We start from the raw sequence: 115,343 nt of genomic DNA on the forward strand, positions 1-115,343 counted from the left end.
ATCAGACCTGCTGAGCCGCCTGACCGGCCGACCATCAGACCTGCTGAGCCACGTGTTCGACTGGCGACCAGACCTGCTGAGCCGATCGGCCATCGGGCCTCTGCAGTTGCCGAGTGCCCTTTCGCCATTGCATTCTGGGTCTCCGGTTCATCTGTTCGGTGATCAGACTCGCAGAACAATTCTGCTGACAATGTGTTACTCATGTGTACTATTGGAACGTAATTGAGCTATTCATCAACCGCATTTCAGTGAACACACGCCGAAAGGGTTTCTCTAATGCTTAAGGGATTCAGGGACTTCATTCTCCAGGGGAATGTCGTCGAACTCGCAACTGCGGTCATCATCGGCGGCGCATTCACCGCCATCGTCACCGCATTCTCTGACAAGATCATCAACCCGCTCATCGCCGCCGTCGGTGGCGCAGATGGTCCGGCTCTGTCCATCCCGCTCAAGGAAGGTGTGCCGGAGGCAACGCTGGATATCGGTGCGGTCATCACCGCGGCCATCAACTTCCTCATCGTTGCCGCCATCGTCTACTTCATCATCATCGTCCCGATGAACAAGCTCAACGAGATGCGTAAGCGCGGAGCTCCTGAGGAAGAAGTTCCTCCGACCACCGAGGATCTTCTCGGCGACATCCGCGAGATCCTGCGCAACCAGGCTGCCTCGACTGCCGGACCTGCCGAGGGTCCTCCGACCGACGGACCGGTCGATCCGAACCAGCCTCCGCGGCACTGATCACCCGCCGAATACGAAGAAGGCCCGCTCTCCGATGAGAGCGGGCCTTCTTCATGTCCGCGGTGGTGTGGGGTCTGTTCGAGCTCGTTCAAGGCTGCGCACTCATCTCGAGCCGTGCACCTTTCGACAAGTGCGCTCCGGCTTGATCGACCATATGTCTGTGTCCGACGGCGCCTGCTCGGGGCTATGACCAGTGTGGCGGCTTCTGCGAACGATAGTAGTCTTCGCTGAAGCCCCCACCGCCGGAGTCGGCCTCGTTGCGCAACGTGGCGCGATACCGTCGCTTCGCCGCCTCCAAGCGGGCTCTGCGCTGTGCGGCCACGTCAGCGTCAGCGTCGACCCTCGCTTCGGAGGCGTCGGCGTCGACTCTCTCTTCGCCGCAGTCGACTTTCGCTGCGTCGGTTTCGTCAGCGCCGGAGTGAGTTGATTCGGATTCTCGCTCGGACGGCTGATCCCCGTCGCGAGGAACAGCCTGGTCAGGCTGTTCAGGCATCGTCGTTCTTCGACTTCGCCGAGGCAGCTCCACCTGGTTCTGTCCCGGCCTGGTCCGTCCCTGCCGATTCTGTCCCGGCTGAGTCTGTCCCGGCCTGGTCCGTCCCTACCGACTCCGTCCGTGGAGCGTCCGTCCGTGGAGCGTCCGTCCCTGCCGACGCTGTCCCGGCCGAGTCCACGTCGGCTGACCCCGGGGCCTCGGACTCCGGCTGACCTGTCCCGGCGTGTTCCGCGTCGTCCGCCGCAGCTGCACCGGCAGCCGACCCGACACCAGCGTCACCAGCGACATCGGCCCCTGCGCCGACAGACTCGGCACCCGGTCCCGACGCGTCGCCCGCCTCGGGGACCTGTTCGTTGCTTGCAGTCTGAACGAGTCCGGCGGACCGGAGCTCATCGGCACGGATCTTGCCGGTGTCGAAGGTCGGCAGGATGTCGTCTTCCACAGGCCCAGTCGAGTTCGACCGTGGGATGAACACCTCAGCGCCTGTGACCTTCTTCGCCCGCGCATGGCGTTCGCGGTACCGGTCGACCGCAGCCTGCAGCTGGGAATCGCCCCGGCTCGAACTGCCCTTCTGCGCCAGAGCCGTGCGCAGCAGATCCTTGATCTCGCCGTCCCCGCGCACGACCGCATCTGACTGGATCCAGTCGATCATCTCGTCGAGTCCCTCGGCGGAGTATTTGTGCATCGGCAGTCCGGGCACGAGCTTCGGGCGGCTGCCGGTCCGGCCGACGACCACTGAGGCGGCACGCGCAGCATTGAGCACGGCCTGCGGGCTCATCGTCTCCACGGTGGAACGCCAGGCTTCGAAGATCTTCTCGGTCTCGGTCTGCGGGTCGACGAACGCATCGGTCGACCACACGCGCATGAACTTCCAGCCACGGCGGCTCAGCTGTTCAGGAAGCACCCGGTCCCGCTGCCGCAGGCTGCGCATCGAAGCGTATTCGGGACCGTCACCGGCAACGGCGATGATCATCCCGTGCTCGTCCTCGGTCGAATTCGCCACGGCCAGGTCGATGCCGTTGTAATGTTCGTGAGCGACGACACCGAGCTGCAGCAGCCGGTCGGCGATGTCGCCCATCAGCGGATCGTAGATCTCACCGTGGGGTCCGGGCTGATGAACACCGCCGGTCGCGATCTCCTCGAGCAGGCGCGGCAGCATGACCGCTCCCCCGCTGAGTTTGCTGCGGTCGAAGTCCTCGGCCTCGATGCTCGAGACCAGGGTCAGCCGCTTCCGGGCTCGGGTCATCGTGGCCGCGAGAATGCGGCGGCCGTCCGGCCCGGACAGCGGACCGAAGTCGTGGATGACGCGACCGTGGACAGTCCGGCCGTATCCGAGGGTGAAGATCACGGCGTCACGCGACATGCCCTGGACGCGTTCGGCATCGGTGACGACGAAGGGCTCCTTCGTCGAATCGCTGAAGAACGCCGCCACGTACGGCAGATCCTTCATCGCCCGCGAGATGGCAGTGGCCACCCGTTGCGCGTGGTGCGGGGTGAGCGCGACGACGGCCAGAGACTCCCGCGACCGGTTCCGTGCATGCTTGAGCACCAGATCGACGACCCGTTTGACCTCTGCGTCGGGGCTCTCGACCCGACCCGTGCCGATGTCCGTGGGGCCCCGCCCATCGGCGACATAGGAGAAATCGAGTCCGCTGCCCTCACCCGTGTGCGCGGTCGGCAGCGTCGAAATCGTCGAATCGTAGAAGTGCCGGTTGGCCAGATCGATCAGCCCGACCGGGGACAGCCGATAGGAATTCGACAGCCGCATCCGCGGCAGGAACTCGCCGAGGCGGTCCTGCACCGAGCGTGGATGGTTCCCGTCGTCCATGCCGAAGCGATCGACCGCGATCGAGAACGGGCGCGGTCCGAGCAGCCGGGAGTCACCGAGGGAGATGACCTGACGGGCCCGGGTGATGCCCGGGACGACGTCGGCGACCGAGAGGCGACCGGCATCGGCGATGACGACCGCGTCGAAGAGCGGGAGTGCGGAGAAGAGTTCAGGCACCGTATACGGGCTGCCCATCCACACCGGGGCCAGAGTCGTCAGCAGTTCGGGTGCCTGGGTGGAGATCCGCTGCACCGAGGTGTGCTTCGAGAGCAGCTCCTGTTTGATGACGCCGGCGGCGATGGGGTCGGATTCGATTCCGCGCTTCCATGCCTGGGCATGGTTGTAGCGCAGACGGGAGGCACCAGCGGAGACGAAGGCACGGTCGTTCTCGCGGAAGTCCTCGGCCACCTGGTGCAGTGCGGCACCGTCATGACGGCCGATCGCAGGATCTTCGCTGGCCATGGTCTGCAGCACGGAGGCCCAATAGGCGAGGTCGAATTCGGGGCCGACGAGTGATTCGTCGACCTTGCGACGGCGCAGATCGGCCATGAGGTCGCCGAGACCCTCACCGTCGAGTTCACGTTGCAGGCGGGAGCGTTCGGGCAGTTCGGCGAGGTTCTCCGAATCGCTGCCCATCGCTTCGGTTCGTGCCTGGAGTTCTTCGATGAGCATCGATCCGAGGTCCCCGCCGTCGGGGGTGGTCTCCAGGACCGGGGAGAGCTTGGCCATATCGGCTTCGACGCTCTGCAGGATCTCATCGGCTTCGAGGACGCCGCGCGGAATCTGCGGGCGGCCGTCATAGCCGGCGAGGTCGGTGAGGATGACCCGCTGAGCGCGGACATCGATGAGGGCCTCGTGGAGATCATCCACCTCGGCGCCGGGGCGGAGGAACTCAGCGGCCGACTTCTTCAGTCGGCGGCGCTGCATCATGCCCATCTCGATGCCGACCTCGGCTCGGTATTCGGGTGTGCCGGTGGCGGCGATGAGGTCGTCGAGGCGATGGTCGTAGACGTCGGGAGCGAAGCTGTCCAGCGTCTTGCGCACGCGCAGAAGCACGCGGATGGCGCGAGCCCAGTCATCGACGTTGCGACGCGGGTTGAGCTTCGCCTTCTGCAGCACAGGTTCGGTCGCCGCGACGAGGTCGGGGATCATCCGACCGATGCGTTCGGCCACCGTCCGTGCGGCTTCGGCCTCTTCGACGGACTTGAGGTCGGCTCCGAACCAGACGGTGTCTTCGACGTCGAGGGTGAATGCGCCGAGTGAGGCGAGTTCGCCGAGTCTGCCGCGCAGCACACTCCTGCGGTCCTCGCTGGCGCCGAGGATGTCGTCGTCGAAGCGCACCGGGGTCTGCGGGGAATTGTCACCGGAAGTCAGTTCGGCGAGGTGCTGCATGGTCTCGTACACGGAGACGTCCCAGGGCTCGCGTCGGCGGTGCAGCGAGGAGACGTGGTCGGCCAGGGTCGCGCGCTGCTCATTGAGGTCGGTGAGCAGCCGCGAGAGGTCCGGGCGCTCGGACTTCTCTGCTGAGGCGATGAGGCCGACGAGCTGATTGCGGATGTGTTCCGAACCCGCGCGGGTGTCGACAGCGAAGTCGGAGAGTCCGACCTCGCCGAGGCGGGTGGAGAAATCGTCGAGCGCATCGGAGGTCTGCGCGAGGAAGAGCACGCTCTTGCCGGTGTGAGCCAGAGTGGTGGCCACGGCGACGGCGACCTGGGTCGCGCCGGTTCCGGGTGGGGTGTCGACGACGACCGAGTGCCCGGAGACGGCTGCGTCGACGACTGCCTGCTGGTCGCCGTCGACGTCGATGACGAGGAACTCTTCCTGTGGCTTCCGGTCCGGGAGCGGGGTGATCGGCTCCTGGAGTGCGGCAGGAACAACGTCGTCGCCATCGGTCTGAGCCTCGGTCTGGATGTCAGCTTCGGCGTCGATCGGGGTAGTCGACTTCTCGCCGTCGCCCGCCGATTCGCCGCGATCGACCGGCTTCGCCGGATCGAGTGGTGCGTCAGTGATCGGCACGGTCGGCTGACCATAGTCGTCGTCATCATCCGCGTCCGCGACGGCGGCCTCGGCACCGGCTTCTGCTTCTGCTTCTGCTTCTGCTTCTGCTTCTGCTTCTGCTTCAGGATCAGCCTCGGCCGAAGCGGCCTCTTCCGCCTTCTCGGCGTCAGCGGTCGTCGACTCGTCGGCGGTCGTCGACTCGTCGGTGGGCTCGGAAGTCGCCTCGGCGCTGTCATCCTTCGCCGAGTCCGCGGCCTCCGCGTCCTCCGTGCCCGCGTCCTTCGTGTCCGCAGCCTCTGTCTCGGCGACGGCACCGGCGACTCTCTTGGCTTCGGCACGTTTCTGTTCGGCTTCCTCGGCCGCGGCGACCTTCTCGTCGAGCAGAGTTCCCGGCTGCGGCACATAGGAGGGTCCGCCGAGTTGGGCGCGCACGTGCTCGTCGCCGGCCAGCGCCCGCAGCACGGGGTGCTGGGTGGGCAGATAGTCGGTGGAGAACGGGCTCGCGATATTCGCGAACGTCGAGATGATCAGCCGGTGGTTGATCCGCAGGCCGGGCACGCTCTGCCCCAGATCGCGCAGACGGTCGAGGGCCGGGCCCGGGTCGAAGCCGTGCGGTCCCCCGGTCGCGTCGACCCATTCCTCGACGGGGACCTCGAGGTCGTATTCCTCACGCAGATGCTGGACGAGTGCCGGGTTGATCGTGATCTCGTTGTCGAGCACGATCTCGTAGTCTTCGACGCGGGAGCCGCGGGGCACCAGCGTGATGTGGCGCATGACGACGGGGGCGTTGAACTTGAACTTCGCATCCTTCTCCGTCCACGAGGCGAATCCGATCGCCAGGTGAGCGGTGCGGATGCCGCGTTCGTTGCCGAGCTGCTCGGCCTTCGACCGGATGGATTTCGCACGTCGGCGCGCATCGGCGAGGATGTCGTGATCGCGGATGAGGCTGGAGAGTCGGGTGGCGCGACCGGCCAGCAGCTGCGCCAGACCGGAGGGGTGGGCGCCGGAGAGGTCGATGCTGCCGTCACGGGAGTCCCGGAAATGGAGCATGGTGTCGCGACCGCCCAGATGGGCGGCCTGCTTCTTCCACTCGGCGAAGACATCTCCGAGTTCTGGAAACTGTTCGTCTCTAACGGAATCCGACACAATTCGACCCTAACGAGAAACTGTCCGTAATAGGTGCTGGCACACCGTGGAACAGTGAGGTTTCTTCTACGCTACACTGGGTGATCGTGGTTGCAGACGACCACCTGGCCCCCGTAGCTCAGGGGATAGAGCACCGCTCTCCTAAAGCGGGTGTCGGCAGTTCGAATCTGCCCGGGGGCGCCAGAACCACCTGATCCCAGCAACACCATCGCCGAGGCGGCCGATCGCTATCGATCGGCCGCCTCGGTGCAGTTGTGGGTCAGCTCAGGTTATGACTCGGCTCCTGACCGATCAGAGGCCCGGCTCCGGCGGGGCCTCCTGCTGTTTGCGGCGACCGTGGTCGCGGGCGACGCGCACGACCATCGTCGGACACTGCGAGTACGGCAGCACCGACTGCGAGGTCGAACCGAGCAGGAGGCCGGCGAATCCGCCGCGGCCACGGGAGCCGATGACGAGCACCTCGGCCGTGTCAGAGGCACGGACGAGCACCTCGGCGGGCTGACCGTCGAAGAGCGTCCACGTGACGTCGAGATCCGGGAACTCTTCGGCCAGACGCTGTTTGGCGACGACGAGTTTGTCCGCCCCTTCATTGACGAGCCGCTCGAGATCGGCGGTGCTGGGCAGCCATTCGGGACCGATGACCGTCGTGGTGATCACCGCGACGATGTGCAGCGGTGAGCCTCGACGCACGGCCAGTCGGGCGGCCTTCCACAGTGCCGGAGATTCGGCGCCGAGCGAATCGACGCCGACGACGACCTTGCCGTCGAAGCGCAGGCCTTCGATCGCCTCGGCGTTGGGATCATGGGTCTCGACCTCGAAGCCGTCCTGCCGGATCGGGCGCGACGAGGTCGGATGTGCGGGGCGCTCGGCCTGGTTGTCCCAGCAGGCGGGGACGACGACCGTCGGACATGCCGAGTGCGCGGGCAGGGCACTCGAGACCGTGCCGAGAAGGCGACCGGCGAAACCGCCGCGGCCGCGGGAGCCGACGACGGTGAGGCTGCCGGACTTCGATTCGTCGATGAGCACACCGGCGGCGTCACCGATCTCGATGACGGCTTCGACGGGAACGCCGGCCGCCTTGACCTCTGCAGCGGCTTCCTTGAGTGTGTTCGTCACGGCCGCACGGATCGAGCTGTCGTCGATGGGCACATAGGACACGTCGATGGCGGCCGCGGCCACGCTCGGGATCGTGTAGGCACCGACGAGGCGGATCGGACGGTCCAGGGAACGCGCTTCTTGGATCGCCCAGGCCAGGGCGTTGCGGCTCGGGGGCGAACCGTCGATTCCGACGATGACGGCTTCGGGTTCACCGGCCGGGGCCGGGTCAGGGTTCTGTGGGCGATCCTGCTCACTCATCGCAAGCTCCTCGGGTCGAAGCGAACTTCTGTTTCGTCCACCCTAAATCACATTGACGATGAGAACTTCCCCTATGTCACATCGTTATCCGAATTCCGCCAACATTCGGACAACATGGTCCCCTATCTGGGACGATGCCTTGTTCTCAGGCGGCGCTGGAGTATTCGAGGAATGGTCGCCACTTCTCGACGGGTTTGTCGATTCCGCGCATCCACAGCTGCCCCAGGCGGGGCTCCTGCGGGAGGGAGCTGAGCTTCCAGCCGATCTCGCTGAGCGTGCGGTTGCCTTTGCGGTTGTTGCATTCGCGGCAGCAGGCGACGAGGTTCTCCCATGTGTTCCCTCCCCCACGGGACCGCGGGACGACGTGGTCGACGGTGTAGGCCGGCTTGGAGCAGTAGGCGCAGCGGTGGCCGTCACGGCGGAGGACTCCGCGGCGGGAGAGCGAGACGCGACGGTTGCTCGGCGGGCGCACGTAGCGAGTGAGCAGGATGACGGAGGGCTGATCGAGACTCATGTGCTCGGATCTCACCGGAATGTCCTCTGCGGCCAGCACTGTCGCCTTGCCCGTCAGCACGAGCACCACGGCGCGTGTGAACGGAACGATCGACAGCGGTTCGTAACCGGCATTCAGCACGAGAGTCTTCATATCTCGCCCCTCATCTTCTTCTCTTCTGGGCCGAAACCGGCTGCCCCGGCCCCAGGGAACACAAAAGGCGCCGTGCTCATGGGCACGACGCCTGGAAAAGAGGGCACGGAGACAGATATGTACTCCGCACCAGAGACTGGAGCGGCTATTCGAACTATTCGACTATGCCCCATCTGCTTTCCTTCGAATCTGCGAGTGACACCATCTGGTGCCCACCGTTCATGGAACTCAATCTTCTCCAGAGTAACGCCGCGTGCGCCCGTGACCCAATTCATACGGCTCGCGTCACGGAAACTTCGGTTTCCGTTCACGAATCCTCGCGAATCCGGTAGGAAATGCCGCGCATACGGGAGCGGTGGGCCGCCTCGGCGAGGTTGTGATGCCCCCTCGGCGAGGTTGTCATGCCCCTCGACGGGACTGCGACGTCAATTCGGCAAAGCTGTCCCACTGCACCCGTCGGGAAGTCTTCAGGCATACGAAAGCTCCCCGCGCGACTCGAGGACCGTCGAGTCGTGCGGGGAGCAATCGGGAAGAAGATCAGAGCACGCGGATGAAGGTGACGTCGCCCATCCAGCTGTAGCTGCGCTTCGAAGTGCCGGAGCCTGGCGAACCGGCATCGTACATCTGTCCGCCACCGGCGTAGATGCCGACGTGGCCGGGATGCCAGATGAGGTCGCCCGGCTTGGCTTCGGACTGCGAGACGACCTGGCCTGCGCCCTTCTGGGCACCGGAGGTGCGAGGCAGGTTCACGCCGACGTGGCTGTAGACCCACGAGGTGTAGCCGGAGCAGTCCCAGCCGCTCTGGCTGGTTCCGCCCATGACGTAGGGGGTTCCGACACCCTTGGCTGCCCAGCCGAGGACCTGCTCGGCTTTGGATCCGTCGATGGATCCGGAGTCTTTGGAGTCCGACTCGCCTGAGTCGGACGATCCGCCGTTGGCGGTGTCATCGGAGGTTCCGGCAGCTTCGTCGGAAGAGGCTGAGGAAGGAGTCGAGGTTTCGCTCGGTTCAGGCTTGGGCTCGGGCTTCGGGGCAGCCTCGGCGGTGATGGCCTTGCTCTCGACGCCGAAGGAATCGGACTTCTTGTCGCCCTCTTTTTCCTTCTTGCTGTTCGAGTCGTCACCGATGGTGACGGTCTGGTTCTCGAAGTCGACCTTCTGGGTGGTCTCGGCTTCCGCGGAGACCTTGCTCTGGTCGTCGGCACCCTGGCCGGCGGCCGGCATCACTGCGGCGGTCAGCAGACCACCGCTGGCAGCGACAACTGCTGCACGACGGCCGAAGACGCCTGAGTTGGCGTTCAGAAGTTCAGTGAGTTCGGTCAATGGAGTCTTGACCTTGGCATCTGCGGCGCGGCGGCCATGCTGCTTAATTGCCACGTTCTCCCTCTCGTCCCTATTGGCTTTCCGGGCCAACCGCCACTACCGGTCCTTGGTATCTCACAGCGAGCGTGGCGCTCGGATCTCGTTGTGAAGTCGTCATTGCGTGAACGACCTCAACAACTGTAACCAATCGGTGATCGATTGTCACGTTTTTGTCACAACCACGGGAGGGAACCCCTGATGTTTTCCATAAAACACCAGGTCAGAGGCTTAGAATGGCTTGAAATTTCCGTAACATTCTTCCGTTATACGACGTGACCCAGGGGTGGAGAACCACTCCCTGGGTCACGGATCACAGTGATTTGTAACGAATCGGGGCTCGGCCACCCGCGCCTTCGTTACCGCTGCTCGCCCTCGTCGTTATCGAGCCACAGCTTCGTCGTTATCGAGCAGAGACTTCTGCGCGCCTCAGCTCCGGTAGGCGAAGACATGCGAGGCGGTGTCGATCGGCAGATCGAGCACGTCCTGCGCGCCGGGCACCTGGACGGTGATGTATTCGCCGTTGCGGGAGATCTCCACCTCACTGTCCGGCAGGACACCGGCCACTTGGAACTGCTGGAGCAGGTGGATATCGACCTGCAGCGGTTCGGCCAACCAGGCGATCGTCAGCTTCTTCGCACCGTCCCGACCGACTGCCGTGGCGAGATCGATGACCTCGGTGGACTTCGCGGCTTCGCCGCCGATGACATCGAGCCCGGGGATCGGATTGCCATAAGGGCCGGAGGAGGTCTCGGGCAGCAGGCTCACCAGCTTGCGCTCGACCTGCTCGCTCATCACATGCTCCCACCGGCACGCCTCGTCATGGACGAGTTCCCACTCGAGTCCGACGACATCGGAGAGGAGCCGCTCGGCCAGACGGTGCTTGCGCATGACGTCGGTGGCGATCCGGCGACCTTCAGGGGTGAGCTCGAGATGACGGTCGCTGCCGACATGGAGCAGTCCGTCACGCTCCATCCGCGCCACAGTCTGTGACACGGTGGGACCGGAATGGTCCAGGCGCTCAGCGATGCGGGCACGCAATGGCACGATCGACTGTTCTTCGAGCTCGATGATCGATTTGAGGTACATCTCGGTTGTATCAATGAGGTCGTTCACTTCTGACCAGCCACTCCACTCTTCGTCTTCTGGCCACTCGGACCATTCAGGCGTCCATCTGTCTCAGGTCCCGCGACCCAGCGACGGCCACTCGACCGTACTGCGGTCTCGCAGCCATTGCGAACTCACTCAATCTTATCTTGAATCGGTCTTATCTTCATGCTCGCGCGGGCGCGCTCATCCCGCGTTGACGTAAGTCGTCTTGTGCACCGTGAAGAACTCGCGTGCCGCACGACCCTGTTCGCGGGGACCGAAGCTCGATCCCTTCCGCCCGCCGAAGGACACGTGATAGTCCACACCTGCCGTCGGGGCGTTGACCATGACCATCCCAGCGTCGGCGTAACGCTTGAAGTGGGTCGAATATTTCAGCGAGGTCGTGAAGATGCCCGCAGACAGCCCGAACTCCGTGTCGTTGGCGACCGCGAGCGCCTCAATGTAGTCGGCGACCTCGATCACCGAGGCGACCGGACCGAAGACCTCGTCGACGTTGATCGTGTCGCCCGGTTTCGTGCCCGTGACTAGTGCGGGGGCGAGGAAGTATCCACCAGTGTCCGAGTCGATGAGCTCACCGCCGGTGACCTGACCGCCTTCGGCACGGGCCTTAGCGATGTAGTCGAGGTCCTGGTCGAGCTGAGCCTGAGAGACCACGGGCCCGATGGCGACTCCGTCACCGCGAGCGTCCCCGACCGTCAGGGCTGTCATCTTGTCTTTGAGCAGGGCGACGAATTCGTCGTGCACGTCGGAGGTGACGATGAGCCGGGAGGACGCGGTGCAGCGCTGCCCGGTGGAGAAGAAGGCTCCATTGATCGCGGCGTCGGCGGCGGCTTCGAGGTCGGCGTCGCCGAGCACCACGAGCGGGTTCTTCCCGCCCATTTCGCACTGCACCCGGATCTGGTGGGCCGCGGCCGATGCGATGACGGATCGTCCGACGGCGACGGAGCCGGTGAAGGTCACGGCGTCCACCTTCGCCGAGGTGGTCAGTGCGTCCCCGACCACCGAACCAGGCCCCATGACGAGGTTGAGGACTCCGTCGGGAAGTCCCGCCTCGGCGAGGATGTCGGTGAGCGCATAGGCGCTGGCGGGGACGAGTTCGGCGGGTTTGAACACGATCGTGTTGCCGAAGGCCAGGGCCGGGGCGATCTTCCAGGCCGGGATGGCGATCGGGAAGTTCCACGGGGTGATGATGCCGATGACGCCGATGGGTTCGTGCGTCATCTCGGCGACGAGTCCGGGGCGGACGGAGTCGACGACTTCGCCGGTGTTGCGGATGGTCTCTCCGGCGAAGAACTTGAAGATCTGCGCGGCGCGCAGCACCTCCCCCTTGGCTTCATTCAGCTGTTTGCCCTCTTCTCGAGCGAGCAGATCGCCGAGTTCGTCGGCACGCTCGGCGATGAGGCTGCCGGCCCTGTCGAGGATCGCGAATCGCTGCTGGGAGCCGAAGTCCGCCCAGGCGGGAGCGGCAGCACGTGCGGCTTCGATCGCCTCGGCGACGGTGGAGGCGTCGGCGCGGGCATAGCGGCCGATCACATCGGAAGGGTCTGACGGGTTCGTGTTCGTCGACCGATCGTCGCTGGGTACGCGTTCGCCTCCGATGAGATTGTCGAAGACGGCTTCGGGTCCGTACTGGGTGGCGGCAGAGGTCGCCTGAGTCATCGCTGCTCCTTTGCATCGTCTGTGCCGCTGTTGACGGCGCATTGGTACTGTCCATTGTGCTGTGTGACCAGGCACCTGTGCTGAGTCATTCTGCAACACAGGGCGGCGAGGCTGTGCAGACCTGTGGCGCACCACAGATCTGTGGCGCTCACGGGTAGAGGCGGACGACCTCCCAGGCAGAGGCGTCATCGAGATCGGCCGTGTCGTGGCTGCCGTCGGCCCGGCGGAAGACCCACCTGTCGTGGAACCGGTTCTGCTGGCCCTGCCAGAATTCGATCTCGAAGACGCGCACGCGGAAACCGCCCCAATGATCGGGCCGCGGCACATCCCGGCTCTCGAACTCCGCGGTCGCGGCGTCGTATTCGGCCTGCATCTGCTCGCGACTGGTCACCGGCCGGGACTGCTTGGAGACCGTCGCTCCGATCTGCGAACCACGGGGGCGCACGGCGAAGTACGCGTCCGAGTCTGCGGGGTCGGCCGCCTCGGCGAGGCCGCGGATGCGGACCTGTCGTTCCATGTCCTGCCACGGGAAGTTCACGGCGATGCGGGGGTCGTCGGCCAGCTGGCGGCCTTTCGCAGAGTCGTAGTCGGTGAAGAACAGCAGTCCGCGTTCGTCGAGGCCTTTGAGCAGGACGATGCGTGAGCTCGGGCCCCATTCGTCCAGGGTCGAGACGGTCATCGCATTCGGTTCGCGGACATGATCGGCTGCCTCGTCGTACCACTGGCGAAACATGGCCAACGGTGAGGCATCCGGGTGTTCGAAGACGGCAGAGTCATAGGACTTCCGGGTCTGCGGGAGGCGATCGACGGGCTCACTCATGTCTTCACTCTACGACGCGGCACGGACACGAGTCAGGCGCGCCCGCTTCATATGACGGACCGCCGACGGTTCGCGGGCTGCCCCGCCGTAGAATATCGAGCGTGACTGCGACGAATATTGAGATCCCGAACGACCTCCTGCCCGCCGACGGACGTTTCGGGTCCGGCCCGGCCCGCATCCGCCCCGCCCAGATCGAGGCGCTGAACGCGGCCGCGACCGAGGTGCTCGGCACCAGCCACCGCCAGGCGCCGGTGAAGAACCTCGTCGGCCGCATCCGCTCCGGACTGGCTGAGCTGTTCAGCCTGCCCGAGGGTTACGAAGTGGTGCTCGGCAACGGCGGATCCACCGTGTTCTGGGACGTCGCGGCCTTCGGCCTCGTCCGCCAGCGGGCCGCACACGCGACCTTCGGAGAGTTCGGCCAGAAGTTCGCGAAGGCCACCGACACGGCCCCGCACCTGGACTCCTCACTCATCCTCGATGCCGAACCCGGCACCTCCGCGATCCCGACGCCGGAGGCCCTGGCCGCAGCCGGCCTCACCACCTCCCCCGCCGAGGCGGACAACGCCGCCGACGTCTTCGCGTGGCCCCATAACGAGACCTCGACCGGTGTGGCCACCCGGATCGCCCGTCCGGCCGGGATCGCCGAGGACGCTCTCGTCGTCATCGACGCGACCTCGGGTGCCGGCGGGCTCGACGTCGACATCGCCGAAACCGACGTCTACTACTTCGCACCGCAGAAGAACATGGGCTCCGACGGCGGCCTGTGGGTGGCGATCATGTCCCCACGCGCCATCGCCCGCGCACAGGAGATCAAGGACTCCGGACGCTGGATCCCCACCTCGCTGGACCTCGCCACCGCGATCGAGAATTCGCGCAAGGACCAGACCTACAACACCCCGGCGGTGTCCACCCTGCTCCTGCTCGCTGAGCAGATCGAGTGGATCAACGGCAACGGCGGCCTGGCCTGGGCGGCCGAGCGGACCCGTGAGTCCTCAGGGCTCGTCTACGACTGGGCCGATGCCGCCGAGGCGGCCCACCCCTATGTCGCCGAGCCGGCAGATCGCTCCTCGGTCGTGGCGACCGTGGACTTCGACGATTCGGTCGATGCGGCGACCGTGGCCACGGTGCTGCGGGCCAACGGCGTCGTCGACGTCGAGCCCTACCGCAAGCTCGGACGCAATCAGCTGCGCATTGCGACCTTCATCTCCGTCGACCCGGATGACGTGCGCGCGCTGCTTGCCTGCATCGACTACGTCATCGATGCCCTGAAGTAGCCCGCGGCCTGCGGGGCGGGAAGCCCGGGACGGCCAGCCGGGGAACGCTCCGGCGCTCCGAAGCAGCCCGACGTGCTCCCCGCAATTCCTACATGTAGCGCCAGAACACCCCGTTGCAACGGGGTGTTTTGGCGCTAACCGTGCGGGATGCTTCCAGGATGCCGCCTGCAGAGCCGGAAGACCTCCGCCCGGAACTTGACCCAGCTGCGGGGCGTAGGCTCGTCTCAGATCGACGGCAATCGTCGTTGTCAGCACCTGCCAGGGAGGCGCACCGTGACCAGCACACCAGCACGCACCGTCGACAGCTCGGCCCGCGTCGGCGTCATCGGCAGCGGAATCGCCGGGGCCAGCGCTGCCTTCGGCCTCGCCTCCCGCGGCGTCGACGTCACCATTGTCGACGATGCCATGGCCGGTCAGGCCACTGCTGCCAGCGCGGGAATCATCGCACCGTGGGTGTCGACGAGTACGGGCGCCTTCTACGAGACGTACGCGGCCGGAGGGAACTTCTATCCCGCGTTCCTCGAAGCGCTGAGGACGCTCGGCATCCCCGACCTCGGCTATCGCAGGTCCGGTGCCCTCGTCGTCAACAATGATCCGGACACCCTCGCCGAGGCGGCTGCGACCATCCGTTCACGTGTCGCGACCGCCGGGACAGTTGCGGGCGAGGTCCGCTACCTCGATGCAGCAGAGCTTGCCGAGCTCTTCCCACCGATCTCTCCTGACATGACCGGACTCCTCATCACCGGAGGCGGCCGTGTCGACGGCCGGGTTCTGCGTGATGCGATCCTCACCGGGGCGAGACAGCATGGCGCCAGGTTCATCGCCGACACTGCCCAAGCCATCACCCCATCGGGTCAGGGAACATGGTCGGTGCGCACCACCTCGGCGATGGAGGACTTCGACGCCCTCGTCATCGCAGGTGGGGCGCGGAGTGCCGACCTCCTGGGACGACTCGGCCACACTGTGGGAATCGTTCCTCAACGTGGTCAGCTGCTCCATATGGAACTGCGCGGCGTCAACACATCGCCCTGGCCGACGATTCACCCGCTCGACCATCACTACATCACCCCATTCGACGGAGGCCGCATCGTCGCAGGCGCCACCAGGGAGGACGGCGTCGGCTTCGACGTCCGCGCCACCGCTGCCGGAACACAGCAGGTCATCGACGACGCGCTGCGGATCGCCCCAGGACTCGCCGAGGCGACCGTCCTCGAGACCCGGGTCGGAGTGCGCCCCATGTCGACCCGCGAGGGGGCGCTGCCGTACGCGGGAGCGGTTCCGGGCGTGGACGGACTGTGGCTGGCGTCGGGGTTCGGCGCCGGTGGTCTCACGATGGGCCCGCTCATCGGTGATGGAGTGGCCAGGCTGATACTCGGCGAAGGAGCACCGGAGATCGCCCACCTGGCACTGTGAGCAGAGGACTGGCGCCATGGGCTGAGGAATAGTGCCAAGAGTCGAGGACCGGCGCCGTGAGCAGAGCGTCGGCGCCGTGAGTCAAGGACCGGCGCCGTGGCCGTGGCCGAAGATGCTCGTCGGATGGCTTTCGCGGTTTGCTAGCCTGAGGCCATGACTGCGGCGCTGCCCCGAGCCTTCCGCTGGTTCTGGGCGGGCGAAACCGTCTCCGGCTTCGGCAGCTGGATCACCATGATCGCCCTGCAGGTCATCGTCGTCGATCATCTGCATGCAGGGACCGTCGGTGTGGGGTGGCTGAACGCCGCGCGGTGGCTGCCCTACCTGCTGTTCGGTCTCGTGCTCGGGGCGCTGATCGACCGGGTGCGACGCAGACCGGTCATGATCGGAACCGACCTGGTGCGAGCTCTTCTGCTGTGTGCGATCCCCGCTCTGTGGTTCACCGATCTGCTCGATCTCAGCGCGCTCGTCCTGCTCGTCGCGCTTCTGGGAACGGCGACATTGGTCAACGACAGCGCTTCGCAGGCGTTTCTGCCCCGCCTCGTCGCCCGGAGCAGCCTGCAGCCGGCCCACGCCCGCATCGACGGCACGAATGCGGCAGCAGAGACGGCCGGTCCCGCACTCGGCGGTGCGCTTCTCGCGCTCATCTCCGCTCCACTGGCCGTTCTCATCAACGTCTCGACGTTTCTGTTCTCCGCGATCGTCGTCGCACTCATCCGCGTCGACGAACCCAGGCTGCCGCATGCTGGGGCCGCGAGCGCAACGCCTTCGGGTTCAGCACCGCCGCAGCAGCAGGAACCGAGGCCGCCGCAGTCGTCGCCGCAGCCGGAACCGCAGTCGCCACCGTCGAAGCGGCGGCTCGGTCACGAGATCGCGGCCGGACTGAGATGGGTGTATTCGACTCGAACGCTGAGTGACCTCGCCGTGTGGACACACGTCTGGTTCGCCGGGCAGGCCATCCTGGCAGCGGTCACTGCCGTGTACTTCCTCAGCGACATCGGCCTCGACACCTTCTCCTTCGGCATCGTCATGGGAGGAAGCGGACTCGGCGGCATTGCCGGAGCGCTGAGCTCAGGGGCAGTGGGACGACGTGTGGGGACCGGACGAACCGTGATCCTCGCCCACATCTGCTCAGCCGTCGGTGTCCTCGTCCTGATCTCGGCCGGACTCGCCGCGGACGGCGGGACGGGGAATGGCCGGTCCACAGCCGCCTCGGCGATCATCCTGTTCACCGGGATGTTCCTGCACGGTTTCGGGATCGGGCTGAGCAACTCGCATGAGATGGCCTACCGGCAGTCGATCACTCCTGACCGTTTCCAGGCGCGGACGAACACGACGATGCGTTCGATCAACCGGGCCGTCATCGTCATAGTCTCGCCTTTGGCCGGATTCCTCGCCGCTGCCACCGGCACCGAATTCGCTTTGGTCCTCGCGGCCGCGATCTTCGCTCTCACAGCCATCGGATTGTGGTTCTCGCCCTTTCGGACCGTGCGACTCGACCGCGGCTGAGAATCGCACGCTTTCGGACCGTGCGACTCGACCGTAGCTGAGAATCGCACGCCTCGCGGACTGCCTACGCTGCCGGTTCGCGGTGCTTCGCCGAGCCGCCTCAGGCATCCCACACCCTTAACCGCAGTACACCCTATTGCAACGCGGTGTTCTGCCGTTATCGGCGAGGGATCGAGTCGTTACCCAAGGTGAAGCCACTCCGAGTGCGGTGTGGCAGTAACGGTGCGGGGTGCCATCTGCCGGCCCGGGGCTGACCGTGGCCTGCCCTTATCCGATGAAGTGGATGAGCACGCCGATGCCGAAGGTGAGCGCGGCGAGCAGCGCCAGCACGAACTCGATGCCCGCGCCCAGACCGATCGCCTTGATCGACTCCCAGCTGGAGTTCCACGCCGCCTTCCCGTCCTTGAGGCGCGCGTATTCGGCCAGGTAGAGGCCCGCGACGAAACCGATCGGCAGTCCGAGCACCGGGATGACGAAGAAGCCGATGACGGCCAGCACCCCGCCCAGCAGCACCGATGCATTCGGCACCTGCATGGACTTGAGCTTGCGGCCGGTGAGCACGAGCGAGGCGCTCATTCCGGCCGCGACGAATACGGCGACGATGGCGAAGATGATCCAGGCGGTCGGCCCGCCGATGATGATCGCCCAGATGAGCACCGCAACGGCGATGAGGATCGATCCGGGCAGCACCGGCACAATGATGCCGAGGCAGCCGATCAGGATCGCCAGGCCGACCAGCACCGAGGTGATGATGTCAGTTGTCACAGTCCGTCCGTTTCGATCGTATGGCCTCGAGCTCCCGCCGAGGCGGTCGACCGAGATTCTATGGCATGAACCTCCGGATCCGCCGAATACAGGTCTTCTGGCCCGACGAGTGCCGCCACCCGCCGACAGGCAGTCCGCCCGCCAGACTCCGTCAGTCTGTGTTTCCGCCGGACACCGTCAGTCTGTGCTGCCGCCCGGAGGACGGCCGTGATAGCTCAGGTGCAGGCGGATCCGCGACTTCGGATCCCGATGGAGGCGGAGGTCTTTAGCCATGATCATCCACGTCAGTCCGACAGCGAAGGCGATGATCCCCGAGGCGCTTCCCACGACCAGCGCCATCCGCGGTCCGAAGATATCGGCGACCCATCCGGCCAGGGGTGCCCCGATCGGGGTGCCGCCCATGACGACGGCCGCGTAGATCGCCATCACTCGGCCGCGGTAGTTCGCAGCTGTGGTCGTCTGCACGTAGGCATTCGCCGAGGTCATCATCGTCAGCGATGCGAAGCCGACGAACATGAGGGAGGCGGCGAAGAGGTAGTAGTTGGGCATCAGCGACGCCACTCCGGCGGCCACGCCGAATCCCCCGGCGGCACCGAAGATGAACCGCAGTCGGGGCTTCTCCCGCCGCGCCGAGGCGAGCGCCCCGGTGACAGAGCCGATGGCCATGACGGAGTTGAGCAGACCGAAGCCGCTGGCATCCTTGCCGAACTCGATCTTCGCCATCGTCGCGGTGTAGATGTTGAAGTTGAATCCGAAGGTCGCGATGATGAACAGCACGACGAGCACGATCGTGATGTCCGGTCGCCTGCGCAGGTACTTCAGTCCCCCGAGGACGCCGCCCTTGCCGCGCCGACCGGAGGGATGCAGCTTCGACTTGTCGAGGCGGATGAGCACCGTGAGCGTCGCGGCGAAGCCGAGACCGCTGATGAGGAAGACAGGACCGGGTCCGATGAGGGCGGTGAGCACACCGGCGACGGCAGGGCCGATCATGCGGGCGCCGTTGAACGAGGCCGAGTTGAGGCTGACCGCGTTCGGCAGCAGCTTCTCACCGACGAGTTCGGAGACGAACGCCTGCCGCGACGGGTTGTCCAGGGTCGTGAGCATTCCGAGCGTGAACGCGAGCACGTAGACGTGCCAGAGAACGATGACGTCGGTGATGGTGAGGACGAAGAGGATGAGTCCGATGGTGCCCAGCAGCGCCTGGGTGACCATGAGCAGACGTCGCTTGTCGAACTTGTCGACGAGGTTGCCCGCGAACGGGAACATGATCAGCTGCGGGCCCAACTGCAGAGCCATGGTGATGCCCAGCGCCGAAGCGTTGTTGTCCGTGAGCATGGTCAGGACGATCCAGTCCTGCGCCGTGCGCTGCATCCATGTCCCGGTGTTGGAGATCAGGGCACCGGCGAACCAGTGCCGGTAGTTCGGCTCCGACAACGACCGGAACATCTGGGACATCGAGTGAGTCAGCCCTCCTGGAACTCGAGCTCGCCGGAGAAGTCATCGACGACGGCTTCCGCCGGCTCGCTGTTCGACCGTCTCACGTCGGTCTCCGAATGCGCGCCGCACCCGGATTCGAGTCCGACCACGCGACCGTCGAACGGTGACCACGCATTGGCGCAGACTCCGAACTTCTGGCGCAGCGATCCGGCGATCGGCATGAGGTAGCCGCAGCTGCCGCAGTGGGCCGATGCCCGGCTGGCGAACTCGCCTTCGGGTCCGGCGTCCGAGTCCGCCCACCGGCTGGCGGCGGCGGAGAGTCCGTCGGCCGAGAGCACGCGTTCGCGGCCGAGACCGAATTCGAAGTTCGCGATCTGATCGACGTTGTCCGCCGAATTGTCCTCGGTCTGTTGGAAGCCCGGCTGCAGGTTCGGATCCTGATCGAGCTTCGGCAGCGTGTCACGCGGACCCATATCGCCGGGTTCGAGTCGCTCCTCCCACGGCACCCATTCCGGCGCGGTCAGCGCGTCGGGGCCGGGCAGCAGCGCGGTTTCGCAGACCGTGACCTTCTTCGCACGCGGGGCGCGGGCGAGCACGGCCACCCACCGCCATCCGCGGTAGGTCGGGTCGGTGCACACGAAGTAGTGGGTGACCAGGCGGGTTGCCTCCGCCACCGTTCCCAGGTGTTCGCCGACAACGGCACTGCCGGCCACCTCGGCGATGGCGGTGCGGGCGATGTCGATCGCCGCGGCCAGCTGAGTGTCGAGGACGACCTTCTCCGAGCCCGACCGTCCGCGGCCGGTCTTCGATCCCTTCGCCGAGGCGGTCGTGCCGGTGCCGGTCGACGCTGCGCTTCCAGCGGCGGTCGGCTCGACCTCACCGGCGGTCGAGACCGTCGCGGCCTCGTCTCCGCCGATGGTCTGCTCGACGTCGCTTGCGGCAGCGGGCGCGGCGGTCTGCCGGGCCAGCCAATCACTGAACAGTGATGACATCAGGACTCCAAATCGTCGGCAATCGCCCGCAGCAGGCTGGCGACCTTGTTCCCATGTGTGGGATCCGGGTAACGGCCGTGCTGCAGTCCGTTGTTGAGGTCATCCAATACTTTGATGACATCTTCAACCATAACTGCCATGTCCACGGCCGGACGTCGGCGGGCCTTGGCGACCTTGCCCGGAGCACTCAGGGGGCGGGCCTTGAGCACCTGTGCTCCGCGGCGGGAGTCGACGACATCGTATTCGAGTCGGGTGCCCTTGGTGACTTCGAGTCCTTCGGGCAGCACGGAGGAATGGAGGAAGGCCTGCGAGCCGTCCTCGGCGATGACGAAGCCGAAGCCTTTGTCGGCATCGAACCATTTCACGCGTCCGGTGGGCATGGTGTCCTTTCTGTCTGGTCGTACCCGCGGTGGCGGGTTTGTCGTTCGGTGCCCGCTGGTGCGGGCTGTGTGTCAGTCGGCCGTGGAACGGCCGGGAAGCTGGTCGGGTGGTGCGTCGGTGACTGTGTGCAGGTCGCTGTGATCCCCAGCGGGTGTTCAAGCGGCGAGGCCGGACAGTCGGTGTGATTGGTCATTTGGTGTGCCTGGTCAGTCGATGCTGTCCGTGGGGCCGCAGGCTGCCGAGATCAGACCGGCGGACTCGCATCGTCCGTTCCTTCTGTGCAGGCGGTGGGCGTCTTGTCGGCGAGCGCCTGATCGGTGGCGGACGATCACGGGCACGGGCGGGTGGCCGGCCGCCTCGGCGAGGTGGGGTTCGGCACCGCCTGGATCACCCTGTGCGAGAGTGGCTCATACCCGTCCCCGCACCGGCGGGGTCAGCGGCACGAGTGTTGGTTTCAGCGGTGGCCCACCCCGGTCTGTCTGCGTCGGATGGCTGCTCGGATCATGGCCACGCAGGCGAGGATGACGGCGATGGGCACGAGGATCATGGGCAGGTAGGTCAGCAGCGAACTGGGGGTCAGCCCCATCCAGGCCTGACCGAGGACACCGAGGAGGCCGAGCGCCCCGATGGCTGCGGCGACAACCGCGGCGACAACTATGGTCGTGTCGACTCGAGTGGCTGACAATGCGCGTCCTTCCGTCCATTCTCTGATCCTGTTCTGCCCCTCTATTGTACCCCTCGCGATAGACTGATCTGCGATGTCAATGACCTTCAGCCAGTGGCTGTCCCACAGTGCAGATGCCGACTTCGAGTCTTTCGTCCGGACTCGACGCGACCTCCTCCAACCCGAGTCCCCGACGATGGCGGCCCTGGCCGCGGCCGCGTCCTCACGCATCGGGGTCTCCCGCGGCATCGAGGCCCTCGATGCGCAGACGCTCGAGGTCTTCATCTCCTTGGCGAAGGCGGCCCGGACGACGCCCGAGATCCAGATCGCCGGCAATCCGCATATCGATCCCACCCTCGCCGAGGCGGCCCTGCCCCGCCTGCGCGACCTCGGCCTGGCGTGGCCGTTGAGCGAGGACACGGACGGGTCCGGGAATTCGGGGACGGGTGACCGATCCGCCGGCGGCCTGCTCTCTGCCTGCCCGGTGTGGCGGATCCAGTCCGAGGCCATCACTCTTCTGCCGACCTCGGCGGCGGAATCCGCTCGGGCCTATCCGTGGCAGATCGATGAGTCGACGATCGATTCGAGCACGGCCACGATCTCTCAGCCGCTCATCCACAACAGCGAACAGGCTGCCGTGGCCGAGGTCATCTCGTCGCTGCGCGGGCTCGTCGATGAGCTCGCCGTCGCTCCGATCTCTCGGCTGACCAGCGGCGGCATTTCGAAGCGGGATGTCTCCCGGCTTGCTCGCACTCTCGATCTCAGCCTCGAGCAGACGATCACTCTGCTGTTGGCGGCGAAGTCGCTGCACCTCATCGGAGTCCTCGACGATGCCCTCGATCCGCAGTGGACGGCCGCCGATGATGCTGATTCCGCCCTCGCCGGCGATCGTGCCGAACTGTGGGCGGGGCTGGTCGGGGCATGGCTGCGTGAACTGCTCGACGTCACTCAGCTGGCCGCGGGGGCGAGTGAGAATGAGCGCCTCACCGTGCTCACGAACCCGAAGAAGTCCCTGTTCAAAGGCCACGGCCTCTCGGTGCCGGCGATGCCGCTGCTGCGCTTCTCCGTGCTGTCGGTCCTCCACGACATCGGTCTGGGTACGGCTCGGTCGGCGGGGTGGATCCATGCCGAGGTGCTGCGACGGCATCCGCTGCTGCCGGCCCATGAGTTCGCGATGACCGAGGCGGTTCTCCATGCCTGTGTCAGCCTGGGGCTGGCGACGACGCCTCTGCAGCAGCCCGCTCATTTCGGGCCGAGCCGGTTCGGCCTTCGCCTGGCCGCCGGTCTGGATCGGGCGATGGCCGAGCATGCCGCCCAGGATCCCTCCATTCTGCCGCTGGGTGTGGCCGCCGAGGCGCTGACCGTGCCCGGGGATGTCATCGCCGCGGTCACCGAGGGGCTCGGGGCAGAGGTCGATTCGGTGCTCATCCAGTCCGATCTCACGGCCGTGGCGACGGGCCCGATCGAACCGCGGGTCCACCATATTCTGCGCAGGTACGCCGTCGTCGAGGCCCGTGGTCAGGGCACCGTCTATCGCATCGACGCAGAGACCATCGAAGACACCATGCAGGCCGGTCTGACCCCGGAGGAGGCTCTGGCCGAACTTGCGGAGATCAGTGCCGAAGAGCTGCCGTCGACGCTGGAGTTCCTCGTGCAGAACACGGCTTCGAAGCTGCGGCGGGTGCGCGTGGCAGGCGCCCGTGCGGTGCTCATCGTTGACGATCCGGTCGACCTCGATGTCATCTTCTCCGATCAGGCGATGATGCCGGCGGGTCTCGAGCGCCTAGCCCCGACGGTGGCGATCTCTCAGCTCGGGCCCGAGCGGACGATGCATCTGCTCGAGGCCGGGGACCATCATGCGCTGCTGCATTCGGCGACAGGGCCGGCGCGCAAGCGTCGGGTGATCACCGAATCGGAACCCGAGGTCAGCGTGCGGCGGCGTCCGCGGGTCGGTGACGGCCACCTCGGCGAATACATGCGGATTCTGCGTTCGGCACCGGCAGCGGCGGCCGCGCAGGTGAGCACGGATGAGCCCCTGGGGCATATGGACCGGCTGCGGGAGGCGGCGGAGGCGAAACGTCGCGTGCTCATCCGGATCGCTGATTCGCAGGGCAAGGAACGGACGATCGAGATGCTGCCGGCGACCCTCAACGCCGGCCGCGTCCGCGGAACCGTCACCACCACCGGGGCCGAGGCGTCCCTGGCCGTCGCCCGCATCGTCTCCGTCGACCCCGCCCCCTGATCACCACCCGACAACTCTTCCCCCAAATTACTACCCGACGGCGGCTCAACAACCTGGCGCCACGTAGCTGAGCCCCCGTCAGGTAGCAGGGAGCGGGAACAATCGGGGTCGAGGACGTGTTGTGTCCTCTGGCGACATCACACTTCGGGAAGGGAAGCTCTGAATGAATGGTCCGTTGATCGTGCAGTCCGATCGGACTGTGCTGCTGGAATCGGGACACCCCCTGGCCGTCGAGGCGGCCGTGGCGATCGCCCCGTTTGCGCAGCTGTCACGGACCCCGGAGTACATCCACACCTACGAGATCACTCCGCTGGGGCTGTGGAACGCGCGCGCCAGCGGCCATGATGCCGAATCCGTCGTCGATGTGCTCCTCGAGTTCGCCAAATACCCGGTCCCGCATGAACTCCTCGTCGACATCGTCGACATCATGGACCGCTTCGGTGTGCTCACCCTCATCGACCATCCGATTCACGGACTGACCCTGACCTCGACGGAGACGGAGCTGCTCGATGGGCTGACCGGTCAGCCCGACCTCGTCGGCAAGTTCGGCACACGTATCGACGACGAATCGGTCCTCGTCCACCCGTCCGAGCGCGGCGAACTCAAACACGCCCTGCTGCAGCTGGGCCATCCGGTCTCTGACCATGCCGGGTATGTCGACGGCGAAGCCCATGAGATCGCTCTGTCTGATGACGCCCACGGCGGTCAGTGGCATCTGCGCGACTATCAGCGTGAGGCCATCGACCAGTCGCTGTCCGGCGAATCCGGGGTCGTCGTCCTGCCGTGCGGTGCTGGGAAGACGATCGTCGGTGTGGCCACCATGTCGCGAGTGCAGACGACGACGCTCATCCTCGTGACGAACTCGGTGTCGGCCAAGCAGTGGAAGGACGAGATCCTGCGTCGCACCACCCTGACCGAAGACGAAGTCGGCGAATATTCGGGGTCGACGAAGGAGATCCGCCCGATTACCATCGCCACCTACCAGGTCCTGACCACCCGAAGGAAGGGTTCGTACCTCCACCTCGAACTCCTCGACGCCAAGGACTGGGGCCTGGTCATCTATGACGAGGTGCACCTACTGCCGGCGCCGATCTTCCGGCTGACCGCAAGCCTCCAGGCTCGTCGTCGCCTCGGACTGACCGCGACCCTCGTGCGTGAGGACGGACGCGAAGACGAGGTGTTCTCCCTCATCGGACCCAAACAATACGAGGTGCCGTGGAAGGAACTCGAACGCCTCGGCTATATCGCCTCGGCCGCCTGTCATGAAGTGCGCGTCCGCCTCGACGGCGGAACCCGAACCGCATATGCCCGCGCCGACGGTGAGGACCGGTACCGGCTGGCAGCGACGTCTGATGCGAAGCTGCCGATCGTGTCCGAGCTCGTCGCCGATCATCCGGATGCACAGATCCTCGTCATCGGGCAGTATCTCGACCAGCTCGAGGAGATCGGGGCCGAGCTCGGTGCGCCGGTGCTCACCGGGCAGACCCCCGAATCGGTTCGCCAAGAGCTCTTCCGCGAGTTCCGGTCCGGGGAGATCCCGGTCCTCGTCGTCTCGAAGGTCGCGAATTTCTCCGTGGACCTGCCGGCCGCCTCGGTGGCGATTCAGATCTCCGGGGCATTCGGGTCCCGGCAGGAAGAGGCGCAGCGTCTCGGACGGATTCTGCGTCCGAAGGAAGATCAGGGCTCGGCCACGTTCTACACCGTCGTCGCCGCCGACACCATCGACGAGCACTTCGCCGCTCAGCGCCGCCGCTTCCTCACCGAGCAGGGCTACAGCTACAGCATCGAAGTCCGCTGATTCCCACCCCTCCCAGAACTACCTGACGGCGGCTCTGCTACCCAGCGCGAGGTTGCAGAGCCGCCGTCAGGTAGCAGAGAGAGCGGGGAATCCGGGTTCACCGGGAACGAGACACGCGCCCCTCGTCCCAGACCGGCCTCGTCGATTCATAGACCTCGCCGTCGGCTCCGAAGACGAGGAACCGGTCGAAGTCCCGGGCGAACCAGCGATCGTGGGTGACGGCGAGGACCAAGCCGTCGAAAGCGGTCAGCGCATCCTGCAGAGCCTCGGCGGAGACGAGGTCGAGGTTGTCCGTCGGTTCGTCGAGGAGCAGCAGGGTCGCCCCTGCCAGTTCGAGCAGAAGGATCTGCACGCGCGCCTGCTGCCCGCCCGAGAGTGACTCGAAGGTCTGCTCGGCGGCGCCGGCGAGTTCGTAGCGGGCGAGCGCCCGCGAGGCCGGTTCCCGGGGAAGTCCGTTCCGATGCTCGTCCCCGCGATGGAGGATGTCGAGCAGTGTGCGACCATGCAGATCCGGCCGGCCGTGCGTCTGCGCGAACCAGCCCGGACGAACTCTGGCTCCCAGCTTCACCTGCCCCGAATGTTCGACCGGGGCGATCTCGACATCGGAGACCGGACGGTGCTCCGGCTCCGGGTCGGTGCCGCCGGCGGCGAGCAGACGCAGGAAGTGGGACTTGCCCGAGCCGTTCGATCCGAGCACTGCGACCCGGTCTCCGTAGTGGACCTCGAGGTCGAAGGGCAGCATGAGATTCGTCAGTTCGAGGCCGTGTGCGCGGATGGCGATCTTCCCGGTCCGGCCGCCTGCCAAACGCATCCCCAGATTCTGTTCGCGCGGCATCGCCTCGGGCGGCCCTGCGGTCTCGAAGCGCTCGAGCCTGGTCTGGGCGGCACGGTACCGGGATGTCATGTCCGAGTTGTAGGCGGCCTTCTGCTTATACATCTGCACCAGTGCGCGCAGCTTCGCATGCTCTTCGTCCCACCGTTTGCGCAGTTCCTCGAGGCGGTCGAACCGGGACTGTCGGGCCTCGTGGTAGCTTTCGAAGCCGCCCGGGTGAGTCCACACGGTATTCCCGGCGGCCGAGAGTTCGAGAGTGATGACCTCCGAGGCGGCCCGGGCCAGCAGTTCACGATCATGGGAGACGAAGAGGACGGACTTGTCCGTGTCCCGCAGCTGGTCCTCCAGCCACCGTTTGCCGGGAACGTCGAGGAAGTTGTCCGGTTCGTCGAGGACGAGGACATCGTCACCGCCGCGCAGCAGGGCCTCGAGGATGAGCCTCTTCTGCTCCCCTCCGGACAGGGTCGTCGTCGGCCGATCCCGGCAGCGGTCGAAGGGCATTCCCAGCGCCGAGGTGGTGCAGGTGTCCCACAGCACCTCCGCTTCGTAGCCCCCGACTTCACCCCATTCGCCCAGCGCAGCGGCATAGGCCATCTGCACGTTCGTCGAATCGCCGTCGGGCCCGAGCAGACTTTCCTCGGCCCGTCTGACCTGGGCGCCCGCCTTCCGGATGCGCTCAGGTGCCACCTCTTCGAGCGCCTCGGCGATGGTGCCGGCAGTGACGAACTGACGCATCAGACCGACGCTGCCGGTGTGGGAGACGGAGCCCTCGTCCGGGGCGATCTCCCCGGTCAGCAGCCTCAGCAGGGTCGTCTTCCCGGCCCCGTTGGCACCGATGAGTGCGGCCTTGGCCCTATCGCCGACACGCAATGACACCCCACCGAGGAGGGGTCGGCCGTCTGCAAGTGTGTACGAGACGTCATTGATCTCTATATGGCCCATGGAGACAACCTATCAATGCTTCTTGCCAGCGGACACGACCTGAATTACTACCTGACGGCGGCTCTGCAACCCAGCGCGAGGTTGCAGAGCCGCCGTCAGGTAGTAATTCAGGTCGTGATGAGGGAGGCTTCGGACTTGGCGACGACCTCGCGGCGAGCGACGCGACGGGCCAGACGGGACTCGCCCCACTTGATGAAGCCGACTCCCCCGAGGATGAAGACTCCGCCGAAGAGCTGGATGGCCGCTGGCATCTCGAAGAGCACGAGCCAGGCGACGATGACGGAGAACGGCACCTCGATGAGGTTGACGAACGAACCGACAGTCGCCCCGACATAGCGCAGACCGAGGATCCCGGTGATATAGGCGCCGACGGTGAAGAGCACGATCATCGCCATCGGCACGACCCATGACATCGGCACTCCGCCGAAGTCCACATCGGCCGTCACCGCGCCCCACGGCATGACTCCGATGGCCACGATGAGCGACATCGCCAGCGCCCCGATGCCCATGCCCAGTCCGGTCAGAGCGACCGGCGGGATCGTGATCGTGTCCTTCGCCGAGACGAGGAAATAGCTGGCCAGGCATACCGCGGCGGCCATGGCCATGACCACGCCGAAGATGCTGATCGACGATCCCCGCAGGTTGAGCACGAGCAGCAGTCCGATCATCGAGACCACGACCCCGATGAACGTCACGGTCGCCGGCCGGGTCCGCGTCCTGGCCCAGATCCAGAAGACGATGAGCATCGGCGCGGTCATCTCCAGCAGCAGCGCCACGGCCACGGTCAGGTGTTCGACGGCGACGAAGTAGAACCCCTGGACGCCGGCCATCGAGACCAGCCCGTAGGTGACGACCGTGCGCCAGTGCGTGATCACTTCGCCCCAGCGTCCGCGCAGTGCGATGAGGGTGGGGATGAGCAGCAGGACCGCGGAGCCGGCCAGGCGGATGAGCACCACCGCGCCCGGCGTCCACCCGATCGCATACATCGTCTTCGCGATCGGTCCCGACACCGCGAAGAAGAATGCGGAGGCAAGAGTGAGCAGGAACCCTGCGATGACGGTGCGATTCATTCCTGACCTCCTGATGTGGTGAAACGTTGGGTGGTGTGTGGGCGGCAGAATCCCGCCGAGGTGGTGGTGCGGTGGCAGATCGTCCCCTCGCCGAGGCGGGGCAGTCCCCCTCGCCGAGGCGGCCCGACGTCGGCATCGGCGTGACCGATTCGTCGTTCTTCCGTGTCTGGACTGGCTGTACATGGCCCCGACGGGGTCAGCCTTCAGTATCATCCCTGGATTTGAAATGAGTCAAATGCATTTTGGTACTTACATGAGTGTGGCAGAATGGTTCTGACATGGCCTTCATCTATGACATTCGCGCGAACCTCACGATGCTCGTCGACCTCCTCAACACCTCCGGGGACGTCGCGGCGGACGGCGATGAGTTGACGACAACCGCGAAACTCCGCGAATTCGCGGCCCGGCACGACTTCTCAGGTCCGCTGAGAGCCACGAAGACCGACGTCGAGGAGACGCTGAGACTGCGTGCGCGATTCGCCGCAGCCTTGGACTCGAGCATCGACGCCGAGACCGAGGATGAGGTCGAAGCGGCCACCTCGTCGGTCGTCGACGAGATCAATCTCACACTCAGCGACTCCGGCTCCGTGCCGCAATTGGTCAAACACGACCACTGGGACTGGCACCTGCACGCCACGGGAGCCCAGGCCAGCCTCGCGGATCGGGTGGCCGCCGATGTCGCCCTCGTCCTCATCGACCTCATCCGCTCCGGCGACCTCGACCGTCTGGGCCGGTGCGCCGCCGAGGAATGCCGGGCCTACCTCGCCGACTTCAGCCGCAATCGCTCGAAGCGCTTCTGCGATACCGGAGGCTGCGCCAACCGGACCCATGTCGCAGCTTTCCGCGCCCGTCAGTCCGACACCGACTGAGGGGACCGCAATGTCCCTACAGCCCCTGCGCATCTCTCCCGGTCGCAAGCTAGCCGCCGGATTGGCCGGTATCTTCACGATGTCGGTCACACTGACAGCCGGCTGCCTCATCACCGGACTCACCTTCGTCCCCGGCGGGCCCGGAGAACCGCAGAGCCAAAAGCTCTTCTTCATCGCCCTCGCCGTCCTCCTCGCGATCGCCTCTGTCACCGTCTGCCACCTGCTCATGCGCGCAGCCCTCGGCCGCCACCGGACCGGCGGCAGTCTCACCCGCTTCTTCCGCTATCAGCTGGCGGCCCTCGGCGTCGGCGGCGGTCTCGGTCTCGGCTTCGTTCCAGCCATGACCGAAGCGGCCCCTGTCTGGTGGGTGATCTCAATCGCCGTCGGAGTCGGGCTCATTGCTGTTTCCCTGCTCGCCTTCCGCAAGGCCCGCTATCCGATCCTCGACCGCCCGCCTTATCCCAGCCGCGGCCTGGCCGAAGGCCGTGTCGTCGACTACTGGTCCGGCTCCCAGGCCAGAGCACCGAGTCTGGTCGTGGTTCATTTCATCAACGCCCAGGGCCGAGATCGCTGGGTCCGCCATCTCGTCCAGCAGAGCCCGTCGATGCAGGGTACGGTCGGCCAGGTGGTCTACGACCGCAGCCGTCCCGAACGGGTCCGACGCTTCGCCGTCACGCACCAGCTCTTCGACCTCCGCCCGCTGCGCGAGATCCGTGAGAATCCCACATCTCGATCGCCCCAGGTCATCCCGATGCCTCCCGACCGCCACCCGCCCTGGCGCCCCTGAGCGGAACTCGCCCCCGCACGGCCGCCTCGGCGAACATTCCTGGACACAATCTGACCGTGGGCATACTTTTCACTGAAATCGGTACCTGGTTCCTGAGAACGAATAACCCAGGCGGCGTCCATATCGACTTTTCTGAGAGTTTTTCAGTGGCGTACATCACAATTGCATTCAGGTAACCTCCAGCGCACTCCCAGAAATGGCCCCCAGACTGGAGTCATGACTACAGCACAGAACGACACCGACATCGAAGCCACCCTGCTCGTTGTCGATGATGAGCCCAATATCCGCGAACTCCTGTCCACCAGTCTCCGTTTCGCCGGCTTCGATGTCGTCTCCGCCGCGAACGGCGCCGAGGCGCTGCGCCTGGCCGAGCAGACCGACATCGACCTCCTCGTCCTCGACGTCATGCTCCCGGACATGGACGGCTTCACCGTCACCCGCCGTCTGCGCCAGATCGGCATGAACGCACCCGTCGTGTTCCTCACCGCCCGTGATGACACCTCGGACAAGATCACCGGTCTGACCGTCGGCGGTGACGACTATGTGACGAAGCCGTTCAGCCTCGAGGAGGTCGTCGCCCGCATCCGTGCCGTCCTCCGCCGCACCCGCAATCTCGAAGATGAGGAGAACGCCGTCATCGTGGCGGGCGACCTCGAGCTCGATGACGACACCCACGAGGTCCGCCGCTCCGGCATCCTCATCGACCTCTCCCCCACCGAGTTCAAGCTGCTGCGCTACCTCATGCTGAATACGAACCGTGTGCTCTCGAAGTCGCAGATCCTCGACCATGTGTGGGAATACGACTTCGGCGGCGACACCGGGATCGTCGAATCCTACATCTCCTACCTCCGCCGCAAGATCGACGTCACCCCGGAGACGGACGCCGCCGGCCACCCCGTCGAGATGGAGTGGACCCCGATGATCCAGACCAAGCGCGGGGTCGGCTACATGCTGCGCACACCGGAATCCAAGTAGTCGTCCAAACAAGGACGATAGATTACCTACGTGGCAAAAGAATCCCGTCCCTCCCGTCCCGGCTTCTGGGAAGAATGGTCTCTGACCACCAAGCTGCTGGCCATCATGATGCTGCTCATGCTGCTCGTCCTCACGGGGACGAGCGCTTGGGTGTTGGAGAACCTGCGCGACAGCCTCGTCCAGCGCACCGATGAACGACTCATCAGCGCATCCGAGACCCTGGCGAAGCAGGCCTACCAAGATGTGTTCCAGAAGGCCGAACTCCAATCGGGGGAGGATGCCGATGGCGCCGAGGATGCGCCGTCGTCGACGACGATCGATTCGAATTCCTGGGATCAGCTCAAGAGCCTCCTGCCGGGAGGCTTCTACGTGCAGTTCTACAACACGAACGGAGATCCGATCCGTGATCCCGTCGCCCCGGAGCCGCAGAACCATCCGATCCTGCCGAAGGTCGATGAGAAGGAAGTCTATGCCCGCGGCGGTGAGCCCTTCACCGTCGCCGGGACGAGTTCGCAGTGGCGAGCCAGGGCGATGAAGGTGAAGAACACCGACGTTCTCGTGTCCATCGCGGTGCCCTTCGACCGCGAGGTCGACAACATCAACGAGCGCGCCCGGAACACGATGATCGGCATCGGCCTGCTGGCCCTGGCGATGGTCGCCGGAGTCGGCTATTGGGCGATCAACAACACGTTCCGACCACTGCGCGATATCGAGAAGACCGCCTCCCGCATCGCCGCCGGCGACCTGTCCCAACGTGTGCCGAGCTATCCGCGCAACACCGAACTCGGTCGTCTGTCGGCGGCGCTGAATGCGATGCTCGGACGCATCGAGGACTCCTTCGATGGGCAGACCCGCTCGGAGAAGCGCATCCGCCAGTTCGTCTCCGACGCCTCCCACGAGCTGCGCACCCCTCTGGTCACGATCCGCGGCTATGCGGAACTGTACCGACAGGGTGCGATCACGAAGTCCGAGGACATCGGGAATGCGATGGAGCGGATGGAGTCCGAGGCCAAACGCATGGGCGTCCTCGTCGACGACCTCGTCGTCCTCGCCCGCCTCGATGAGCAGCGTGCCGCCGAGATCGGTCCGATCGACCTGCACAAGGTCGTCCGTGATGCCGCCGCCGATGCCGCAGCGCAGGCCCCGGATCGCGATATCAGCTTCATCGGCCTCGACGGCGAGGATGCGCAGCCGGTGCCGATGATCCGCGGTTCCGAGTCGAAGATCCGACAGGTCATCGTCAACTTGGCCGGCAACGCCGTGCGGCACACGCCCGAGCACACGGCGATCGAATTCGCCGTCGGCGTCGTCGGACTGCCCGAGTCGGTCGACCCCGATTCTTACAGCACCGGCGAGATCCGTGAGGGCGGCGCCCGAGGTCAGAGCGGCCGCAACGGCGCGAAGAACGGAGCGAAGGACAAACCGCGTGAGCGCGGATTCGTCACCGGTGGGGTCCGCATCTTCCGCCGAGGCGACTCCGCCGGAAGCGACCAGGCCGACACTCAGCCGAACCCCCAGTCCGACGCTCAGGCTCCAACCCAGCCCAACCGGCAGGTCGGGTCTCAGGACACCACCCAGCCCAACGGGCAGCTCAACACACCGTCCCGAGCACAGACGGATTCGCCGACCGGACAGTCCGAGGAACCGGCAGACTCACACAGTGCTGCACCGACCGGACCGCAGACCGACCCACGACCCGACGTTCGGTCCACAGACCAGTCGCCAACCCCGGAGCCGGCGAACATCGTCCCCGATGTCACAGCGGCCGGATCGATCACGGTCGATGAGTCTCTGCGCGGATTCCCCAACGGTCGAGTCCGCTTCGAGGTCAGGGACCACGGCGACGGAATCGACCCCGAGGTGGTCCCGCGCATCTTCGAGCGCTTCTACCGTCTCGACGTGTCCCGGACCCGGGACACCGGCGGATCGGGGCTCGGGCTGTCGATCGTCAAGGCGATCGTGGAGAACCACCATGGTGCGATCTCCGTCCACGAAACTCCGGGCGGCGGTGCAACGTTCCGCATCGACCTGCCCATCTCCGAGAACGGCGAAACCACTGCGGACACACGAAAGGACGAGCGATGAACGAGAACAACGATCCTCAGACTCCGGGTGAGGTGTCCCGCAGCTCCGGACCGGACGATCAGGCTCCGCGCACGTCGGCGGATCAGGACAGCAGTTCCACCGCTGAGGGGCGTCGCAGCCCCTCTGCCGGAGGCTACCGCGGATCCGGTGCGGAGGTTCCGCGCACATTCCCGTCCCAATCCAACGGCCCGGCCCGGGTCAGTCCACCCGTGGCACCGCCCGAGAGACGCCCCGACTTTTCATCGACTCCACCGCAGAACCCTGTGGACGCCTCCCCTCACCGAGGCGGCTCCTCCTCCCAGCAGCCCGCCCCATCCCAGCCCGGCGGGCAGCAGGGTGGGCAGACCAGCGGACGGCCAGTCGGCCAGCAGAGCCAGTCGGGCGATCAGCACGGCCAGCCGGGCGGCCAGCAGGCTCGACCCCAGCAGACGTCGCCGTATCAGGCAGGTGGTCAGCCGCCCTCTCCGTATCAGCCGGGCAGTCAACAGGAGCCGGGCCGTCAGGGACACCAGAGCGTCCATGGCAGCTACGGCAACCAGTCGCAGCCTGGACAGCAGAGCGTCCAGCAGAGCCAGCCTGAGCACGCTTCCCCCTACGGTCAGTCCGGGTTGCAGTCGCATCCGGGGCAGAACAGCACTGGCCCTTCTGCCTCCGGAGTCGGAGCAGCTGCGGCGGGAGCCGGCGCTGCAGCAGCCGGCGGTGGTGCCTACCAGGCCGGTGTCAACTCCCAGCAGACAGGTTCTTCCGGCTATCCAGGCGCTCCCGGACACCCGAACAGCACCGGCCACCCGAATGGTCCCGGCTACCCGAGCGCACCGGACCAGCAGTATGGTCCAGGCCAGCCGGGGGGTCCAGACCAGCCGAATGGTCCTGGCCAACCGACCGGTTCCGGCTCCTATTCGGCAGCCGCCGGATCGGATCCCTATTCCTCGGGATTCTCGTCCGTCGGGTCCCAGCCCGGCCCCGGCGGACCTGGTGGTCCCGGCGGTCCTGTCGGGCCGGACGGGTTCGGCCCATACGGGCCTCAGCAGCCGCCTCGGCGAGAGAAGAAGGGGCCCGGTTGGGGTGCGACGGTCGCGATCGCGCTCGTGGCCGCCCTCCTCGGTGGGGCTCTGGCGTTCGGCGGGAACTATGCGCTCTCGGCACTGCAGAATGACGAACCGCGCAAGGTCGCCGAGGAGACGATCGAGACTCCGGACTGGACACAGGTCGCGGAGAAGACCTCGGACAGCGTGATGTCGATCCAGGTCGGAACGCGCGGTCAGGTGCAGGGTCTCGGCTCGGGTGCGCTGTACGACGAACAGGGCCACGTCATCACGAACAACCACGTCGTCGCACCTGCGGACACCCCCGACGGAGAGATCGCCGTGACGATGAAGAACGGTGAGACGACGGAGGCGAAGATCGTCGGGCGCGATCCCTCCACGGACATCGCCGTCATCAAACTCGAACAGGTTCCCGATGGTGTGAAACCGCTGGTCATCGGTGATTCGAAGAAACTGACCGTCGGCGATCCGGTGATGGCTCTGGGCAATCCGCTCGGTCTGGCCAACACCGTGACCACCGGTATCGTCTCCGCGCTCGACCGTCCGGTGTCGACGGAGAACATCGGTGAGGATGCCTCCTCGCAGGAGAAGGAGATGACGATCACGAACGCGATCCAGACGGATGCCGCGATCAACCCGGGCAACTCCGGCGGACCGCTGGTCAACGGTGATGGCCAGTTCATCGGTGTGAACTCGGCGGCGGCATCGCTGAGTCAGGGTGAGGGCGGACAGTCCGGATCGATCGGCATCGGATTCGCGATCCCCGCGAACCAGGCCGTGATGATCGCCGATCAGCTCATCTCCTCCGGCAAAGCCCAGCACCCGTTCCTCGGCATCACGCTCACCGACGGGCACATCAACAGCGGCGGAATCAGCCGGGGCACCGCCAAGGTGCAGTCTGTGGCAGGCGGATCCCCGGCGGCCAAGGCAGGCATCAAAGATGGCGACGACATCGTCGAGGTGGCCGGAACCAAGGTGAACAACGCCATCGCCCTGCGCGCCCTCGTCCGCGCCCAGCCGGTGAACACTCCGGTCGAGGTCACCGTGGTCCGCGGTGGAAAGGAGCAGAAGCTCGACGTCACGCTCGTGCTGCAGTAGGGCTGCCGCACGCGGCGGCAGCGCCGCAGACTCGACCGCAGCGCCGCAGACGCGGCAGTCCGAGGTCTTCGCACAGCGTCACTGAGGACTCCTCGACTCAAGCGTCCGGGCTTGGGGATGCTGCCGCGACTTGGCCACCTGGAGGGTGTGGACAGCCGAACGCTGTCCACACCCTCTCTGCGCGCCCTTCTCCTCCGCAGGCAGCACCGTCGACACTGATGGCATCTCGTCCGACCGCGACGAGTCGTCTCTGCCAAGAGGAGTGATCATGAGTTTCGAAGTCGACGCCGAACGCGTCCAATCCGCCGCCACAGCCGCCGCAAACACCTCCCGCAATCTCATCTCCGAGTCCGACACGATGATGCGCAATCTGCTTGCCCTCCAGGAATGCTGGCGCGGCAGCGCAGCACAGAACTTCCAGGCCGTGGTCAACCAATGGGAGCGTGCGCAGAAGCAGCTCATGGAATCGCTCAACTCCGTCCACGGTGCGCTCCACACTGCCGCCCGCCAGTACTCCGAGGTCGAGGCCGCGAACTCACGTCTCTTCGCCCCCTGAGCCCCACCGGATTCCACAGTCGCGAGCGAGGCCCCATCTTGTCGGAGCCAGGTCTTCCCACCCTGTCGAAGCCTGCTCCCAGAGCCTCGCAGTTTCCTGCCGCGGACCCCCGAGTTTCAGCGGCAGGGGTCTGTATGTTCGTGTAGTCGGCGTCTGGTCGTTCTTGTAGTCGGCGTCTGGCAAACTATCAGCCTTTCTCAGTAGACTTGAAAGCGATAGTTCGCGGCGGTGTTGGCCGAGAATCTCCGGAGCGGAGTGGATCGGGTCGGCAGCGTCGGGTCAAACCAATGCAGGAGTCGACTACGGATGAGTATCTTCCAACGGATCGCGACGATCTTCGGTGCCAAGGCCAACAAAGCTCTGGACAAAGCCGAGAACCCCAACGAAACCCTTGACTATTCGTACCAGAAGCAGCTGGAGCTGCTGCAGAAGGTCCGTCGCGGTGTTGCCGATGTCGCCACCAGCCGCAAGCGCCTCGAGCTGCAGATCAACCAGCTCGAACAGCAGCAGAACAAACTCTCCGGTCAGGCCGAGAAGGCTATGCAGATCGGCCGTGAGGACCTCGCCCGTGAGGCTCTGACCCGCAAGTCCGGGCTGACCCAGCAGATCACCGACCTGCAGAGCCAGCACGAAGGGCTGCAGGGCGAAGAGCAGAAGCTCACCCTTGCCTCGCAGCGCCTCCAGGCCAAAGTCGATGCTTTCCGCACGAAGAAGGAGACCCTCAAGGCCACCTACAACGCCGCCGACGCACAGACCAAGATCGGCGAGGCCTTCTCGGGCATCTCCGAAGAGCTCGGCGACGTCGGACTCGCCGTCCAGCGCGCCGAGGACAAGACCGCGTCACTGCAGGCACGTGCCGGTGCCGTCGACGAACTTCTCGCTTCCGGGGCCCTCGACGATGTCACGGGAACTCAGAAGGACGATATCACCGCCCAGCTCGACTCCCTCTCCAGCGACAATGACGTGGAGATGGAACTCCAGCGGATGCGCGAGTCCCTGCCTGCCGGGTCTGAGAAGCAGGAGCCGAAGTCGCTCGAAGGTGAGGATCAGCAATGATCATCCGCATCATGGGCGAAGGGCAGTTCGACGTCGCCCACGTCGACCAGGACCTGTTGCAGAAGTACGACAACCAGGTCGAGGACGCCGTCAACGCCGGAAACGAGGAGGCCGTTCGCACCGCGCTGAACTCCCTGCACGACTACGTCACGGCCAACGGACAACCGGTCGCCGATGATTACCTCGGCTCCTCTGATGTCGTCATCCCATTCGTCGACGCAACCCTGGCCGAGATCGCCGAGCTGCTCACCGGCGAGGGCTTCATCCCGGACCCGGCCTGAAACCCCTGAGCACCGATATGCACCCGGCCCATTGTCTGCGACAGTGGGCCGGTTCTGCCACACCCAGAGAGGAACGACGATGAAGAACCGCTTCGTCAAAGACAACGGACTGACCATGCGGATGGGATGGACGATCTTCCTCAACGGGCTCATCTACGTCATCCTCATCCTCGCGATCTGGTGGATGTTCGGTCAGAGCATCCCCGGCGTGATCTTCGCTGTCGTCGTCAGCGCCGGTGCGTTCTTCTTCCAGTGGTACTTCTCCGACAAGATCGCCATGCGAGCCATGGGCGGCCGGGAGGTCTCCCCCGAGGAGGCTCCGGAGCTGCACACGATCATCGACCGACTCTGCCAGCTGTCGGATTCGACCAAGCCGCGGGTGGCTGTGTCGAACTCGTCGATCCCCAACGCCTTCGCCACCGGCCGCTCCCCCGAGCGCTCGGTGGTGTGCGTGACCCGCGGTCTGCTCGAGAAGCTCGACCGTGATGAGGTCGAGGTCGTCCTCGCACACGAGCTCTCCCACGTCGCTCACCGCGACGTGACCGTGATGACCGTCGCCGGCGTCACCGGGGTCGTCGCAGCGCTCATGATGCGCGCCGGGTACTACATGAGCTTCGGACGGTCGAACAACAATAACAACGGCATCCCGATCCAGCTGCTCTTCATCCTCGTCGGAGCCGTCGTCTACGGCCTCTCGTTCGTCCTCATCCGAGCGCTGTCCCGGTATCGCGAGCTTGCGGCCGACCGTGCCGCAGCCATCCTCACGGGTGCTCCGTCGACCCTGGCGTCGGCACTGACGAAGTTGAGCGGGGACATGGCCAAGATCCCGGAGAAGGACCTGCGGTCGTCTGCCTCGGCGAACCACCTGGCGCTCATCCCCGCCATCAGCGGGAAGGCCGCTTTCGGCCAGCTCTTCTCCACCCATCCCTCGCTCGAAAAGCGCCTGGATCAGCTGGCGAAGATCTCCGCTCAGCTCTCGCGCCCCGAGTGACCTTTCACGCCACCCTGAGTGACGACACCACCCACAATTAGGAGCTCCATGGGATTCTTCGACGCACTGCTCGGTCGGTCCAAACCGAAACGGGCCAACCTCGACGACCTCTTCGCCTTGCCTCCTGCCGCGCTGACTCTGCAGGCTGCGACCGGATTCACCCCCACAGGCGTCGGAGCGGTCGCCTTCCGGCAGGTCGAAGGGGCCGCGTTCCAGTCGGCCGAGTCCGAAAGCGTCGCCCTCATCAGCTCCGACCCGTCCGCCTCGGTGCGGCAGGAGAACGACGGCTATGGCTTCACCTGGCAGGTCGTGGCAGATGAGAACGCCGAGGTGGTCAACCTCGTCACGAACATCCACGCCGTGAACTCGGCGCTGGTCAGCCAGGGCTTCGACACGATGCTGCTGTGCACGACCGTGTATTTCGTCCATCCCGATGGGCGCCGGATGGCACTGGTCTACCAGTACAAGCGTGGAACCTTCTACCCGTTTGTGCAGTCAGGTCCGAAGCAGCGGGACAACCCGCTCGAGATCCAAGTCAAGGGCGTCCTCTCCGGAGAGCTGCCGTTCGAAGAGGACACATCGAACTGGTCGGCACTGTGGGACGCCCCGGGCATGAACGACACCCCTGGTGCCCCCGAGCTGCAGTAGGCGATCCTGCTGCGCGGAGGCAACCGGCACCGGGGCAGCGGGCCGACCCCGGCGGCGAGCTGATCACATCAGACAAGCACGCATCAGACAAGCACGCATCGGACAAGCAGAGCGCGTCCCCGCGGGGACGCCCTGCTTTGTGTTCGCAATGTCTGCGTGTGCGAACGGTGCTTCTCAGCCCTGTTCGACGGCCACCTCGATGGTCTCACCGAGCGCTTCGATGCGGTCGCCGGGACGGATCGTCGCACCGCGGCGGGTCTCGACCTCACCGTTGACGCTGACCTCGCCGTCGGCGATCATGTCTTTGGCCATAGCACCGTGTTCGGCGATTCCGTGGAGTTTGAGCAGCTGACCGAGTCTGATCGACTCGCCGCGGATCTCGATCGTCTCCATCAGAACAGGTCACCGAATCCGTCGAACAGGCCTCCGCCGTCACCGCCGTCGCCTCCGAAGAAGCCACCGCCGTCACCGCCGCCCATGTCTCCGCCCATGTCTCCTCCGGCGTCGCCCATGTCTCCTCCGTAGGCGCCGTCCCAGCCGCCGCCCATTCCGCCGAAGAGCATGGCTCCCATGAGGACGCCGGGCAGCAGACCGGAGCCTGCATAGGAGTTGAAGTAGCCGCGGTTGTATTCGGCGTAAGCCGGTCCGGCCTCCCAATAGGCGCGACGAGTGTGTCCGTCACCGGTGACGACCTTGCGCACCAGCGGATCGGCGCCGACAGCAACACGCTCGGCATCGGCGGCGCAGACCGGCACCGGACGCAGCTGACCGCCGGCCGGAGCCCAGTCGATGTCTTCGACGGAGGGGCCGTGCTGAGGATTGAAGAAGCAGGGCGGGCGACGCACGGGCAGGGGTTTGCCTTCGACGCGGGCGCGCACACATTTGGCGGCGTAGCGGCCGTCTTCGAGAGCCTCGGTCACGTGGCGGATGTCAGTGGGTTCGGAGACCTTCTCGAGGGTCTCCTTGGCGACGTCGTACGAGTCGAGTGCCTGCTTGTAGTCCTGCGCTCCGCCCGTGTCGAGGTCGACGCCGGTGGTGATGATGTCGAGTTCGGCGACTTCCTCACCGAATGAGGTGACATCCTCTTCAGCGGTCTTCTTCACCTGCTGAAGCTCGGCGGCGTGCAATTCCCGCTGCCGCTGCTTCTCCTTGCGGTGACCGACGAAGAAGACGGCCCCGAGAACAACGAGCAGCAACAGAAATACTTCAGTCACGATCCATGCCTCCCAGGCTAGCTTTGTCCTCGAACAGTATGCCCGATGAAACTGACAGGCGTCTGAGCCTGTGCCCCACATCTGCTCAGTCCCTCGGCCCGATCAGACCAACCCCACGGCACCTTTGACCAAGGCCGCGACTCCGCCGCCGAACGCGAGGATGAGCATCCCGATCCGGGCCAGCGCCACATCGATATGCCGCGAGAGCCAGTCACCGCCGACGAGGCCCGCCACGAGGACGACGCCGAGCCCGATCCAGACCCCGGCCTCCAGATGCGGCCAGGTCCCTCCGTTGATGATCACCTTCATCACCACCGCCGAGGCGGTCCCGACGACGAGGAACGGCTGCAGGGTGGCCGCGAACGACCGCTGCTCCCAGTTCGTCAGCACAGCGTAGGCGCTGACTGCCGGTCCACCGGCTCCTGCCGCCGCCGACATCGCCCCGGAGAAGAGTCCGGCCGTCAGCCGGGTCCCGACGTTCGCTGGTATCGCCCGACCCAGCTTCCCCAAGGTCAGCGAGCTGATGAGGGAGACGATGATGAGCGCGCCGATGAGGATCTGCAGCGGTGGGGTGGGCATCGATGACGAGAGGATCGCGCCGGGTATCGTGCCGATCACCGCGCCCAGGGCGAGGTGTCGGAACGGCGGCCATTCCACCTCGGCGAAGGTGCGGACGAAGACTGAGAATGAGGCCACGATTCCGCAGATGTTGACGAGGATGACTCCGCTGAACGGATCGAGGAGGAGGACGAGGAATGGGCCGCTGACCAGGCCGAATCCCATTCCGGTGACGCGCTGGGACAATGCGCCGAGGAACACGGCGAAGAGGATGAGCACGACGACGGGTTCCACCTGGTCGAGTGTAGTCCAGCCCGATTCCCGGCTGACGCTCAGTCTCATCGCTGACGGCGGGGTTAGAGTATTCATCATGAACGCCAGTCCCCTCTGGTCGCGATTCAGCGCAGATCCGCGATCGCATGGGCAGGTCCGAGCCTCTGATGCCGATCGCGCGGTCGTCAGTGATGTCCTCTCGGAGGGCTACGCCCTCGGTCAGCTCGATGTTGAGGAGTTCGATGAACGCACCGAGGCGGCCGCGAAGATCAAAACGCTCGGTGAAGTCCCGGTCCTGATCGAGGATCTCGTCCTCGCCGATCCTGCCGAAGTCGAACCGGACAAACTCGATGATGCGGGGCGCGCGCAGGCTCTGGCTCGCCTCGAGGCCGATCGGGTGCCGATCACGCCCGAGCAGATCGATGCTGCGGCACAGAAGTACTATCGGGATCGGGTACGTCAGGCCCTGATCGGCATAGTGGCCGGACCGGCCGGTTTCATGCTCCTGATCTGGGCTTTCACGTCAATTGCGCGTGGAGAGTTCATCTTCTTCTGGCCGATGTTCATCATCGTGCCGATGCTCTTCGGAGGGTTGGGCCGAATTGCGAACAAGGACGAGATCATCCGCAAGCGGAAGAAGGAGCTCACTCGGCGAGCCCGAGCCCAGCTCGGCGATGATGAGGCCAAACGGCAGCTCGAGCAGAACGAGCCGAAAGAACGCGATTTCGAATCCGACTTCGGTACGGGGCTGCAGCCGCCGCATCCGTCCCATCCGCCCTACTCCCCCGGGCAGATCTCACGCCGGGATGATCGGCACCGACGCAGGCGCGGTCGCCGCCATCACCGCGACAACCCCTGGGACTGAGGCTTCGGCTCAGGCCTGGAAGATTCGGATCTGCCCGAAGTCCTGTGCTTTGTGCGTGGTGAACCACATGGTGTGCGAGAAGTGCCACAGGTCGTCGCCGTCTGCTTCGGCCTGCCAGTAACCCCACGCGGCCGCGGCCTTGCCGTGAGTGATCGCCGCTTCGAGGTGTCCGACTTCGGGCGAATGCCCCGACAGCTTCAGCAGGGCTTCGACGGCGGCTTCCCTGCCGGTGTGGGTCTCGACGTCGGCGGGATTGACGATCTGGAGGATGCAGTCGTCGGCGACCGCCTCCGCGAGGGCGTCTCTGTCCCGGTTGAAGAGATTCTCTTCGAATGTGGCGACGAAGACGTTCTTCGGGCTGTTTCCGCAGGCATCGGTGCCGGTGAAGGTCATGTCCCCAGCCTATGCGGGGCGAGGCGACGGAGCAACGGTTCGGTGGGCCGCCTCGGCGAGGGGAATCGGCTGCGCCGGGCACCCTGCCCGAGAATCCGGAACGCTCAGCGCGGGAAGGCGGGGCACTCTACCCCGGCAGGCGGAACGCTCTGCTCCGGCAGGCAGAGCACTCTAATCCGGCAGGCGGAACGCTCTGCCCAGCGGCCGCGGGCACGAAAAAGCCGTGCCGGCACCCTTTCGAGCACCGGCACGGCCGATCGAACAGCGGGGCTGCTCTGACGGTGACGTCAGATCAGAAGCCCATGCCGCCCATTCCACCCATGCCGTCCATGCCGGCAGCTGCGTCTGCACCTGCTGCGGCCTTTTCGGGCTTGTCGGCGACGACCGACTCGGTGGTGAGGAACAGACCGGCGATCGAGGCGGCGTTCTGCAGAGCAGAGCGGGTCACCTTGACCGGGTCGTTGATGCCGGCGGCCAGCAGGTCCTCGTATCCACCGGTTGCGGCGTTGAGACCGTATCCGGCTTCGAGGTTGGCGACCTTGTCGGCAACCACACCGGCTTCGAGGCCGGCGTTCGTGGCGATCTGCTTCAGCGGGGCTTCGATGGCAACCTTGACGATGTTGGCACCGGTGGCCTCGTCTCCCTCGAGTGCGAGGTCGGCGAATGCGGCCTTGCCCGCCTGGATGAGCGAGACGCCGCCACCGGCGACGATTCCCTCTTCCACAGCAGCCTTGGCGTTGCGCACGGCATCTTCGATGCGGTGCTTGGTCTCCTTGAGCTCAACCTCGGTGGCGGCTCCGGCCTTGATGACTGCAACACCGCCGGCCAGCTTGGCCAGACGTTCCTGCAGCTTCTCACGGTCGTAGTCGGAGTCCGAGTTCTCGATCTCGGCGCGGATCTGAGCGACCCGTCCGGCGATCTCCTCGGCGTCTCCTGCGCCCTCGACGATGGTGGTCTCGTCCTTGGTGATGACGACCTTGCGGGCGGTGCCCAGCAGATCGGTCGTCACGCTGTCGAGCTTGAGCCCGACTTCCTCGGACACGACCTGGCCACCGGTGAGGATGGCGATGTCGGCGAGCTGAGCCTTGCGGCGGTCGCCGAAGCCCGGAGCCTTGACGGCCACGGACTTGAAGGTGCCCTTGAGCTTGTTCAGCACCAGGACGGCCAGGGCTTCGCCCTCGACGTCTTCGGCGATGATGAACAGCGGCTTGTTGGACTGCTGAACCTTCTCGAGGACGGGCAGCAGATCTTTCACGTTCGAGATCTTGGAGTTGACGATGAGGATGTAGGGATCCTCAAGGACAGCTTCCTGGCGATCGGTGTCGGTGACGAAGTAACCGGAGATGTAGCCCTTGTCGAAGCGCATACCCTCGGTCAGTTCGAGCTCGAGTCCGAAGGTGTTGGACTCCTCGACGGTGACGACGCCTTCCTTGCCAACCTTGTCGATGGCCTCAGCGATCAGTTCACCGATGGCGGGATCTCCAGCGGAGATGCCTGCGGTAGCGGCGATCTGTTCCTTGGTCTCGATGTCGATGGCGTTGTTCAGCAGGACCTGCGTCACAGCCTCGACGGCCTTCTCGATACCGCGCTTGAGGCTGAGCGGATCAGCACCGGCTGCCACGTTGCGCAGGCCCTCGCGGACGAGAGCCTGAGCGAGCACGGTAGCGGTGGTGGTTCCGTCGCCTGCGACGTCGTCAGTCTTCTTGGCGACTTCCTTGACGAGCTCGGCGCCGATCTTCTCGTAGGGGTCCTCGAGTTCGATCTCCTTGGCAATGGAGACGCCATCGTTGGTGATGGTCGGTGCGCCCCACTGCTTTTCGAGCACGACGTTGCGACCGCGGGGTCCAAGGGTCACCTTGACCGCGTCCGCAAGCTGGTTGAGGCCAGCTTCGAGTCCTCGACGAGCTTCTTCGTCGAATGCAATCATCTTTGCCATAGCGGCTTAGATCCTCCCTGATGGAGTGGAGTGGGAATCCAGAGCAGTCATCAACGCCCGCGACGGCAGAGAGTGTGTCCGCATGTTCCATTCCACATATGGACCACGCTCTCGAGACGACTGGTGGGAACCCATCGGTTTTCACCACTACTAGATTTAGCACTCTCCCCATGCGAGTGCAAATATTCGCCGCCTGCCGGGACGCGTGGGGACGGCTGCGATCCGCGAGTTCCCGGTGCGGCCGTGTCGCGAGAGCCAGTTCGGCTCAGCGCGAAACGACTGGCGCCGCCCACGCACCCGCCCGCCGCCTGCGGGCACTGAAAAGCGCCGAGCAGTTGCCTGCTCGGCGCTTTCCCCGTGCGGCCGATGCCGGTCGGCCCGAAGACCTTTCCGACGCTCCACCGCAGCGGATCAGAAAACTGTGCTGACAGCAGCCAGTCTCAGAGGAGGGTGACGGACTCCGCCTGAGGACCCTTTTGTCCTTCTCCGACTTCGAACTGAACCTGCTGGCCCTCTTCGAGAGAGCGGTAGCCGTCCATCTGGATTGCGCTCCAGTGAACGAACACGTCCTGGTTGTCGCCTTCGAGGGTGATGAATCCATAGCCCTTTTCAGCGTTGAACCACTTGACGGTACCTTGTGCCATTACTTCTCCATACAGTGCAGTGCCATTGAAATCCCGCATCACAGCCGTGATCAGATGACCCCGCCTGAAATACGGAAGCTAGTAAAACTCAACTGACCCCGCGACTTCTCTCATTGACCTCTAGAGAATAATCTCGGTGAAGCACGAATAGAACACAAGGTGCTGTGCTTGCCTAGCTGTTGCAACTCTACCGCAGGCAGGCATCCCGCCTAGAGCGGTTCGACACTGTTATAGATTCGTTATCTAAGGGTTTCTTCCCTGTTCACAGCGGAGATTGCCGAGAACGAAATCAGACCGTTCGGTCAGAAATTCGCCGAGGCGGCCCGCAGACGCATGCCCCATCCGCAACCGCGGCGACCGGGACCGAACCGATCCCGCCGAGCCGGTCGCACCGCCGCAGAACCGAATCGGCCCGATTACTCCGAGTCCCCGCCCTCGCTGGGTTCGGGCCCGCGATCGGCGATGTCCGAGCAGATGACGACGGTGACGTCGGCGTCGAAGTCGGTGGAGGCCTCTGTGGCCGAGATGCCCAGCGACTCGGCGACGAGCTTCGCCTGCGAAGCGTTCTCTTCGCCGCTGTAGTACACGGTCGAATCTGTGAGGTTCGTCGAGTAGTTGCCGACCTGGCCGAGCTCCCAGCCCTTCTCCTCGACCGCCTCGGAGAACTTCTTCGCAGCGCCGGAGACTCCGGAGCCGTTGAGGACGTCCACGGTGATCGAGTCGTCGGCGACGCTGACTTCGCTCTCACTCGGCGACGGCTCCGCAGACGCCGACTCGGAAGCCGGCGGATCGGCGATCTTCGATTCGGGGTTGCCCATCGAGGAGAAGATGATGTTGATGGCGGCCACGACGAGCAGAACTGCGACCAGCGCGAGCACGATGACCAGCGAGATGGCACCGATGTTCGACGACGCCGCAGATTCCTGTCGATGGGCACCGCTGCGCCGGCCGGGCTCGATCTCGTCGAATTCGTCGGTCATGTCTACCTCGAGACGCGGGCTTGGGCGCGTTCACTCTGCCGCGTGCTGCGGATCCGGCGAAGGCGCTTGACCAGCATGGGATCGCTGGCCAGAGCTGCAGGGTTGTCGAGAAGCGAGTTCAGAATCTGGAAGTAGCTGGTGGCCGACATGTCGAAACGCTCACGGATCGCGTGGTCCTTGGCGCCTCCGTATTTCCACCACCGCCGCTCGAACTCCAAAACGGCCACCTCAAGCTCGCTCAGTTCCGAGGTGTCGTCATTCGGCGGCATAGAGGTTGTGCTCCTTCGAGAGGTGTCTGTGCATCTATATTATCGCCCGATCGGCGGGACCGAAATTTCCGGCGCGCCGCTGCGGCTGTGAGGTCGGTCCCGCCAACCACTTCACCCCGCCGCGCGGCACCGAATCGGTGACCGTGACGACGGGGTGACGTGAACGACCTTCGCCGAGGCGGTCCTGCCGCGAACGAACCGAGCGGACCCGATCTCGGGGTCGGACCGACCCTGCATTCGATCGCGAGCTCAGGGCTGCCTCGGCGAGGGGATCCGGATCAGCGGATGCGGATGTTGACCTGCTTGATCTGGGTGAAGCCTTCGAGCATGCCTTCCAGGGATGCCTCGCGACCGAAGCCGGAGGTCTTCATGCCGCCGTAGGACTGGCCGGCCAGCTGGCCGCCGCCCTGGTTGACCTGGACCCAACCGGATTCGATGCGGTTGGCCATGGTCAGGGCCGCGTCGACGTCCTTGGTGAAGACGAAGGCCGCGAGACCGAAGTCGGAATCGTTGGCCATGTCGACGACCTCGTCGATGTCCTTCCACGGGATGACCGAGAGGACGGGGCCGAAGATCTCTTCGCGGCTGGTCTGCCAGTCGTTCTTCGCCTTCGAGAAGATCACGGGGGCGTGGTAGAAGCCGGGTTCGCCGACGGTCAGGGAATCGGAGCCGTCGTAGGCGATCTCGACGCCGTCCATCGACTTGCCCATCTCGATGTAGTTCGCGACCTGGTCGTACTGCTTCTGGTTGATGATGCAGCCGATGTCGGTTGACTCATCGCGCGGGTCGCCGACCTTCATCTGCGACACGGCATCGACGAGCTTGGCGAGGAAGTCGTCGTAGATGTCTTCGTGGAGGAACAGTCGCGAGCCCATGGTGCACGACTGGCCCTGGCGGGCGAAACGAGTCGACAGCAGCACCTGCTGGAGGGTGTCGTCGTCGTTCGAGTCCGGGAAGATGATGTTCGGGGACTTTCCGCCGAGCTCCATCGACGAATGCGCGAGACGACCACCGGCCACCTCGGCGACGTGACGGCCGACGCCCGTCGAACCGGTGAACGAGACCTTGTCGACGTCCGAGTGGACGTTGAGGGCCTCACCGATGACCGAGCCCTTGCCGGTGACGACGTTGAGGACGCCGGCGGGGAGGATGTCGGCGATGATCTCGGCCATCTTGAGGATGGTCAGCGGAGCATCCTCGGCGCATTTGAGGACGATCGTGTTGCCGGCGACGATCGCGGCGGGGGTCTTGAAGGCCGCGATCATCAACGGGGAGTTCCAGGGCAGGATTCCGGCGACGACGCCGAGCGGCACGCGCTTGGTGTACTGGAGCTGCTTGTCTCCGGCGGGCAGGGTGTTGCCCTTGACCTCACCGGCGACCCCGCCCATGTAGCGGAACAGGTCGGCCAATGTGATGGTCTCCGGGCGGGCCTGCGTGCGGATCGCGTTGCCTGTGTCGAGCGCAGTCAGCTGGGCGAGCTCCTCCGACGCCGCTTCGAGCGCATCGGCGCAGGCCAGAAGCTTCTTCTGGCGTTCCTTGAACGGCAGGGCCGCCCACTCGGGGAAGGCCTTCCGAGCGGCCTTGACAGCGCGATCGGCGTCGGCCTCCTTGCCGTTGGGCACCTTGGCGATGACGACGTTGCGGTCGATCGGGGTGATGACATCGGTGGTGTCGCCGTCAGCGGCATCGACCCACTGACCGCCGATGAGCATCTTCCAGTTCTTGGCCTCGGGGAATTCCGACATTTCGGTCCTTTCGTTCAACGATGAACTCCTTTAGGCCGAGCTTATCGCCTCGCCCCGTCCGGAATGAACGGTGGGCCGATGGGCGATGCTGCACATCGGGTCTGCGATCCGTGCACATCGGTGCCCGTTGCCGCGGCGCGCTGAGAGCTGCGGGCGACCGAGGCCGGTCACGCTCGGTCGGCCCCGAAGACGATGCACACGGGCGAGTTGACCTCAGCGACGTGGACGAGATCGACCGTCGCCTCAGCGAGAAGGACGGGATCGACCGTCGCCTCGCCGAGGTGGGGCTGACGGTCTCGTGTCCACCTTCGCCGTTCCTCGCGCCGAGGTGGTGCTGACGGCCGCCCTTTCGGCTCGGTCGAGCCGAGGCCTTGGCAGCCTCTCCGGGAGCGCCCCGCCGAACGGCACAGTCCAGGCCCTGACGTACGTGATTGTCTGGTCGTTCCACCGCGTTCTGGGTAAGGAAATCACCGCGGATCGACCAGACAATCCCTCCCCACCGACAGAATCCCGTTCCCTGCACCGAGGCGACCGCGGCGGCAGGGCATCGCTACACTCGTGCCCATGACGTCGACGCCTCCGCTGACCGAGATCATGTCCCCCGATTGGGCGAACGCCCTGGCCGGAGTGGAGGAGCGCATCCACTCGATGGGCGACTTCCTCCGCGCCGAGATCGCTGCCGACCGCGCATACCTGCCTGCCGGGGATTTCGTCTTCCGCGCCTTCGCCGAACCGCTCGAACAGGTGAAGGTCCTCATCGTCGGCCAGGACCCCTACCCGACACCCGGCCACGCCATCGGCCTGTCGTTCGCCGTCGACCCCGATGTCCGACCCCTGCCGAGGTCGCTTGGCAACATCTATAAGGAACTCGAATCCGACCTCGGCATCCCGCCTGCCCAGCACGGGGACCTGCGCGCCTGGTCACGCCAGGGAGTCATGCTGCTCAACCGCGCCCTCACCGTCGCCCCCGGTGAGCCCGCGTCCCACCGCGGCAAGGGCTGGGAGGAGATCACCGAGCGGGCGATCACCGCGCTGACCGAACGCGATCAGCCGCTCGTCGCCATCCTCTGGGGTCGTGATGCCCGCAATCTCGCTCCCCTGCTGACGTCGGGAACCGCCGAGGTGGCCATCATCGAATCCGCGCACCCGTCGCCGTTGTCGGCCCGGCGGGGCTTCTTCGGCTCCCGCCCGTTCTCACGCACGAATGAACTGCTCGCCCAGAAGGGCATCGCACCGATCGACTGGGCCCTGCCCGATCAGGACTGAATCGGCCCGGAATCGGTCGAGGGCTTCCCCGTCCCCGATACGTCCGATGACCCCCACGAGCTCGATGCGCCGGACGCCCCCGTTGCGCCGGACGAATCCGACGAGCCCGATGCGCCGGACAAGGCTGAGACTCCCGAGGCACCGGTCGCGTTCGAGGCTCCCGACCCTCCGGGCCCACTCGACTGGGTCTTCGCGCCTCCGGGCTGCACCGAATCGATGACGGCGGTCGATGTCTCGCCGCTGCGCACCGACTCGACCTTCTCCTCGGCCGAGCTCTGGCTCTTGAGGTTCTTCAGCGGCAGCGCCAGATAGCTGCCGAGCACAGCGCCGACGGCCAGCGCCGCGTTCGCCAGGATCGCAGTGAAGAGTGAGGACAGGCCGACTGCGAATGAGACGTTCTCCGATTCCGAAGCGATCTGATAGACGGCGGTGAAGATCGACAGCCCCTGCAGCAGGGTGTAGATGCCGGGAATCATGAGCACGATCGCCGGTGCACCCAGCCGCAGTGCCAGGGGTCGTGACAGGAAACCGGTGACGGTGGCCGCCAACAGACTGGCCAGCACATTGTCGATGTGCAGCAGCGTCAGCGACATCATCGTGATGTGCGAAGCGAGACCGACCAGCGCCGCCGGCAGGATGAACCGACGCCTGGCCGACATCGCCACAGCACCGGACATCGACACCACTGCCGCCGCGACCATCGACAGGATCGCCGTGACCACATGCGGGCTCGACTTCGGCACGAGCACTTCGATATGGCTGAGCCCGATGGCCTGACCGCACACGATGCCCAAGGCGATGCCGGAGACGATGCCGGCCAGTGTCATGAACACTCCGACCACCCGTCCGGCCGCGGTCAGCGGGAAGTTCGTCAGCGCGTCCTGAACCGCCGAATACAGCGATTGCGTGGGCAGGAGCAGCACGATTCCGGCAGCCACGAGGTACTGCGGGGAGTTGATGATGCCGATATCGCCTGCGATGGTGGCGATGAGCGTCGCCGAGGCGGCCTGCAGAGAGGTGATGAAGAACGACGGCAGGTGCGTCCGCCCGAGCAGCTTGCCGAACTGGAAGACGACGATCGCCATCGCGATACCCAAGGGCACCGCGATCGGGCCTCCCCCGAGCAGCAGGACGAGAGCACCGACCATGACCCCCCACGCCCCGGTGGTGAACCACTGCGGGAACGGTCGGCGCTGCGAGCGGATGGCGTCGAGACGGCTGCGTGCCTCGTGGAATTCGAGGTGACCGTCGACGAGGTCGGTCACCAGCTTGTGCACCGAGGCGAGCTTCGCGAAATGCGTGGACTCACCGCGGTTGACCCGCATCACCGTCAGCAGACGACCGTCCGAGGTCGAATAGTGCACGACGAGGGTGTTCGAGGTCAGATCGACTTCCACGGTGGCCAGACCGCACGCGGTGCAGGCGGCGATGACGGAGACCTCGACGTCGCTGGTGCCGGCACCGGCGCGCATCATCATCGCCGCGATATCGGCGGCGAGGTCGAGGATCATCCGAGCTTCGTCTTCGCTCGGCTCCGTCGCCTGCACCGGCGCCTGATACGGGGTGCCCTTGAGCGCGGTGACGATCGGCACCGGCTGTGTGTTCACCGTCGTGCCCGAGACGAGTTTGCCGACGGTGCGCCGGGCGACTCTCTGGGCGATGCGCTGAGACGCACCGAGGTGGTCGGTCCGGGGCTTCGACCGTCCGCCGCCGCGTTCGGGCTTCGCCGCCTTCGCGGCAGCGGCCTTCGCGACGTCCTCCGGCTGGGGTTCCGGTGAGGATTCCCGCAGCTCGGCCAATCGCTGCAGGCGAGTGCGCTCGAGCAGTTCCCGCAGGGCCTGGGATCCGGCTTCCGGATTGCCGCCTTCGACCGGGGCCGGGGACGAACCGCGCACGGGACCCGACTCGCTCGGATCCTCGACCCGAACCTCGGCGGTGGTGGCGTCTTCGAGTTCTCTGTCGCTCACGGCTCGCTGATGAGTGTCGGGCCGAGTGGTTCGGCGACGTGCGCGGTTCCTGAGGCGGCGTCGAAGTCGAAGACGCGGCGGCCGGAGACGAAGACGGTCTCGGCGCGGGAGTCCAGCTCGAGCGGATCGTCCGACCAGATGACGATATCGGCGTCACGACCCACGGCCAGGGACCCGAGGCGGTCATCGAGTCCGAAGATCGCCGCCGGGTTGATCGTCAGCGCTTCGATCGCAACGACCGGGTCGAGCCCTTCCTTCACTGCCAGGGAGGCTTCGTGGATGAGGAAGTTGATCGGGATGACCGGATGATCGGTGGTCAGCGCGATGCGCACCCCCGCCTCGGCGAGGGAGGCCGCGGTGGCCAGGGTGCGGTCGCGCAGTTCGACCTTCGATCGGGAGGTCATCAGGGGCCCGAGGATGACGTCGATGCCCTTGTCAGCGATGAAGTCGGCGATCTTGTGGCCCTCGGTGCCGTGGTTGATGACGAGTCGGTACCCGAATTCCTCGGACAGGCGGATGGCGGTGGCGATATCGTCGGCGCGGTGGCAGTGCTGGTCCCATGCGAGCTTGCCGTCGAGGACGTCGGCCAGGGTCTCCTTGACCAGATCCCGATCGAACGGGGTGCCCTCGGCTTCCGCCTGGGCGCGTCTGGCCTGGTAGTTCTGCGCCTCGACGAAGGCGTCACGGATGATCTTGACGGTGCCCATCCTCGTCGACGGGGTGACTTTCTTCTCCCCGTACACGCGTTTCGGGTTCTCGCCGAGCGCGGATTTCACGGACAGATGCTGCGTCACGAGCATCTCGTCGACGATCCGACCCCAGGTCTTGAGGAAGGCGGTGCGGCCGCCGATGGGATTGCCGGATCCGGGTTTGATGAGCGCCGAGGTGACGCCCCCACGCAGCGCATCCTTGAATCCCAGGTCGGTGGGGTCGATCGCGTCGATCGCACGCAGGCCCGCCCCATTGGGATCGGTCATTTCGTTCGTATCGTCACCGGACCAGCCTTCGCCGTCCTCATGCACGCCGAGGTGGCCGTGGGCTTCGATGAAGCCGGGCAGGACCCAGCGTCCGCCGGCATCGATGACCTCGGTGTCCGCCGGAAGGGCGGAGGTGTCGACGGTGCCGGGGGCAACCTCGGCGATGCGTCCGTCCCTGACCGTCAGTGTGCCCGATTCGATCGCCTCGGCACGGTTGCCGGATTCGTCGGCCACGGGCACGATCCGCGCATTCGTGATGACGAAGTCTGTGGCTGCGGGAACCGGGACTGACCGATACATTCTGCTCCTTGCGAGGGGGTCGGCGACGACGTCTGTGCGGTGTCGAGTCTACGCCACTCCATGTTTCCGCTGGGCGACCTCGAGGCTGTTCGCCGCGTTGGCATACGGACGCAGGCAAGGATGGTTCTCGACTGTGTCCGAGCGCGAGTGCAGGCAATTCATCGAGCACGAAGACTACCGCCGGGTAGGCCGTGTCAGGCCCGGCGTATAGTCTGGAGGCATCGCCCGAAGAGAGAAGGATCCCTGATGCTTGAGCCGATCACCTCATACGTCGCAATCGGAGACTCATTCAGTGAGGGCCTGATGGATCCCGACCCCCGCGTCGAGGACCGATACCGCGGCTGGACCGACCGGCTCGCACTCATGCTCACAGAATCGTCTGTGGGCAGCCCGGACCTGTCCTATGCCAATCTGGCCATCCGTGGCCGGCTGCTCGACCGCATCGTCGATGACCAGGTGCCGCAGGTGCTCGAGATGAAGCCGGACCTGGTGAGCCTGTGCGCCGGCGGCAATGACTGCCTGCGCCCGAAGGCCGATATCGATGCCCTGGCCGCGAAGTTCGAACGAGCCGTGGTCGCGATGCGTGAGGCCGGCATCGAGGTGCTCATGTGCAATGGCTTCGACACCGAGTTCAGCACCCCGCTCATCCGTGCGGTGCGTCCTCGAGTGGGGATCTACAACGCCCACCTGTGGTCGATTGCGCAGCGGCACGGCTGCCATATGGTCGATCTCTGGGGGCTGCGTTCGCTCTATGCAGCGGAGATGTGGGCCGCGGACCGCATCCACCTGTCGACGAAGGGCCATCACCTCGTCGCCGAGCAGGCTCTGGCCACTCTGGAAAGCGGTCGCTCCCTGCCGGTCAAGGGCTTCGGTGTTCCGGCACGTCCGACGCGGGCGATCCGTGAGGTGATGAGCGAGGAGTCGCGGTGGGCGCGTGAGTACCTGGCCCCGTGGGTCGGTCGCCGACTGCGCGGACAGTCCTCCGGTGACACCCTCGACCCGAAGCTGCCGGAACTCACCCGCGTCCGCGACCTCGTCGCACGCTCTCGCCAGGTCGACCGTGCGCGGGAAGCCGGCACGACAGATGTCGGTGGGGCCAGTGCTGCCGATGAGGCAGTCGCCGGCGAGGTGACCGACCCGGGCGGTTCTGAGGAATGAGCGTCGGGTCCGTGCGCATTGCCGAGCTCGCTGCCGCCGGGGCTGACGTGTCTCCGTCGTTCCGGCACGTCTACGGGGACTCTCCCGAGCAGTTCGTCGAGGTCTGGGGTGACCCGGCGGCCGCCTCGGCGACGGTGATCTTCGTCCACGGAGGCTACTTCCGGCCGCGCACCGACCTGTCGCATGCCCGACCGCTGGCCAGGGCCTTGGCCGAATCGGGAGTGCTCGTCGCCTCCGTCGAGTATCGGAGGCTCGGTGGGCAGCCGCTCCTGCTCAACGATGTCGCTGCGGCCATCGAGTCGGTGTGCGCCGAACTGCCGCGCTGGGGTGTGAGCGAGCGGGCACGGGAGAATCTGGTCGTGTCGGGCCATTCGGCCGGCGGCTGCCTCGTCCTCGCCTGGGCTTCGCACCTGCCCGCGGAGGGGCCGCGGATCCGTCTGCGTCCTCTGGCACCGGTGACCGATCTGCTGCGGGAAGTCGAGGGCGAGCTCGGCGATGGAGCGGTCCTCGACTATATGGGGGTGCGTCCCGAGGACGATCTGGAGGCGTACCTGCGCCACGACCCGCGGTCGCGGGCAGCCCTCATTCCAGCACGCGTCGACGTGCATTCGATCCATGGGGATGCCGATGCCACCGTCGACGTCGAATTCTCCCGTGTCTTCCCCGCCGCCCTGACCGAGTTGGCCGGGGCGAACCATGCCGATGTCATCGACCCCGACTCCCCGTTCTTCCCGCAGATGAGGGACCTGCTGCTCGGCTGAAGGACCTGCTGCTCAGCCGAAGAGCCTGCCGCTCGGCCGAGGGCCGGCTCCGCAGCAGACGAGCAGCACCGGTGAAGCCCTCGTCGGCTCCACCTGTCCCACCGGCTCCACCTGCCCTCGAACGGGCGTCTCAGATCCCTTCTGGGCTGATGCCGGGGCCGTTCTCGATGCCGGTGCGGATATCGAAGAGTTCGGGGAAGAACGTCAGATCGAGCGCCTTCTGCAGGAAGCCGACTCCGCTCGAACCGCCCGTTCCGCGTTTCATGCCGATGATCCGCAGCACCGTGCGCATATGCCGGTAGCGCCAGAATTGGAAGTTCTCCTCGAGGTCGACGAGTTCTTCGCAGCTCTCGTATTCCTGCCAGTACTTCTGCGGGTTCTCGTAGATGATGCGGAAGACATCACACAGTTCCTCATCGAAGGTGTGGGCGACCGATTTGTCCCTGTCGAGCAGACGCTGCGGCACCGGCAGCCCGCGACGAGCCAGGCAGGCGAGGAACTCATCGTAGATGCTCGGCTCCTCCAAGTACTGTTCCAGGGCCGCACGTGCCTCGGGTTCGCCGTCGAAGACCGGCAGCATGGCCCGATTCTTGTTGCCGAGCAGGAACTCCACCGCCCGGTACTGCCAGGACTGGAAACCGGAGGCGCGGCCGAGCTGGTCGCGGAAACCGACGTATTCGCTCGGCGTCAGCGTTGCGAGCACGGACCACTGCTCGGTCAGAGTCTTCTGAATGTGTTTGACGCGCGCGATGCGTTTGAGTGCGGTCTGCAGCTCGTCGTCAGCGATGAGTCGACGGGCATCGAGGAGTTCGTGGATGACGAGCCGGAACCACAGCTCCGTGGTCTGGTGCTGGATGATGAAGAGCAGCTCGTCGTGATGCTCGGGACTGCTGACGGGATGCTGGGCGCCGAGGAGGCGGTCGAGGTCGAGATACGACCCGTACGTCATCGACTCCTTGAGATCGGTGTGGACCCCGGCTTCGAGGTCACGTTCATTCTTCTCGGCCGTCGTCCGGGCGTCGCTGCCCGGGTCATGATTGGTGTCGGTCATGACCTCCAGCATAGGGGTCAGCCGGGTTGCCGCCTCTGCGGTTCGACGACTTCCCGCACATCGTCGACCAGCTGCTTCCACTCCGACGGCATCTGACTCTCGCCGAAGCGCACTCGCCCGAACCGGCTCTCGATGAGGTAGGCGAACCGGTCGGCACCCGTCGTCTGCGGTCCGTCATCGCTCTGTCTGCTGTCGGACCAGGGAAGTTCGGCGATGCGCGGACCGAGATCATCACGCCGGGTGCTTGCGTCGATATCGACTTCCCAGACGAGCAGCATCCCGCCGATCCCGCCCGAGCGTTCGACGAGCAGGCGTCCGAACCCTTCGGCGGGCCTCTCGGTCACCAGCTGCTCCCCTGGTTTCCGCGCGCCGAACCTGCGTGGGAGATGCCCACGGCTTCCCACCCGGACACGATCGCATCGTGAACGTCGGATCCGGCGCCGAACTGGTCGGCTGCCTCGGCGATGGTGAGCTCTGCGAACTCCGCGAAGTCGGTGCGCTTCGTGATCTCGGACCCCGTGAGAACGGAGTACCAGACCTGTCCGACGCTCTCCCAGGCCGGACCGCCGACGCTGGTCGCGGCGAGCGCGAAGGCCCGATTCGGGATCCCGGAGTTGAGGTGGACCCCGCCGTTGTCGGAGTCGGTGGTGATGAAATCGTCCATATGCGCCGGCTGCGGATCCTTGCCGAGGACATCGTCGTCATAGGCCGTGCCGGGTTCGATCATCGACCGCAGGGCACGGCCGGTCACCTCGGGGGTGAAGATTCCGGAGCCGATGAGCCAGTCGGCGTCTTCGGCGTCCTGGCCGGCGTCGTGCTGTTGGGTCAGGGTGCCGAAGACATCGGCGCAGTGCTCGTTGAGCGCTCCCGGCTGGCCGAAGTATTCGAGGTCGGCGGTGTGGCTGATGACGCCGTGGGAGAGTTCGTGGCCGATGATCGACAGCGAGCCGGTGAACCCGGTGAACACTTCGTCGTCGCCGTCGCCGAAGACCATCAGCCGACCGTCGAAGAAAGCGTTGTCGTAGTCCCTGCCGTAGTGGACACTGGCCATGAGCGGCATCCCTTGGCCGTCGAGCGAATCGCGTCCGAACACCTCGGAGAACAGCGCATATGCGGCACCGAGCCCGTCATAGGCTTCATTGACCGGCTCGTCGGCGACTTCGGCATCTCCCTCGGAGCGGACGAGTTCACCGGGCAGCACCTCGGTGTTCTGTGCATCGTGGATGAGGCGCTGTAGGCCCGCAGGACCGGGGGCGGCGAGCGCGGACTCGTCCGTGCCGAGATCGGCGGGCGGAGTATAGCGCAGACCAGCCAGGCGCAGGTTTCGGCAGCTCTCATCAGACATCCGGCAGCTGGCCGCGGCGGCCGCGGCCCTCGGGAACCGCTCGCTGCCGCGCTCGGCGATCGCATCGAGCAGATAGGGCGGGACGACACTGTGAAATGGGACGACGCTCTGAGTGACCATGACTCCAGCGTGCCACTTTCGGCCTCGATCCGATAGGGAAGCCAGCGCAGTCGAAGCAGGCTCCGTCGTTCAGCCCGATCGACCTGGCCGCATCGAGGCTTCAGCCGATGGCTTGAACACAATCCAAAGAAAGTATTGCAAAGCATTCTTTGCAAGGGTATCTTTGCACTATGAGCAGGGAGCAGAACGAACAACCCGCTATGCGGACACTGGGAGCCGAGGCGCTCAAAGGGCTCGCCCACCCGCTGCGCATGGAGATCTACGACGTGCTGATGAAGCACGGTCCGCAGACGTCGACGAGCCTGGCCAAACGCCTCGGCGAATCGAGCGGATCGACGAGCTATCACCTGCGCCAGCTCGCCCGGCATCGGTTCATCCGGCAGGTCGAGTCCACCTCCGGAGGTCGTGAGAAGTGGTGGGAGCGGACACCCGGACCCGTCGACGTCAGCCGCCGCTCGGCACAGGAAGACCCTGCGGCGAGCGCCTCGGCCGGGTTCGTCCTGCGCGAATGGGCCCGCAGCGGCACACGGGCCCTGGAGGACTTCGTCGACGCGCTCACCGACACCGAGACGATGCCCGACAGATGGGCCGATGCCTCGGCCGTGCACACGAGCAACGTCCGTGTCACGCCGGAGCAGCTGAGGGAGATCAACGACCACTTCTACCGCACCACTCAGGCATTCATCGATGAGTACCGCGGCCGCAATGATCCGGGTTCCCGCCCGGTGCAGATCCAGTTCAACGCCTTCCCCCTGATCGATGGAGAGGAAACCCCATCATGAGCACTCTCACCGCACCCATCCGTCCTCCGCTGGCCGACGACGGCAGGCCATCACACCACCACCGCATCATCGAGCGCACGATCACTGTGACCAGAGAGCTCGTCGTCGACGGCGGCGATGACATCCGCACGCGGGCGTCCGGCCTCGACCGGATCGTGCTGCGCCTGGCCCTGTGGCTCATCGATCGTCGCCGCGTCCGGGCTCTGCACGTGCAGGTCGATTCCGCGGAGATGTCGCGTCGGGTCGACGAAGCCAAATGGGGGCACATCGACCGCTATCACGGTCTGCCGTTCTGACGAGTTCTCCTCGGGAACCTCACCGCGTACACCCCTCAGCGGGGGCACGCTCACCGCACGACCGCCTCGGCGCCGGTCCTGCCTTCCTCCAGCGGAGGGAACACGACGAGGGTGATGACGATGCTGACCATGAAGAACGTCGTGAGGAATGTCGGGACCGGGATGATCGGGTCGAGGAGGACGAGCAGCGCGCAGGCCGGCACGACGGTGTTGACGACGGCGTCGGCGTTCGCGCGGATGGCGAGCACCCGCACCCCGAGGACGAACACGGCGATCGGCACCGAGACCGTGAACGTCGCCAGCGCCGGGTCGAGGGCGCTGGCACCGAGCTGGGAATCGGCTTCGATCCCGACTCCGGCGGAGAACGCACCGGCGGCGGCGAAGATGAAGTAGTGGCCGTAGCCGTACCTGAGTGATCCGCCGAGGCTGCCGATCGCCCGGTGATGCGGCGGCCAGAAGTAGATCCACCACATCGCAGCGGTGACGATGAGGCTGAGGACGCCCAGCGAGATGAGCGGGACGATGTCGTCGACCTCGCCCAGCGCCTCGAACACCGTGTTCGCCGAGGCCAGGAGGCTCTCGCCGAGGACGATGATCGTGAAGCAGCCATAGCGTTCGGTGATGTGATGAGGATGCCACGGGGTCGTGCCGCGGGCTTCGGCGATGACGGGCACCGCGATCTCGGCGAGGATGAGCACACCGAGGCCGACGCCCCGAAAGACGGGATCGTCGATGGCCAGCCATGCCACCCACAGAATCTGGACGATGCCGATCCCGCAGGCATAGACGATCGTCGTCCATCGCGCGGCCCCGGCACCGCGGGCCGCGCGCAGCCATTGCGAGATCATGATGATGCGCATGAGGACGTAGCCGGCGATGAGCAGCCGGAAGTCCGCGTCGGCGAACACCGGCCCGATGCCGGCGGCAAGGATGAGCACCCCGCCCATCTGCACGATCGTGAGCACTCGGTAGAGCCAGTCATCGGTGTCGAAGGAGGTGGCGAACCAGGTGAAGTTCATCCACGCCCACCAGATCCCGAAGAACACGAGCAGGTAGTCCACCACACCTTCGCCGAGGCGGCCCGCCGTGATCGTGTCATGGAGGTGTGAGGACGCGATCGAGACGGCGATGACGAAGACGAGGTCGAAGAAGAGTTCGAGCGTGCTCGCCGCCCGGCCCTCCTCGCCGGGATCGCGTGGGCGCATCGGAGTGAGGCGGAGACGTGGTGCGGCGAAGGGGTGTGCGGTCATCGGGATCCTCAACGATCGATTTGAGTGCTCGCACAGTCTATTGCCGCCGAGCCTGCTCCGATATTCCGCGCCCCGCCACGGACTCCGCGGCCCCGTCGCCCCACCTCGAATAGGCTTGTCACGTGCTCAAACCCATTCTGTGGCCGGTGCTCGTCCCGTTCGCCCTCTTCGCCGTCGGGTTGGGCGCGATCATGCCGATTCTCGTGCTCGGGGCGCTCTCGCTGGGTTCGACGCAGGCGTTCGCCGCAGCCATCGTCGGCATCATGGGGGCTGTGTCCCTGATGGCCACGGTTCCGGCCGGGATCCTCATCGACCGCCTCGGCGATTTCCGGGCGATGACCGTGGCCACGGTCGCCGCGGTCATCGTCCTCGGCTCCGTCGTCGCCGCCTTCATCTGGGATTCGCCGTATTCGCTGCTCGTCTATACGGTCGCGCTCATGATCTTCGGCCCGGTCTCCGATGTGTGGAGCCTGGCCCGGCAGGCCGTCGTCGCCGAGATCATGCCCCCGGCCGACCTCGCCAAGGCGATGACGGCGCTCGGCGGCACGCAGCGGGTCGGCAACCTCGTCGGGCCGATGATCGGCGCCAGCCTCATGCTCGTCTTCCCCATCTGGTCGGTGTTCGTCTTCTCCGCGCTCACTGCCGTCGCCGCGATCGTCATCATGGCCCTGCCGATCGCGCAGATCCCCGGTTTCGATGACCATCCCCACCCCACCGAGGCGGCCCCGACCTCCCCAGCGGACGATTCCGGTCCCTCCTCCGCCGATGAGGCTTCCCCCACCGAGGCGGCAGACCCCGCGCACGGGGACGTCGCCCATCCTCGGCGCGGCCGGAAGAAGGATCGCCGGCCCCCGCTCGAGGTGCGCTGGAAGTCGGTCGTCCTCGCCGGCGTGACGATCATCGCGCTTGCGGCGGCCCGCGCCGCCCAACCGGTCGTCGTCCAGCTCTGGGGCGTCGAGATCGGACTGCACAAGTCATCGATCTCGCTCATCATCGCCTTCGGCGCCGGGCTCGAACTCATCGTCATGTTCCTCGGCGCGTACATCAAGGACCACCTCGGCCGGGTCGCGACCCTCGTCGCGTGCATGTCCGTCTTCGGCACCGGCTTCGTCATCATGGTCGCGAAGCCCGACCTCACCGGGATGGTCATCGCCGCCGCGGTCATGGCCTTCGGCAACGGCCTCGGGGCGGGTGTGAATATGACGATCGGGGCGGACCTCTCCCCCGCGATCGGTCGGCCCCGCTTCCTCGGCATCTGGGCGATCTTCAACAACGGCGGCAAGCTCGGGGGACCGACGCTGCTCTCCCTCATCATCACCCTGACCACCCTGCGATTCGGGGTGCTCTTCCCCGGACTGCTGGCCCTCCTCGGGGCAGTGTGGATCCTCATCTGGGCCCGCCAGGTGGGTCTGCCCGGAAGGCGGAGACGCCTCGACCCACCGCGCACGGACTAGCTCGAGTCTCGGCACCGTGTCCGGCGAACGGACCCGGTGTGTCCGGTGAACGGACTAGGCTGGTGGTGACCGATTCGACGACGTTCGGCTGAGCGCCCGAAGCTTGCAGGCCGAACAGGATCAGGAGAGTCATCGATGGAAGCACTGGATGTCGGTGGATATGTGCTGGTGAGCCTGGCCGCACTCGTCTTCCTCTTCCTCCAGTCATGGTTCGCCGCCACCGTGGTCCGTCGCGTCGTCGGCGTTCCCACCGGCTGGCCGCGCACGCTCGCCGTCGGCCTCGTCATGAGCGCCGTCGTGGCCGTGACCGTCCAGTACCTCTACCGGGCCGGCACCGGGCAGAACGTCAACGGTCTGGATGTCTCCCCCGGAGTGGCGGTGCTGTTCATGGTGCTCGCCCTCGGGTGGATCTTCGCCCTGGGCGTCGGGTCCCTCGTCATGCTCGAAGCGGCCTTTCCGACCGGATCCCTGCCGAGCCCGCAGTCGCTGTTCTTCGGGTGGAGGTCCCGGCGTCGCCGCGCCCGCCGCTACGCCCAGGTCGTGTCGATCGCGGTCAGGCACGGCCTCGGCTCCCAGCTGCGCGGCTTTGGCGGGGATTCGCCGGGTCGCGAGGTCAAGACCGCGCGGGCGCTCAAGGAATCCCTCGCCGAGGCGGGGGTGACCTTCGTCAAGCTCGGGCAGATGCTCTCGACTCGCCGGGATATCCTTCCACCGGTCTTCGTCCGTGAACTCGAGACCCTTCAGACCCAAGTCACGCCCGAACCCTGGTCGGTCATCGAACCGGCCATCACCGAACGGCTCGGCCGACCGATCGGCGAGGTCTTCGCGCGGATCGGCTCCACGCCGCTGGCGGCCGCCTCGGTGGCGCAGGTGCATGAGGCGACTCTGCTCGACGGCACGGAGGTCATCGTCAAGGTGCAGCGGCCGAAGGCGCTCAATCAGGTCACCCAGGACCTCGACATCATCCTGCGGCTGGCGGCCTGGCTGAACAAGACCACGACCTGGGGCAGGGATCTGGGGGTGAGGTCGTTGGCCGCGGGGTTCGCGAACACGCTCGAGGAGGAGCTCGACTACCGGATCGAACTCGACAATATGGCCAGCATCGAGTCGTCTCTCACACGGTCGGGGAAGTTCGACGTCACCGTTCCACACGGCTATCCGGCGCTCAGCGGCGAACGGCTGCTGGTCATGGATCGCCTGCCCGGACAGCCGGTCTCACGGGCGGGAGCGCTGCTGACCGGGCTCAGCGATGCCGAGCGGTCGCGGTTGGCGACCACGCTGTTGGGAGCCACGCTCGAGCAGATCATCGGTGACGGGATCTTCCACGCCGATCTGCATGCCGGCAATATCTTCATCACTCCCGACGGGAAGCTGGGTCTGCTCGACTTCGGTGCGGTCGGCCGCCTCGATCCGGGAACGCAGACATCGCTGGGCCTCATGCTCTATTCGATCGATCAGAACGACAGCGCTGGTGCCACCGATGCCCTCATCGAACTCCTCGGACGTCCCGACGGGCTCAACGATCGGGACGTCGAACGCGCTGTCGGCGAACTCCTCCTGCGCTACGGCGGCGGCACCCGCGCCGCGCAGGGACAGAAGCTCTTCGACGATCTGTTCAACCTCGTGCTCTCTCATCGTTTCTCCGTGCCGGCGCCGATCAGCGCCGCCTTCCGGGCGATGGCCTCCGTGGAGGGTGCGCTGCTGACGATCGATCCGAACTTCGACGTCGTCGCCGTGTCCCGGCAGGAGGGCAACCGGCTCGTGAGGGCGAAGCTCAAGGGCACGAAGATCACCGATGAGCTGCAGCGTCGGGCGCTGCAGCTGATGCCGATGATCGACCGCATGCCCCGTCGGATCAACAAGATCACCGAGGACCTCGAGCAGGGCCGGTTCTCGATGAACATGCGGGTGCTCGAGAATCCTTCCGATCGCAGCTTCCTCACCAGCCTGTTCCAGCAGCTCATCGTCGCCGTCCTCGCCGGGGCCGCGGTGGTGGGAGCGATCATGCTCATCACCAGCGATGAGGGTCCGCTGCTGACGAAGGACATCCATCTGTACTCGTTCTTCGGCTTCGTGCTGCTCTTCGGCGGATTCGTCTTAAGCATGCGCTCCCTCATGCTCGTATTCAGGCGCGACGGCGGCGGCTAGACGGTCGTTCGCCGCGACGCTGATTCCGGCCTCGTTCAAGCGCTGGCGCTGTTTTCGCACCGTCGTCACCGCGAAGTCGTTCAAGCGTTGGCGCGGTTTTCGCACCGTCTACTTTTCGATAAGCGCGCTCAGCCTTGAACGAGAGAAGTCTGCGCTTGAACGAGGAGACTGCGCTTGAGCGAGGAGATGGTCCTTGAATGAGAGAAGTCTGCCCTCGAACGGGCGCAGCCGACGTGCGAAGAAGCCCCGCGTCCGCTGTTTCCAGCGATCTGCGGGGCTTCTTAGAGTGGAGCCCCCTGTCAGACTCGAACTGACGACCTTCGCTTTACAAGAGCGGTGCTCTACCAACTGAGCTAAGGAGGCGTGGTGCGCACCGAGCGTGCGCGCCTACACGATAGTAGTCCATGGCCGGGTCCGGCCACAAAACCGCGGGAGGCGTGCCCCGCAGGACACCCTCACCGAGGCGGCCCCCACCCCAGACCACACCCACCCCGGCAGGACAGCGAAGGTCGGACCCCACCTCGGCGGGGTCCGGCCCCCTCTCCCGGGACGGCCCACCCCAGACCACACCCACCTGGGCGGGACGGCCCCGGACGAACCCGGGACCGCCCCGGCAGCGGCGGGAGCCTCAGGCGATCAGCCCTTGAACTCTCCGGTGGCCTTGAGGATCTCGGCGGCCAGAGCCTGCGAATCGCTGGTCTTGTCAGTGTGCTCGCCGTTGATGAGCACCCACGGGGTGGCTTCGACGCCGTCGTCGAGAGCGGTCTGGCTCGACTGTTCGACGAACTTGTCGAAGGTCCGGTCGGCGACACAGGACTTCACGGTCTGTTCGGGATCGGCTTTGAGCTTCTTCGAGGTGTCGACACCAGCGTCCTCGGCGACCTTGAGCAGCTCCTCATCGGTGGCGCCGTTGCTGCCCTCCTCCGGCTGCTGAGCGAAGAGTGCGTCGAACAGGTCGACGGCGGCCTCGGGCTGGCTGTCGATGACGCAGGCGGCGAGGTTGGCCGCACGGGTCGAGTACTCGTTGCCGCTGGACATACGGTCGAGGAATGACACCGGCTTGTAGTTGACGACGATCGAGCCCTCGTCTGCGAGCTTGCTCAGCATGCTCGCGTTGCCTTCCTCGAAGGCCTTGCAGCCCGGGCACTGGAAGTCGAGGTAGACGGTGACCGTGGCGGCCCCGTCGTTCGCACCCGCTTCTGTCGGAGCCGGCAGATCCGATTCTTCACCTTCGGGCATCTTCAACGGCTGCACGAGCGTATCGTCCTTGCCCACGGTGATTCCGTCGGAGACATAGTTCGAGGGGTTGACAGCAGGTTTGCTCTGCTGAAAGACCAGCACACCGACCACTGCCAGCACAGCGACGACGACGACAGCGATGCCGACGTACAGGATCGTCTTCGCCGTCTTCTCCTTCTTCGCCTGGTTCGCCGCGATCTGGCGGGCGTTCTCGCGTGCCCGGTTCCGCTTGTCGTCTCCGGAGTTGTTCTTCGCCATTGTTCCTCACGTTGGATCGTCTGACATCGATGCGGCCCGAGGCCCGAACGGTGCGGGACAGCTTCCGCGACCCGACGGCACCACTGTACCGAAACAGGTGCTGGGCCGACTCCCAGAAATATTCAAGGTTCAACTACAACGTTCAACTACCTCGTGAAAGCAACGGTGAGTTCAGGGCGACCGTTGCGGCCGCACCGTGCTGTTCACACCGGTCCGGGCAGGTAGTCGAAGGGGTTCATCGTCAGCGGCCACCAGGACATGGCCGCCCCCGACTGGATGACCATGACGGCAAGGATGACGAGCAGCGCGATCACAGCCAATGCGATGAGGCGGCCGAGCTGATTGCGAGTGACTCCCGAGACGAGCAGCCGAGAGCCGAAGCGCAGGCTCGAGGCTCCCGGTCCGACCCACAGTACCAGCGAACCGGCGGCACCCGCGGCCCACACCGACCATTGCTCGGAGGCGCCGCCGGGCACGATCCCGGCGATGTCGAGACGGGTGAGCACGAGCGCGGCGGCGGCCGCGATCGCCGGCAAGATGCTCGAGGCCGCCGAGGTCAGGATCGAGGCCAGCACGGCACCCGGCGCCGAGGCGAGCGCCCGGAAGAATCCGCCCGAGTCCGTTCCGCGGTCGAACCGGTACCGCTGGACCTTCCGATCCAGACGTGTGCCGGTGCGGGCGAGCACCGACCAGATCAGGGCGACGACACAGATCACCAGGGGGCCGAGAGGCATGAAGGCGACAGCCAAAGCGACGAGTCCGAAGACGACCCAGCCACCGGAACGCACTCGTCGGTATCCCATCGGCTGCATCGGCTGTCCGCCGGGCTGGATGGGCTGACCGCCGGGGCCCATGATCTGCCGGCCGTGACCGGACTGGTCACCCCACTGTCCCTGAGCACCCTGACCATCAGGCCCGCCGGCCCCGCTCGGCCCGACGAGGTTCTGTCCGTGACCAGGCTGGACGAATCCGGATCGACCGAGGTCGGCACCGGCCATCGGGGATCCCGGACCCGCCTGAATGCCGCCGTTGGGATTGTTGATCGGCGGCGCGGTCGCCTGCGGTGACTGTCCGTGCATCCGCCCCGAACCATGGCCCGATCCCTGCCCGGGTCCCGAACCGTAGCCCGGCCCCTGCCCGGGTCCCGAACCGTGACCGGACCCGGCATGATTGGTCGGTCGGCTGGAACCGGGGTACTGCGGCTGTCCGCCGCCGGACGGACCGGCTCCCGGGTATCCCGTTCCCGAATATTCTCCACCCTGACTGCCAGGGCCACCGTGGCCAGCAGGACCGCGCTGACCACCAGGACCACCGTGACCAGCAGCCCCGACTCCACCGAATCCAGCAGCGGCTCCGGCGGCTCCGGCGGCACCGCCCAGAGCCGCACCGCCCAGAGCGGCCCCGCCCAGCGCGGCCCCGGCGCCGCCACGACCGCCAGCACCGTCATCGACGGCTGGCATGACCGCGGTTCCGCTCGGTGTCCGCAGCGGACCACCGGCCCCACCGCTGGGACCCGATCCGAGCTGCGGCATCCGCCCGGACTCGATGTCGACGAGCGCATCGAGGATCATCTGCCCCGATGGACGACGTTCGGGCTTCGGATCGAGGCAGGCGGCGATGAGTGGTGCGAAGTTCTTCGGCGCCCCGTCGAGATCGAATTTGCCCATCGCCACACGACCGAGCACGGCCTCCAGCGGTCCGGACCCGTAGGGGTTGCGTCCGGTGGCGGCAAACGCCATCGTCGCAGCCCACCCCCACCAGTCGGTCTTCTCGCTCGAGGTCTTGCCGTCGGCGATCTCCGGCGACAGATAGCCGGGCGTGCCCATGACCAGCCCCGTCGCGGTCACGCGCACTTCGTCGGCGACCTGAGCGATGCCGAAGTCGATGACCATGGGCTCACCGTCCATGATCATCACGTTCGCAGGCTTGAGGTCGCGGTGGATGACGCCGGCATCGTGGACGGCGTTGAGGGCGTCGAGGAGGGCATGGCCGAAGTGGACGAGCTCATCCTCGGCGAAGGGACCGTTGTCGCGGACGTCATCGGACAGGGTCTGACCGTCGACGAATTCGGTGATGATGAACGGCTGCGCGGATTCGAGTTCGGCGTCGAGGACCTCGGCGATCCGCGGATGGCGGATCCGGCGCAGGGTGCGGGTTTCGCGGGCCAGACGCTTCCGCGCGGTCTCGTCATTGGCGATGTGCGGATGGAGGACTTTGACCGCGACCGGGTTGTTTCCGCCGTCGACACCGAGGTAGACGACACCCATGCCGCCCGAGCCGAGCTCCTCGATGAGGCGGTAGCCTCCCAGTTCCTGATCCATCACCTGGCCAAGCCTAGTCGAGCGAGTACAGTTCATTCCAAGGACCGACTCAGGAGGAGGCGCAGATGAGCACCGTCAACTCTGCCGAGCCAAGCACCGAAATCCCCTTCGGCGACAGCGATTTCGTCGTCGTGGCCAACCGACTTCCCGTCGACCGCGATCCCGACGACGAGAACCATGGATGGCGTACCTCACCTGGGGGTTTGGTCACTGCGGTGGCTCCGGTGATGAAGGCCCAGGAGGGCGCGTGGATCGGTTGGACGGGGGTGCCCGATGAGGACTTCGAACCCTTCACGATCGACGGAATGCACCTCACGCCGGTGACCCTGACGAGTGAGGATGTCCTCAGGTACTACGAAGGGTTCTCCAACGCGACGCTGTGGCCGCTCTATCACGATGTCATCGTCCCACCCGAGTACCACCGCACCTGGTGGGATGCCTATGTCCGGGTCAATGAGCGCTTCGCGCACAAGGTCGCCGAGGTGGCCGCCGAGTCCGCGACCGTGTGGATCCATGATTATCAGCTCCAGCTGGTTCCGCTCATGGTCCGCCGGATGCGCCCCGACGTGGCGATCGGCTTCTTCAACCACATCCCCTTCCCGCCCTATGAGCTCTTCGCCCAGCTGCCGTGGCGCGATGAGATCCTGCGGGGCCTCCTCGGCGCCGATCTCATCGGTTTCCAACGCCCCGCGGACGCCGCGAACTTCCGGCGAGCGGTGCGCGGTCGACTGAGTTTCTCGACGAAGGGGTCGACGGTCCTCGTGCCGGCAGGTGAGGCCGTGGCCGCGCATGTCGTCCGCGCCGAGGCATTCCCGATCTCCATCGACACTCCCTATCTGGAGGAGCTCGCGAAGGATCCCGACATCGTCGAACGCGCCCGGCAGATCCGCGAGGACGTCGGCAATCCGAAGGTCGTCATGCTCGGTGTCGATCGGATGGACTACACGAAGGGCATCCGTCACCGGCTCAAGGCCTACGGCGAGCTCATCGCCGAGGGCCGCCTCAACGTCGAGGACGTCGTGCTCATCCAGATCGCCACCCCATCGCGGGAGCGTCTCGAGCAGTACAAGATCATTCGGCACGACGTCGAGCTCGCGGTCGGGCGGATCAACGGCGAGCAGGCCGATGTCGGGTCGATCCCCGTCCGCTACCTCCACCATTCCTATCCGCGCGATGAGATGACCGCGTTCTTCCTCGCCGCCGACGTCATGTTGGTCACGGCCCTGCGCGACGGGATGAACCTCGTGGCCAAGGAGTATGTGGCATGCCGGCAGAACGATGACGGGGCGCTCGTGCTCTCCGAGTTCACAGGTGCCGCCGAGCAGCTCACGGGGGCGGTGATGGTCAATCCGCACGATATCGGCAACCTCAAGGCCGGCATCATCGAAGCCGTCGAGATGGGTGATAGGACACGGACCCGCCGAATGCGGCAGATGCGGCGGAAGGTCGCCACGGACACCGTGAGCCTGTGGTCGAAGAACTTCCTCGCCGAGCTCAACCACCTCAAGCACAATCCCGAGGCCGTCGTCCCCGACCGCCCGGTCGTGCAGAAGAGCCGAACCGCTCCCCCGCCGGACGCCCCCGCAGCCCCATCGGATCGGTCCGATCGTCCCGAGGACGCCGAGTGGGTCTCCGAGATATCCACCTCCCGATAGGAGGATCTCAGTGACGATCGAACCGACCGTATCCGCACCCGCCGTCTCGACCCCCGCCGAGGTGGCTCTGCGTGATCTCGCCACCGCCGATTCGCTGTTGCTGGCCCTGGATTTCGATGGGGTGCTCGCACCGCTGCAGGACGATCCGTCGACCTCGCGGATGGTCCCCCAATCGGCCGCTGCCGTCGAGGCGCTCGCGAGTCTGCCGCGCACGCGGGTGGCGTTGGTCTCCGGTCGCGATATCGCGACTCTGCGACGCCTGTCCGAGCCTCCGGACTCGGTCTGGCTGATCGGTTCGCACGGGGCGGAGGCAGAACTCGGGGACAGTGCTGCTCATGGAGACGGCTCCAGCGTGATGCGGTCCCCCGAACTCACCCGGGCCGAGGCCGAGATGCTCGCCGCCATCGATGCTCATCTCGACGCTTTCGAACACAGTCTTCCGAACGCCGAGCGAACGCTCCGCGCGAACGCTGCGGCCCGGGCGACCGGCGCGAGCGAGCCGGCCCGCGCAGGCGGCTCAGACAGCACAGTCAGAGCCGCCAGCACAGGCGGCACCTCGGATTTCCTCATCGAGCGCAAACCCTATTCGCGGACGGTCCACACCCGCGGCCTCGCCCCCGAGGCCGCTGCGGCCCTGCACGAGCACGCCACTGACGTGGTCGCAGAGTTTCCCGACATCCGTGTCATCGAGGGCCATGACATCACCGAGCTCGCCGTCAAACAGGCGACGAAAGGTGATGGGATCCGGCTGCTCGCCCGCGCCAGCCGACCGACCGCTCTGGGCTGCCTCGGCGACGATGTCACCGATGAGGATTCCTTCGCGGCCCTCGACGAACTCACCGAAGCACGTGTCCTCGAGGCGGGGCTGACCGTCAAGGTCGGGTCCGCGCAGACCCGTGCTTCGTGGCGGATCGCCGATCCCGCGGCCGTGGCCGAACTGCTCGGCCGCCTCGTGAGAGAACGCAGGGAACACGTCGGCACCGATCACGGCTGAGGCAGGGCCAGGTTGATCCAGGGCGAAACCCGGGGTCAGCGGCGCTGCGGGGGCACGGCACTGGCGCGGAGGACGAGGTCCGGATCGACTGTGTAATCGACGTGAACGCGCGCGTCAGCGGCGGCGATCATCGCGCGGATCTCGTCGATCGCCGACTGCGCCACGGTCGCCCAGTCGTAGACGACCTGCGACAGGGGCGGTTGGACGACATCGGCGTCGGGGACGTCACCGACCGTGAGCAGGGACAGGTCCCGGGGCACGTCGAGCCTGAGCCGCTGGGCCGCCTCGAGCATGCCGAAGGACAGGGACGGGGCGCAGGCGATGACGGCGGTGCAGCGCAGGTCGAGCAGCTCCTCGGCGGCGGCGACTCCGGCCATGGCACCGCCGGCGGCCTCGACGACGGGGGCCTGATCACGGGTGGCGGGGATGTGGAGGATTCCGGCCATCGATCTGCGGAAGCCGGCGATGCGGGCAGGTGCGGCAGAATCGCGCAGCACGGCGAGTCCGATGCGCCTGTGGCCGAGGTGGACGAGGTGGGCCACAGCGGTCTCGATTCCGCCGGTCGCGTCGAGATAGATGCGCGATATCCCGTCATCGTGGCGGGCATTCGAGATGCGGATGAGCGGAAGCCCGCGTGCGGCGAGCATTCCCGCGAGCGCACCGGCCGCACCGCCGCCGAGGACGATGGCGCCGGAGATCGTCGGACCACCATGCTCGCTGCCGAGGATCGTCTCGAGCAGAACCTCGTTGCTTTCGGTGATGGCTTCGACGTGGACGACGGCGATGCCCAGTGCGAACATCCGGTTCGTCAGGATCTCCGCGAGCCGCGAATACGGGTCGACATTGCCCGCCGACACTGCCGGCTTGATGAGCGCGATGAGCGGGCCACCGGATCCGGCCCCGGAACCTGCTCCGTCCCGGGGCCCCGGGACCGGGGCCTGTCCGGTGGCCCCGAGGATCGCCAGAGCCTGCCGGACCTTCGCCGACGAGGCAGCCGACACCGAGTCCGGGTCGCGCAGGGCTCGTGAGGCGGTGGCCTTCGAGACCCCGGCGGTGCCGGCGATCTCGGCGAGACGTACGTGCCTGTGCTCGGGTGGGTGGCCGACAGGATTTCCCGTGCCGCCGACGCCGGGACCCCCTGTGCTCGCCCGACCGGCATTCTGCCCGGTCACCGGCGAGCCGCCGTCGTCGATGTGCGGGCGATGAGCCGGGGGCGGAAGACCGGCGGCACTGACGGCAGACCCTTCCTCGATATCCGCAGAGTCTGCAGAGTCGCCTCGATGAGGGCATTCGACAGCCCCTCGACGTCGAGGCCGAGCACCGTGGCCGGTGGACCCGTGAACTTCATCGTCGGGGAATCTCCGAAACCGACGACCGACATGTCCCGCGGCACCTGCAGATGCCGATTCCGCAGACCGTAGAGGGCACCGTGCAGCTGCAGAGCGGACTGGACGATCACCGCAGTGCACGTCGCGTCCTTGAGCTCGAGCACCGCCCGGGAGCCTCCGGAGAACGACTTCGGCACCCGTGAGATCCAGCCCTCGAGGTCAAGGCCGAGGTTCCTGGCGGGATGTTCGGCGAGGAAGCGGCGAATGAGCTGGACGGCCAGCTCACCGCTGTCATTGCAGATCAGACCGATCCGTCGGTGTCCGATCGCCCGCAGATGCTCGAAGGCCGTGGTCATCCCGCCGCCCAGGTCGAGACGCGCGGCGATGACATCGGCTGCACCCGTCCCAGACCCGCCGGCTTCCTCGGCGCCGGCGGACTGTTCGGCGACGCGGATGCAGGGGATCTCGGTGTTCAGGCTCGTCATCGTCGTGGTCACCAGGGCCACGGCGCCGGCGTCGATCGCCGTCTGCAGCGGTTCGGGGTCGGTCTCGACCAGTGGGCGGGTGACGAGGAGGTCATGGGCCTGCAGAGCCTTGGCCACACGGGTGCAGACCTGGACCTGCCAGTGTTCGGGGTTGCCGGGGGCGCTGACGGACACGAGCCGCCTCGGCGCGTCATGAAGCAGGGTCGACCGCGTATAGCCGAGCTCGCTCATCGCCTCCAGCACCTTCGTCCGCGTCGATTCGGCGACGGCACCGCGGCGCCCGAGCACCCGGGAGACCGTGGCCAGAGAGACTCCGGCCCGGGCGGCGACCTCGTCCAACGTGACCTTCATACGTGTCAGTCTACTTTCGCAGCGCGGTATGCGTCGGCGCACACCCATCGTGCTGAGAATCACTCTACGCTTTGTCGAATTCACAGCGCGTCCTGACTCTCCACCCCTTAGTATGAGAGTGTCTGAGCATCCCTGCCAGGTCACCGACGACCAGCTGCTCACGGAGTTATTCAGAAGTTTTAGGAGGACTTATGTCAACGGTGTCGTTGAATGGCCTCAGTCATGTCTACGAGAACACGACGTCCGAATCCGTTCACCCGTTCAATCTCTTCGTCGACGACGGCGAGTTCCTCGTCCTCTACGGCCCCTCTGCTTCGGGCAAGTCGACGATCCTGCGGATGCTCCACGGCTTGGAGACCCCGAAGACCGGGACCATCCTCATCGACGGCGCCGATATCACCCACGCCGCCGTCAACGACCGCGATGTGACCCTGGCCCTGGAGAGCTACGCGCTCTACCCGCATATGAGCGTGCGCGACAACCTCGGCTTTGCGCTGCGCGTCGACGGTCTGCCCGCAGACGAGATCAAGGACCGCGTCGAAACCGTGATGGACAAGATCGGTCTGAGCGACATCCTCGACTCGGTCCCCGGCGACCTCACCCAGCTGCAGCGCCAGACCGTGGCCCTGGCCCGCGCCGTGGTGCGCCGGCCCAAGGTGCTCATCATGGACGAGCCCGTGGTCAACCTCGTCCCCGAGCAGCAGACGGAGACCCTGTCCCTGATCAAGGGCCTGCAGCAGGAGTTCGGGCTGACGACGATCTACGCCACCTCAGACTTCGAGGATGCGAAGGTCCTCGGCGACCGGATCGCCTTCCTCGATCACGGACGGCTCATCGGCGTGGAGACACCCGAGCTCGCCGAGGCGCTCGTGGCCTCGGTCTCCGACACGGACTCCTAAGCCGTGCCGGGACCCCTGCCCTCGCCGGACCCGTCGCTGCAGGCCGCACCGCAGCCATCGACAACCGCGGTCGGCGCTGCCGGCACACCGGATATCCACACGATCCGCAGCGCCGATCGCGGCGCCCTGGCCGAACTCCCCTGGCACCTGCCCTTGGCCGAGTGGCCGGAGACGCTGCTCGGCGGTCTGCCTCGGGGAATCTCCCGTCACGTCGTCAGATATGTCGAGATCGGGGACGAAGTGCTCGCGATCAAGGAGACCGACGACGGGCAGGCCCTGCGCGAGTTCGACATCCTCGGTGCGCTCGGCAACCTCGACGTCCCCCTCGTCGAACCTCGCGCGTTCGTCGGAGGCCGCCGGACCGAATCGGGCGAGGCGCTCAAGGGCGCCCTCATCACCGCCTATCTCGAGTTCTCCCTGCCCTACCGCGCGCTGTTCTCCCGAGACCTGGCCGAGGACACCGGCGGCCGCCTCGTCGACGCTCTGGCCGTTCTCCTCGTCCGCCTCCACCTCGTCGGCTTCTACTGGGGAGACGTGTCCCTGTCGAACACGCTCTTCCGCCGCGATGCCGATGCCTACGCCGCCTACGTCGTCGATGCCGAGACCGGTGAGCTGCACGATCAGCTCTCCGACGGGCAGCGGAACATGGACCTGCGGATCGCGCGGATGAACATCGCCGGGGACTTCCTCGATCTGCAGGCCGCGGGGCTCGTCGCCTCCGAAACCGATCCGCTGGCCGCCGGTGAGCGACTCTGCGAGTCGTACAGCGCCCTGTGGGCGGAGCTGACCCGGGTCGAGGAATTCAGCGTCAACGAACGGTGGCGCATCGACGAACGCATCCGCCGCCTCAACGATCTGGGCTTCGACCTCGGCGAGCTGACCGTGACCACCGATCTCGACGGCATCAGCCTCCTCGTGTCCCCGAAGGTCGTCGAACCCAACCATCATTCGAGGCGTCTGCTGCGGCTGACCGGGATCGGCGCGAACGAGAATCAGGCCCGAGCGATGCTCAACGACCTCGACTCGTTCCGGTCGGCTCCCGAGATCGCCGAATTCGACGAACTCGACGAATCCCAAGCCGCCCGCCGCTGGCTCGACGAGGTGTACAAACCCCTCATCCAGGCGATCCCGGAGAACCTCACCCGCAAACTCGAACCCGGGCAGATCTTCTACGAGTTCGCCGAACACCGCCGCACAATGGCTCGCGCGCGCCAACGCGACATCCCCACGATGGAGGCCATCGCCTACTTCATCGTCGACTACTTGGCGAACCTCCCCGACGAGATCCGCTACGTCGACAGCAAGAAGTTCTGACACCCCCGCCGAGGCGGCCCCGACCGCACAGCTCCCCCTCGCTCACATCGTGGCGGGCGGCCCGGCGGCAGCCCTGAACTCTGTCGATGTTCCACAAGGTGAAACGGAGCCGGCGGGGCCGCCTCGGCGGGCATACCTTTGAAGTCCACGGAGACGACACCGGAGTCGCTCCTGAATCGAACCCCGTTTGGAAGGATTCCCGATGTCGACGAACGAGCCGATGCCCACGAACGAGAACAATCCGTCGATCCCGTCCCTGTTCGACCTCGGCGGCCGCACCGCCGTCATCGTCGGAGCGGGCTCCGGGCTGGGGCAGGCCAGTGCGATCGGACTCGCCGACACGGGGGCGCATGTCGTCGTCGCCGATCTCAATCTCGCCGGCGCCGAGGAGACCGCTGCTCTCATCGCCGACCGTCGCACCGGGTCAGCCACGGCTGCGGCCGTCGATATCACGGACACGGCGTCGGTCGATGAGCTCGTCTCCGCGGGGGCCGATGCGCAGATCCTCGTCATCACTCCGGGTGCGAACGTGCGCAAACGGCTCACCGACACCACCGATGACGAATTCGACCGGGTCATCGACCTCAACCTCAAGGGCACGTACCGGCTGATGCGCGGCTTCGGGGCCGAGATGGGCGACCGCGGCCGCGGGTCGATCGTCACCTACGCTTCGTTCCGGGCCCTGACCGTCGAACCCGGGCAGGGTCTCTACGCGGCGGCCAAGGCCGGAGTCGTGCAGCTGACGAAGACGATGGCCAGCGAGCTCGGCGGACAGGGTGTGCGGGTCAACGCGATCCTGCCAGGACCCTTCGACACTCCCCTGACCCAGCAGATCAAGGCCGATGAGACCTGGTGGAACGCCTATGCGGACAAGACCGCCCTGGGGCGGTGGGGGCGTCTGCACGAGATCGCCGGACCCGTCGTGTTCCTCGCCTCGGACGCGTCGAGCTATGTCACCGGGCATTCGCAGCTCGTCGACGGCGGCTGGATGGCCCACGACGGTCGCTTCACCCCCGAGGTGTGAGGACTGTGAGTCCTGGCATCGCGGTATGAGGGCAGTGCCTCGACGGGTGAGGCCAGTGGCTCCCGACGTGTGAGATCGGCGACGCGCGAGGCGACCGTTCCCCGTGATCACGGGGAACCCGACCGAGAAGATATGCATATTCATGCAAGACTATTCATATGACCGACTCTGACATGCCCTCCGCACACCCGGCAGCCGCCTCGGCGAGGGTGCTGCGCCAACTGGGACGGCGCAAATCAATCGGTGCCATGGTCGCGGACTCACGGATCGACGCAGAGGGCTCCGGCGGACTGCGGCGGACCTTCGGCGTCTTCCAGCTGACGATGATCAGCGTCGGCGCCACCTTGGGCACGGGCATCCTCGTCATCCTCGGCGAGGCCGTTCCCGTGGCCGGTCCCGCGGTCTGGATCGCCTTCGTCCTCGCCGGCATCACGGCGCTGCTGTCGGCGGTCAGCTACGCCGAGATGGCCGGAATGGTGCCGGTGTCCGGATCGAGCTATTCGTATTCGTACGCCACCCTCGGCGAAGGTGCCGCCTGGGTCTGCGGCTGGTGCCTCGTCCTCGAATACGCGGTCTCGGTGGCCGCGGTCGCCGTCGGCGCCGCCGACTATGTCAACGAGACCCTGCGCGTCTTCGGCCTCGAGCTGCCCGAGTCCCTGACCACGGGGCCGGGGCTGGCCGAGAACCCGGGCGGGGTCATCAACGTCTCGGCCCTCGTCGTCGTGGCCTTGGCGACCGTGCTGCTCATGCGCGGAGCCCGCGAATCCGGTGTCGTGAATACGCTCCTCGTGTTCGTCAAGATCGGCATTCTCGTGTTCTTCGCCATCGTCGCGTTCACCGCGTTCAAGGCCGGCAACTTCGCTCCGATGCTGCCCATGGGCGCCGCTGGAGTCACCGCGGCCGCTTCGAGCGTGTTCTTCTCCTATATCGGCTTCGATGCCGCGTCGACAGCGGGTGAGGAGGCGAAGAATCCGCGGCGGGACCTGCCGCGGGCGATCATCTTCTCGATGCTCATCGTCACCTCGATGTACGTCCTCGTCGCCGTGACCGCGATCGGGGCGAGACATTGGCAGTGGTTCGAAGGCGCGCACGCCCCGCTGGTCCAGATCGTCGAGGAGATCACCGGGTCGAACATCGCGGTGCTGCTCTTCGCCGTGGCTGCAGTGCTGGCGATCTTCTCGGTCGTCATCACCGTGCTCTACGGCCAGTCGCGGATCCTGCTGACGATGGCCCGCGACGGAATGGTGCCGAAGATCTTCGGTGTCGTCTCCGGGCGGACGGGCACTCCCTTGGTCGGAACCCTCATCATCGGCGGCCTCGTCGCGATCACCGCGGCGTTCATCCCGCTCGGCGAACTCGCCGACGCCACGAGCATCGGCACCCTCTTCGCGTTCTGCCTGGTCAATATCGCCGTCATCTACCTGCGGTTCAGGCGCCCCGACCTCGACCGCTCGTTCAAGGTCCCGTTCGGGCCGGTCGTGCCGGCGCTGGGAGCTTTAGCGTGTGCGTTCCTCATGGTCAACCTCGGCGGACGGACCTGGATCGTCTTCTGCGTGTGGATGGCCGTCGGCGCTCTGGTCTACTTCACCTACAGCCGCCGCCACTCGGTCGTCGGCCGACTCAGCGAGCAGGACTACCGCACCACCGTAGACGCCTGATTACTACCTGACGGCGGCTCAGCAACCTCGCGCGAGGTTGCTGAGCCGCCGTCAGGTAGTTCTGAGGGGAGTTTTAGGGGCGGCGGGCTCTAGCCACCTCGTAGAGCGAGACCGCTGCCGCGATGCCGGCGTTGAGTGACTCGGTGGTCGCGGCGATCGGGATCGACACGATCTGGTCGCACTTCTCCGAGATGAGCCGCGACAGACCTTTGCCTTCGGATCCGACGACGATGCACAGCGGATCGCGGGTGAACGTCAGTTCGGGCAGGTCGACGTCGCCGTCCATGTCGAGGCCGACGACGAAGACGCCCTGCTTCTTCAGCTCATCGATCGACCGTGCCAGGTTGACCACCTGTGCCACGCGGATCCGCGAAGCGGCACCGGCCGAGGTCTTCCACGCAGCGGCCGTCATCGAGGCGGCGCGACGTTCGGGAATGATCACACCGTGACCGCCGAAGGCCGCAGTCGACCGGACGATGGCACCGAGGTTGCGCGGATCGGTGACTCCGTCGAGGGCCACGAGCAGCGGGGTCTCGGCCCGTTCGGCGGCGAATTCGAGCAGATCGGACGGATCGGCGTAGTCGTACGGCGGGACCTGCAGGGCGATGCCCTGGTGGATCGCATCGTCGGTGAGCCGGTCGAGGTCGGGCTTGCTCGCCTCGAGCATCGAGATGCCGCGCTGAGTCGCCAGAGTGATGGCCTCGCGGACCCGATCATCGGAGTCGATGCGCCCGGAGACGTACATCGCGGTAGCCGGAACGCCTTCGCGCAGAGCCTCGAGGACCGAATTGCGTCCGGCGACCATATTCGGCCCGAGCGCCTTCTTCTTCCTCTTCGCCTGCGCCGAGGCGTTCGAGTTCTTCCGCTGCTGCGCGGCCTTGTGCGCCTTGTGGTAAACACGGTCCTCGGCCTTGGGCGTCGGCCCCTTGCCGCGCAGACCGCGCTTGTTCTTGCCGCCCGACCCCTTGGTCGGGCCCTTCTTCGAACCGCCGGAGCGGGGATTGGAAGCCATATGATTCCTATCAGATGCATTGGGGCCGCGGGCTCATGCCCGTGACCGAAATTCTTCGACCTCAGCCCTCGCCGAGGTGGTACCGGTACCCGTCGGCCGTGTCCTCGATGATGACGCCGGCCGCGGCCAGTTCGTCGCGCAGGGCATCCGCGGTGGCGAAGTCCTTCTCCGCCTTCGCTCGAGCCCGCCGCTCGGCAATGGTGGCCACAAGCGAGTCGAGCGCGGACTCCGCCTTGGCGTCGGCCGCCGATCCGGCCCACACCGCCGAGCTGGGATTGACGCCGAGGATGTCGAGCATGAGCTCCACCTCGGCGACGATCCGTGCCAGTCCCGCCCGGTGGCTGCCGGAATCGAGGAGCTTCGCCCCCTCGCTCACGGAGGCGAAGACCACGGACAGGGCACGGGGCACACCGAGGTCGTCGTCGAGGGCGGCGGCGAATTCGGCAGGAACGTCGACGCTGCGTCCGGCATAGGAGTCGCTGACGTCCGGCAGTGCCGGAGCGTCCGCTCCGAGCGCCTGGCGAGCACGGGCGAGGAAGTTCTGCAGTCGCTCGAGCGAGGCCGCCGACCGTTCCATGGCCTCGCTCGAGAAGTCGAGGATCGACCGGTAGCCGGCACCGGTGAGGAAGTAGCGCACAGCCAACGGGCTGAACGCAGCGAACAGGTCGGAGGCGAAGACCGAGTTGCCCAGAGACTTCGACATCTTGTCCCCGCCCACATTGAGCAGACCCGAGTGCATCCAGATGTTCGCGAAGCGATCCCCGGCGGCACGGGACTGGGCCAGCTCGTTCTCGTGATGCGGGAAGCGCAGGTCGAGTCCGCCGCCGTGGATGTCGAAGTTCGACCCCAGGTACTTCGTCGACATGGCCGAGCATTCGATGTGCCAGCCCGGTCGGCCCCGCCCCCACGGCGAGGGCCAGGACGCGGTGATCGGCTCCGAGTCCTTGTGCGCCTTCCACAGCGCGAAGTCCCTGGCGTCCTTCTTCCCGCGCAGTTCGGCGCCTTCGGACAGCTCCATGTCCTCGAGCTTCTGGTTCGTCAGTGCCCCGTAGTCGCTCCACGAGGCGGCGTCGAAGTAGACATCGGCGCTGCCGTCGAGTGCGGGGTAGGCATGGCCGGCCTCGATGAGGCGGGAGATGAGTTCGATCATCTCTGTGATGTGCCCGGTCGCGCGGGGTTCACTGCTGGGAGGCAGCACGTCGAGCGCGTCATAGGCGGCGGTGAAGGCGCGTTCGTACTTATACGCGTGAGCGAACCATTCCCGTCCCTCCTCGATCGACTTCGACAGGATCTTGTCGTCGATGTCCGTGACGTTGCGGACCATGGTCACCCGCAAGCCGCTGTAGAGCAGCCAACGCCGCAGAGTGTCGAACACCGAGGCCGAACGCAGGTGGCCGATATGGGGCTCGCCCTGCACCGTGGCGCCACAGACGTAGATACCGACCTGGCCGTCGTGGACGGGGCGCAGTTCTTCGGTCGTGCGGCTGGCGGTGTTATAGAGCGAGATAGTCACGCCCACAAGTCTACCGGGCCTGGCCGATTTCCCCGTTTCGAGCGATTCGATACAAGACTGTTATGCACCTCACGTGATGCACAGCACAACACTCAGAATATTCACAGTAAAGTGGACGCAAGTCATGAAGTCCACGGCGCGAACGGCGAAGGCTGTTCCCGCCCGCGGGCTTCGCGTGTGCCTGACCGTCTCACGGACGAGATCGGGAGGGCGGAAATTCGGCCCCGACCAGAACGGGTCGAACAGGAAAGGACATCATGTCTCCAAAGAAAGCACCCCAGAGGGAGGTCTTCGTCTCCCGTGGCGCGTTCATCTTCGCGGCCATCGGTTCGGCGATCGGCCTCGGCAACATCTGGCGCTTCCCGTACGTGACCTACGACAACGGCGGCGGCGCCTTCATCATCCCCTATCTCGTCGCACTGCTGACGGCGGGCATCCCGCTGCTCTTCTTCTACTATGCGATGGGACACCGTTCGCGCGGTTCGGCGCCGTTGGCATACCGGATGACGCACAAAGCGGCCGAACCGATCGGCTGGTTCGCCACCGGCGTGGCCGTCATCATCGGCATCTACTATGCCGCGATCATCGGCTGGGCCGGGTCGTACATGTTCTTCTCCCTCACCGAGGCGTGGGGCGACGATTCCGAGGGCTTCTTCTTCGGTGAGTACCTCCAGATGGGCGATCCGGGGATCTCGTTCGAGTTCGTGCCCGGGGTCCTCATCCCGATCATCATCGTCTGGATCGTCGTCCTCGGGATCCTTCTGCTCGGTGTGCAGAACGGCATCGCCGGCTTCTCGAAGATCTTCATCCCGCTGCTCATCATCCTCTTCCTCGCCCTCGTCATCCGGTCGCTGTTCCTGCCGGGCGCAGCGGACGGACTCAACGCACTGTTCACCCCCGATTTCGGAGAGTTGACGAACCCGAAGGTGTGGATCGCGGCCTACGGACAGATCTTCTTCTCCCTGTCGATCGCCTTCGGCATCATGATCACGTACGCCTCGTACCTGAAGAAGAAGACGAACCTCACCGGTGCCGGACTCGTCGTCGGATTCTCGAACTCCGCGTTCGAGATCCTCGCCGGCATCGGCATCTTCGCGGCGCTGGGCTTCATGGCCACTGCGCAGGGCGTCGCGGTCGGCGATGTGGCGACCGACGGCATCGGGTTGGCCTTCGTCGGCTTCCCGACGCTGATCTCGCAGATGCCCGGCGGAGCGATCTTCGGCTTCGTCTTCTTCGCCTGCCTCGTGTTCGCGGGTCTGACCTCGCTGGTCTCGATCGTGCAGGTGCCGATCCAGGCGCTGCGCGACAAGTTCAGCGTGAGCAACCGCACCTCGACGATCTTCATCGGCGGCGCGATGGCGGTTGTGTCGATCCTGTTCATGCCCACGATCACCGGCCTCTACGCCCTCGACACCCTCGATGCCTTCGCGAACAACATCGGCATCGTCGGCTCCGCGGTCCTCGCGATCGTCGTCGTCGCGTGGATCCTGCGTAAGATGCCGGTGTTCAGCCGCCACCTCAATGCGGTCTCGAGCTTCAAGCTCGGCAAGATCTGGATGGCCCTCATCTCCATCACCGGAGTGGTCCTGGCCTACATGCTCATCACGCAGATCGTCACCTACCTCACCGAAGGCTATGAAGACTATCCGCCGCTCATCACCGGCACCTACGGCTGGGGCATGATCGCTCTGCTCGCCGTGGCCGCCGTCGTCCTCACGCTGGTCAAATGGCCGCAGGCGAGGCTCGACGAGATGGACAAGGACATCGCCGACGCCGTCGCCGCAGAGAACACCTCCACAGAGAACAAGGGAGTCTGACATGGGCACATCAGCCATCATCATGATGATCATCGCCATGGTCACCGTCTGGGGCGGCCTGGGAGCAGCGATGCTGCACCTGCGCAAGCACCCCGACGAGGAGCGAGCTCCGCGCCCTCTCCGCTGACATAACGAAGGCGGTCCGTTCCCTGCTGACAGGGAGCGGACCGCCCTTCTCGTTCCCGGCCTCACCCTCACCGAGGCGACCCCCGGGTCCCAGCCCCACCCTCACCGAGGTGGCCGACCACGACCTCGCGACATCCCCGGCGAGGGTGGGGGTCAGTTCACGACCGCCTCGGCGGGGGCGTTGAGCCTGCTGTGCTTGCGGGAGTAGGCGAAGTACACGACGAGGCCGATGCCCAACCACACGATGAAGCGGATCCACGTGTCCATATTGAGGTTGAGCATGAGGTAGAAGCAGATGACCGCGGAGATGATCGGCAGCGCCGGGACGAACGGGACCTTGAACGGACGCTCGAGCTCGGGGCGAGTGCGACGCAGCACGATGACGCCGATCGATACGAGCACGAAGGCCGAGAGCGTACCGATGTTGACGAGCTCGGCCAGCGTGGACAGAGGCACGAACGCGGCGATGACCGCGATGATCACGCCGGTGATGATGGTGAACCGGTACGGCGTGCCGTATTTCGGGTTCGTCTTCGCCAGCCACTGCGGCAGCAGACCGTCCCGAGCCATCGAGAACCCGACGCGGGTCTGCCCCATGAACAGGATCATGCAGACGACGATGAGGCCGATGCAGGCGCCGATCGCGATGAGGCTGCCCATCACGGGCAGACCGACGTTGACGAACGCCGTCGCCAGCGGCGCACCGTCCTCGGGGTCGATGTCCTTGTAGTTCTGCATGCCGGTGATGACGAGCGAGACGGCGATGTAGAGGCCGGTGACGATCGCCAGTGAGCCGAAGATGCCGATGGGCAGGTTCTTCTGCGGGTTCTTCGTCTCCTCAGCAGTCGTCGCCACGACGTCGAAGCCGATGAAGGCGAAGAAGACCATGGCGGCCGCGGCGAAGATTCCGCCGACGCCGAAGACGCTCGGCTCGAGACCGAAGAGCCCCTGCACGATGGGCAGGTGCAGCATCGATCCGCCGGTGTCGGCAGGCTCCTCGGCCGGTGGGATGAAGGGCACCCAGTTCGAGACCTTGACGAAGAAGAGGCCGACGATGATGACGGCGAGGACGACGAGGACTTTGAGGATGGTGACGATGATGTTGATTCGGCTCGAGAGTTTGATGCCGGTGACGAGCACGACCGTGAGTCCGAGGACGAGCAGTCCTGCCGGCAGGTTGATCCACCCGTTCTCGGCCGTGGCGATGGCTTCGGGGATCGCCAGCGGTGTGCCGTCGAGGACGACGGCGAGGTATTGGCTGAACGACGTGGCCAGTGCGGCCGATCCGACGGTGAACTCGAGGATGAGGTCCCAGCCGATGATCCACGCGAGCAGCTCGCCCATCGTGGCGAATGTGAATGTGTAGGCGCTGCCGGCCACCGGCACGGTCGAGGCGAACTCTGCGTAGCACAGTGCCGCGAGCCCGCAGGCCACTCCGGCGATGAGGAACGAGAGCGCGATGCCGGGTCCGGCGTTCGTCGCTGCGGCCTGCCCGGTGAGGACGAAGATTCCGGCCCCGATGCAGACGCCGACTCCGAAGATGACGAGGTCGAGGGCGCCGAGGTTCTTCTTCAGCTGATGTTCTGGATCCTGTGTGTCACGGATGCTCTGTTCAATGGATTTTGTGCGTTTCCATTCGCCTGCCATGACTCCTCCTCTGCAGTATGGCATGGCCCCTGCTCACCCTTGTGGCTCAGGTCACCGTTGGAAATTTGCCGAGCAACAGTAAACCACATCGTGAGACATACCACCATATGGACAGCCGAGTTTGTGCCCACCTGTCGAACGCCGCTGGTCGGAACCGTCGCGCCTGGTTAGGGTAGGGCTGTCCGGAACATCTCAGCGCCTTCGGCACTCGCCGAGGCAGCGGCCTCTCCTCCGGACCGGTTCCGGGCGAGGTCGCAGAAGAACACTAGGAGGCGCAATGCCACAGACTGTCAAGGGCGTGATCTCCCGGAGCAAGGGAGCTCCCGTCGAACTCACTGACATCGTCATCCCCGATCCGGGGCCGGGCGAGGTCGTCGTCGATGTGAAGTCGTGCGGCGTCTGCCACACGGACTTCCACTACCGCGAAGGCGGAATCAGCGATGACTACCCGTTCCTGCTCGGCCACGAGTCCGCCGGAGTCGTCTCCGAGGTGGGCGCTGGAGTCACCGAGGTCGAGGTCGGGGATTTCGTCATCCTCAACTGGCGCGCGATCTGCGGCGACTGCCGTGCCTGTAAGCGCGGCGAGCCCTGGTACTGCTTCGACACCCACAATGCTTCGCAGAAGATGACCTTGACCGACGGCACCGAGCTCGAGGCAGCTCTGGGCATCGGCTCGTTCGCCGAGAAGACCCTGGTCGCCGCCGGTCAGTGCACCAAGGTCCCCGAGGCGGACCCGGCAGTCGTGGGTCTGCTCGGCTGCGGAATGATGGCTGGGATCGGTGCGGCCATCAACACCGGCGAGGTCACCCGCGGCAAGTCCGTGGCCGTGATCGGTGCCGGCGGCGTCGGCTGCGCTGCGATCGCCGGTTCGGCTCTGGCCGGGGCGAACACGATCATCGCCCTCGACATCGACGAGAAGAAGCTCGACTGGGCCAGCGACTTCGGCGCCACGCACACGGTATCGACGAAGGGCATGAGCGAGGACGAGGTCGTCGCCGCCATCCAGGAGCGCACCGGCGGCTTCGGCGCCGACGTCGTCATCGACGCCGTCGGCATTCCTGCCACCTGGCGGCAGGCCTTCTACGGCCGTGACCTCGCAGGCACCGTCGTCCTCGTCGGCGTGCCGACCCCGGAGATGGAGCTGAGCGTTCCGCTGCTCGACGTCTTCGGCCGCGGCGGCAGGCTCAAGTCCTCGTGGTACGGCGACTGCCTGCCCGACCGCGACTTCCCGATGCTCGTCGACCTCTACCAGCAGGGGCGCTTCCCGCTCGAGAAGTTCGTGTCCGAACGCATCGGCATCGGCGATGTCGAATCCGCTTTTGAGAAGATGGCCGAAGGCCGAGTCCTACGATCGGTGGTGGAACTGTAATGACTGCTATTGAGCATCTCGTCACATCAGGGACGTTCTCCCTGGATGGAGAGACGCACAACGTCGACAACAACGTGTGGATCATCGGCGATGATTCCGAGGTCATCGTCATCGACCCGGCCCATAATGTCGATGCGATCGCCGAGGCGGTCGGATCCAGAGACGTCAAGGCCATTCTGCTCACGCACGGTCATGACGACCATGTCGGAGTCGTCCGCGACTTCGCCCAGCGGGTGGGCAACCCCACCGTGTACCTCAATCCCGATGACTATGTGCTGTGGGATATGACCTATGAGAACTACCGTCCCGACGGACAGATCGCCCACGGCGACACCTGGACCGTCGGCGGAGTCAAGCTCAAGGCTCTGCACACACCGGGCCACTCCCCCGGTTCGACGTGCTTCTTCGTCGAGACCGGTCTGCCGGTTCCCGCATCGGCGGGCGCCGGTCGCGCAGTCGGACCGGTGCTGTTCTCCGGAGACACCCTGTTCAACGGCGGCCCCGGAGCCACGGGGCGTTCGTACTCGAGCTTCGAGACGATCATCGAATCGATCCGCGATGTGCTGTTCCCGCTGCCCGAGGCGACCGTCGTGCTCACCGGACATGGTGACTCGACGTCGATCGGTGCCGAGAGTCCGGCCCTCGAGGACTGGATCAAGCGCGGCCACTGATTCGGCTCGCCGGCCCCGACGCAGCTCGCGTCAGGGCCGGCCGCCGATCAGCCTCTGACCGACCGCAGCTCGCAGACGCGGGTCGCGACCCATACGGGTCCGCGACCCGCGTCTGCGCTTTCCGGCCCCGACGGATAGACTCGTCTGGTGCCTGAATCACAGTCTTCGCAGCCCGCCGAGTCAGCGTCGGCCTCGGCTTCCGCCACCACGTCCGATGGCCTCAAAGTCGGGATGAAGCCCCGCCACTTGGTGATGATGAGTCTCGGCTCGGCAATCGGCGCCGGTCTCTTCGTCGGCTCCGGCGCCGGAGTGCAGGCGGCAGGTCCCGCCGTCCTCGTCTCCTATGTCGTCGCGGGCCTCATCGTCATCTTCGTCATGAGGGCGCTGGGCGAACTCGTCGCCGCCGATCCGAACCCGGGTGCATTCTCCCACTATGCAGGCAAGGCCATGGGCCCGGCAGCGGCCTTCGCGGTGGGTGCTCTGTGGTGGGTCCAGCTGTGTCTCGTCGTCGCGGCCGAGGCCACTGCCGCCGCACAGATCGCAGCCGCCTATATTCCGGCGGTCCCGCAGTGGGTCATCGCCCTGGTGATCATGCTCATCTTCACGGCCATCAACCTCACCACCTCCGGCAGCTTCGGTGAGTTCGAGTTCTGGTTCTCTCTCATCAAGGTCGTCTTCGTCGTCCTCTTCGTCGTCCTCGGGGCCGCGTATCTGTTCGGATGGACCCCGGCCGAACCGCCCGCGCAGATCTTCTCCGACGGATTCATGCCGACCGGCATCTCCGGCATCGCCGCCGGTCTGCTCGTCGTCGCCTTCGCTTTCGGCGGGATCGAGATCGTTGCCGTCGCCGCGGCTGAGACCGCGAATCCCGAACGCAGCGTCAGCCAGGCGATCAAGACGATCGTATGGCGCATCCTGTTCCTCTACATCGGGTCGGTGGCGGTCATCGTCCTCGTCCTGCCGTGGACGGATGAGCGTCTGGCGGAGTCCCCGTTCGTGGCTGTGCTCGAAACCGCTGGGCTGCCGTTCATCGCCTCGCTGCTGGCCGCGGTCATCGTCATCGCGCTGCTGTCGTCGATGAACGCGAACATCTACGGAGCGTCGCGGATGTCGTTCTCGATGTCGCAGCGGTCCATGCTTCCGCGCGGACTCGGCCGCACCAATCGTCGCGGCGTGCCCGTGCCCGCGGTGCTGGCCACCTCGGCGTTCGGTTTCGTCGCGGTCGGGCTCAACTATTTCTGGGCCGCCGAGGTCCTCGGAGTCCTGCTCAACATCGTCGGCTCGACACTGATCGTCACGTGGGTCGCGACCCTCGTTTCGCAGATCGTGCTGCGTCGTCGCGCCGAGGCGGCCGGCCGGTCCCTGCCCCTGCGCATGTGGGGCTACCCGTGGCTGTCGTATGTCACCTTGGCCGGAATCGCCGTGATCATCGGGCTCGGCCTGACCGTCGCGTCCGTGCGCTTCCAGATCGTCGGGACCCTCATCTTCGTCGTCGCGCTCTACCTCGTCGGCCTCGTCGTCACGAAGCGCCACCCCGCCGCACGGACCTGACCCCTCCGTTCACCGTCGCCGAGGCGGCACTCGGCTTCCCATCTTCAGTTGAGGTGGCGCTCTGCGTCCGTTCTTCAGCTGAAGCGGCTCCCGACACGTCGCTGTCGTCCAACGCGGCAAGGAGCTCGCGCAGAGCGTGCGCGGAGTCCGCGGATTCGGCCCAGCCCGTGAGCATATCCCGGGTCTGACCCACATGCCGGGCGAAGTGCCTGCCCGCGTAGCTCGTGACATCGATCGGCACGATCCGTTCCAGGGTGTCGAGCACTGCCCGAGCGGCAGACACGAACACGGGCATCGGCGCGCCGAGCTCGGCGCGCATCGCTTCACCGGCGGCCTCTGCCGGTCGGCTGAGATGTGACTTCAGGGCCGCCCAGTTCCCACCGCGGACAGTCAGCTCGGCGACGAAGGGAATGAACACCGCCGGTGGCAGCAGCACGGCATCCATCGGCACAGGCAGGATGAGCCGACCCAGCCTGCGGGCAAGCGAACGCACAGTGGCGTGCTGCCCAGCGACGAGGAACCGCGGCGCACCGGCAGGCGCCCAGAATCTCACCTCTCGCCCCGGCTTGTTCGTCCGGCCGGCTGCGTCTTCGCGATCGTCGGTCCGGTTCTTGTTCTCAGCCGCATTCCGAGAGCCCAGCGGCACACCGGCGTCCAGCCGTTCGGAGAGGAACGCGGGCCCGAACACGACCACCTCGGTGCCGGGAAATTCGGCACGTGCCCGCTCGAGGTCGCCGTCGACCTGGCTCGTGATCGCGATGAACGCCGGTGAGATGTTCCGAATCGATGTGGCCACTGCGGGGTCGAGATCGCTGGGACGGGTCGTGAGCACAGTGAGATCCCAGCTTCCCGCAGCGGCTGCCTCGGCCCAGTCTGTGATCGTCACCCGCCGAGTCGCGGCCACTGAAGTCACCGACCAGCTGCCGTGCCCGACTCCAGTCCGACCGGAATCCGTCGGGTCGAGGGCGCTCACCCGTCGTGGAAAGGCCGCCCGCCCGTCGGCGCCGGCCGAGCGGGAGACGACGGCGACCTCATGAGCATCGGTGAAGATCGCGGCCCCGGCGATGCCGATGGCACCGGCTCCTTGGAAGAGGATTCTCATTGCGAGTTCTTCCGGCTCATCTCGAGTGGATCAGTGCCGTGGCGGTGGCGGCGATTCCCTCTCCCCGACCGGTCAGGCCGAGACCGTCGGAGGTGGTGCCGGATACTGACACCGGCGCTCCGACTGCGGCCGTCAGAGCGTGCTGGGCGTCGGTACGGCGAGTGCCGATATTCGGTCGGTTGCCGATCACCTGGACGGATATGTTGCCGATCTCGAAGCCTGCTTCGCGGACGATGCGGGCCGCCTCGGCGAGTAGGACCGCGCCCGAGGCCCCGGCGAATTCCGGACGGTCGACGCCGAAGTGCTCACCGAGGTCGCCGAGCCCCGCAGCTGAGAACAGTGCATCGCAGCAAGCGTGGGCGGCCACATCGGAGTCCGAATGCCCTTCGAGCCCGGGCTGCCCCGGCCACAGCAGCCCCGCGACCCAGAGTTCGCGTGCGGGATCGGACGAGAAGGCGTGGACGTCGACGCCGATGCCGGTGCGGGGAATGATCTGATTTGTTCCTTGCTCGCGCAACCGAACGAGCCGCTCTGCGAGGACGAGGTCCAGCGGATAGGTGATCTTGAGCGCTTCTTCGTCACCGTCGACAGCGACGACGTCGATGCCGAGGCGTTCGACCAGCCCCGCGTCGTCAGTCGCTCCCACACCACCCGGCGATGCGACGCCACCGGTCGGGTCCGCGCCACCGATCGCAGACTGCTCGTAGGCCCGCAGGAGCACCTCGCTGCGGAACCCTTGCGGAGTCTGGACTCGTCGCAGTTCGGCCCGCTCGAGGTCTCCTCGCACCACTGCACGGGTTCCTGCGTCCACAGCCCCCGCAGGAACCGGATTGTCTGGTCGATCCACGGCGGTCTCGGCGTCAGAACCGCTGTGGATCGACCAGACAATCCCATTGGAAACGGGTTCCGCCCCCGCCACTGGGTCGGCGACGGCGCCTCGGGCGGCATCAATCGGGTCAGCGACGGTCCGTCGGACGGTGTCGATCATCGGCAGAACCGGTACGACCGCCTCGGCGCCGGAGTGCAGCGCGGCGATCACTCGTGTGAACACATCGGGCGGGGTCAGACACCTCGCGGCATCATGGACGAGGACGAATTCCGCGGCACCGATATGTTTCAAGGCTGTTTGCACTGAGGAAACGCGATCTCTTCCACCTGCTACAGATGTCATTGAAATTTCGCATTTCGTCTTTGCGGCCACATCTGCGATTTCTTCGCGTGCGTGCAAAATAAACTCCTCGGGAGCGGCCACCACGATTGTGGAGGCGACTCCCGAGGAGATGATCGTCTCGAGGCTGCGAGCCAGAAGTGTCCGTCCGCTCACACGGACGAAAGCCTTCGGCTCACTGCGCCCCAGACGTGATCCCGACCCTGCGGCCGGGATGATGACACAGGTGCTCAGGATGCGAGCACTTCGTCCAGCAGAGCTTCTGCCTCGGACTCTTCCTTCTTCTCGGCCAGGGCGAGTTCGGAGACGAGGATCTGGCGAGCCTTCGACAGCATCCGCTTCTCTCCGGTCGACAGGCCGCGGTCCTGTTCGCGACGCCACAGATCGCGGACGACCTCGGCGACCTTGATGACGTCACCGGACTGCAGCTTCTCAACGTTGGCCTTGTACCGGCGGGACCAGTTCGCGGGCTCTTCGACGAATTCGGCACGCAGGACATTGAAGACTTTCTCAACGCCTTCTTCACCGACGACATCTCGCACACCGACCAGATCGCAGTTCTCTGCCGGGACCTCGATCACGAGATCGCCGTGTGCGACCTGGAGCTTGAGATACAGCTTCTCCTCACCTTTGATGGCTCGTTTCTTGATTTCTTGGATTGTCGCTGCACCGTGATGTGGATAGACAACAGTGTCGCCGACCTGGAAACTCATATTCTCTTCAAACCCCTTTCGCGGAATCCCAGTTTACCATGAGGCTCGCCACAGAAATCGTTCAGGGCGGCGAATCTTCATGCTAGGCTCCGCCTCCGCCGCACGCCGGATCCGCTCTCCAGCTTGCCGTGACCGACACCTCTGCCGCCTCTGTCAGCGAGAACGACGGCGAGAGGGAGCATTGCCACGCAGACCCGAAGAGAACCTCGACCGATTGCAACGCGGGCCGGACTTCGTTCGCTCTTCACCGAAACTTCAGCCGCGACGCGCCCGAGCGTCGCAGAACTCTGTCTGCACCGACCACCCGGTTCTACAGCGGGTCAAAAACCGGGTAGTATACAGACTGATCTTGTATTGCCACTTCAAGGAGCATAATGAAACGGCACAACCGCGCGGCTCTCGCCGTTGCCGCACTCGCTCTCGTTATCCCCGTCAGCGGATGTGCAAGCCTGCTGTCTCCCCATCAGACTGCCGAATACATCTACAACGGCGGCGACGGAGCTTCGGGATCTGTCGGTGACATCGAAGTCCGTGGACTCCTGCTCATCACGGACGAAGAGGGCTCGGGCCCGGCTCAGCTGTTCTTCACCCTCATCAACAGCGGTGAGTCCACCGCCAAGGTGTCCCTCGAGGTCGGCGGCACCACGGTGAGTGAATCGGTCAAGGCCGGCGAGACGTTCGTCCAGGACCCGAAGAGCCCTGAGACCTCGTCCGAGGACGTCGTCACCGTCGACGGTCTCAAGGCCGAGCCCGGCGATCTGGTCGACATCACGATCAAGAACGGCAGCGACGAGAAGGTCTTCGAGACGCAGCTGCTCACCGACGTTCTGCCGTACTACGAAGAGTACGTGCCGTCGGAGTCGCCGTCCGAGTCGCCGTCGAACATGCCCGGTGATGATGCCGACACCGCTGAAGGAACCGCAGCAGCCAACGGCTGAGCGGTCCTCTCGAGGATCAGACGATCGGTCCACAGCAAGGTTCGGAACCGGTTCTGCGCGGAAGCACAGTTCTTCGCGAGAGCTTCGCGAGAGCACAGGCCTTCGCGAGAGCACAGAAGGAGCCGCTCACACCATGTGAGCGGCTCTTTCTGCATTCACCGCCAGCTGGTTGCATTCACCGCCAGCTGGCCGCGTTCAGCGTCAGCCGGCTGCTTTCATCGCCTGCAGGCAGCACTCGCCGTCGGCCGGCGGCCTCACGCCTCGAACTTGTACCCGAGCCCGCGCACAGTCGTGAGCAGGCGCGGCTCCGAGGGGTTCTCCTCGATCTTCGCACGCAGACGTTTGACATGGACGTCGAGCGTCTTCGTATCGCCGACGTAGTCCTCGCCCCAGATCCGGTCGATGAGCTGACCGCGAGTCATCACGCGTCCGGAGTTGCGCACGAGGATCTCGAGCAGCTCGAACTCCTTGAGCGGCATGGACTGCTCTTCACCACGCACGGCCACGACGTGGCGTTCGACGTCGATGCGCACTCCCCCGGCCTCGAGCACGGCTTCATCATCGAATTCCTCGGTCTCGACATTGCGTCGCAGCACCGCCCGCACACGAGCCAGCAGCTCACGTGAGGAGTACGGCTTCGTCACATAGTCATCGGCGCCGAGCTCGAGCCCCACGACCTTGTCGATCTCCGAATCCTTGGCCGTGAGCATGATGATCGGCACATTGGATTTCGCCCGCAGCTCACGGCAGACCTCGGTGCCGGAAGCACCGGGCAGCATGAGGTCGAGCAGGACCAGATCGGCGCCGGTGCGGTCGAACTCCGCCAGAGCCTTGAGCCCGTCGTCGGCGACCGTCACCTCGTACCCTTCCTTACCGAGCAGGTACGACAGTGGGTCCGAGAACGAATCTTCGTCCTCGACAAGCAGAATACGAGTCACGTTGTGAGCTTCCTTTGTTCGCTTTCTTCGGTCAGATTCTTGGGTGAGCCGGCGGTCGCCCCGCCGTCTCCATTATCACCGGCGGGCCCGTCATCATCTCCGGCGGGATCGTCGATACTGTCGCCCCCGACTTCGTCGGTGACATCATCATCGTCATTCTCCGCTCTCGCCGAGGTGGCCGGACCGTCGACGTCGGACGCTGCGGCTCCGTGGCCGTCGTCGTCCACCGAGGAGGTCGTTGCCGGGTCCGCTGAGTGTTCGAGGAGGACCCCGGCCGGTGCCGAATCGGCGGCGGAGACTTCGGCTGCGGTTCCGGCCAGCGGGAGCACGATGGTGAACGTCGACCCCTTGTTCAGCTGGCTCCATACGCGCATTTCACCGCCGTGGGTGGCGACGATGTGCTTGACGATGCTCAGCCCCAGGCCCGTACCTCCGGTGATCCGGGAGCGAGCCGGATCCACCCGGTAGAAGCGTTCGAAGACGCGCTCGGTGTCCTGAGCGGTCATGCCGATGCCCTGATCGGTCACGGCGATCTCGATACGCTCATCGACGAGATCGACTCCGACTCCCACACGGGTGCCCTCCGGCGAATAGTTCACGGCATTGTCGATGAGGTTGCGCACCGCATTGACGAGCAGTTCGTAGTTGCCTTCGATGAGCAGGTCGCTGGGCGGAGAGACCTCGATATGGATGCTCTTGCCTTCCGCCCCGGTTCGGGCACGGTCAGAGGCATCGTCGACCACCTCGGCGACGGAGATCTTCTCGGTCGAAGCGGGAGCGGCGTGGTCCTGGACGCGGGAGAGGTCGATGATCTCCTGCACCAGCTGGGTCAGCCTCTTCGACTCCCGCTGCATCCGCCCACCGAAGCGTTCGACAGCGGCCGGGTCGTCGGCGAAGTCGGTGACCGCCTCGGCGAGCAGAGCCATCGCCCCGATCGGTGTCTTGAGTTCGTGGGAGACGTTGGCGACGAAGTCGCGGCGGACGGCGTCGACGCGTTTGGATTCGGTCTGATCGTCGCAGAGGACGAGGACGAAGGAGGTGCCCAAGGGGGCGACGCGAGCATGGAGGAAGCGGAGCACGGATTCCGAGTTCTCACGTGTCTGCTCGAGGTCGATCTCCTCGATGAGACCGCGGGCGCGGACTCGGCCGACGACCCGCAGCATCTCTGTCGATGCCAGCGAGTGGCCTCTGACCAGGCCGAATGTGTATGCGGCCGGGGAGGCTTTGACGACGTCGTCGCCGGCGTCGATGACGATCGCGGCCGAAGGCAGGACGGCCAGGACTTCGGCGATGCCTTCGGGCAGGTCGTCCTCGGAATGCAGATCGGCAGCATCGCGGGAGCGTTCGCTGAATCGGAACGCAAGAATTCCCGCTATACCCAGGCCCAGGCCGACGACGCCGGTCAGGACCGCCACTACTAAGAGATCCACAGCCTCAAGCTTAGGCGTTGCCCACCGTCTCGGCGCACCGAATTCACTTCTGGCCACCGTATTTGCCGAGGAATTCACCTTCTCGTCTGGAGACGTTCACTCGATCGTGCGATGCTGACGTCTGTGTGCCTGCGTTCCCCGCCGTTCTCGCCTTCTGCTTTCCCCCGCTGAGGGCGCGGACCGGAAGCGCCGGCACCCCTCCGACACCACGCACCACCGACAGTCACTCCCGATTGTCATGATCAAGAGTTAGGGAACCGCAGTTCATGCGCGAAGTCTTCAGAAACGAATTGGACGATCTGGCCACTCAGCTGGTCGGCATGTCCACCAAGGTCCTCGAGGCCATCCGCCTGGCCAATCAGTCGCTGCACTCGAATGATCTCGAGCTGGCCGAGCAGGTCATCGAGGCCGACTCCGTCATCGACAATATGCAGTTCACCCTCGATCAGCAGGCGGCTGAGATGCTCGCCCTGCAGGCTCCGGTGGCCGCGGATCTGCGCGCTGTCATCGGATCGCTGCGGATGTCGGCATCGCTCGAGCGGATGGGTGACCTCGCCCGTCACATCGCTCAGCAGGTGCGCATCCGCTATCCGGAGTCCGCGATCCCCGATGTCTTCGACTCGACGTTCGCGCGGATGGGTGAGTCCGGTGAGAAGATCGCCGAGGCGACGCAGCGCCTGCTCTCGAATCCCGGCCTGTCCGATGTCCCGACGATCAACGCCATCGACGAGGAGCTCGACGAACTCCATCTGAGCGTGTTCGCGAAGCTCGCCGAGGTTCCGGCCGGTTCGCTGGCTCCCCGCCATATCGCCGATGTCACCCTGCTCTCGCGGTACTACGAGCGCTTCGGTGATCACGCGGTGTCGGTGTCGCAGAAGGTCGAATACCTGCTCACCGGAAACTGGGAACCCTACTTGTCGAAGAAGTAGGCACTCAGCGCGAAGAAGCACACCCGCCCCGGCACTGCTGTGCCGGGGCGCTTCGCATATCCGTGCCCTTCACAGCTCCGGTCCCGACGGTCCCGGTTGAGGTCGCGGCACCCCCGGCCGGAGGCTTCCGGGGCGTCAGTTCGCGGAGACCTCTTCCCGGGTCTGACTCACGACGACCTTTCGGCGCCTGCGTGTGCCGCGTGCCAGGGTCTTGAACACTCCGGTCGTCACGGCGACGCCGAGGAGCAGCAGGACTCCGCCGATGAGTTCGGCGCTGCTCGGCCGGTCTCCGAGCACGATCCAGGCGGAGATCACTCCGACCGGCGGGACGAGCAGCGAGAACGGTGCCACCTGGGAGGCCGGGAAGCGGGCGAGCAGCGAGTTCCAGATGACATAGCCGACCAGCGAGGCCAGCCCGGCGGTGTAGACGACCGAGGCGACGACGCCCCAGGTCGGGTGCGTGAGAGCGTGGGCCACCTCGGCGGGTCCGTCGATGAGCGTCGACAGTGCGACCATCGGGATCGGGACGACGAGAGCCGACCACACGGTCATCTGAACACCGTTCGTACCGGGCTTCACACCGCGGGCGATGACATTGCCCGTCGCCCAGGACAGGGCAGCGCCGACGGCGACGAGGAACGCGACGATCGGCACGGACGCCTGCAGGCTCAGGCCGATGACGGCCAGACCGACGAGACCGATGAGGATGCCGATGATCTGCCGGCGGCTCGGGATCTCGTGCAGCACGAGGGCTGCGACGATCACGGTGAACGCAGCTTGGATCTGGATGACGATCGAGGTCAGGCCGACTGGCAGACCGAGTGCCATCGAGGTGTAGAGAAGGCCGAACTGGCCGGCCGACATGAAGGTGCCGATGAGGAGGATACGGCCGAAGGAGCCGCGGGGAAAGCGGACGAAGAAGATCGCCGGCACCACGACGAAGGTGAAGCGGGCGGCGACGAGGAGCAGCGGCGGCCAGTCGCGGAGACCGAAGTCGATGAAGATGAAGTTGACGCCCCAGAGAACGACGACGAGGAGGGCGAGCATGTAGTGGACCGAGCGCATGACTCAAGCATTCCAGTCACGTCGTAAAAATTCCATTGAAAGTCTGTCCACTGTTTCATTAAGATAATTTGATGATCGATACTGTTGCACTCCGCACCCTCGTCGTCCTCGATTCGCTCGGATCGGTCACGGCGACAGCCGAGTCCTTAGGGTATACGCCGGCGGCGGTGAGTCATCAGCTGCAGAAGCTCTCGCGCTACCTCGGCGCTCCGGTGACCGAGCGGACGGGCCGCGGCATTGCGCTGACTCCGGTGGGCAGGGAACTCAGTCGGCGCGGGGCCGGCCTGCTGGAGGAGCTGGAGAGCCTTGAGACCGCCGCCCGGGCTCAGTCGGGTGAGCCGCGGGGACGGATCACGGTCGGCGGATTCTCGACGGGGATCCGCGGACTGCTCGTGCCCGCTCTTCCGAGGTTGGCCGCCTCGGCGCCGGAACTGACCGTGACGAACATCGAGGAGGAGCCGGACGAGCTGATCGAGATGGTCACGGCAGGCCGAATCGACGCTTCCCTCATCTTCGGCTGGGATTCGTCCTCACTCCACCTGCCGGCGACCCTGATCTCGGAACGGGTCGCTGTGGATCGGGCCGATATCGTCATGCATCGCGATCATCGCCTGGCCACCAGCGCCGAGGTGACCCGCAGTGATCTGCTCGGGGAGATGTTCGTTTCGGCTCCGCGCAATGCCGTGTGCCATCGGTGGCTGACGGCGCTGTTCGAGGAGCTGCACAGCAAGCCGCGGATCGACTATTGGGCCATCGAATACGACACGCAGATCGAGTTCGTGCGTGCCGTCGGGGCGTTGGCGCTGGTGCCGCGGTTGGGCAGGCCGCATCTGCCGTCCGATGTCGTCGCTGTGCCGCTGGATGATCCGAGCATTGCCCGCACGATCTCGCTGGTGTGGCGGAAATCGATGTCGGCCTCCCCCGCGATCGCCTTTCTGCTCGAGGAGATGAAGGCGATCGCGGGGAAGGCCGAGACGATCAGTGCGTGAGTCCTCAGCGCCCCTGGTTGGCGACCTGGCCGATGGCCGCTGCGGCCGCCGCAGGGTCGAGGTAGGTGCCTCCTGGGGTGACCGGGGTGAATTCCTCGGTGAGTTCGTAGTGCAGCGGGATGCCGGTGGGGATGTTCAGCCCCGTGATGTCGGCATCGGAGATCCCGTCGAGGTGCTTGACCAAGGCGCGCAGTGAGTTGCCGTGGGCGGCCACGAGCACGGTCTTGCCGACGGTGAGCTCAGGAACGAGGGTGTCGTACCAGTAGGGAAGCAGACGGTCGATGACGTCGGCGAGGCATTCGGTGCGGGGCATCGCGTCGCCGAGGTTGGAGTAGCGGGCCTCGCCGGCCTGCGAGAACTCCGAGCTGTCGGCCAGGGCCGGCGGCGGGGTGTCGAAGGACCGGCGCCAGGTCATGAACTGCTCTTCGCCGAATTCGTCGCGGATCTCCTTCTTGTTCTTGCCCTGCAGTGCACCGTAGTGGCGCTCGTTGAGGCGCCAGCTGCGATGGACGTCGAGCCAGGACAGGTCGGCGGCTTCGAGGGCGATGTTCGCGGTGAGGATCGCGCGCTTGAGTCGTGAGGTGAAGACGACATCGGGGATGAGGTCCACCTCGCGCAGGAGCTCACCAGCGCGCTGGCCTTCGGCACGGCCCTTGTCGGTCAGGGTCACGTCGACCCATCCGGTGAACAGATTCTTCTGGTTCCATTCGCTCTCGCCGTGGCGCAGCAGGATGAGGTTATACGTCATGGCCCCATTTTGGCATGACTGTTCAGATGAGGTCGCCGCCGCCCGTCGGCGACATTGTCCCGACCAGCTCGCGGAGTCTCAGCTTCTGGGCATGTGTCTCGAATGACAAAATGCGCGGAGTAGCCTGGACACATGTCACGCACGCCAGCACACCAGGCTTCCGGAAGCGCTGCCGCTCCCGCAGCCGATCGCAGTTCGATCATCGCCGTCACGGCTCTGCCCGTCCTCGTCGTCATCGCCGGGGTGCTCGGGTTTCTGCTGCCGGATGCCTTCACGCCTTTGGCGCCGTCGATCACGTGGGCGCTCGGTGTGGTCATGTTCTTCATGGGGCTGACCCTGACTCTCCCGGACTTCGCTCGCATCGCGAAGCGGCCGTGGATCGCCGCGCTCGGCGTCGTCACCCAGTTCGTGGCGATGCCGCTGCTCGGCCTCTTCGTCGTGACCATCTACTCGCTTCCGCCCGAGATCGCCGTCGGAGTCATCCTCGTCGGCTGTGCTCCCGGCGGCACTGCGTCGAACGTCGTGACCTATCTGGCCAAGGGCGATACGGCGCTGTCGGTGTCGATCACGACCCTGTCGACTCTGCTCGCTCCGGTCCTCACTCCACTGCTGACTCTGTGGCTGGCCGGGTCCTATATGGATGTGCCGTTCTGGTCGATGTTCGTCTCGATCTGCCAGACCGTGCTCGTGCCCGTCATCGTCGGCGTCGTCGTCCGCGTCTTCGCCTCGAGCTTCGTCGACAGGATCTCGCCGGTGCTGCCGTGGCTGGCTTCGATCTCCATCGCCTATATCGTGGCCATCGTCGTCGCCGGCTCGGCCGCGTCGATCGCCACTGCAGGGGTGCTCGTGCTGTTGGCAGTCGTCACACACAACGTGCTCGGGCTCGGCGTCGGATACGGGGTGGCCGCGGCCTGCCGCCTCGACACCCCGACGCGACGTGCGCTGTCGTTCGAGGTCGGGCTGCAGAACTCCGGACTGGCCTCGACCCTGGCCACCACGTACTTCTCACCCCTGGCAGCACTGCCCGGAGCGGTCTTCAGCGTGTGGCACAACGTCTCCGGCGCCCTGCTCGCCGCGATGTTCGCCCGTCGTCCCTACGGAAAACTGCCGGTCGATGCACCCGGCCAAGAACCCGCGGTCGCCGGAGCCACATCCGGTGGAGCCGCATCCGGTGGGGCCGCAGGCCGATGACCGCTGAGGCAGCCGCGGGCAGAGGCTTCAACGGATTCGCCCCGGAGACCCTGGACCTGGCGGGCAGGACGTTCATCATCCGCCGTGCCACCGAATCCGATGTGCCCGCCCTCGTCGCGCTGCTGCGTGATGACGTGCTCGGAGCCGCCCGCGAGACCGGTGCTCAAACGGTCGACCATACGGGCGATGCTGCGGCCGGTTCCGCACCCGTCACCGACCCTGCGCCCCCCGACACCGAGGAGGCGGATCCTTATCCGCGGGCCTTCGGGCTCATCGACGCCGACCCCAATCAGCTCCTCGTCGCCATCACCGAATCAGCAGGCCAGGCTGACCCGGCGGGCCGGGTTGACATCGCCGACCGGACCGAGTCAGCCGATCAGACCCGATCAGCAGGCCAGACTCACGACGTCTCGACCGTCGTCGGGACCCTGCAGCTGAGTCTGCTGCCCAGCCTGTCTCGCCGCGGTACGCTCCGACTGCAGATCGAAGCCGTGCGAGTCGGCCCCTCGGCTCAGGGCATCGGGCTCGGCACGGCGGTCTTCGAATGGGCTCACGAGTGCGGACGTCGCTTCGGCGCCGGACTCGTTCAGCTCACCACCGATAAGTCGCGCACCGGTGCTCAGCGCTTCTATGACCGGCTCGGCTATGTCGCCAGCCACGAGGGAATGAAACGGCCCCTCGACTGACACTGGAGCGCCCTCACATCCACTTCACTCCGTCGACCTCGAATTCGCGGATCCGGTGGACGATCATCTCGGTCAGCAGCTCGGTCGGAATCTCTCGGTCATACGGCAGTTTGATCGAGCCCTTACCGGTGACGAAATCCTGCAGACGATCAGCGAAGGCGTCTTTCGTGCTGGGAGTGAATACGACGTTCGCGTGTCTCTTGTACCCGGCGAACACGAACAGGATCGAACCGAGGGCGTAGGCGGGGCTGCCCCATTTGAGGCTCTCCTCGGCCTGCGGTGCGGCGACGCGGCTGAGCTCGCGCAGCCGGGTGAGGAAAGCTCGGTGTCGTTCGTCGTCGAACGAGGCGATGTATTCGTCGACGCTCGCCGGCTTGGAGGTGGCCGCACTCATGGGCGCGGGCCCTGGCTCGGATCGTCAACAGAGCCCTTCGAAGCGCCCGGGACGGACTCCTCACCGGCTCCTTCACCCGCCTGACCGGCCCCATCACCTGCCCCCTCACCTGCCTGCCCGGCCCCATCACCTGCCTGCCCAGCCGCTTCGCTCTCTCGATCGGCCGACACCGCCGGAGGTTCGGCATCGGCCTCACCGAAGGTGCCGAGGAATTCGTTGTCGTCTCCGCTGAGCACCTTCTCGAAGGCAGAGAGGTTGCGCGTCGACTCGCCGCGGCCGACTCGCCAGGCCCATTCCTTCTTCATCCCGGTGAGGAAGCCGATGAGGAGGAGTTCGTTGAACGAGGAATCCGCTGTGGCCAGCATCGCCCCGAGCAGCTCGTCGAGGTCATCGAGCAGATGGTCACGCGGCACGCTCGCCCGCAGATAGACATCGCCGAGGCTGTCGATCGCGAACGAGACCGGTCCGGGTCTGAGGTTCTTCTGCAGCAACCACCGATTGAATTCGGCCGAGTTCTCGTCAGGATGACGGATGACGAACGCCTGCAGGTGAGCGGTGCGAGCGAAGACGCTGATCGCCACGTTCGTCTTGAGCTTCTTCTCCCCCGGCAGAGTGACGACGATCTCCGAGTCCTCGATCGAGTCGACTGGGACATCGCTGCTCTCGGCCCAGGTGCGCACTCCGGCCAGGATCGCCTCGGTGTCGGTGCTCATGGTCTCACGCCTTTCGATCGGCTCTCATGCTCACCGCCGACTCTAGTCGCTCAGCACGCTCCGAGCGCTTCCGACCGCCGTGATGATGCACAGGAGCGCTCCGGCAGAGCGTCGAGGACTGCCGCGACGGTCCGGCCCCAGTCGAAGCGTTCGGCACGGTCGGCGGCGTGGCCGGCGAGTTCGGTCCGCAGGTCCGTGTCGTTGAGCAGAGTTTCGATCGCCGTCGCCCAGTGGTGCGGGTTGTGGTCGGCGATGAGCAGTCCCGAATGTCCGTGTTCGACGATCTCGGGGAGTCCTCCCACCGCCGAGGCGATCGCCGGCAGACCTGAGGCCGCGGCTTCGGCGGCGACGAGGCCGAAGGATTCGCTGCGGGAGGGCACGATGAGCACGTCCGCGGCCCGGTAGTAGTCGACGAGGAGGTGGGAGGGAACGGGCGGACGGACCTCGACGCTGGGTTCGCCTGCGATCGCTGTGGTCAGCTCCCGCAGATACGTCGAGGAGGGGCGGACGGCTCCCCCGCCTGCTTCGACGCCGACACCCGAGGCTGCGCCGAGGAGGATTCCGCGGGTGCGGGACGCCAGATGCGGGTTGCGTTCATGCAGTTCAGCCAGGGCGTCGACGGCAACGTCGGTGCCTTTGATGAACTGCATGCGCCCGACGTAGAGGATGATCGCCTCATCGTCGGCAAATCCCAGACGTTCGCGCGCCGCCGACTGCGAATCCGGCGTGTAGAGCGAATGGTCGACACCGGGCCGGGCGACGACGACCGAATCGGATTCGGCTTGGAGTTCGGTGATGAGATCGCGGCGTTCGGCAGGGGTGGCCGCGACGAGCAGATCCGCCTCGGCGGCGATGCGCGCTTCGGCCTCGAGCCGTTGGGGTCGTTCGTGGCTCGTATCCGAATCACGGTTCTTCACAGCGCCGATCGTGTGCATGCTCACCGCGATCGGCGCGCGGACCTGCAATTCGTTCCCGAGCGCTGCACCGGTGGTGCCTGTGGAGCCGCTGGCCTTCTCGTGGGCACGCAGGGCCGCCTCGGCGGATATCCAATAGTGGGCCCAGATGAAGTCGGCGGCGCGGAAGTCGGGACGGTCATTGAGCAGCTCAGCGAGTTCGTCGATCGCATCGGCGAGCTCGTCCTTCGTCGTCGCACCGACCGGCAGGTGGTGGAGGGTGATGGCGTCGGTGATCTGCAGCTGTGCACTCATGCCCGCCTCGGCGTCGGTTCCCGCAGTTCCTCCGACTCGGCCGCTTCCCGTGCCGTCGAGGCCGCCGGGGTCGGCGGTGAACACGTCGACCCGATGTCCGGCCGCGGCGAGCGCGCGCACGGACTGGTCGACGTAGACGTTCATTCCTCCGGCGTCGCCCTGGCCGGGTTGGGCGGCGGGCGAGGTGTGGAGGGAGAGGACGGAGATGCGCACGGAGACAGTCTAGCCAACGACGGCGGTCGGGTGACTAGCCGAAGCCAGTGCCTAATCGAAGAACGTGCCGAGGATCCGGCGCACATCGTGACGTCCGCGCCACAGGATCGATCCGGCGGGAAGCACCTCGAGCCGTGAGGTCGGAATCGCCCGGTGGATGTCCTCGGCGACGGCGACCGGATGTGCCGGATCGTCTTCGTGGGTGAGCACGAGGACGTCGCCGGGGAAGGAACGCAGGTTCGCGGCGGTCGCCTCGGTGTCCGCGACGGCGATCTCCAAGGCGAGTCCGAGCCCGTCGGACATGTCCGTGCCGACGAGGTTCTCCGCCTTCGTCTTCGTCCACGCCCGAGCGGGAAGCATGTCGGCCACCTCGGCGGGTTCGCGAGAGAGCATGAGTTCGACGATTCCGTCGATGTCCTCATCCGCAACCAGACCACGCAGTCGCTCCAGGTAGGAGCGGTTGGCGGCGGCCACCTCGGCGGGGAATCCGGTGAAGGAGGCGGGGAGGACGAGCGCGACCTTGTCGAGGCTGCGGGTGACGGGGTGGACGGTGCTCAGCAGGTGGAGCAGTCCGCCTGCGGACATCGAGACCCCCACTGCCCGGCTCGCCGAGGTGGTGCTCACGGCGTCGGCGAGGACGTCGGCGATCTGCGGGTAGGTCCATCCGGGGCCGGGTGAGGGCCGACCGCCGTGGCCGGGCAGGTGGAGGAAGTGGCGGGTGCCTGTGATGCCGGTGCCGAAGGGGCGGGTGTCGCGGATCGCGCCGGCGAATCCGTGGCCGAAGAGGGTGTGCGGGTCGCCGGTTCCGAACGTGGCGATGAAGCCGGATTCGGGACCCGGCAGGTTGAGGTCTGTGCTCATACGGTGAGTGTGATCAGCTGGTACGCGGCGTCAGCGGTGGCGGTTGCGATTGCGGTAGCGGGGGTCGACGGCGCGGACCTTCGGGCGCACATCGGTGAGGTAGACGATGCCGGCGACGAGGGCGATGATGTTGAGGAAGATCATCCGCATGCCCATCGGAGGCAGGGCGATGAGAGCGAGCGCGAGCCCGACGCCGAGGAGGATGACCCAGAACTTCTTGCTCTGCTTGTCCACGGCACGGTAGTTCTCGTCCTTGAAGCGGAGGCAGTCGATGAACGCCCACAGTTGGACGACGAAGGCGGCCACCGTCAGCGCGAGAAAGACGAGATTCTGAAAGCCCGCGATGTATTCCATGGTCTCAGCCTAGCAATCCAGCGCTTTCGGGGCAGTTCCGGGCCGGAGATCCTCGGCAATTGCCCACCCGCGTCCCACGGCTTTCACAGTGGGCGGGAGAGGTCTCGGCTCAGAGGATCCCGGTCGTGCGGATGAGTGCGCACACGGCCATGCCGATGACCACGGCGAGCAGCATCGGCACCCGCAGGATCGCGGCGAGCACGCCGGCGCCGACCCCGATGAGACGGGCCGGGTCGGCGATGTCCTTGCCGTCGAAGACCGCGGTCGTCGCGAAGACGGCGCCGATGAGCACGACCGTGGCCCGGTCCATCCACATCGTCACACGCTCGGTCGAGTCTGCGGGTTCGGCTGATTCGGCTGATTCGGCTGAATGTTCCCCGATGCCGCCGGCTGGGTTCGCCTCGCGTCCGTCAGCCACCGCCGAGGCGGCCGATGGGGTGCGCTCGACCCTCACCGAGCCGGCCGATGAGGTGTGCCCGCCACTCGCCGAGGCGGCCGATGGGGCGCGTCGACGACCCTTCGTGGCAATGGCGGCCCCGACCTTCACTCCGGCGAAGCGCATGAGATAGGTTCCGAGGCTCAGCCCCGCAAGGGCGATGAGAAAACTGACGGCACTCATCGGTGCCCCTCCCCTGGAGTCGTAGGAATTCCGGATTGCGGGTGCCCGTCGGCGCCGGCAGCAGTGTCTGTGTCAGCAGTGTCTGCGGATGCGCCGGCACCACCGGAACGGCGGCGACGGATGAATGAGCGCACAGCCCAGCCGGCGACGACAAAGACGAAGACGGACAAAGAGGTCACTGCTCCCAGTCCGAGCGGCAGCAGCGGGGTCAGGCCCACAGCGATGAGGATGCCGATGACGGTCAGCGAGAGTGTGATCCGGTTCTTCAGATCCCCGCGGATGAGGCAGAAGAGGATGATCGGGAAGGCTGCGTCGAGACCGAGCAGGTCCGCGTTGATGACATTGCCCAGCCACTGCCCGACCATAGCGCCGCCGGGCCACATGATGGCGATCGCGGCCCCCATCAGCAGGAACGCGTGCCACTTCGCGCGGTCGTTGTGACCGGTGCGCGAGATCGCGGTGGATTCGTCGTTGATCCAGTGAGAGGCGATGAGTGCTCGCCAGTCCTGTGGGAAGAAGGGGCCGACGGCGACACCGAAGGCGAAGTTTCGGGAGTTGACGAGGAGTCCTGCGAGCACGGCGAGGATCGGGGCGCCGCCGGCGGCGATGACGCCGACGAAGGTGAACTCGGCCGCGCCGCCGAGGGCGAACATCGCCAGCAGCAGCGTCTGCCACCAGGCGAAACCGGAGACGGCGGAGATCGCCCCGTACGAGAGCGCGACTGCGATGATCGTGATGGTGACGATGGCCACCGCCCGATAGGTCGAACCGGGCAGAACCCGCTCGACCCGAGGCTTCCGCTCCGCCGTGCGAAATAATGAACTCATGTTCCATACAGTGCACTCTCAGCCATCGTTCGTCAACCCGAACGATCTAACCGCTATAGTGAACCCATGACCTCACGAAGCAACGTCGATTCGCTGAATGACTCACAGGGCGGCACCGAACCCGCCGAGACGGTCGATGACCATGCCGTCGGCGAGGCCGGCTCGTCTGCTTCCGGTGCTGCGCTTTCACCGAGCCAGCAGATCGCTGCGGCGCTGAAGCGTGAACGGCTGCGGGCCGGACTCTCTTTGTCGGAGGTCGCTCGGCGGGCAGGCGTCGGCAAGTCGACGATGTCCGGGCTCGAGACCGGAAGCGGCAATCCGAGTCTGGAGACGATGTGGGCGCTGGCCGCAGCCCTCGACATCCCTCTCGCCCGCCTGCTCGATCCTCCCCCGCACGAAGTGGCCCTCCAACACGTCGGTGACATGCCGAGCCTGCCTTCGACGACCGCGAACTATGTGGCCACCCTGCTCTCACCGTCGCCGACGAATGCCCGACGCGATGTCTACTTCATTCAGGCCGAACCGGGCGAACCACGAGAGTCTCAGCCGCACCCGCAGGGCACGATCGAACATGTCATCCTCGGCCGAGGGGCTGCTCGCATCGAAGTGCTCGGAAAGTCCTACGACCTGGGTGTCGGCGACTACCTCACCCACCCGGGCGATCAGCCTCATCGCTTCACGGCTCTGGCACCGGGCACGAACGCCGTCTTCGTCGTCGAGAGCACCTGAGGCAGATCCAGCCCTCGAGGGTCGCGCCGCCCAAATCGCCGTCGACGAGCCCTCGGCCCAAAGTGCCGTCGACGAGGGCGTCGCGGCTATTCCGCGACCGTTCCGTCGTCCGTGTCAGCCTCCGCCTCCAGCGGCGGCAGCCGTGACTGCGCCTCATCCCTCGTCAGGCCAGCCGCCTGGAGGAGGTCCACTGCGACGGTCCGGAGCAGGAGGACGAGGGACTCGTCGTGGATGTCCCAATCGGGCTTGGCCCGCGGATCCAGTGCACTGGCAGCTTCGGACAGGGCCGCCTCGGCGAGGGATCGGTCGGTGCCCCGCCGCAGCGCGATCTCAAGCTTCTTCGCCCCCTCGGCCAGCGATCCGACGTAATCGGCGATGACGGGCTTGTCGACTTCGAGCTCGGTGATACCCACGACTCGGCGGGCGATCACACGGATGGTGCGCATCGCCCGATCAGAGAATTTGTGAGCCCGGGAGAGACGGGTGACCTCGGCGGCGTGACGACGGGCCCGGGCATTGATCTTCGCGGCCTCGCGCGAGATCCGCAGCGACGACCCCCACGAGTCGATGATGTTCTGGGTCTCGCGGGCGCGTTCAAGGGCACGGTTGGCCAGGGCGGAATCAGAATTCTGCAGTGCCCGCCGCATCATCTTGAGGACATCGTCGATCTCCTCGAGCATGTCTGCGGCCAGACGTCTGGGCACTTTTCGGGCGTCTCGGGGGATGAGGAAGGCCAGCAGGATCGCACACACGGAACCGGTCAGGGCGTCGAGGGTGCGGGGGAACGGCATGGTGGTGGAGCTGGCCGGGACCACGACGACGTAGACGGATTGGACGGCGATCTGGGTGATGAAGATGCCGCCGGAGTTGAGGATCGTGCCGATGACAAGACCGATGATGAGGGTGACTGCGAGCTGCCATATGCCGGTGCCGTAGACGTTGACGAGGAGCTCGCCGACGAGCACTCCGAAGGTCGCGCCGATGCCGATCTCGAGTGCTCGACGCAGCCGTCGGTCGGCGACGGGGCCGATTCCCACCGCCGAAGCGACGGCGGCGAGAAACGGGTAGGGGTGGCCGAGGACGTAGACGCAGAAGGCGTATGCGGCGGTCGCAGCGATGGGGATCTGGATCAGCTGACCGGAGTTCACCCACACGCGTTTGAGTCCGAGACGCAGTCGATGGGAGAAGACGTTGAATGCCCGCCCTGGCAATTGTCCGACTCGACTCTCCGCCATCAGTCCCCTCTGCCGCTCAGTGGTGCTGTACTCAGAATACCGGAAATGTGGCATGCTAAAGTCTGTCCGCCGAGGAGGCTAATGAATGACCACGAATCTCACCCGAAGCGAAGCTCAGAGTCGAACACAGCTGCTCGAGGTCGATTCCTACTCAGTCCATATCGACGTCAGCAATGCCGAAACCGATGCCGACACCTACCATTCTCGTACAGTCGTCGACTTCACCGCCCGCTTCGTCGATTCGACATTCATCGATCTGATCGCTGACTCCGTGACTTCGGTGCTGATCAATGGGGAGAGCATCTCCCCCGCCGAGGCGTTCGACGGGGCTCGTATCACGTTCCCTGTCCGCGCCGGCCGCAATTCTCTGACGATCGAAGCGCAGGCCCGCTATTCGACCTCGGGTGAGGGTCTGCACCGATTCACGGATCCGGCCGACGGCAAGACCTACCTCTATACCCAGTACGAACCCACCGATGCCAGACGGGTGTTCGCGAACTTCGACCAGCCGGACCTCAAAGCCGAGTTCATCTTCACGGTCACCGCTCCCGCGCATTTCCAGGTCCTGTCGAACCGGCCCGCGGCGAAGACTGAACCCGCCGATGGCGCGGCGGGAATCACCTCGGCGGGTGCCACTTCGGCGGGAACCGAATCTGCGGGGACGGTCACCCACTATTTCGAACCGACGCTCAAGCAGTCGAGCTACATCACCTGCATCACGGCCGGTCCCTATGAAGGGGCGACGGATGAGTGGACGGACCCGCGCACCGGGCAGACCGTGCAGCTGGGCGCGTGGACGCGCGCGAGCCTCGTCGATCACCTCGACGCAGATGACATCTTCAGTGTCACAAAGGCCGGCCTCGACTTCTTCACCGCGGAGTTCGACTACCCCTACCCGTGGGGCAAGTACGATCAGATCTTCGTTCCCGAGTACAACCTCGGCGCGATGGAGAACCCCGGTCTGGTCACGTTCACGGATTCGCTGATCTTCCGTGACAAGGTCACGGACGCCAATTACGAGTCACGTGCCAACGTCATCCTCCACGAGATGGCGCATATGTGGTTCGGCGATCTGGTGACGATGAAGTGGTGGGACGATCTGTGGCTCAAGGAGTCCTTCGCCGATTTCATGGGCGGGCTCGCGCTGGCCGAGGCGACCCGGTTCACCGATGGCTGGGTGACGTTCGCGCTGCGGCGCAAGGCGTGGGCGTATACACAGGATCTGTACCCCACGACGCATCCGATCGTCGCCGACATCCCCGATGTCGAGGCCGCGAAGCTCAACTTCGACGGCATCACCTATGCCAAAGGCGCATCCGTGCTCAAGCAGCTCGTCGCGTTCGTCGGCAGGGAGGCGTTCTTCGCCGGATCCAGGCTGTACTTCAAACGCTTCGAGTACGGCAACACCGAGCTCGCGGATTTCCTCGAATGCCTCGCCGAGGCGGCTCCCGACCGGGACATCGCGACCTGGGCGGCCGCGTGGCTGGGGACGTCCGGAGTCTCGGAACTGTCCCTGCAGATCACGACGACGGAAGGGTCGGCTGACCCCTCCCCAGGGTCGATTGCGTCCTCCGAGGGGTCGGCTGAGTCCCCCACGGAACCGGTCGGATCCACCGGAGCGTCGGTTGGTGCCGAGAGTGATGGGACTTCGTCTGTTTCCGATGTTGCCGCGCCGGGCGCTGGAACCGGGAGGCTCGTGGCTTCGAGCTCGGGCGCGAAGCTGCGCAGCCCGGATGCGTTCGACGACAGGTTCGACGGAGCGACCGGAGCCGCGCATGCGGCAGAGTCCGGCACGGGCGGCAGCGTTCAGCCGCCTCGGCGACGATCCGCGACGGAGAAGGTCACGGGCGCCACGATCACCCAGGCCGATTCGGCCGAGGGCACGGCCCTGCTGCGACCGCATACGATCGAGATCGCCACGCTCGGGCGGTCGGGACGGGCAGTCGTCCCCCTTGATTCCTTCCGCTTCGAGTTCTCGACCGAGTCGGCGGAGGTCGAGCAACTGATCGGTCGCAGTGCCGGCGTGATCACTCTGATCAATTACAACGATCTGGACTATGCGCGGGTGCGCCTGGATCCGGCGTCGACGGAGGCGGCGGTCACCTCGGCGTCACGGATCACCGAGCCTCTGTCGCGGGCGCTGGTGTGGTCAGCCTTGGACAATGCCGTGCGCGATGGACTCATGCCGGTGCAGAAGTACCTCACCGCCTATGCCCGCAGCCTGGGCAAGGAGAGCCACGCAGGGATCATGGCAGGGCTCAGCCAGACCGCCCTGACCTGCATCGATCAGTGGGTGGCGGACCGGAATTTCGATGCCGCGATCACGGGACTGCTGGGTGCGGCGCTGGATGCGCTGGCTGCGGCGAAGGCCGGGTCCGATGCGCAGCTGCACCTGGCCAATCTGGTGTTGGCGCTGACGTCGCGGACGGCACGATGTGCCGCCGGCAGTTCTGCCGTGGCCATGGGGCGTGGATTCGCCAGCCAGATCCTGACGGTGCCGGTCGGCGAGGAGATCGACCGAATGTATGCCGACGCCCCGGGACAGTCAGGGCAGTCAGGTCGATCCGGTCAGGCTGGTCAGTCGGGTCAGGCCGGTCAGGCCGGTCAGGCCGGTCAGGCAGTCGCGGCGCCCCGCAGTTCTCGCACGGGTCGTGGTGCCGAGCATTCGACTGCGACGTTGCCGTTCCGCGGACTCATCAATGATCATGCGCTGAGGTGGAATGCGCTGACCGCGCTCGTGTGCCTCGGCTGGGCGGATCAGACGGATATCGCGCGCGAAAATCATTCGGATCCCAGCTCTTCGGGTCGGCTCCATGCCGAGACGGCCAGTGCCGCCCTGCCTCTGCCGATCGTCAAGATCCGTGCGTGGGAGGCCATCCGCGAGGCGGGAGCGCTGAGCAATGATGTGCTGTCGGCGATCATCGCCGGGTTCATCGCGCCGAGTGCGCTGCCGCTCATCGAGGAGTATGTCGATGAGTACTTCGATGGACTGCTCGGATTCTGGATGGACAACTCCATTGAGATCGCCCGCCGCCTGGTGCTCGGCCTCTACCCCCGGTGGTCCGTCGACGAGGAGGACGTGGTTGAGAAGACCGACGCTTGGTTGGCGGCCAACGTCGATGCGCCCGCGGCTCTGCGCCGGCTGGTCATCGAACGTCGCGACGATCTGGCCCGTGCGATCTTCCTGAAGTCGACACAGAGTTCGCGTCACTGACCCGAGTTCGCGTCACTGACCCGAGTTCGCGTCACTGACCTGGTGCCGCCTCGGTGGGCGAGCCGGGTCAATGTCCGGTTTGCGCGTCCAGGCCAGACCGCTTGCCCGGCCGCCAATAGCGCAAGACGGCATTGAATATGCTGATGGCCGGTGCCCCTGGGTTGGGCACCGGCCATCAGCGTGTCGGCAGTTCGCTGTTTCGGCCGAATCTCACTCGAACACCTCTGGAGCAGAATCGAGTCGGGTCCGCTAGGTCCTGGTCGGCTCGTTCTTGATCGGCCAGTCCGGGTCGGGTCGGCCAGTCCAGGTCGGGTCAGCTCGTTCTAGATCAGCCGGTCCAGGTCGGATCAGCTCGATCCAGGTCAGAGGATCCGGCGGGCTCCGGAGAATTCGTTTCCGGTGTCCCACTTCTTCCAGTCGGTGACGTAGACATCCTTCGACGCGTTGGGCGAGTGGATCATCTTGCCGTCGCCGACATACATGCCGACGTGGTGGACCGTTCCCGAGCTGGTCGAGAAGAACAGCAGGTCACCGGGCTTGAGGTTCGACGAGGAGACAGCCTTGCCCGCTTTCGCCTGTTCGCCCGAGTCGCGGGGCAGGTCGATGCCGTGGGCCTTATAGACGGAGTAGGTGAATCCGGAGCAGTCGTATCCGTAGGCGGAGACTCCTGCCCACAGGTAGCGCAGTCCCTCGAACTGCTCAGCGGTCTTCACGAGGTCTTTGCCGCTGGGCTTCTCGGGCTTGTCGCCGACTTCGTAGACATCCACGTCGTCGATGTCGATCCAGGCGGCACCGCCTCCGGGGAGGGCCACGCGGACGTCGTCGACGTCCTGGGCGATGAGGGGCAGGTCGACGTTGAAGCTGACGTCAGCACCAGTGTCCTTGGTGAATTCGATGCCTTCGAGTTCGCTCTTGGGCTTCGTGACTACGGCGCGGGGTTGGTCTTCGCGGAGCGTTCCGAACCGGTCGTTTTCGACAAGCTGCTTCTTCGGCAGCCAGCCCGGGTAGCCCTTCTTGTCTTTCGGGGTCTTCTGGTCGGCGACGGCGACCTTGGCCCAGCTGCCCTTGACGTCGAGGACGGTGACTTCCGAACCGTAGGTTGCTTGGGTCTCGGTTTTGCCTGTCAGGCCTCGGCGCACATCGGTGGATTTGAGGTTCTTGTTCCACTTCTTGAGGTCGACCGGGTGCTGGAGCGCAGGCTTGTCGACCTTTCGCGGAGCCTTCGGATCGGTCCACAGAGTCGCTACCGTGACATCGACGTAGGCGGTTTCGCCCTTTTCGATCTTGCCGTCGGTGATTCGTTCGAGTTCTTGGCCGGGAACGACATCAGCGGAGATGCCGGACGTCTTTGCGGCGTCGGTCGAGGACAGATTGCTCGACAGTGCGGGAGCACCGGCGCCGAAAACCAGTCCGACCCCAAGTGCTGCCGAAACAGCAATTTTGGTACGCATTATTTCTCTTTCGGTCTGCGGGCGGCAGGCCCGCGTGGGGGAAGTCTCCGAAGGTGCGCGAGCGCATTCGGTGTGCAGTCTTCGATTCTGACTCGGCCCCTCCGAAGGGAGTGACCTCGCCGGAAACGAGGAACCACACGATATCGATTCTACTGCCTGTCACACGACTGTCAGCTTTCACGACACTGTGACAGGATAACGCGGACTGACCGTGGATTGAAGTGCACTTGCTCGAATCGATGCTGAGCTGAGACTTCTATCCTCTGCCGAGGCCCGGTGAGAATCGAAAATCAGTCGAGGCTCGAGCACCGAGGAATTCGGTGGCGAGCAGCTCGATCGTCTGGATCCGCCCCGGGTCTTCCCGCACGTCTTCGCCTTCCATGGCACCGGCGATCGGTTGGATCATGATCTCGTCGACGTCGAAGCGCTCTGCGAGTTCTTCGAGCTGCGCGGCCGCTGATTTCGGGTCACCGATGATCCAGTTGCTGGAGAGCTCTTCGCCGACCATGCGCTCTTGATCGGTCATCACCGAACGCACATCGTCACCGGCCAGGTGCAGTTTCTCCATGGCTCCGCCGGTGCGCATCCGGGACATCTGCAACATGAAGGGTTCCGATCGCAGCTGTGCCTCTTCCTCGGTGGGTGCGACGACGACGTTGGCTGTGACGAAAGTCTGCGGCTGGTCACCGTAGGCACCCGGAGTGAAGTTGTCTCGGTAGATCTTCATTCCCGTGGTGGCCCCGGATGCGAAGTGGTTGGCAAAGACGTAGGGCATGCCGAGTTCAGCTGCCAGCCTGGCCGAGTAGCCAGATGATCCGAGCAGCCAAGGCAATGGCTGCGTTCCCGGCACTGCGGCGGGAGTCGCTTTGAGCACGTGCTCACGCCCACCGTGAAGTGGGACGCGCATCCCGTCAGGCTGCATGAGGCTGAGAGTATCGATCACATGTTGGGGGAACTGTTCGACTGGATCGATGGCTCGCCCTTCCCGGTCGACCATCCTTCCTTCTCCTAGGTGGCCCCGCATGGCCGCCGAAGTGATCGGGTCCGTCCCCGGTGCACGTCCGATGCCCAGGTCGATGCGGTCGCCGTAGACCGCCGACAGGAGCGCGAAGAGCTCGGCGACTGCCAGTGGAGCATGGTTGGGAAGCATGACTCCGCCGGAGCCCAGGCGGATCTGTTGTGTGCCCTGACCGAGGTACATGAGTTCGGGTCCAGGCATGGTCGATGCGATCGATGGCATGTTGTGGTGCTCAGCCACCCAGTAGCGGGTGAAACCGAGCTTGTCTGCAGTGTCGATGATCTGTTTCGAGGCCGCGAACGAATCCGCTGTGGTCTGTCCTGTCCGGACAGGGACGAGGTCGAGGATGGAAAGCTTCATACCGAGGCAACATCGTGCGCGAGCGGAACATTCCGTTCCTCTCCCCGCCATCCTGGCGATCAGCAGAGTTCCTCGCCGGTGTGGCTGCCAGCCGAAGAGGGTCTCCCCGATCTCGCGCGCGATGAACCGTGCGTGGAGCACCGGCTCTCGTGCTGGGTCGAGGATTGCCGGCGGCACCCAGGCGGGGCGGCCGTCTTTGAGCATCCTGCAATCCCAATCGGTATTGTCGAGCAGGTGGTGATGCGCGGAGCACGCCAGCGTGAGATTGTTGACGTTGGTTTTGCCGTCGCGTGCCCATGGAACGATGTGATGTGCTTCGCACCACCCAGGAGGAGTGTCGCATCCCGGGAAAGTGCATCCCTGGTCACGGCTGGCGAGAACCGCCAACTGCTTCTCGGTGGCCAGGCGCCTTTCGGTGGCGAGCGCCATCGATTTCGTCTTCTCGCCCATGAGGTGGAAGAAGACCGAGCCGTTCAGCCCCTCCAGAGCGGCGGGTCCGATCGGGAACGGCGCTTCCGCGTCGGTAGCGGCTCTGCCCGTCTGGTTCGCAAGGTCTTCGGCCTTGGCCGTGACGACCAGTGCGTAGGATGCACCCGCCTTGATGCGGTTCATCTCGATACTGCCGACGAGACTGGAGAATCGTTCGTAGATGCGACGGCGGACGCTCGGCTGTTCAGCGGCCATAGCCACCAGGGTTCCGTCTTGCTTGACACCGGCTCCCCGCGGGATCTCTCCGTTCGCACCGATCTGCGGCTGAGTGAAGTCCAGCGAAGGATCGAGGCAGTCGAAGCGGTCGCCGCGCAGGACTTCCGAATAAGTGGTGACGACTTCCTGGTCGGAGGCGGTCTCATTCTCAGCACCGCTTCCTGCTGCTGGGCGCGCACCGTCGGCAGGATCGGATTCGTCATCGACGCCTGCTGCACTCGCGCAGTCGTCCTCGTCCGACTTCGAGTCGGTTTTGATGCGTGAGGTCAGCAGCCCGTTGAGGACTCCTCCGGTCTCTTCGTCGAGGCGCCCTTTGAGAGTCCACGTACCGTCCTTCATCTGACGCAGATTGACGTTGAGATTGTCCCGGTCGGCCGCCTCCTTGGGCTCCTGGCCGTCGGGATCGATCCAACCCAGGATCTCCTGAAACAGCGTGTGGATATCACAGACGCGGACTGTCGGAGCCTTCTCGACGAGCAGACTCTCGGCTTTGATCTTGTCGTCTTCCGATGCGTTCGGCGGCAGATTGTTCAGGCATTTGGAAATGGTCGAAGCCTGATTCGACGACAGAGTTCCTTCCCGCAGCGCAGCAGCGAGGATGGGGAACTTCGCCTCGATCGACTCTCCGCTGATGCTGGTCCGCTTTCCCAGGCACTCGGCGAGTTGGGTCCTGCGGCAGGCTTCCTGACCCGACACGTTGAGTCGGTGCTGGACCAGCGCCTTTGTCGTCTTTGCCCCATAGTCGCGGGGCGTTCCGACACGGTCGAAGACTGAGAGTGTCACGATCGACAGAGATTCGTTCAGACGGTTCAAGGTCTCAAGCCCGTCGAGGAGTGTCACCGCGTCATCGGGCCCCATGGGGCGAGTGAAGCCGTTGAGCCCTTCGAGCAGATCTTTCAGGCTCTCGATGCTGTCGGTGACCTCCGGAGCCACATACTTGAGGTCCGACCAACGGTACTCATCGAGCAGTGGGTGGGAGTCGGACGAAGAGTCGCAGCTTTCGGCCAGCGCCTGGTGCCGTTCAGAGCGTTCTTTCTCGGCTGCACGCTCGGCCTCTTCCCTCGCCTGCTTCTTCTCCTCGTAGCGCTCGACACGTGCGTTCCACTCCGCTCTTTCGCGTTCGAGCTCCTCGCACTCCTCGCGCATCTGCGGGTTCTTCCGCAGGTGTTTTTCGTGCTCGGCGGCGCGCTGTGCTTCCCGTTCTTCGCGCTTTGCCTTCATCCACGCGCTTTGGCGTGCCTCGATCTCTTTGATACATGCCTGGACTTCCTCTTCGGACTCCGGCAGCGTCGTCCTGCTCGACCAGGGTCCCTGACCGCTGCGAACGTCGCCGCCGGGCAGTGGATAAGTCTCTGCATCCGCACCAACAGCGGCAGTCTCATTGCCGCCTTCGACGGCTTCAGCTCCTCCGACGGCTTCTTCGCCGCCGTGTTCGGCGACTTCGATTCGCTCGTCGCCGAATTCATCGTCGGGTGGATCTTCGGCGATGCCGTCGAACCTGTCCGCGAGGGGGTGGCCGGTGAGGTCGAGTCCGACCCCGGCGAGCAGCTCTCGATAGGTCGGCCCGGCGGATTCTGTCCGGTCGGCAGGAACGGAAGACGCAGGGTCTGCTGTCTGCCGGGAGCAGATCGGCGGGGAACCTGTATGTCGGGGCTTGGATTCCGGGGATTCTGGTGAGGCATCGGATGGGGACGGCGCTGCAGAAGTCCTGCCTGCCTCAGGGTTGTCGTGCTCGTCGTACCTTCGATCGGGGATGAGAGCCATTATCTGTATCCGTTCATCATCGTTGATGGGTTCGGCTTGCCCCTATTCTAATGCATGATTCGAACAGATTCTACAGTTTTGTACTATTTATTTGAGATACCGTCATTTATGTACGACTGATTCCTATTTTGGCTGATCGCAAGAGGTTCACCACTCAGTGTGAGCTGCAGATCCGCATTGATGAGCGCAGAATCATTCGCATCCAGTGGAGCTCGACCACCGGCAGACGAGCGGAGGACGAGCGGCAGACGGGCGGAAGACCACCGGCAGACGGGCGGCAGACGAGTCAATCAAAGAGAAGACGGGCCGATCGTCTGACGACAGGCTACGACGCACTGCTGACACGAGATCAACAGCAGTCCGACCAGAAGCAGCCAGGTCAACAGCAGTCCGACCAGAAGCAACCCGGTCAGCAGCCTCCAGGTCAGCTCTTCATATGAACACGCTGCCCTTCGGGACCGAAGAGGCTGAGGTATTCGACCCCGGCATCATCGGCTCCCCCGAACCAATGAGGAGTCCGAGTATCGAACTCGGCAGCCTCCCCGGCGCTGAGGACCATCGTCCGATCACCGAGGATGAGGGTCAGTCGACCGCGAATCACATAGACCCACTCGAACCCGGGGTGGGTCTTCAGCGAACCGAGCTTCGGAGTCTGCCGACCATCGACGATGTGCTTGAACGCCTGCACTCCGATCGCCCCACGACTGAGCGGCAAGATGGTCTGGCCATGGAACTTCCGAGGTGAGATATGGATGCGCGGATCCCCGATCGGCGGAGTCCCCACGAGCTCATCCAGCAGAAGCCCATAGACCCCGGCCAGGGGCAGCAGCAGCTCCAAGCTCGGCTTGCGCTTCCCGGACTCCAGCCGCGACAGCGTACTGGTCGACATTCCAGCCTGCTCGGCCACCTCGTCGAGGGTGCGATTCTGCTCCCGTCGCAGTCCTCGCAGTCGGGCACCTACTCCTGCCAACGACTGCCTGATGGCCTCCTGCGCCCCGACCGAGCCAGGTCCGTCGGCAGGAATTTCCGACTGTCGGCTCGCCGTGTGAGCTCCCCGCTCGCTCAGTGCACCGCGGGTCGCTCGCTGACCTGAATCCTTTGGCTTTTCCATGCCCACAGCATGTCAGAGTTTGCCGTTTCCGCAAATCCCTTTGCGTTTTCGGCCGAGCAGGCCGCAGACTCGAAATCAGCACCGAATCTCGATCATCCATCTGCACACAGGAGAACCATGACCATGCCCACCGCATCCGAGAGCTCACAACCGTCCGCTTCAGTCGGCCCACAGTCGTCCCCATCACCTGGTTCACGGTCTGCCGAGTCCCGCCCACGCGCTTCGTCAGCCGAATCAGCGCAGAACACCTTCGACGTCGCCGTCATCGGCGGTGGTGCAGCAGGTCTCGCCGCGTCGATAGCCTTGGCCAGGTCGCTGCGCTCCGTCGTCGTCATCGACGCAGGTCAGCTGCGCAATTCCTCAAGCGCCCACGCCCACAACGTCCTCGGCCACGAAGGCATCAGACCGCAGGATCTCGTGGCGAAGGGCCGCACCGAGGCTGAAGACTACGGCGTGACCTTCATCGATGCGACCGTGACCAGAGCCCATACCCACGATTCAGACTCCCGCCCCGCCGAGGAGGCTCCGCAGCATCGGTTCGAACTCGCGATCTCAACCGGGGTTGAGGTCAGAGCTCGCCGCATCGTCATCGCCACCGGCCTGAGCGACGAGCTTCCGGAGATTCCGGGCCTCGCCGAGGGGTGGGGCGACACCGTCCTGCACTGCCCCTACTGCCACGGCTACGAAGTGCGCGGACAGCGCATCGGGGTGATCGGCACGACGGCCATGTCATACCACCAGGCGATGCTGTTCTCCCAGCTCAGCGACCACGTCAGTTTCATCCGCCACACTGCTCCCGCTCCTGATTCCGAGCAGGAGGCAATGTTC

Annotated in this window: 98 protein-coding genes and 2 tRNA genes (1 of these 100 only partly in view); 44 read left to right on the forward strand and 56 right to left on the reverse strand. The window is 65.6% G+C overall.

Annotated elements, in window-relative coordinates; genetic code table 11:
• Positions 1-276: 276 nt before the first annotated feature.
• Positions 277-738: a large conductance mechanosensitive channel protein MscL gene (gene mscL / locus EB835_RS05730; protein ID WP_135808518.1), complete on the forward strand. Its 462-nt coding sequence runs from the start codon at positions 277-279 to the stop codon at positions 736-738.
• Positions 739-922: 184 nt separating this feature from the next.
• Here mscL and EB835_RS05735 read toward each other — a convergent pair whose 3' ends face one another.
• On the reverse strand, positions 923-1,231 hold the full coding sequence (locus EB835_RS05735) for a hypothetical protein (RefSeq protein ID WP_135808519.1): 309 nt from the start codon (positions 1,229-1,231) through the stop codon (positions 923-925).
• Positions 1,224-6,203, reverse strand: a complete 4,980-nt coding sequence (locus EB835_RS05740) for a DUF4011 domain-containing protein (protein WP_135808520.1) — start codon at positions 6,201-6,203, stop codon at positions 1,224-1,226. The genes EB835_RS05735 and EB835_RS05740 overlap by 8 nt, the downstream gene beginning before the upstream one ends.
• A 107-nt stretch (positions 6,204-6,310) precedes the next feature.
• Here EB835_RS05740 and EB835_RS05745 point away from each other — a divergent pair.
• A tRNA-Arg gene (locus tag EB835_RS05745) sits at positions 6,311-6,386 on the forward strand.
• Between the two features lie 108 nt (positions 6,387-6,494).
• Here EB835_RS05745 and EB835_RS05750 read toward each other — a convergent pair.
• The 6 genes from EB835_RS05750 to pdxH all read right to left on the reverse strand — a co-directional run bounded on the left by EB835_RS05750 (position 6,495) and on the right by pdxH (position 13,150).
• Positions 6,495-7,559: a universal stress protein gene (locus EB835_RS05750; RefSeq protein ID WP_135808521.1), complete on the reverse strand. Its 1,065-nt coding sequence runs from the start codon at positions 7,557-7,559 to the stop codon at positions 6,495-6,497.
• Between the two features lie 145 nt (positions 7,560-7,704).
• Positions 7,705-8,205, reverse strand: a complete 501-nt coding sequence (locus tag EB835_RS05755) for an HNH endonuclease (RefSeq protein ID WP_135808522.1) — start codon at positions 8,203-8,205, stop codon at positions 7,705-7,707.
• A 537-nt stretch (positions 8,206-8,742) separates the two neighbouring features.
• Positions 8,743-9,579: a C40 family peptidase gene (locus tag EB835_RS05760; protein ID WP_135808523.1), complete on the reverse strand. Its 837-nt coding sequence runs from the start codon at positions 9,577-9,579 to the stop codon at positions 8,743-8,745.
• A 411-nt stretch (positions 9,580-9,990) separates the two neighbouring features.
• Positions 9,991-10,677, reverse strand: a complete 687-nt coding sequence (locus tag EB835_RS05765; protein ID WP_135808524.1) for a metal-dependent transcriptional regulator — start codon at positions 10,675-10,677, stop codon at positions 9,991-9,993.
• Between the two features lie 177 nt (positions 10,678-10,854).
• Complete coding sequence (locus EB835_RS05770; protein WP_135808525.1) at positions 10,855-12,330, reverse strand: aldehyde dehydrogenase family protein; 1,476 nt, start codon at positions 12,328-12,330, stop codon at positions 10,855-10,857.
• 148 nt (positions 12,331-12,478) lie between these two features.
• On the reverse strand, positions 12,479-13,150 hold the full coding sequence (gene pdxH, locus EB835_RS05775; protein ID WP_135808526.1) for a pyridoxamine 5'-phosphate oxidase: 672 nt from the start codon (positions 13,148-13,150) through the stop codon (positions 12,479-12,481).
• Between the two features lie 101 nt (positions 13,151-13,251).
• On the opposite strand from pdxH, the gene serC reads away from it, so the two are divergent.
• From serC to EB835_RS05790, 3 genes are all read left to right on the forward strand, one after another.
• Entirely contained in the window at positions 13,252-14,424 is a 1,173-nt protein-coding gene (gene serC, locus EB835_RS05780; RefSeq protein ID WP_135808527.1) for a phosphoserine transaminase, read from the forward strand.
• Positions 14,425-14,697: 273 nt separating this feature from the next.
• Positions 14,698-15,837 carry an NAD(P)/FAD-dependent oxidoreductase gene (locus EB835_RS05785; RefSeq protein ID WP_168216640.1) on the forward strand — a complete coding sequence of 380 codons (1,140 nt, stop codon included), beginning with the start codon at positions 14,698-14,700 and terminating at the stop codon, positions 15,835-15,837.
• Between the two features lie 153 nt (positions 15,838-15,990).
• Positions 15,991-17,343 carry an MFS transporter gene (locus EB835_RS05790; protein WP_135808529.1) on the forward strand — a complete coding sequence of 451 codons (1,353 nt, stop codon included), beginning with the start codon at positions 15,991-15,993 and terminating at the stop codon, positions 17,341-17,343.
• Between the two features lie 267 nt (positions 17,344-17,610).
• Here the strand turns inward: EB835_RS05790 and EB835_RS05795 are convergent, their stop codons facing one another.
• The 5 genes from EB835_RS05795 to EB835_RS05815 form a co-directional block, all read right to left on the reverse strand.
• Complete coding sequence (locus tag EB835_RS05795; RefSeq protein WP_135808530.1) at positions 17,611-18,108, reverse strand: DUF456 domain-containing protein; 498 nt, start codon at positions 18,106-18,108, stop codon at positions 17,611-17,613.
• 177 nt (positions 18,109-18,285) lie between these two features.
• The gene (locus tag EB835_RS05800) at positions 18,286-19,563 is read right to left on the reverse strand and encodes an MFS transporter (RefSeq protein WP_135808531.1); all 1,278 of its coding nucleotides are present in this window, start codon (positions 19,561-19,563) and stop codon (positions 18,286-18,288) included.
• A gap of 8 nt (positions 19,564-19,571) precedes the next feature.
• On the reverse strand, positions 19,572-20,537 hold the full coding sequence (locus EB835_RS05805; RefSeq protein WP_135808532.1) for a DUF3027 domain-containing protein: 966 nt from the start codon (positions 20,535-20,537) through the stop codon (positions 19,572-19,574).
• The gene (locus EB835_RS05810) at positions 20,537-20,917 is read right to left on the reverse strand and encodes a cold-shock protein (protein WP_135808533.1); all 381 of its coding nucleotides are present in this window, start codon (positions 20,915-20,917) and stop codon (positions 20,537-20,539) included. The genes EB835_RS05805 and EB835_RS05810 overlap by 1 nt, the downstream gene beginning before the upstream one ends.
• Before the next feature lie 455 nt (positions 20,918-21,372).
• The gene (locus tag EB835_RS05815; protein WP_135808534.1) at positions 21,373-21,603 is read right to left on the reverse strand and encodes a hypothetical protein; all 231 of its coding nucleotides are present in this window, start codon (positions 21,601-21,603) and stop codon (positions 21,373-21,375) included.
• 73 nt (positions 21,604-21,676) lie between these two features.
• Between EB835_RS05815 and EB835_RS05820 the strand changes: the two genes are divergently transcribed.
• Entirely contained in the window at positions 21,677-23,824 is a 2,148-nt protein-coding gene (locus tag EB835_RS05820; RefSeq protein ID WP_240688568.1) for a helicase-associated domain-containing protein, read from the forward strand.
• A gap of 163 nt (positions 23,825-23,987) precedes the next feature.
• On the forward strand, positions 23,988-25,622 hold the full coding sequence (locus EB835_RS05825) for a DNA repair helicase XPB (RefSeq protein WP_135808536.1): 1,635 nt from the start codon (positions 23,988-23,990) through the stop codon (positions 25,620-25,622).
• A gap of 97 nt (positions 25,623-25,719) precedes the next feature.
• Here EB835_RS05825 and EB835_RS05830 read toward each other — a convergent pair whose 3' ends face one another.
• Together EB835_RS05830 and EB835_RS05835 are read right to left on the reverse strand one after the other, a co-directional pair.
• Entirely contained in the window at positions 25,720-27,396 is a 1,677-nt protein-coding gene (locus tag EB835_RS05830) for an ABC-F family ATP-binding cassette domain-containing protein (protein WP_135808537.1), read from the reverse strand.
• Positions 27,397-27,503: 107 nt separating this feature from the next.
• Positions 27,504-28,466: an EamA family transporter gene (locus EB835_RS05835; protein WP_135808538.1), complete on the reverse strand. Its 963-nt coding sequence runs from the start codon at positions 28,464-28,466 to the stop codon at positions 27,504-27,506.
• 278 nt (positions 28,467-28,744) lie between these two features.
• Here EB835_RS05835 and EB835_RS05840 point away from each other — a divergent pair, with 278 nt between their 5' ends.
• The 10 genes from EB835_RS05840 to EB835_RS05885 all read left to right on the forward strand — a co-directional run bounded on the left by EB835_RS05840 (position 28,745) and on the right by EB835_RS05885 (position 38,858).
• A complete protein-coding gene (locus EB835_RS05840) occupies positions 28,745-29,335 on the forward strand; it encodes a CGNR zinc finger domain-containing protein (RefSeq protein ID WP_135808539.1) in 591 nt (196 codons plus the stop codon).
• A gap of 10 nt (positions 29,336-29,345) precedes the next feature.
• On the forward strand, positions 29,346-30,122 hold the full coding sequence (locus EB835_RS05845) for a PH domain-containing protein (protein WP_135808540.1): 777 nt from the start codon (positions 29,346-29,348) through the stop codon (positions 30,120-30,122).
• A 216-nt stretch (positions 30,123-30,338) separates the two neighbouring features.
• Positions 30,339-31,097: a response regulator transcription factor gene (locus EB835_RS05850; RefSeq protein WP_135808541.1), complete on the forward strand. Its 759-nt coding sequence runs from the start codon at positions 30,339-30,341 to the stop codon at positions 31,095-31,097.
• A gap of 30 nt (positions 31,098-31,127) precedes the next feature.
• Complete coding sequence (locus tag EB835_RS05855; protein WP_240688569.1) at positions 31,128-33,182, forward strand: ATP-binding protein; 2,055 nt, start codon at positions 31,128-31,130, stop codon at positions 33,180-33,182.
• A complete protein-coding gene (locus EB835_RS05860; protein ID WP_135808542.1) occupies positions 33,179-35,326 on the forward strand; it encodes a trypsin-like peptidase domain-containing protein in 2,148 nt (715 codons plus the stop codon). The genes EB835_RS05855 and EB835_RS05860 overlap by 4 nt, the downstream gene beginning before the upstream one ends.
• A 268-nt stretch (positions 35,327-35,594) precedes the next feature.
• Positions 35,595-35,882 (forward strand): WXG100 family type VII secretion target, encoded by a 288-nt coding sequence (locus tag EB835_RS05865; protein WP_135808543.1) that lies wholly within the window; start codon positions 35,595-35,597, stop codon positions 35,880-35,882.
• A gap of 306 nt (positions 35,883-36,188) precedes the next feature.
• Entirely contained in the window at positions 36,189-36,938 is a 750-nt protein-coding gene (locus EB835_RS05870) for a PspA/IM30 family protein (protein WP_135808544.1), read from the forward strand.
• Positions 36,935-37,219 (forward strand): PspA-associated protein PspAA, encoded by a 285-nt coding sequence (locus tag EB835_RS05875; protein WP_135808545.1) that lies wholly within the window; start codon positions 36,935-36,937, stop codon positions 37,217-37,219. Before EB835_RS05870 ends, EB835_RS05875 begins: the two co-directional genes overlap by 4 nt.
• Positions 37,220-37,298: 79 nt before the next feature.
• On the forward strand, positions 37,299-38,210 hold the full coding sequence (htpX, locus tag EB835_RS05880) for a zinc metalloprotease HtpX (RefSeq protein WP_135808546.1): 912 nt from the start codon (positions 37,299-37,301) through the stop codon (positions 38,208-38,210).
• Positions 38,211-38,258: 48 nt separating this feature from the next.
• Complete coding sequence (locus tag EB835_RS05885; RefSeq protein WP_135808547.1) at positions 38,259-38,858, forward strand: PspA-associated protein PspAB; 600 nt, start codon at positions 38,259-38,261, stop codon at positions 38,856-38,858.
• A gap of 174 nt (positions 38,859-39,032) precedes the next feature.
• Here the strand turns inward: EB835_RS05885 and EB835_RS05890 are convergent, their stop codons facing one another.
• The 3 genes from EB835_RS05890 to EB835_RS05900 all read right to left on the reverse strand — a co-directional run bounded on the left by EB835_RS05890 (position 39,033) and on the right by EB835_RS05900 (position 40,924).
• Positions 39,033-39,251 (reverse strand): RNA-binding S4 domain-containing protein, encoded by a 219-nt coding sequence (locus EB835_RS05890; RefSeq protein WP_135808548.1) that lies wholly within the window; start codon positions 39,249-39,251, stop codon positions 39,033-39,035.
• On the reverse strand, positions 39,251-40,072 hold the full coding sequence (locus EB835_RS05895; protein ID WP_135808549.1) for a hypothetical protein: 822 nt from the start codon (positions 40,070-40,072) through the stop codon (positions 39,251-39,253). The genes EB835_RS05890 and EB835_RS05895 overlap by 1 nt, the downstream gene beginning before the upstream one ends.
• A 102-nt stretch (positions 40,073-40,174) precedes the next feature.
• A complete protein-coding gene (locus tag EB835_RS05900) occupies positions 40,175-40,924 on the reverse strand; it encodes a sulfite exporter TauE/SafE family protein (protein WP_135808550.1) in 750 nt (249 codons plus the stop codon).
• Positions 40,925-41,000: 76 nt separating this feature from the next.
• On the opposite strand from EB835_RS05900, the gene EB835_RS05905 reads away from it, so the two are divergent.
• Complete coding sequence (locus EB835_RS05905) at positions 41,001-41,768, forward strand: DUF1707 SHOCT-like domain-containing protein (RefSeq protein WP_135808551.1); 768 nt, start codon at positions 41,001-41,003, stop codon at positions 41,766-41,768.
• A 9-nt stretch (positions 41,769-41,777) separates the two neighbouring features.
• Here the strand turns inward: EB835_RS05905 and EB835_RS05910 are convergent, their stop codons facing one another.
• From EB835_RS05910 to EB835_RS05935, 6 genes are all read right to left on the reverse strand, one after another.
• On the reverse strand, positions 41,778-42,161 hold the full coding sequence (locus EB835_RS05910) for a hypothetical protein (RefSeq protein ID WP_135808552.1): 384 nt from the start codon (positions 42,159-42,161) through the stop codon (positions 41,778-41,780).
• Between the two features lie 292 nt (positions 42,162-42,453).
• Positions 42,454-44,097, reverse strand: a complete 1,644-nt coding sequence (gene groL, locus EB835_RS05915; protein ID WP_135808553.1) for a chaperonin GroEL — start codon at positions 44,095-44,097, stop codon at positions 42,454-42,456.
• Positions 44,098-44,537: 440 nt separating this feature from the next.
• Positions 44,538-44,741, reverse strand: a complete 204-nt coding sequence (locus EB835_RS05920) for a cold-shock protein (RefSeq protein ID WP_025780447.1) — start codon at positions 44,739-44,741, stop codon at positions 44,538-44,540.
• Positions 44,742-45,157: 416 nt separating this feature from the next.
• A complete protein-coding gene (locus EB835_RS05925; RefSeq protein WP_135808554.1) occupies positions 45,158-45,721 on the reverse strand; it encodes a LytR C-terminal domain-containing protein in 564 nt (187 codons plus the stop codon).
• 2 nt (positions 45,722-45,723) lie between these two features.
• Positions 45,724-45,990: a DUF3263 domain-containing protein gene (locus EB835_RS05930; RefSeq protein WP_025780444.1), complete on the reverse strand. Its 267-nt coding sequence runs from the start codon at positions 45,988-45,990 to the stop codon at positions 45,724-45,726.
• Between the two features lie 278 nt (positions 45,991-46,268).
• Complete coding sequence (locus EB835_RS05935; RefSeq protein WP_135808555.1) at positions 46,269-47,735, reverse strand: aldehyde dehydrogenase family protein; 1,467 nt, start codon at positions 47,733-47,735, stop codon at positions 46,269-46,271.
• 564 nt (positions 47,736-48,299) lie between these two features.
• Here EB835_RS05935 and EB835_RS05940 point away from each other — a divergent pair.
• Positions 48,300-49,001: a uracil-DNA glycosylase gene (locus tag EB835_RS05940; protein ID WP_135808556.1), complete on the forward strand. Its 702-nt coding sequence runs from the start codon at positions 48,300-48,302 to the stop codon at positions 48,999-49,001.
• Here EB835_RS05940 and EB835_RS05945 read toward each other — a convergent pair.
• A complete protein-coding gene (locus tag EB835_RS05945; RefSeq protein ID WP_135808557.1) occupies positions 48,992-50,968 on the reverse strand; it encodes a threonine/serine exporter family protein in 1,977 nt (658 codons plus the stop codon). The two genes, EB835_RS05940 and EB835_RS05945, sit on opposite strands and share 10 nt — an antisense overlap.
• Positions 50,965-52,245, reverse strand: coding sequence for an amidohydrolase (locus EB835_RS05950; RefSeq protein ID WP_135808558.1), 1,281 nt, complete (start codon positions 52,243-52,245; stop codon positions 50,965-50,967). Before EB835_RS05950 ends, EB835_RS05945 begins: the two co-directional genes overlap by 4 nt.
• 246 nt (positions 52,246-52,491) lie before the next feature.
• Between EB835_RS05950 and EB835_RS05955 the strand changes: the two genes are divergently transcribed.
• On the forward strand, positions 52,492-53,403 hold the full coding sequence (locus EB835_RS05955) for an SGNH/GDSL hydrolase family protein (protein ID WP_135808559.1): 912 nt from the start codon (positions 52,492-52,494) through the stop codon (positions 53,401-53,403).
• 11 nt (positions 53,404-53,414) lie between these two features.
• Positions 53,415-54,164 carry an alpha/beta hydrolase gene (locus EB835_RS05960; protein ID WP_240688570.1) on the forward strand — a complete coding sequence of 250 codons (750 nt, stop codon included), beginning with the start codon at positions 53,415-53,417 and terminating at the stop codon, positions 54,162-54,164.
• 130 nt (positions 54,165-54,294) lie between these two features.
• Here EB835_RS05960 and EB835_RS05965 read toward each other — a convergent pair whose 3' ends face one another.
• The 3 genes from EB835_RS05965 to EB835_RS05975 are packed head-to-tail and all read right to left on the reverse strand — an operon-like array spanning position 54,295 to position 56,680.
• A complete protein-coding gene (locus EB835_RS05965; RefSeq protein ID WP_135808561.1) occupies positions 54,295-55,215 on the reverse strand; it encodes a tryptophan 2,3-dioxygenase in 921 nt (306 codons plus the stop codon).
• 17 nt (positions 55,216-55,232) lie between these two features.
• Positions 55,233-55,559 carry a protealysin inhibitor emfourin gene (locus EB835_RS05970; protein ID WP_135808562.1) on the reverse strand — a complete coding sequence of 109 codons (327 nt, stop codon included), beginning with the start codon at positions 55,557-55,559 and terminating at the stop codon, positions 55,233-55,235.
• A complete protein-coding gene (locus tag EB835_RS05975) occupies positions 55,556-56,680 on the reverse strand; it encodes a M4 family metallopeptidase (RefSeq protein ID WP_135808563.1) in 1,125 nt (374 codons plus the stop codon). Before EB835_RS05975 ends, EB835_RS05970 begins: the two co-directional genes overlap by 4 nt.
• Before the next feature lie 200 nt (positions 56,681-56,880).
• On the opposite strand from EB835_RS05975, the gene EB835_RS05980 reads away from it, so the two are divergent.
• Together EB835_RS05980 and EB835_RS05985 are read left to right on the forward strand one after the other, a co-directional pair.
• On the forward strand, positions 56,881-57,462 hold the full coding sequence (locus EB835_RS05980; RefSeq protein WP_135808564.1) for a winged helix-turn-helix domain-containing protein: 582 nt from the start codon (positions 56,881-56,883) through the stop codon (positions 57,460-57,462).
• A complete protein-coding gene (locus tag EB835_RS05985) occupies positions 57,459-57,758 on the forward strand; it encodes a hypothetical protein (RefSeq protein ID WP_135808565.1) in 300 nt (99 codons plus the stop codon). The genes EB835_RS05980 and EB835_RS05985 overlap by 4 nt, the downstream gene beginning before the upstream one ends.
• Before the next feature lie 50 nt (positions 57,759-57,808).
• On the opposite strand, the gene EB835_RS05990 is transcribed toward EB835_RS05985, so the two are convergent.
• Positions 57,809-59,008 carry a low temperature requirement protein A gene (locus EB835_RS05990; RefSeq protein ID WP_205749874.1) on the reverse strand — a complete coding sequence of 400 codons (1,200 nt, stop codon included), beginning with the start codon at positions 59,006-59,008 and terminating at the stop codon, positions 57,809-57,811.
• A 122-nt stretch (positions 59,009-59,130) separates the two neighbouring features.
• Here EB835_RS05990 and EB835_RS05995 point away from each other — a divergent pair, with 122 nt between their 5' ends.
• Positions 59,131-60,462, forward strand: coding sequence for an MFS transporter (locus tag EB835_RS05995; RefSeq protein ID WP_135808566.1), 1,332 nt, complete (start codon positions 59,131-59,133; stop codon positions 60,460-60,462).
• Between the two features lie 135 nt (positions 60,463-60,597).
• Positions 60,598-62,610, forward strand: a complete 2,013-nt coding sequence (locus EB835_RS06000; RefSeq protein WP_135808567.1) for an ABC1 kinase family protein — start codon at positions 60,598-60,600, stop codon at positions 62,608-62,610.
• A gap of 287 nt (positions 62,611-62,897) precedes the next feature.
• Here EB835_RS06000 and EB835_RS06005 read toward each other — a convergent pair.
• From EB835_RS06005 to EB835_RS20760, 3 genes are all read right to left on the reverse strand, one after another.
• Positions 62,898-62,973: transfer RNA gene (locus EB835_RS06005), tRNA-Thr, on the reverse strand.
• Between the two features lie 273 nt (positions 62,974-63,246).
• Entirely contained in the window at positions 63,247-64,107 is an 861-nt protein-coding gene (locus EB835_RS06010) for a DsbA family protein (RefSeq protein ID WP_135808568.1), read from the reverse strand.
• Between the two features lie 203 nt (positions 64,108-64,310).
• On the reverse strand, positions 64,311-66,428 hold the full coding sequence (locus EB835_RS20760; protein WP_135808663.1) for a serine/threonine protein kinase: 2,118 nt from the start codon (positions 66,426-66,428) through the stop codon (positions 64,311-64,313).
• 65 nt (positions 66,429-66,493) lie between these two features.
• Between EB835_RS20760 and EB835_RS06020 the strand changes: the two genes are divergently transcribed.
• Positions 66,494-68,083, forward strand: a complete 1,590-nt coding sequence (locus EB835_RS06020; protein WP_135808569.1) for an alpha,alpha-trehalose-phosphate synthase (UDP-forming) — start codon at positions 66,494-66,496, stop codon at positions 68,081-68,083.
• 10 nt (positions 68,084-68,093) lie between these two features.
• Complete coding sequence (locus tag EB835_RS06025) at positions 68,094-69,077, forward strand: trehalose-phosphatase (RefSeq protein ID WP_135808570.1); 984 nt, start codon at positions 68,094-68,096, stop codon at positions 69,075-69,077.
• Between the two features lie 35 nt (positions 69,078-69,112).
• Here EB835_RS06025 and EB835_RS06030 read toward each other — a convergent pair whose 3' ends face one another.
• Together EB835_RS06030 and EB835_RS06035 are read right to left on the reverse strand one after the other, a co-directional pair.
• Complete coding sequence (locus tag EB835_RS06030; protein WP_135808571.1) at positions 69,113-70,249, reverse strand: substrate-binding domain-containing protein; 1,137 nt, start codon at positions 70,247-70,249, stop codon at positions 69,113-69,115.
• Positions 70,246-71,241, reverse strand: a complete 996-nt coding sequence (locus EB835_RS06035; RefSeq protein ID WP_135808572.1) for a LacI family DNA-binding transcriptional regulator — start codon at positions 71,239-71,241, stop codon at positions 70,246-70,248. Before EB835_RS06035 ends, EB835_RS06030 begins: the two co-directional genes overlap by 4 nt.
• A 191-nt stretch (positions 71,242-71,432) precedes the next feature.
• Between EB835_RS06035 and EB835_RS06040 the strand changes: the two genes are divergently transcribed.
• The 4 genes from EB835_RS06040 to EB835_RS06055 all read left to right on the forward strand — a co-directional run bounded on the left by EB835_RS06040 (position 71,433) and on the right by EB835_RS06055 (position 76,136).
• Entirely contained in the window at positions 71,433-72,140 is a 708-nt protein-coding gene (locus EB835_RS06040; RefSeq protein WP_240688571.1) for an ABC transporter ATP-binding protein, read from the forward strand.
• Positions 72,141-72,143: 3 nt separating this feature from the next.
• Positions 72,144-73,454 (forward strand): DUF4032 domain-containing protein, encoded by a 1,311-nt coding sequence (locus tag EB835_RS06045; RefSeq protein ID WP_240688572.1) that lies wholly within the window; start codon positions 72,144-72,146, stop codon positions 73,452-73,454.
• Positions 73,455-73,656: 202 nt separating this feature from the next.
• Positions 73,657-74,478, forward strand: a complete 822-nt coding sequence (locus EB835_RS06050; protein WP_240688573.1) for an SDR family NAD(P)-dependent oxidoreductase — start codon at positions 73,657-73,659, stop codon at positions 74,476-74,478.
• A gap of 158 nt (positions 74,479-74,636) precedes the next feature.
• Positions 74,637-76,136, forward strand: a complete 1,500-nt coding sequence (locus EB835_RS06055) for an amino acid permease (RefSeq protein ID WP_205749875.1) — start codon at positions 74,637-74,639, stop codon at positions 76,134-76,136.
• 73 nt (positions 76,137-76,209) lie between these two features.
• On the opposite strand, the gene rlmB is transcribed toward EB835_RS06055, so the two are convergent.
• Together rlmB and cysS are read right to left on the reverse strand one after the other, a co-directional pair.
• Positions 76,210-77,148 carry a 23S rRNA (guanosine(2251)-2'-O)-methyltransferase RlmB gene (gene rlmB, locus EB835_RS06060; protein WP_135808573.1) on the reverse strand — a complete coding sequence of 313 codons (939 nt, stop codon included), beginning with the start codon at positions 77,146-77,148 and terminating at the stop codon, positions 76,210-76,212.
• Between the two features lie 61 nt (positions 77,149-77,209).
• Positions 77,210-78,661, reverse strand: coding sequence for a cysteine--tRNA ligase (gene cysS, locus EB835_RS06065; protein ID WP_135808574.1), 1,452 nt, complete (start codon positions 78,659-78,661; stop codon positions 77,210-77,212).
• A 257-nt stretch (positions 78,662-78,918) separates the two neighbouring features.
• Between cysS and EB835_RS06070 the strand changes: the two genes are divergently transcribed.
• Positions 78,919-80,478: a sodium-dependent transporter gene (locus tag EB835_RS06070; protein WP_135808575.1), complete on the forward strand. Its 1,560-nt coding sequence runs from the start codon at positions 78,919-78,921 to the stop codon at positions 80,476-80,478.
• Position 80,479: 1 nt separating this feature from the next.
• Positions 80,480-80,605, forward strand: coding sequence for a methionine/alanine import family NSS transporter small subunit (locus EB835_RS06075; protein WP_135808576.1), 126 nt, complete (start codon positions 80,480-80,482; stop codon positions 80,603-80,605).
• Between the two features lie 152 nt (positions 80,606-80,757).
• On the opposite strand, the gene EB835_RS06080 is transcribed toward EB835_RS06075, so the two are convergent.
• Positions 80,758-82,251 (reverse strand): amino acid permease, encoded by a 1,494-nt coding sequence (locus tag EB835_RS06080; protein WP_168216641.1) that lies wholly within the window; start codon positions 82,249-82,251, stop codon positions 80,758-80,760.
• 277 nt (positions 82,252-82,528) lie between these two features.
• On the opposite strand from EB835_RS06080, the gene EB835_RS06085 reads away from it, so the two are divergent.
• From EB835_RS06085 to EB835_RS06095, 3 genes are all read left to right on the forward strand, one after another.
• Positions 82,529-83,620: an S-(hydroxymethyl)mycothiol dehydrogenase gene (locus EB835_RS06085; RefSeq protein WP_135808578.1), complete on the forward strand. Its 1,092-nt coding sequence runs from the start codon at positions 82,529-82,531 to the stop codon at positions 83,618-83,620.
• Positions 83,620-84,291, forward strand: a complete 672-nt coding sequence (locus EB835_RS06090; RefSeq protein WP_135808579.1) for an MBL fold metallo-hydrolase — start codon at positions 83,620-83,622, stop codon at positions 84,289-84,291. Before EB835_RS06085 ends, EB835_RS06090 begins: the two co-directional genes overlap by 1 nt.
• A 147-nt stretch (positions 84,292-84,438) precedes the next feature.
• Complete coding sequence (locus EB835_RS06095; protein ID WP_240688574.1) at positions 84,439-85,842, forward strand: amino acid permease; 1,404 nt, start codon at positions 84,439-84,441, stop codon at positions 85,840-85,842.
• Here EB835_RS06095 and EB835_RS06100 read toward each other — a convergent pair.
• Genes EB835_RS06100 through EB835_RS20550 form a run of 3 tightly spaced genes read right to left on the reverse strand, consistent with a single transcriptional unit; the run spans position 85,811 to position 88,825 of the window.
• Positions 85,811-86,944: a hypothetical protein gene (locus EB835_RS06100; RefSeq protein WP_135808580.1), complete on the reverse strand. Its 1,134-nt coding sequence runs from the start codon at positions 86,942-86,944 to the stop codon at positions 85,811-85,813. The two genes, EB835_RS06095 and EB835_RS06100, sit on opposite strands and share 32 nt — an antisense overlap.
• A 16-nt stretch (positions 86,945-86,960) precedes the next feature.
• Entirely contained in the window at positions 86,961-88,349 is a 1,389-nt protein-coding gene (ispF, locus tag EB835_RS20250) for a 2-C-methyl-D-erythritol 2,4-cyclodiphosphate synthase (RefSeq protein WP_240688589.1), read from the reverse strand.
• Positions 88,343-88,825 carry a CarD family transcriptional regulator gene (locus EB835_RS20550; protein ID WP_025779034.1) on the reverse strand — a complete coding sequence of 161 codons (483 nt, stop codon included), beginning with the start codon at positions 88,823-88,825 and terminating at the stop codon, positions 88,343-88,345. Before EB835_RS20550 ends, ispF begins: the two co-directional genes overlap by 7 nt.
• A 374-nt stretch (positions 88,826-89,199) precedes the next feature.
• Here EB835_RS20550 and EB835_RS06115 point away from each other — a divergent pair, with 374 nt between their 5' ends.
• A complete protein-coding gene (locus tag EB835_RS06115; protein WP_135808581.1) occupies positions 89,200-89,763 on the forward strand; it encodes a hypothetical protein in 564 nt (187 codons plus the stop codon).
• A gap of 254 nt (positions 89,764-90,017) precedes the next feature.
• Here the strand turns inward: EB835_RS06115 and EB835_RS06120 are convergent, their stop codons facing one another.
• The gene (locus EB835_RS06120) at positions 90,018-90,701 is read right to left on the reverse strand and encodes a response regulator transcription factor (protein ID WP_135808582.1); all 684 of its coding nucleotides are present in this window, start codon (positions 90,699-90,701) and stop codon (positions 90,018-90,020) included.
• Positions 90,698-92,131: a sensor histidine kinase gene (locus EB835_RS06125; RefSeq protein ID WP_240688575.1), complete on the reverse strand. Its 1,434-nt coding sequence runs from the start codon at positions 92,129-92,131 to the stop codon at positions 90,698-90,700. Before EB835_RS06125 ends, EB835_RS06120 begins: the two co-directional genes overlap by 4 nt.
• Before the next feature lie 266 nt (positions 92,132-92,397).
• On the opposite strand from EB835_RS06125, the gene phoU reads away from it, so the two are divergent.
• A complete protein-coding gene (gene phoU, locus EB835_RS06130) occupies positions 92,398-93,060 on the forward strand; it encodes a phosphate signaling complex protein PhoU (protein WP_135808583.1) in 663 nt (220 codons plus the stop codon).
• Between the two features lie 135 nt (positions 93,061-93,195).
• Here phoU and EB835_RS06135 read toward each other — a convergent pair whose 3' ends face one another.
• Positions 93,196-94,125 carry an EamA family transporter gene (locus EB835_RS06135; protein WP_135808584.1) on the reverse strand — a complete coding sequence of 310 codons (930 nt, stop codon included), beginning with the start codon at positions 94,123-94,125 and terminating at the stop codon, positions 93,196-93,198.
• A gap of 71 nt (positions 94,126-94,196) precedes the next feature.
• Here EB835_RS06135 and EB835_RS06140 point away from each other — a divergent pair, with 71 nt between their 5' ends.
• Entirely contained in the window at positions 94,197-95,114 is a 918-nt protein-coding gene (locus tag EB835_RS06140) for a LysR family transcriptional regulator (RefSeq protein WP_135808585.1), read from the forward strand.
• Positions 95,115-95,118: 4 nt separating this feature from the next.
• On the opposite strand, the gene EB835_RS06145 is transcribed toward EB835_RS06140, so the two are convergent.
• Positions 95,119-95,862: a phosphoglyceromutase gene (locus EB835_RS06145; protein ID WP_135808586.1), complete on the reverse strand. Its 744-nt coding sequence runs from the start codon at positions 95,860-95,862 to the stop codon at positions 95,119-95,121.
• A 132-nt stretch (positions 95,863-95,994) separates the two neighbouring features.
• Between EB835_RS06145 and EB835_RS06150 the strand changes: the two genes are divergently transcribed.
• Positions 95,995-97,053: a bile acid:sodium symporter family protein gene (locus tag EB835_RS06150; protein WP_240688576.1), complete on the forward strand. Its 1,059-nt coding sequence runs from the start codon at positions 95,995-95,997 to the stop codon at positions 97,051-97,053.
• Positions 97,050-97,739 carry a GNAT family N-acetyltransferase gene (locus tag EB835_RS06155; protein ID WP_135808587.1) on the forward strand — a complete coding sequence of 230 codons (690 nt, stop codon included), beginning with the start codon at positions 97,050-97,052 and terminating at the stop codon, positions 97,737-97,739. Before EB835_RS06150 ends, EB835_RS06155 begins: the two co-directional genes overlap by 4 nt.
• 13 nt (positions 97,740-97,752) lie before the next feature.
• Here the strand turns inward: EB835_RS06155 and EB835_RS06160 are convergent, their stop codons facing one another.
• From EB835_RS06160 to EB835_RS06190, 7 genes are all read right to left on the reverse strand, one after another.
• Positions 97,753-98,133 (reverse strand): iron chaperone, encoded by a 381-nt coding sequence (locus tag EB835_RS06160; protein ID WP_135808588.1) that lies wholly within the window; start codon positions 98,131-98,133, stop codon positions 97,753-97,755.
• Positions 98,130-98,846, reverse strand: coding sequence for a YbjN domain-containing protein (locus EB835_RS06165; RefSeq protein ID WP_240688577.1), 717 nt, complete (start codon positions 98,844-98,846; stop codon positions 98,130-98,132). The genes EB835_RS06160 and EB835_RS06165 overlap by 4 nt, the downstream gene beginning before the upstream one ends.
• Positions 98,847-98,896: 50 nt before the next feature.
• On the reverse strand, positions 98,897-100,267 hold the full coding sequence (locus tag EB835_RS06170; RefSeq protein ID WP_240688578.1) for a glycosyltransferase: 1,371 nt from the start codon (positions 100,265-100,267) through the stop codon (positions 98,897-98,899).
• Positions 100,268-100,318: 51 nt separating this feature from the next.
• Positions 100,319-101,128 carry an alpha/beta fold hydrolase gene (locus EB835_RS06175; protein WP_135808589.1) on the reverse strand — a complete coding sequence of 270 codons (810 nt, stop codon included), beginning with the start codon at positions 101,126-101,128 and terminating at the stop codon, positions 100,319-100,321.
• Positions 101,129-101,158: 30 nt separating this feature from the next.
• A complete protein-coding gene (locus EB835_RS06180) occupies positions 101,159-101,482 on the reverse strand; it encodes a DUF2516 family protein (RefSeq protein ID WP_135808590.1) in 324 nt (107 codons plus the stop codon).
• A gap of 109 nt (positions 101,483-101,591) precedes the next feature.
• Complete coding sequence (locus tag EB835_RS06185; RefSeq protein WP_135808591.1) at positions 101,592-102,101, reverse strand: AzlD domain-containing protein; 510 nt, start codon at positions 102,099-102,101, stop codon at positions 101,592-101,594.
• Positions 102,098-102,928, reverse strand: coding sequence for an AzlC family ABC transporter permease (locus EB835_RS06190; protein ID WP_135808592.1), 831 nt, complete (start codon positions 102,926-102,928; stop codon positions 102,098-102,100). Before EB835_RS06190 ends, EB835_RS06185 begins: the two co-directional genes overlap by 4 nt.
• 66 nt (positions 102,929-102,994) lie before the next feature.
• Here EB835_RS06190 and EB835_RS06195 point away from each other — a divergent pair, with 66 nt between their 5' ends.
• On the forward strand, positions 102,995-103,657 hold the full coding sequence (locus EB835_RS06195) for a helix-turn-helix domain-containing protein (protein ID WP_135808593.1): 663 nt from the start codon (positions 102,995-102,997) through the stop codon (positions 103,655-103,657).
• Positions 103,658-103,743: 86 nt separating this feature from the next.
• Here the strand turns inward: EB835_RS06195 and EB835_RS06200 are convergent, their stop codons facing one another.
• On the reverse strand, positions 103,744-104,892 hold the full coding sequence (locus tag EB835_RS06200; RefSeq protein ID WP_135808594.1) for an FUSC family protein: 1,149 nt from the start codon (positions 104,890-104,892) through the stop codon (positions 103,744-103,746).
• Between the two features lie 85 nt (positions 104,893-104,977).
• On the opposite strand from EB835_RS06200, the gene pepN reads away from it, so the two are divergent.
• Complete coding sequence (gene pepN, locus EB835_RS20555) at positions 104,978-108,106, forward strand: aminopeptidase N (protein ID WP_240688579.1); 3,129 nt, start codon at positions 104,978-104,980, stop codon at positions 108,104-108,106.
• A gap of 362 nt (positions 108,107-108,468) precedes the next feature.
• Here the strand turns inward: pepN and EB835_RS06210 are convergent, their stop codons facing one another.
• From EB835_RS06210 to EB835_RS06225, 3 genes are all read right to left on the reverse strand, one after another.
• Positions 108,469-109,557 (reverse strand): C40 family peptidase, encoded by a 1,089-nt coding sequence (locus EB835_RS06210; protein ID WP_135808595.1) that lies wholly within the window; start codon positions 109,555-109,557, stop codon positions 108,469-108,471.
• A gap of 256 nt (positions 109,558-109,813) precedes the next feature.
• Positions 109,814-113,404 (reverse strand): MsnO8 family LLM class oxidoreductase, encoded by a 3,591-nt coding sequence (locus tag EB835_RS20825; RefSeq protein WP_346763139.1) that lies wholly within the window; start codon positions 113,402-113,404, stop codon positions 109,814-109,816.
• Between the two features lie 424 nt (positions 113,405-113,828).
• Positions 113,829-114,515 carry a helix-turn-helix domain-containing protein gene (locus EB835_RS06225; protein WP_135808596.1) on the reverse strand — a complete coding sequence of 229 codons (687 nt, stop codon included), beginning with the start codon at positions 114,513-114,515 and terminating at the stop codon, positions 113,829-113,831.
• 117 nt (positions 114,516-114,632) lie between these two features.
• Between EB835_RS06225 and EB835_RS06230 the strand changes: the two genes are divergently transcribed.
• Positions 114,633-115,343, forward strand: partial view of an NAD(P)/FAD-dependent oxidoreductase gene (locus tag EB835_RS06230; RefSeq protein ID WP_240688580.1) — the 5' portion only. Its footprint extends 375 nt past the window's final position; only the first 711 of its 1,086 coding nucleotides appear in the window; its start codon is at positions 114,633-114,635; its stop codon lies off the right edge, out of view.

This window comes from Brevibacterium sp. S22, assembly GCF_004745485.1.
Lineage (GTDB): Bacteria > Actinomycetota > Actinomycetes > Actinomycetales > Brevibacteriaceae > Brevibacterium.

Excerpts from the sequence above, each read along its gene's own strand:
- EB835_RS06225 (WP_135808596.1), bottom strand. The coding sequence starts at position 114,515 with ATGGAAAAGCCAAAGGATTCAGGTCAGCGAGCGACCCGCGGTGCACTG.
- EB835_RS20760 (WP_135808663.1), bottom strand. The coding sequence starts at position 66,428 with ATGGATCAGGAACTGGGAGGCTACCGCCTCATCGAGGAGCTCGGCTCG.
- EB835_RS05885 (WP_135808547.1), top strand. The coding sequence starts at position 38,259 with ATGGGATTCTTCGACGCACTGCTCGGTCGGTCCAAACCGAAACGGGCC.
- EB835_RS05975 (WP_135808563.1), bottom strand. The coding sequence starts at position 56,680 with ATGGTCACTCAGAGCGTCGTCCCATTTCACAGTGTCGTCCCGCCCTAT.
- EB835_RS06080 (WP_168216641.1), bottom strand. The coding sequence starts at position 82,251 with ATGGCAGGCGAATGGAAACGCACAAAATCCATTGAACAGAGCATCCGT.
- pdxH (WP_135808526.1), bottom strand. The coding sequence starts at position 13,150 with ATGAGTGAGCCCGTCGATCGCCTCCCGCAGACCCGGAAGTCCTATGAC.
- EB835_RS05985 (WP_135808565.1), top strand. The coding sequence starts at position 57,459 with ATGAGCACTCTCACCGCACCCATCCGTCCTCCGCTGGCCGACGACGGC.
- EB835_RS05875 (WP_135808545.1), top strand. The coding sequence starts at position 36,935 with ATGATCATCCGCATCATGGGCGAAGGGCAGTTCGACGTCGCCCACGTC.
- EB835_RS06050 (WP_240688573.1), top strand. The coding sequence starts at position 73,657 with ATGTCGACGAACGAGCCGATGCCCACGAACGAGAACAATCCGTCGATC.
- phoU (WP_135808583.1), top strand. The coding sequence starts at position 92,398 with ATGCGCGAAGTCTTCAGAAACGAATTGGACGATCTGGCCACTCAGCTG.
- EB835_RS06190 (WP_135808592.1), bottom strand. The coding sequence starts at position 102,928 with ATGAGTTCATTATTTCGCACGGCGGAGCGGAAGCCTCGGGTCGAGCGG.
- EB835_RS06140 (WP_135808585.1), top strand. The coding sequence starts at position 94,197 with ATGATCGATACTGTTGCACTCCGCACCCTCGTCGTCCTCGATTCGCTC.
- EB835_RS06020 (WP_135808569.1), top strand. The coding sequence starts at position 66,494 with ATGAGCACCGTCAACTCTGCCGAGCCAAGCACCGAAATCCCCTTCGGC.
- htpX (WP_135808546.1), top strand. The coding sequence starts at position 37,299 with ATGAAGAACCGCTTCGTCAAAGACAACGGACTGACCATGCGGATGGGA.
- EB835_RS06175 (WP_135808589.1), bottom strand. The coding sequence starts at position 101,128 with ATGAGCACAGACCTCAACCTGCCGGGTCCCGAATCCGGCTTCATCGCC.
- EB835_RS06085 (WP_135808578.1), top strand. The coding sequence starts at position 82,529 with ATGCCACAGACTGTCAAGGGCGTGATCTCCCGGAGCAAGGGAGCTCCC.
- EB835_RS06145 (WP_135808586.1), bottom strand. The coding sequence starts at position 95,862 with ATGACGTATAACCTCATCCTGCTGCGCCACGGCGAGAGCGAATGGAAC.
- EB835_RS05860 (WP_135808542.1), top strand. The coding sequence starts at position 33,179 with ATGAACGAGAACAACGATCCTCAGACTCCGGGTGAGGTGTCCCGCAGC.
- EB835_RS05830 (WP_135808537.1), bottom strand. The coding sequence starts at position 27,396 with ATGGGCCATATAGAGATCAATGACGTCTCGTACACACTTGCAGACGGC.
- EB835_RS05940 (WP_135808556.1), top strand. The coding sequence starts at position 48,300 with ATGACGTCGACGCCTCCGCTGACCGAGATCATGTCCCCCGATTGGGCG.
- EB835_RS05910 (WP_135808552.1), bottom strand. The coding sequence starts at position 42,161 with ATGACCTTCACCGGCACCGATGCCTGCGGAAACAGCCCGAAGAACGTC.
- EB835_RS05980 (WP_135808564.1), top strand. The coding sequence starts at position 56,881 with ATGCGGACACTGGGAGCCGAGGCGCTCAAAGGGCTCGCCCACCCGCTG.
- EB835_RS06040 (WP_240688571.1), top strand. The coding sequence starts at position 71,433 with ATGTCAACGGTGTCGTTGAATGGCCTCAGTCATGTCTACGAGAACACG.
- rlmB (WP_135808573.1), bottom strand. The coding sequence starts at position 77,148 with ATGGCTTCCAATCCCCGCTCCGGCGGTTCGAAGAAGGGCCCGACCAAG.
- EB835_RS06075 (WP_135808576.1), top strand. The coding sequence starts at position 80,480 with ATGGGCACATCAGCCATCATCATGATGATCATCGCCATGGTCACCGTC.
- EB835_RS06155 (WP_135808587.1), top strand. The coding sequence starts at position 97,050 with ATGACCGCTGAGGCAGCCGCGGGCAGAGGCTTCAACGGATTCGCCCCG.
- EB835_RS05750 (WP_135808521.1), bottom strand. The coding sequence starts at position 7,559 with ATGAGTGAGCAGGATCGCCCACAGAACCCTGACCCGGCCCCGGCCGGT.
- EB835_RS05955 (WP_135808559.1), top strand. The coding sequence starts at position 52,492 with ATGCTTGAGCCGATCACCTCATACGTCGCAATCGGAGACTCATTCAGT.
- EB835_RS20550 (WP_025779034.1), bottom strand. The coding sequence starts at position 88,825 with ATGAGTTTCCAGGTCGGCGACACTGTTGTCTATCCACATCACGGTGCA.
- EB835_RS06160 (WP_135808588.1), bottom strand. The coding sequence starts at position 98,133 with ATGAGTGCGGCCACCTCCAAGCCGGCGAGCGTCGACGAATACATCGCC.
- EB835_RS06210 (WP_135808595.1), bottom strand. The coding sequence starts at position 109,557 with ATGCGTACCAAAATTGCTGTTTCGGCAGCACTTGGGGTCGGACTGGTT.
- EB835_RS05920 (WP_025780447.1), bottom strand. The coding sequence starts at position 44,741 with ATGGCACAAGGTACCGTCAAGTGGTTCAACGCTGAAAAGGGCTATGGA.
- EB835_RS06180 (WP_135808590.1), bottom strand. The coding sequence starts at position 101,482 with ATGGAATACATCGCGGGCTTTCAGAATCTCGTCTTTCTCGCGCTGACG.
- EB835_RS05800 (WP_135808531.1), bottom strand. The coding sequence starts at position 19,563 with ATGTCCCAGATGTTCCGGTCGTTGTCGGAGCCGAACTACCGGCACTGG.
- groL (WP_135808553.1), bottom strand. The coding sequence starts at position 44,097 with ATGGCAAAGATGATTGCATTCGACGAAGAAGCTCGTCGAGGACTCGAA.
- EB835_RS05805 (WP_135808532.1), bottom strand. The coding sequence starts at position 20,537 with ATGTCATCACTGTTCAGTGATTGGCTGGCCCGGCAGACCGCCGCGCCC.
- EB835_RS06055 (WP_205749875.1), top strand. The coding sequence starts at position 74,637 with ATGACCGACTCTGACATGCCCTCCGCACACCCGGCAGCCGCCTCGGCG.
- EB835_RS05755 (WP_135808522.1), bottom strand. The coding sequence starts at position 8,205 with ATGAAGACTCTCGTGCTGAATGCCGGTTACGAACCGCTGTCGATCGTT.
- EB835_RS06100 (WP_135808580.1), bottom strand. The coding sequence starts at position 86,944 with ATGAGAATCCTCTTCCAAGGAGCCGGTGCCATCGGCATCGCCGGGGCC.
- EB835_RS06035 (WP_135808572.1), bottom strand. The coding sequence starts at position 71,241 with ATGAAGGTCACGTTGGACGAGGTCGCCGCCCGGGCCGGAGTCTCTCTG.
- EB835_RS05905 (WP_135808551.1), top strand. The coding sequence starts at position 41,001 with ATGAACGCCAGTCCCCTCTGGTCGCGATTCAGCGCAGATCCGCGATCG.
- EB835_RS05845 (WP_135808540.1), top strand. The coding sequence starts at position 29,346 with ATGTCCCTACAGCCCCTGCGCATCTCTCCCGGTCGCAAGCTAGCCGCC.
- EB835_RS05870 (WP_135808544.1), top strand. The coding sequence starts at position 36,189 with ATGAGTATCTTCCAACGGATCGCGACGATCTTCGGTGCCAAGGCCAAC.
- EB835_RS06185 (WP_135808591.1), bottom strand. The coding sequence starts at position 102,101 with ATGAGTGCCGTCAGTTTTCTCATCGCCCTTGCGGGGCTGAGCCTCGGA.
- EB835_RS05790 (WP_135808529.1), top strand. The coding sequence starts at position 15,991 with ATGACTGCGGCGCTGCCCCGAGCCTTCCGCTGGTTCTGGGCGGGCGAA.
- EB835_RS06165 (WP_240688577.1), bottom strand. The coding sequence starts at position 98,846 with ATGAGCACCGACACCGAGGCGATCCTGGCCGGAGTGCGCACCTGGGCC.
- EB835_RS05990 (WP_205749874.1), bottom strand. The coding sequence starts at position 59,008 with ATGACCGCACACCCCTTCGCCGCACCACGTCTCCGCCTCACTCCGATG.
- EB835_RS06135 (WP_135808584.1), bottom strand. The coding sequence starts at position 94,125 with ATGCGCTCGGTCCACTACATGCTCGCCCTCCTCGTCGTCGTTCTCTGG.
- EB835_RS06090 (WP_135808579.1), top strand. The coding sequence starts at position 83,620 with ATGACTGCTATTGAGCATCTCGTCACATCAGGGACGTTCTCCCTGGAT.
- EB835_RS05865 (WP_135808543.1), top strand. The coding sequence starts at position 35,595 with ATGAGTTTCGAAGTCGACGCCGAACGCGTCCAATCCGCCGCCACAGCC.
- EB835_RS05770 (WP_135808525.1), bottom strand. The coding sequence starts at position 12,330 with ATGACTCAGGCGACCTCTGCCGCCACCCAGTACGGACCCGAAGCCGTC.
- EB835_RS05735 (WP_135808519.1), bottom strand. The coding sequence starts at position 1,231 with ATGCCTGAACAGCCTGACCAGGCTGTTCCTCGCGACGGGGATCAGCCG.
- EB835_RS05930 (WP_025780444.1), bottom strand. The coding sequence starts at position 45,990 with ATGCCGCCGAATGACGACACCTCGGAACTGAGCGAGCTTGAGGTGGCC.
- EB835_RS20825 (WP_346763139.1), bottom strand. The coding sequence starts at position 113,404 with ATGGCTCTCATCCCCGATCGAAGGTACGACGAGCACGACAACCCTGAG.
- EB835_RS05950 (WP_135808558.1), bottom strand. The coding sequence starts at position 52,245 with ATGTATCGGTCAGTCCCGGTTCCCGCAGCCACAGACTTCGTCATCACG.
- EB835_RS05820 (WP_240688568.1), top strand. The coding sequence starts at position 21,677 with ATGTCAATGACCTTCAGCCAGTGGCTGTCCCACAGTGCAGATGCCGAC.
- EB835_RS05925 (WP_135808554.1), bottom strand. The coding sequence starts at position 45,721 with ATGACCGACGAATTCGACGAGATCGAGCCCGGCCGGCGCAGCGGTGCC.
- EB835_RS06010 (WP_135808568.1), bottom strand. The coding sequence starts at position 64,107 with ATGGCGAAGAACAACTCCGGAGACGACAAGCGGAACCGGGCACGCGAG.
- EB835_RS05840 (WP_135808539.1), top strand. The coding sequence starts at position 28,745 with ATGGCCTTCATCTATGACATTCGCGCGAACCTCACGATGCTCGTCGAC.
- EB835_RS05935 (WP_135808555.1), bottom strand. The coding sequence starts at position 47,735 with ATGTCGGAATTCCCCGAGGCCAAGAACTGGAAGATGCTCATCGGCGGT.
- mscL (WP_135808518.1), top strand. The coding sequence starts at position 277 with ATGCTTAAGGGATTCAGGGACTTCATTCTCCAGGGGAATGTCGTCGAA.
- EB835_RS06150 (WP_240688576.1), top strand. The coding sequence starts at position 95,995 with ATGTCACGCACGCCAGCACACCAGGCTTCCGGAAGCGCTGCCGCTCCC.
- EB835_RS05835 (WP_135808538.1), bottom strand. The coding sequence starts at position 28,466 with ATGAATCGCACCGTCATCGCAGGGTTCCTGCTCACTCTTGCCTCCGCA.
- EB835_RS05810 (WP_135808533.1), bottom strand. The coding sequence starts at position 20,917 with ATGCCCACCGGACGCGTGAAATGGTTCGATGCCGACAAAGGCTTCGGC.
- EB835_RS05890 (WP_135808548.1), bottom strand. The coding sequence starts at position 39,251 with ATGGAGACGATCGAGATCCGCGGCGAGTCGATCAGACTCGGTCAGCTG.
- EB835_RS06070 (WP_135808575.1), top strand. The coding sequence starts at position 78,919 with ATGTCTCCAAAGAAAGCACCCCAGAGGGAGGTCTTCGTCTCCCGTGGC.
- EB835_RS06200 (WP_135808594.1), bottom strand. The coding sequence starts at position 104,892 with ATGGCGGAGAGTCGAGTCGGACAATTGCCAGGGCGGGCATTCAACGTC.
- EB835_RS05965 (WP_135808561.1), bottom strand. The coding sequence starts at position 55,215 with ATGACCGACACCAATCATGACCCGGGCAGCGACGCCCGGACGACGGCC.
- EB835_RS06195 (WP_135808593.1), top strand. The coding sequence starts at position 102,995 with ATGACCTCACGAAGCAACGTCGATTCGCTGAATGACTCACAGGGCGGC.
- EB835_RS05825 (WP_135808536.1), top strand. The coding sequence starts at position 23,988 with ATGAATGGTCCGTTGATCGTGCAGTCCGATCGGACTGTGCTGCTGGAA.
- EB835_RS06000 (WP_135808567.1), top strand. The coding sequence starts at position 60,598 with ATGGAAGCACTGGATGTCGGTGGATATGTGCTGGTGAGCCTGGCCGCA.
- pepN (WP_240688579.1), top strand. The coding sequence starts at position 104,978 with ATGACCACGAATCTCACCCGAAGCGAAGCTCAGAGTCGAACACAGCTG.
- EB835_RS06115 (WP_135808581.1), top strand. The coding sequence starts at position 89,200 with ATGAAACGGCACAACCGCGCGGCTCTCGCCGTTGCCGCACTCGCTCTC.
- EB835_RS05850 (WP_135808541.1), top strand. The coding sequence starts at position 30,339 with ATGACTACAGCACAGAACGACACCGACATCGAAGCCACCCTGCTCGTT.